General features: G+C 36.6%; 110 protein-coding genes, 21 tRNA genes, 2 rRNA genes and 1 other annotated feature (1 of these 134 running past the window's edge). Of the genes, 32 read left to right on the top strand and 101 right to left on the bottom strand.

The annotated features are described in order from the left end of the window. The 6 genes from LC095_RS12635 to LC095_RS12610 form a co-directional block, all read right to left on the bottom strand. Positions 1-2,203, bottom strand: the 5' portion of a protein-coding gene (locus LC095_RS12635) for a DNA translocase FtsK (RefSeq protein ID WP_319005795.1). The gene continues 335 nt to the left of window position 1, outside the view; the window shows 2,203 of its 2,538 coding nt (coding positions 1-2,203); it begins with the start codon at positions 2,201-2,203; the stop codon falls past the left edge of the window. A gap of 300 nt (positions 2,204-2,503) precedes the next feature. After that, entirely contained in the window at positions 2,504-3,307 is an 804-nt protein-coding gene (locus LC095_RS12630) for a DUF1444 domain-containing protein (RefSeq protein WP_226528488.1), read from the bottom strand. Positions 3,308-3,342: 35 nt separating this feature from the next. Next, positions 3,343-3,660 carry a thioredoxin family protein gene (locus LC095_RS12625; RefSeq protein ID WP_226528487.1) on the bottom strand — a complete coding sequence of 106 codons (318 nt, stop codon included), beginning with the start codon at positions 3,658-3,660 and terminating at the stop codon, positions 3,343-3,345. Positions 3,661-3,812: 152 nt separating this feature from the next. Further along, positions 3,813-4,310 carry a hypothetical protein gene (locus LC095_RS12620; protein WP_226528486.1) on the bottom strand — a complete coding sequence of 166 codons (498 nt, stop codon included), beginning with the start codon at positions 4,308-4,310 and terminating at the stop codon, positions 3,813-3,815. 194 nt (positions 4,311-4,504) lie between these two features. Next, complete coding sequence (locus tag LC095_RS12615) at positions 4,505-5,371, bottom strand: R2-like ligand-binding oxidase (protein ID WP_226528485.1); 867 nt, start codon at positions 5,369-5,371, stop codon at positions 4,505-4,507. Between the two features lie 101 nt (positions 5,372-5,472). Further along, the gene (locus LC095_RS12610) at positions 5,473-5,709 is read right to left on the bottom strand and encodes a hypothetical protein (RefSeq protein WP_226528484.1); all 237 of its coding nucleotides are present in this window, start codon (positions 5,707-5,709) and stop codon (positions 5,473-5,475) included. A gap of 231 nt (positions 5,710-5,940) precedes the next feature. On the opposite strand from LC095_RS12610, the gene LC095_RS12605 reads away from it, so the two are divergent. Further along, complete coding sequence (locus tag LC095_RS12605; protein WP_226528483.1) at positions 5,941-6,513, top strand: hypothetical protein; 573 nt, start codon at positions 5,941-5,943, stop codon at positions 6,511-6,513. 1 nt (position 6,514) lies between these two features. Further along, positions 6,515-7,573: an alpha/beta fold hydrolase gene (locus LC095_RS12600; protein WP_226528482.1), complete on the top strand. Its 1,059-nt coding sequence runs from the start codon at positions 6,515-6,517 to the stop codon at positions 7,571-7,573. Between the two features lie 51 nt (positions 7,574-7,624). Here LC095_RS12600 and LC095_RS12595 read toward each other — a convergent pair whose 3' ends face one another. Together LC095_RS12595 and LC095_RS12590 are read right to left on the bottom strand one after the other, a co-directional pair. Further along, positions 7,625-8,140 (bottom strand): DUF84 family protein, encoded by a 516-nt coding sequence (locus LC095_RS12595; protein WP_226528481.1) that lies wholly within the window; start codon positions 8,138-8,140, stop codon positions 7,625-7,627. A 21-nt stretch (positions 8,141-8,161) separates the two neighbouring features. Continuing rightward, the gene (locus tag LC095_RS12590) at positions 8,162-9,235 is read right to left on the bottom strand and encodes a M42 family metallopeptidase (protein ID WP_226528480.1); all 1,074 of its coding nucleotides are present in this window, start codon (positions 9,233-9,235) and stop codon (positions 8,162-8,164) included. A gap of 278 nt (positions 9,236-9,513) precedes the next feature. On the opposite strand from LC095_RS12590, the gene LC095_RS12585 reads away from it, so the two are divergent. After that, the gene (locus tag LC095_RS12585) at positions 9,514-9,825 is read left to right on the top strand and encodes a PepSY domain-containing protein (RefSeq protein WP_226528479.1); all 312 of its coding nucleotides are present in this window, start codon (positions 9,514-9,516) and stop codon (positions 9,823-9,825) included. Between the two features lie 37 nt (positions 9,826-9,862). Here the strand turns inward: LC095_RS12585 and LC095_RS12580 are convergent, their stop codons facing one another. The 3 genes from LC095_RS12580 to trmB all read right to left on the bottom strand — a co-directional run bounded on the left by LC095_RS12580 (position 9,863) and on the right by trmB (position 12,340). Next, positions 9,863-10,711 (bottom strand): YtnP family quorum-quenching lactonase, encoded by an 849-nt coding sequence (locus tag LC095_RS12580; RefSeq protein ID WP_226528478.1) that lies wholly within the window; start codon positions 10,709-10,711, stop codon positions 9,863-9,865. Positions 10,712-10,852: 141 nt separating this feature from the next. Further along, positions 10,853-11,473, bottom strand: coding sequence for a PRC-barrel domain-containing protein (locus LC095_RS12575; protein ID WP_226528477.1), 621 nt, complete (start codon positions 11,471-11,473; stop codon positions 10,853-10,855). Between the two features lie 210 nt (positions 11,474-11,683). Next, entirely contained in the window at positions 11,684-12,340 is a 657-nt protein-coding gene (gene trmB, locus LC095_RS12570) for a tRNA (guanosine(46)-N7)-methyltransferase TrmB (RefSeq protein WP_226528476.1), read from the bottom strand. Between the two features lie 370 nt (positions 12,341-12,710). On the opposite strand from trmB, the gene LC095_RS12565 reads away from it, so the two are divergent. After that, a complete protein-coding gene (locus LC095_RS12565; RefSeq protein WP_226528475.1) occupies positions 12,711-12,989 on the top strand; it encodes a YtzH-like family protein in 279 nt (92 codons plus the stop codon). On the opposite strand, the gene LC095_RS12560 is transcribed toward LC095_RS12565, so the two are convergent. The 7 genes from LC095_RS12560 to thpR form a co-directional block, all read right to left on the bottom strand. Then, positions 12,986-13,783, bottom strand: coding sequence for a phosphotransferase family protein (locus LC095_RS12560; protein WP_226528474.1), 798 nt, complete (start codon positions 13,781-13,783; stop codon positions 12,986-12,988). The two genes, LC095_RS12565 and LC095_RS12560, sit on opposite strands and share 4 nt — an antisense overlap. Before the next feature lie 223 nt (positions 13,784-14,006). Continuing rightward, positions 14,007-16,133, bottom strand: coding sequence for a type I pullulanase (pulA, locus tag LC095_RS12555; RefSeq protein WP_226528473.1), 2,127 nt, complete (start codon positions 16,131-16,133; stop codon positions 14,007-14,009). Positions 16,134-16,162: 29 nt separating this feature from the next. Next, the gene (locus tag LC095_RS12550) at positions 16,163-17,089 is read right to left on the bottom strand and encodes a diacylglycerol/lipid kinase family protein (RefSeq protein WP_226528472.1); all 927 of its coding nucleotides are present in this window, start codon (positions 17,087-17,089) and stop codon (positions 16,163-16,165) included. A 73-nt stretch (positions 17,090-17,162) separates the two neighbouring features. Beyond that, the gene (locus tag LC095_RS12545; protein WP_226528471.1) at positions 17,163-18,116 is read right to left on the bottom strand and encodes a nuclease-related domain-containing protein; all 954 of its coding nucleotides are present in this window, start codon (positions 18,114-18,116) and stop codon (positions 17,163-17,165) included. A 29-nt stretch (positions 18,117-18,145) separates the two neighbouring features. Then, positions 18,146-18,835, bottom strand: a complete 690-nt coding sequence (locus LC095_RS12540) for an LrgB family protein (protein ID WP_226528470.1) — start codon at positions 18,833-18,835, stop codon at positions 18,146-18,148. Continuing rightward, positions 18,832-19,221 carry a CidA/LrgA family protein gene (locus LC095_RS12535; protein WP_226528469.1) on the bottom strand — a complete coding sequence of 130 codons (390 nt, stop codon included), beginning with the start codon at positions 19,219-19,221 and terminating at the stop codon, positions 18,832-18,834. The genes LC095_RS12540 and LC095_RS12535 overlap by 4 nt, the downstream gene beginning before the upstream one ends. Before the next feature lie 39 nt (positions 19,222-19,260). Further along, positions 19,261-19,827, bottom strand: a complete 567-nt coding sequence (gene thpR, locus LC095_RS12530) for an RNA 2',3'-cyclic phosphodiesterase (RefSeq protein WP_226528468.1) — start codon at positions 19,825-19,827, stop codon at positions 19,261-19,263. Positions 19,828-20,086: 259 nt separating this feature from the next. On the opposite strand from thpR, the gene cysK reads away from it, so the two are divergent. Then, entirely contained in the window at positions 20,087-20,995 is a 909-nt protein-coding gene (gene cysK / locus LC095_RS12525) for a cysteine synthase A (RefSeq protein ID WP_226528467.1), read from the top strand. A gap of 50 nt (positions 20,996-21,045) precedes the next feature. On the opposite strand, the gene pepV is transcribed toward cysK, so the two are convergent. After that, positions 21,046-22,443, bottom strand: coding sequence for a dipeptidase PepV (gene pepV, locus LC095_RS12520; RefSeq protein WP_226528466.1), 1,398 nt, complete (start codon positions 22,441-22,443; stop codon positions 21,046-21,048). A gap of 214 nt (positions 22,444-22,657) precedes the next feature. Between pepV and LC095_RS12515 the strand changes: the two genes are divergently transcribed. Beyond that, entirely contained in the window at positions 22,658-23,962 is a 1,305-nt protein-coding gene (locus tag LC095_RS12515) for an NCS2 family permease (protein WP_226528465.1), read from the top strand. A 152-nt stretch (positions 23,963-24,114) separates the two neighbouring features. On the opposite strand, the gene map is transcribed toward LC095_RS12515, so the two are convergent. The 3 genes from map to LC095_RS12500 form a co-directional block, all read right to left on the bottom strand. After that, entirely contained in the window at positions 24,115-24,861 is a 747-nt protein-coding gene (gene map, locus LC095_RS12510; protein ID WP_226528464.1) for a type I methionyl aminopeptidase, read from the bottom strand. A gap of 132 nt (positions 24,862-24,993) precedes the next feature. Continuing rightward, positions 24,994-26,154, bottom strand: a complete 1,161-nt coding sequence (locus LC095_RS12505; RefSeq protein WP_226528463.1) for an ABC transporter permease — start codon at positions 26,152-26,154, stop codon at positions 24,994-24,996. 1 nt (position 26,155) lies between these two features. Beyond that, complete coding sequence (locus LC095_RS12500; protein ID WP_226528462.1) at positions 26,156-26,860, bottom strand: ABC transporter ATP-binding protein; 705 nt, start codon at positions 26,858-26,860, stop codon at positions 26,156-26,158. 331 nt (positions 26,861-27,191) lie between these two features. Between LC095_RS12500 and LC095_RS12495 the strand changes: the two genes are divergently transcribed. After that, complete coding sequence (locus tag LC095_RS12495) at positions 27,192-27,413, top strand: DeoR family transcriptional regulator (protein WP_046590011.1); 222 nt, start codon at positions 27,192-27,194, stop codon at positions 27,411-27,413. Positions 27,414-27,487: 74 nt separating this feature from the next. Here the strand turns inward: LC095_RS12495 and LC095_RS12490 are convergent, their stop codons facing one another. Further along, positions 27,488-28,216 (bottom strand): pseudouridine synthase, encoded by a 729-nt coding sequence (locus LC095_RS12490; RefSeq protein ID WP_226528461.1) that lies wholly within the window; start codon positions 28,214-28,216, stop codon positions 27,488-27,490. Positions 28,217-28,469: 253 nt separating this feature from the next. Continuing rightward, positions 28,470-30,101 carry a polysaccharide biosynthesis protein gene (locus LC095_RS12485; RefSeq protein WP_226528460.1) on the bottom strand — a complete coding sequence of 544 codons (1,632 nt, stop codon included), beginning with the start codon at positions 30,099-30,101 and terminating at the stop codon, positions 28,470-28,472. A 186-nt stretch (positions 30,102-30,287) separates the two neighbouring features. On the opposite strand from LC095_RS12485, the gene LC095_RS12480 reads away from it, so the two are divergent. Then, positions 30,288-31,559 (top strand): NAD(P)/FAD-dependent oxidoreductase, encoded by a 1,272-nt coding sequence (locus tag LC095_RS12480; protein ID WP_226528459.1) that lies wholly within the window; start codon positions 30,288-30,290, stop codon positions 31,557-31,559. Between the two features lie 108 nt (positions 31,560-31,667). Beyond that, complete coding sequence (locus LC095_RS12475) at positions 31,668-31,856, top strand: sporulation protein Cse60 (RefSeq protein WP_026561317.1); 189 nt, start codon at positions 31,668-31,670, stop codon at positions 31,854-31,856. Positions 31,857-31,895: 39 nt separating this feature from the next. Here LC095_RS12475 and LC095_RS12470 read toward each other — a convergent pair whose 3' ends face one another. The 9 genes from LC095_RS12470 to LC095_RS12430 all read right to left on the bottom strand — a co-directional run bounded on the left by LC095_RS12470 (position 31,896) and on the right by LC095_RS12430 (position 41,775). Next, positions 31,896-32,216: a rhodanese-like domain-containing protein gene (locus LC095_RS12470; RefSeq protein WP_226528458.1), complete on the bottom strand. Its 321-nt coding sequence runs from the start codon at positions 32,214-32,216 to the stop codon at positions 31,896-31,898. A 144-nt stretch (positions 32,217-32,360) separates the two neighbouring features. After that, positions 32,361-34,775, bottom strand: a complete 2,415-nt coding sequence (gene leuS, locus LC095_RS12465) for a leucine--tRNA ligase (RefSeq protein WP_226528457.1) — start codon at positions 34,773-34,775, stop codon at positions 32,361-32,363. A 233-nt stretch (positions 34,776-35,008) separates the two neighbouring features. Beyond that, positions 35,009-35,239: a binding site (T-box leader), on the bottom strand. A gap of 96 nt (positions 35,240-35,335) precedes the next feature. Further along, positions 35,336-36,112, bottom strand: a complete 777-nt coding sequence (locus tag LC095_RS12460) for a 3-hydroxybutyrate dehydrogenase (protein ID WP_226528456.1) — start codon at positions 36,110-36,112, stop codon at positions 35,336-35,338. 19 nt (positions 36,113-36,131) lie between these two features. Beyond that, complete coding sequence (locus LC095_RS12455) at positions 36,132-37,451, bottom strand: GntP family permease (RefSeq protein ID WP_226528455.1); 1,320 nt, start codon at positions 37,449-37,451, stop codon at positions 36,132-36,134. A 396-nt stretch (positions 37,452-37,847) separates the two neighbouring features. After that, positions 37,848-39,221 carry a sigma-54 interaction domain-containing protein gene (locus tag LC095_RS12450; protein WP_226528454.1) on the bottom strand — a complete coding sequence of 458 codons (1,374 nt, stop codon included), beginning with the start codon at positions 39,219-39,221 and terminating at the stop codon, positions 37,848-37,850. Between the two features lie 98 nt (positions 39,222-39,319). Continuing rightward, positions 39,320-40,528 (bottom strand): MDR family MFS transporter, encoded by a 1,209-nt coding sequence (locus LC095_RS12445; protein ID WP_226528453.1) that lies wholly within the window; start codon positions 40,526-40,528, stop codon positions 39,320-39,322. Positions 40,529-40,669: 141 nt separating this feature from the next. Continuing rightward, on the bottom strand, positions 40,670-41,152 hold the full coding sequence (locus LC095_RS12440) for a GNAT family N-acetyltransferase (RefSeq protein ID WP_226528452.1): 483 nt from the start codon (positions 41,150-41,152) through the stop codon (positions 40,670-40,672). Positions 41,153-41,338: 186 nt separating this feature from the next. Next, positions 41,339-41,506, bottom strand: coding sequence for a glycogen biosynthesis protein GlgD (locus tag LC095_RS12435; protein WP_226528451.1), 168 nt, complete (start codon positions 41,504-41,506; stop codon positions 41,339-41,341). Beyond that, a complete protein-coding gene (locus LC095_RS12430) occupies positions 41,503-41,775 on the bottom strand; it encodes a YtzC family protein (protein WP_026561776.1) in 273 nt (90 codons plus the stop codon). The genes LC095_RS12435 and LC095_RS12430 overlap by 4 nt, the downstream gene beginning before the upstream one ends. Positions 41,776-41,956: 181 nt before the next feature. On the opposite strand from LC095_RS12430, the gene LC095_RS12425 reads away from it, so the two are divergent. Both LC095_RS12425 and LC095_RS12420 read left to right on the top strand, forming a co-directional pair. Continuing rightward, positions 41,957-42,919 carry a TIGR01212 family radical SAM protein gene (locus LC095_RS12425; protein ID WP_226528450.1) on the top strand — a complete coding sequence of 321 codons (963 nt, stop codon included), beginning with the start codon at positions 41,957-41,959 and terminating at the stop codon, positions 42,917-42,919. Further along, a complete protein-coding gene (locus LC095_RS12420; protein ID WP_226528449.1) occupies positions 42,919-43,491 on the top strand; it encodes a class I SAM-dependent methyltransferase in 573 nt (190 codons plus the stop codon). The genes LC095_RS12425 and LC095_RS12420 overlap by 1 nt, the downstream gene beginning before the upstream one ends. A 32-nt stretch (positions 43,492-43,523) precedes the next feature. Here the strand turns inward: LC095_RS12420 and LC095_RS12415 are convergent, their stop codons facing one another. After that, positions 43,524-44,615, bottom strand: a complete 1,092-nt coding sequence (locus tag LC095_RS12415; RefSeq protein ID WP_226528448.1) for a tetraprenyl-beta-curcumene synthase family protein — start codon at positions 44,613-44,615, stop codon at positions 43,524-43,526. 77 nt (positions 44,616-44,692) lie between these two features. Next, complete coding sequence (locus LC095_RS12410) at positions 44,693-45,487, bottom strand: alpha/beta hydrolase (RefSeq protein WP_226528447.1); 795 nt, start codon at positions 45,485-45,487, stop codon at positions 44,693-44,695. 79 nt (positions 45,488-45,566) lie between these two features. Between LC095_RS12410 and LC095_RS12405 the strand changes: the two genes are divergently transcribed. The 3 genes from LC095_RS12405 to LC095_RS12395 all read left to right on the top strand — a co-directional run bounded on the left by LC095_RS12405 (position 45,567) and on the right by LC095_RS12395 (position 48,181). After that, entirely contained in the window at positions 45,567-46,079 is a 513-nt protein-coding gene (locus tag LC095_RS12405; RefSeq protein ID WP_226528556.1) for a gamma carbonic anhydrase family protein, read from the top strand. 350 nt (positions 46,080-46,429) lie between these two features. Continuing rightward, positions 46,430-46,981, top strand: coding sequence for a phosphatase PAP2 family protein (locus LC095_RS12400; RefSeq protein ID WP_226528446.1), 552 nt, complete (start codon positions 46,430-46,432; stop codon positions 46,979-46,981). A gap of 60 nt (positions 46,982-47,041) precedes the next feature. Next, positions 47,042-48,181: a glycosyltransferase family 4 protein gene (locus LC095_RS12395; RefSeq protein ID WP_226528445.1), complete on the top strand. Its 1,140-nt coding sequence runs from the start codon at positions 47,042-47,044 to the stop codon at positions 48,179-48,181. 13 nt (positions 48,182-48,194) lie between these two features. Here LC095_RS12395 and LC095_RS12390 read toward each other — a convergent pair whose 3' ends face one another. Beyond that, a complete protein-coding gene (locus LC095_RS12390) occupies positions 48,195-48,686 on the bottom strand; it encodes a FixH family protein (RefSeq protein WP_226528444.1) in 492 nt (163 codons plus the stop codon). A 195-nt stretch (positions 48,687-48,881) separates the two neighbouring features. Next, the gene (metK, locus tag LC095_RS12385; RefSeq protein ID WP_226528443.1) at positions 48,882-50,078 is read right to left on the bottom strand and encodes a methionine adenosyltransferase; all 1,197 of its coding nucleotides are present in this window, start codon (positions 50,076-50,078) and stop codon (positions 48,882-48,884) included. Positions 50,079-50,895: 817 nt separating this feature from the next. Here metK and pckA point away from each other — a divergent pair. Then, a complete protein-coding gene (gene pckA, locus LC095_RS12380; RefSeq protein ID WP_226528442.1) occupies positions 50,896-52,482 on the top strand; it encodes a phosphoenolpyruvate carboxykinase (ATP) in 1,587 nt (528 codons plus the stop codon). Between the two features lie 133 nt (positions 52,483-52,615). Then, positions 52,616-53,110, top strand: coding sequence for a CBO0543 family protein (locus tag LC095_RS12375; RefSeq protein WP_226528441.1), 495 nt, complete (start codon positions 52,616-52,618; stop codon positions 53,108-53,110). Between the two features lie 158 nt (positions 53,111-53,268). On the opposite strand, the gene LC095_RS12370 is transcribed toward LC095_RS12375, so the two are convergent. Together LC095_RS12370 and LC095_RS12365 are read right to left on the bottom strand one after the other, a co-directional pair. Beyond that, entirely contained in the window at positions 53,269-53,511 is a 243-nt protein-coding gene (locus LC095_RS12370; RefSeq protein WP_226528440.1) for a DUF2584 domain-containing protein, read from the bottom strand. A 61-nt stretch (positions 53,512-53,572) separates the two neighbouring features. Continuing rightward, positions 53,573-54,364: an alpha/beta hydrolase family protein gene (locus tag LC095_RS12365; RefSeq protein WP_226528555.1), complete on the bottom strand. Its 792-nt coding sequence runs from the start codon at positions 54,362-54,364 to the stop codon at positions 53,573-53,575. A gap of 221 nt (positions 54,365-54,585) precedes the next feature. Here LC095_RS12365 and LC095_RS12360 point away from each other — a divergent pair, with 221 nt between their 5' ends. From LC095_RS12360 to LC095_RS12350, 3 genes are read left to right on the top strand one after another with little or no spacing between them, the layout of a single operon-like run. After that, the gene (locus tag LC095_RS12360; protein WP_226528439.1) at positions 54,586-55,572 is read left to right on the top strand and encodes an ABC transporter substrate-binding protein; all 987 of its coding nucleotides are present in this window, start codon (positions 54,586-54,588) and stop codon (positions 55,570-55,572) included. 15 nt (positions 55,573-55,587) lie between these two features. After that, positions 55,588-56,358 (top strand): ABC transporter ATP-binding protein, encoded by a 771-nt coding sequence (locus LC095_RS12355; RefSeq protein ID WP_226528438.1) that lies wholly within the window; start codon positions 55,588-55,590, stop codon positions 56,356-56,358. Beyond that, positions 56,345-57,160 (top strand): ABC transporter permease, encoded by an 816-nt coding sequence (locus LC095_RS12350; RefSeq protein WP_226528437.1) that lies wholly within the window; start codon positions 56,345-56,347, stop codon positions 57,158-57,160. Before LC095_RS12355 ends, LC095_RS12350 begins: the two co-directional genes overlap by 14 nt. 27 nt (positions 57,161-57,187) lie before the next feature. Here LC095_RS12350 and ytkD read toward each other — a convergent pair whose 3' ends face one another. Continuing rightward, the gene (gene ytkD, locus LC095_RS12345) at positions 57,188-57,673 is read right to left on the bottom strand and encodes an RNA deprotection pyrophosphohydrolase (RefSeq protein ID WP_226528436.1); all 486 of its coding nucleotides are present in this window, start codon (positions 57,671-57,673) and stop codon (positions 57,188-57,190) included. Positions 57,674-57,741: 68 nt separating this feature from the next. After that, positions 57,742-58,077, bottom strand: coding sequence for a hydrolase (locus LC095_RS12340; protein WP_226528554.1), 336 nt, complete (start codon positions 58,075-58,077; stop codon positions 57,742-57,744). 142 nt (positions 58,078-58,219) lie between these two features. On the opposite strand from LC095_RS12340, the gene LC095_RS12335 reads away from it, so the two are divergent. Continuing rightward, complete coding sequence (locus LC095_RS12335) at positions 58,220-58,432, top strand: DUF6154 family protein (RefSeq protein ID WP_226528435.1); 213 nt, start codon at positions 58,220-58,222, stop codon at positions 58,430-58,432. Between the two features lie 48 nt (positions 58,433-58,480). Here LC095_RS12335 and LC095_RS12330 read toward each other — a convergent pair whose 3' ends face one another. Then, positions 58,481-58,921, bottom strand: coding sequence for a Dps family protein (locus tag LC095_RS12330; RefSeq protein WP_226528434.1), 441 nt, complete (start codon positions 58,919-58,921; stop codon positions 58,481-58,483). A gap of 231 nt (positions 58,922-59,152) precedes the next feature. Between LC095_RS12330 and ytzI the strand changes: the two genes are divergently transcribed. Next, positions 59,153-59,311, top strand: coding sequence for a YtzI protein (ytzI, locus tag LC095_RS12325; RefSeq protein ID WP_226528433.1), 159 nt, complete (start codon positions 59,153-59,155; stop codon positions 59,309-59,311). A gap of 20 nt (positions 59,312-59,331) precedes the next feature. Here the strand turns inward: ytzI and LC095_RS12320 are convergent, their stop codons facing one another. Both LC095_RS12320 and LC095_RS12315 read right to left on the bottom strand, forming a co-directional pair. Beyond that, entirely contained in the window at positions 59,332-60,303 is a 972-nt protein-coding gene (locus LC095_RS12320) for a TIGR03943 family putative permease subunit (protein ID WP_226528432.1), read from the bottom strand. A gap of 18 nt (positions 60,304-60,321) precedes the next feature. Continuing rightward, positions 60,322-61,326: a permease gene (locus LC095_RS12315; protein ID WP_226528431.1), complete on the bottom strand. Its 1,005-nt coding sequence runs from the start codon at positions 61,324-61,326 to the stop codon at positions 60,322-60,324. A 208-nt stretch (positions 61,327-61,534) separates the two neighbouring features. Here LC095_RS12315 and folE2 point away from each other — a divergent pair, with 208 nt between their 5' ends. Beyond that, the gene (gene folE2 / locus LC095_RS12310) at positions 61,535-62,443 is read left to right on the top strand and encodes a GTP cyclohydrolase FolE2 (protein ID WP_226528430.1); all 909 of its coding nucleotides are present in this window, start codon (positions 61,535-61,537) and stop codon (positions 62,441-62,443) included. A 99-nt stretch (positions 62,444-62,542) separates the two neighbouring features. Here the strand turns inward: folE2 and LC095_RS12305 are convergent, their stop codons facing one another. The 17 genes from LC095_RS12305 to LC095_RS12225 all read right to left on the bottom strand — a co-directional run bounded on the left by LC095_RS12305 (position 62,543) and on the right by LC095_RS12225 (position 81,494). After that, entirely contained in the window at positions 62,543-62,863 is a 321-nt protein-coding gene (locus LC095_RS12305) for a family 43 glycosylhydrolase (RefSeq protein WP_226528429.1), read from the bottom strand. Next, complete coding sequence (locus LC095_RS12300; protein WP_226528428.1) at positions 62,856-63,134, bottom strand: 2Fe-2S iron-sulfur cluster-binding protein; 279 nt, start codon at positions 63,132-63,134, stop codon at positions 62,856-62,858. The genes LC095_RS12305 and LC095_RS12300 overlap by 8 nt, the downstream gene beginning before the upstream one ends. Continuing rightward, positions 63,131-64,675, bottom strand: coding sequence for a sulfatase-like hydrolase/transferase (locus LC095_RS12295; protein WP_264196021.1), 1,545 nt, complete (start codon positions 64,673-64,675; stop codon positions 63,131-63,133). Before LC095_RS12295 ends, LC095_RS12300 begins: the two co-directional genes overlap by 4 nt. A gap of 354 nt (positions 64,676-65,029) precedes the next feature. Beyond that, positions 65,030-65,167, bottom strand: coding sequence for a hypothetical protein (locus tag LC095_RS12290; RefSeq protein ID WP_226528426.1), 138 nt, complete (start codon positions 65,165-65,167; stop codon positions 65,030-65,032). Next, complete coding sequence (locus LC095_RS12285; protein ID WP_226528425.1) at positions 65,164-65,934, bottom strand: sugar phosphate isomerase/epimerase family protein; 771 nt, start codon at positions 65,932-65,934, stop codon at positions 65,164-65,166. Before LC095_RS12285 ends, LC095_RS12290 begins: the two co-directional genes overlap by 4 nt. 80 nt (positions 65,935-66,014) lie before the next feature. Then, positions 66,015-67,076, bottom strand: a complete 1,062-nt coding sequence (locus tag LC095_RS12280) for a Gfo/Idh/MocA family protein (protein ID WP_226528424.1) — start codon at positions 67,074-67,076, stop codon at positions 66,015-66,017. Positions 67,077-67,093: 17 nt separating this feature from the next. Continuing rightward, positions 67,094-68,113, bottom strand: coding sequence for a Gfo/Idh/MocA family protein (locus LC095_RS12275; RefSeq protein ID WP_226528423.1), 1,020 nt, complete (start codon positions 68,111-68,113; stop codon positions 67,094-67,096). A gap of 154 nt (positions 68,114-68,267) precedes the next feature. After that, positions 68,268-69,062 carry a DeoR/GlpR family DNA-binding transcription regulator gene (locus tag LC095_RS12270; RefSeq protein WP_226528422.1) on the bottom strand — a complete coding sequence of 265 codons (795 nt, stop codon included), beginning with the start codon at positions 69,060-69,062 and terminating at the stop codon, positions 68,268-68,270. A gap of 88 nt (positions 69,063-69,150) precedes the next feature. Continuing rightward, positions 69,151-71,622: an alpha-mannosidase gene (locus tag LC095_RS12265; RefSeq protein ID WP_226528421.1), complete on the bottom strand. Its 2,472-nt coding sequence runs from the start codon at positions 71,620-71,622 to the stop codon at positions 69,151-69,153. A gap of 31 nt (positions 71,623-71,653) precedes the next feature. Continuing rightward, on the bottom strand, positions 71,654-73,462 hold the full coding sequence (locus LC095_RS12260) for an MBL fold metallo-hydrolase (RefSeq protein WP_226528420.1): 1,809 nt from the start codon (positions 73,460-73,462) through the stop codon (positions 71,654-71,656). Then, a complete protein-coding gene (locus LC095_RS12255; RefSeq protein WP_226528419.1) occupies positions 73,459-74,814 on the bottom strand; it encodes a protein O-GlcNAcase in 1,356 nt (451 codons plus the stop codon). Before LC095_RS12255 ends, LC095_RS12260 begins: the two co-directional genes overlap by 4 nt. Before the next feature lie 75 nt (positions 74,815-74,889). Next, entirely contained in the window at positions 74,890-75,810 is a 921-nt protein-coding gene (locus LC095_RS12250) for a class II fructose-bisphosphate aldolase (protein WP_226528418.1), read from the bottom strand. Between the two features lie 131 nt (positions 75,811-75,941). Then, entirely contained in the window at positions 75,942-76,814 is an 873-nt protein-coding gene (locus LC095_RS12245) for a carbohydrate ABC transporter permease (RefSeq protein ID WP_226528417.1), read from the bottom strand. Continuing rightward, entirely contained in the window at positions 76,811-77,767 is a 957-nt protein-coding gene (locus LC095_RS12240) for a sugar ABC transporter permease (protein ID WP_318841614.1), read from the bottom strand. Before LC095_RS12240 ends, LC095_RS12245 begins: the two co-directional genes overlap by 4 nt. A gap of 78 nt (positions 77,768-77,845) precedes the next feature. Beyond that, entirely contained in the window at positions 77,846-79,198 is a 1,353-nt protein-coding gene (locus LC095_RS12235) for an ABC transporter substrate-binding protein (RefSeq protein ID WP_226528416.1), read from the bottom strand. Between the two features lie 460 nt (positions 79,199-79,658). Continuing rightward, complete coding sequence (locus tag LC095_RS12230) at positions 79,659-80,636, bottom strand: Gfo/Idh/MocA family protein (RefSeq protein ID WP_226528415.1); 978 nt, start codon at positions 80,634-80,636, stop codon at positions 79,659-79,661. A gap of 39 nt (positions 80,637-80,675) precedes the next feature. Then, a complete protein-coding gene (locus tag LC095_RS12225) occupies positions 80,676-81,494 on the bottom strand; it encodes a sugar phosphate isomerase/epimerase family protein (protein ID WP_226528414.1) in 819 nt (272 codons plus the stop codon). A gap of 321 nt (positions 81,495-81,815) precedes the next feature. Between LC095_RS12225 and LC095_RS12220 the strand changes: the two genes are divergently transcribed. Together LC095_RS12220 and LC095_RS12215 are read left to right on the top strand one after the other, a co-directional pair. Beyond that, on the top strand, positions 81,816-81,962 hold the full coding sequence (locus LC095_RS12220; protein WP_226528413.1) for a hypothetical protein: 147 nt from the start codon (positions 81,816-81,818) through the stop codon (positions 81,960-81,962). A 128-nt stretch (positions 81,963-82,090) separates the two neighbouring features. Further along, a complete protein-coding gene (locus LC095_RS12215; RefSeq protein ID WP_226528412.1) occupies positions 82,091-82,273 on the top strand; it encodes a hypothetical protein in 183 nt (60 codons plus the stop codon). Between the two features lie 78 nt (positions 82,274-82,351). On the opposite strand, the gene LC095_RS12210 is transcribed toward LC095_RS12215, so the two are convergent. Beyond that, on the bottom strand, positions 82,352-82,825 hold the full coding sequence (locus tag LC095_RS12210) for an S-ribosylhomocysteine lyase (protein WP_226528411.1): 474 nt from the start codon (positions 82,823-82,825) through the stop codon (positions 82,352-82,354). A gap of 137 nt (positions 82,826-82,962) precedes the next feature. Here LC095_RS12210 and yidD point away from each other — a divergent pair, with 137 nt between their 5' ends. Beyond that, entirely contained in the window at positions 82,963-83,190 is a 228-nt protein-coding gene (yidD, locus tag LC095_RS12205; RefSeq protein WP_226528410.1) for a membrane protein insertion efficiency factor YidD, read from the top strand. Here the strand turns inward: yidD and LC095_RS12200 are convergent. Next, positions 83,187-83,750, bottom strand: a complete 564-nt coding sequence (locus LC095_RS12200; protein WP_226528409.1) for a beta-class carbonic anhydrase — start codon at positions 83,748-83,750, stop codon at positions 83,187-83,189. The two genes, yidD and LC095_RS12200, sit on opposite strands and share 4 nt — an antisense overlap. A 216-nt stretch (positions 83,751-83,966) precedes the next feature. Here LC095_RS12200 and LC095_RS12195 point away from each other — a divergent pair, with 216 nt between their 5' ends. From LC095_RS12195 to LC095_RS12180, 4 genes are all read left to right on the top strand, one after another. Next, positions 83,967-85,025 (top strand): metal ABC transporter substrate-binding protein, encoded by a 1,059-nt coding sequence (locus LC095_RS12195; protein ID WP_226528408.1) that lies wholly within the window; start codon positions 83,967-83,969, stop codon positions 85,023-85,025. A 133-nt stretch (positions 85,026-85,158) separates the two neighbouring features. Continuing rightward, entirely contained in the window at positions 85,159-86,514 is a 1,356-nt protein-coding gene (locus tag LC095_RS12190; protein WP_226528407.1) for a cytochrome ubiquinol oxidase subunit I, read from the top strand. A 20-nt stretch (positions 86,515-86,534) separates the two neighbouring features. Further along, a complete protein-coding gene (locus LC095_RS12185; protein ID WP_226528406.1) occupies positions 86,535-87,575 on the top strand; it encodes a cytochrome d ubiquinol oxidase subunit II in 1,041 nt (346 codons plus the stop codon). 69 nt (positions 87,576-87,644) lie between these two features. Continuing rightward, positions 87,645-87,830 (top strand): hypothetical protein, encoded by a 186-nt coding sequence (locus tag LC095_RS12180; RefSeq protein WP_026561804.1) that lies wholly within the window; start codon positions 87,645-87,647, stop codon positions 87,828-87,830. Positions 87,831-87,895: 65 nt separating this feature from the next. Here LC095_RS12180 and LC095_RS12175 read toward each other — a convergent pair whose 3' ends face one another. From LC095_RS12175 to LC095_RS12130, 10 genes are all read right to left on the bottom strand, one after another. Then, a complete protein-coding gene (locus LC095_RS12175; protein ID WP_226528405.1) occupies positions 87,896-88,801 on the bottom strand; it encodes a metal ABC transporter permease in 906 nt (301 codons plus the stop codon). Further along, the gene (locus tag LC095_RS12170) at positions 88,791-90,107 is read right to left on the bottom strand and encodes a metal ABC transporter permease (protein ID WP_226528404.1); all 1,317 of its coding nucleotides are present in this window, start codon (positions 90,105-90,107) and stop codon (positions 88,791-88,793) included. The genes LC095_RS12175 and LC095_RS12170 overlap by 11 nt, the downstream gene beginning before the upstream one ends. Before the next feature lie 81 nt (positions 90,108-90,188). Then, a complete protein-coding gene (locus LC095_RS12165; protein WP_226528403.1) occupies positions 90,189-90,938 on the bottom strand; it encodes a metal ABC transporter ATP-binding protein in 750 nt (249 codons plus the stop codon). A gap of 117 nt (positions 90,939-91,055) precedes the next feature. Further along, positions 91,056-92,021 carry a metal ABC transporter solute-binding protein, Zn/Mn family gene (locus LC095_RS12160; protein ID WP_226528402.1) on the bottom strand — a complete coding sequence of 322 codons (966 nt, stop codon included), beginning with the start codon at positions 92,019-92,021 and terminating at the stop codon, positions 91,056-91,058. Positions 92,022-92,501: 480 nt separating this feature from the next. Next, positions 92,502-93,611 (bottom strand): o-succinylbenzoate synthase, encoded by a 1,110-nt coding sequence (gene menC / locus LC095_RS12155; protein WP_226528401.1) that lies wholly within the window; start codon positions 93,609-93,611, stop codon positions 92,502-92,504. Beyond that, positions 93,608-95,062: an o-succinylbenzoate--CoA ligase gene (locus LC095_RS12150; RefSeq protein WP_226528400.1), complete on the bottom strand. Its 1,455-nt coding sequence runs from the start codon at positions 95,060-95,062 to the stop codon at positions 93,608-93,610. The genes menC and LC095_RS12150 overlap by 4 nt, the downstream gene beginning before the upstream one ends. Positions 95,063-95,194: 132 nt before the next feature. After that, positions 95,195-96,013 (bottom strand): 1,4-dihydroxy-2-naphthoyl-CoA synthase, encoded by an 819-nt coding sequence (menB, locus tag LC095_RS12145; RefSeq protein WP_226528399.1) that lies wholly within the window; start codon positions 96,011-96,013, stop codon positions 95,195-95,197. A 12-nt stretch (positions 96,014-96,025) separates the two neighbouring features. Then, positions 96,026-96,838, bottom strand: coding sequence for a 2-succinyl-6-hydroxy-2,4-cyclohexadiene-1-carboxylate synthase (gene menH / locus LC095_RS12140; RefSeq protein ID WP_226528398.1), 813 nt, complete (start codon positions 96,836-96,838; stop codon positions 96,026-96,028). Beyond that, positions 96,835-98,586 carry a 2-succinyl-5-enolpyruvyl-6-hydroxy-3-cyclohexene-1-carboxylic-acid synthase gene (gene menD, locus LC095_RS12135; RefSeq protein WP_226528397.1) on the bottom strand — a complete coding sequence of 584 codons (1,752 nt, stop codon included), beginning with the start codon at positions 98,584-98,586 and terminating at the stop codon, positions 96,835-96,837. The genes menH and menD overlap by 4 nt, the downstream gene beginning before the upstream one ends. Continuing rightward, on the bottom strand, positions 98,576-99,988 hold the full coding sequence (locus LC095_RS12130) for an isochorismate synthase MenF (protein ID WP_226528396.1): 1,413 nt from the start codon (positions 99,986-99,988) through the stop codon (positions 98,576-98,578). Before LC095_RS12130 ends, menD begins: the two co-directional genes overlap by 11 nt. Before the next feature lie 280 nt (positions 99,989-100,268). On the opposite strand from LC095_RS12130, the gene LC095_RS12125 reads away from it, so the two are divergent. From LC095_RS12125 to LC095_RS12115, 3 genes are all read left to right on the top strand, one after another. Continuing rightward, positions 100,269-101,024: a TraR/DksA C4-type zinc finger protein gene (locus LC095_RS12125; RefSeq protein WP_226528395.1), complete on the top strand. Its 756-nt coding sequence runs from the start codon at positions 100,269-100,271 to the stop codon at positions 101,022-101,024. A gap of 177 nt (positions 101,025-101,201) precedes the next feature. Then, entirely contained in the window at positions 101,202-102,167 is a 966-nt protein-coding gene (locus tag LC095_RS12120; protein ID WP_226528394.1) for a bile acid:sodium symporter family protein, read from the top strand. Positions 102,168-102,285: 118 nt separating this feature from the next. Further along, a complete protein-coding gene (locus LC095_RS12115) occupies positions 102,286-103,080 on the top strand; it encodes a TIGR00266 family protein (protein ID WP_226528393.1) in 795 nt (264 codons plus the stop codon). Positions 103,081-103,353: 273 nt separating this feature from the next. Here LC095_RS12115 and LC095_RS12110 read toward each other — a convergent pair whose 3' ends face one another. The 28 genes from LC095_RS12110 to LC095_RS11975 form a co-directional block, all read right to left on the bottom strand. After that, on the bottom strand, positions 103,354-105,759 hold the full coding sequence (locus LC095_RS12110) for a glycogen/starch/alpha-glucan phosphorylase (protein ID WP_226528392.1): 2,406 nt from the start codon (positions 105,757-105,759) through the stop codon (positions 103,354-103,356). Continuing rightward, positions 105,749-107,194 carry a glycogen synthase GlgA gene (glgA, locus tag LC095_RS12105; protein ID WP_226528391.1) on the bottom strand — a complete coding sequence of 482 codons (1,446 nt, stop codon included), beginning with the start codon at positions 107,192-107,194 and terminating at the stop codon, positions 105,749-105,751. The genes LC095_RS12110 and glgA overlap by 11 nt, the downstream gene beginning before the upstream one ends. Then, complete coding sequence (locus tag LC095_RS12100; protein ID WP_226528390.1) at positions 107,191-108,219, bottom strand: sugar phosphate nucleotidyltransferase; 1,029 nt, start codon at positions 108,217-108,219, stop codon at positions 107,191-107,193. Before LC095_RS12100 ends, glgA begins: the two co-directional genes overlap by 4 nt. Positions 108,220-108,346: 127 nt before the next feature. Next, a complete protein-coding gene (locus LC095_RS12095; protein ID WP_226528389.1) occupies positions 108,347-109,513 on the bottom strand; it encodes a glucose-1-phosphate adenylyltransferase in 1,167 nt (388 codons plus the stop codon). Beyond that, a complete protein-coding gene (glgB, locus tag LC095_RS12090) occupies positions 109,470-111,392 on the bottom strand; it encodes a 1,4-alpha-glucan branching enzyme (RefSeq protein WP_226528388.1) in 1,923 nt (640 codons plus the stop codon). Before glgB ends, LC095_RS12095 begins: the two co-directional genes overlap by 44 nt. A 1,035-nt stretch (positions 111,393-112,427) precedes the next feature. Continuing rightward, a tRNA-Glu gene (locus LC095_RS12085) sits at positions 112,428-112,499 on the bottom strand. A gap of 16 nt (positions 112,500-112,515) precedes the next feature. Next, a tRNA-Ser gene (locus tag LC095_RS12080) sits at positions 112,516-112,606 on the bottom strand. 5 nt (positions 112,607-112,611) lie between these two features. Next, positions 112,612-112,686 (bottom strand) — tRNA-Asn (locus tag LC095_RS12075). A gap of 10 nt (positions 112,687-112,696) precedes the next feature. Further along, positions 112,697-112,773 (bottom strand) — tRNA-Ile (locus LC095_RS12070). A gap of 8 nt (positions 112,774-112,781) precedes the next feature. Further along, positions 112,782-112,855 (bottom strand) — tRNA-Gly (locus LC095_RS12065). A 5-nt stretch (positions 112,856-112,860) separates the two neighbouring features. Then, positions 112,861-112,936, bottom strand: a tRNA-His gene (locus LC095_RS12060). Positions 112,937-112,961: 25 nt separating this feature from the next. Next, positions 112,962-113,037, bottom strand: a tRNA-Phe gene (locus LC095_RS12055). 172 nt (positions 113,038-113,209) lie between these two features. Further along, positions 113,210-113,286, bottom strand: a tRNA-Asp gene (locus LC095_RS12050). A 50-nt stretch (positions 113,287-113,336) separates the two neighbouring features. Then, positions 113,337-113,413: transfer RNA gene (locus LC095_RS12045), tRNA-Met, on the bottom strand. Positions 113,414-113,461: 48 nt separating this feature from the next. Continuing rightward, positions 113,462-113,554: transfer RNA gene (locus LC095_RS12040), tRNA-Ser, on the bottom strand. 10 nt (positions 113,555-113,564) lie between these two features. Next, a tRNA-Ile gene (locus tag LC095_RS12035) sits at positions 113,565-113,641 on the bottom strand. Positions 113,642-113,667: 26 nt separating this feature from the next. Continuing rightward, a tRNA-Met gene (locus LC095_RS12030) sits at positions 113,668-113,744 on the bottom strand. Positions 113,745-113,769: 25 nt separating this feature from the next. Beyond that, positions 113,770-113,845: transfer RNA gene (locus LC095_RS12025), tRNA-Ala, on the bottom strand. Positions 113,846-113,861: 16 nt separating this feature from the next. Then, positions 113,862-113,938, bottom strand: a tRNA-Pro gene (locus tag LC095_RS12020). 72 nt (positions 113,939-114,010) lie between these two features. Continuing rightward, positions 114,011-114,087: transfer RNA gene (locus LC095_RS12015), tRNA-Arg, on the bottom strand. Between the two features lie 9 nt (positions 114,088-114,096). Further along, positions 114,097-114,185: transfer RNA gene (locus LC095_RS12010), tRNA-Leu, on the bottom strand. Between the two features lie 6 nt (positions 114,186-114,191). Next, positions 114,192-114,266: transfer RNA gene (locus LC095_RS12005), tRNA-Gly, on the bottom strand. A gap of 10 nt (positions 114,267-114,276) precedes the next feature. Further along, a tRNA-Leu gene (locus tag LC095_RS12000) sits at positions 114,277-114,362 on the bottom strand. 12 nt (positions 114,363-114,374) lie between these two features. Then, a tRNA-Lys gene (locus LC095_RS11995) sits at positions 114,375-114,450 on the bottom strand. 164 nt (positions 114,451-114,614) lie between these two features. Next, a tRNA-Thr gene (locus tag LC095_RS11990) sits at positions 114,615-114,690 on the bottom strand. A 23-nt stretch (positions 114,691-114,713) separates the two neighbouring features. Then, positions 114,714-114,789, bottom strand: a tRNA-Val gene (locus tag LC095_RS11985). 83 nt (positions 114,790-114,872) lie between these two features. Further along, a 5S ribosomal RNA gene (rrf, locus tag LC095_RS11980) occupies positions 114,873-114,988 on the bottom strand. 127 nt (positions 114,989-115,115) lie between these two features. After that, a 23S ribosomal RNA gene (locus tag LC095_RS11975) occupies positions 115,116-115,343 on the bottom strand; the annotation flags it as partial.

Raw genomic sequence — 115,343 nt, 5'->3', positions numbered from 1 at the left:
CAAAGGTGCCTTGAAGTCTAACCGCTTTTGATGAACCATTTTCCAAAAACAGCATATCACCTTTTCCTAATAATTTCTCTGCTCCATTCACATCAATGATTGTTCTTGAATCAACCTGTGATGATACAGAAAAGGCAATTCTTGTTGGAATATTTGCTTTAATTAATCCTGTAATAACATCAACAGATGGTCTTTGAGTTGCAACGATAAGATGAATACCACATGCCCGTGCTTTTTGAGCAATCCGACAAATCGCTTCCTCAACATCATTTGGAGCAACCATCATTAAATCAGCTAACTCATCTATGATAATGACTAAATATGGTAAATGCTCACCTTGTTTGTGCTCTTTGACGAGCTGATTATATCTTGTGATTTCCCTGGTACCAGAGTGTGCAAATAATTCATAGCGTCTTTCCATTTCCTCAACAGCCCATTTTAATGCAGCTGTTGCAGCTTTTACATCTGTAATCACCGGACTTACAAGATGAGGGATTTCATTATAAGGTGCTAATTCAACCATTTTTGGATCAATTAGCATTAATTTCACTTCATGTGGTGAAGCCTTATATAACAAGCTAATAAGAATCGTATTGATACACACACTTTTCCCGGACCCTGTTGCCCCTGCTATCAAACCATGTGGCATCTTCTTTAAATCTGTAACAGCCGGTTGTCCCGCAATATCTAAACCTAATACTGCAGTCATTGGCGAAGGATTTGAACGAAACTCAGTACTTCTTAAGATTTCTCGTAAGTAAACCATCTTACTTACTTTATTAGGGACCTCAATGCCTATTGTATTTTTCCCCGGGATTGGCGCCTCAATTCTTATGTCTTTAGCAGACAAGCTTAATTTAATATCATCACTCAAATTTGTTATCTTGTTTACCTTTACTCCGGGCTCAGGATGTACTTCAAATCGTGTTACAGAAGGTCCTTGTGTAACATTTACAACACTGGCTCTCACATTAAAGTTTTTTAATGTGACATTCAAAAGATCTTTTTGAGATTCCAGCCAAGTATGATCTTCGATTACTTCTCTATCCGCTACATTTAAGTAGTTAAGTGATGGAAATTGATAGCCATGTTCCTGGCTTTTCTCTCTTAATTTCTGCTTATCTCTCCCTAACATCATCACATTAAATGGAGCTGACTTACGTCTAGGTGTGTTTTCACTATGACTATGGCTTGTATTATCTAGTTTCTCTTGTTCCATGCTTACTGTCTGCTCTTCCTCAGTGGATGGAGATTGCTCTACAATTATCGTGTTTTCAGCATGTATGTTCTCGTCATGCTGTTCACCTTCTTGTAGAGATTCTTCTAGTTCAATGATAGCTTCATTTTCTTTATATCTGTACTCAGCCTGTTCTTCATGTTTAGTTTTTTCTTTTAAATTTACTTGATCATCATGTATTTGTTTTTGATACTCCGTTTTTACAATCGTTAGAGCTTCATCTACAAGTTCTTCTTCCTCGAGTTGAATTTCAGTGTTTATTTCTTTACTATCAATCTCAAAAGTTAATGATGTATCCTCATCTTCATCAACTGCGGTAAGTTGATCATCCGGAAGATGAGCAGGCTGCTCGTCATCTTTATGTACATGTTCCACTACATGATTTGCTTCATATGATTCTTCAAGTTCTATTGAAGTGATCTTTTCTTCTACGAATTCTTTTGTTTCACCTGTAAGCTTTTGTTCTGGATTATTCCTATTGTTTTCGAGGTGAATTGGCCGATTCTTTATCCTCTCATCTCTAGGCTGAAACCCATAAACCGGTGATGGAATAGCTGTTGGATGAAACGGCCTTTTATTTGCGTATGTTGTTTCTTTCTTTTCAACTGCAGATTCCTGTGCCTGTTTGTATCGATCGAAGCTCTTATATTCTTGTGTTTTTTTCTCACGTTGCTTCCTTTGATTGTTTTCTTGATTATCTTTTCTTCTTGGGCGTTCAACTCTTTTTATATGTCTTTCATCAGGAATAATAGGAAATCGAAAATTCCCTTTTGGATATTGATAGGAAACTCTTGCCTCCGCTTTCATCTGCTGACGGTCTTCCCCATCAGTTGTTTTTGGATCTCTAAGAACATTCATTACTGCTTGATGCTCTTGTTGGGTTTTTGGCTGATGCTCGATAGTATTTGTCTCTGTTTCTTCTTCATCTCCGAACAATAGTGAAATCATTTTTTTAAACCAACTCATATTATCACTCTTTCAATATAATCAAAATATGGCTCATCTCATAATCAAGGAGCCATTTATTTTAGTTAGAACTAAAAAATATCTCTTCTATTGTATCAATAAATGTCTGAATTTGTAGATATAAGTGTAAAAGAAAATTATGTTTCTCCATTTCTGATAATAAAAAAAGAGGTACCAATGCAATTGTTTCTTATTGCTCGGCGCCTCCTTTTTCAATTATATGTACATGTTACGATTCAATTGTTTTTTTATGGGTGTCAATAAAGCCCTCTATTAATGGTTACCTTCAAACTAATTAAATCAATGCTTGGGCTTGTTTTTCCCTAAAATGAAGATTGGCTCCAACTCATTGTTTTCATATAAGAATGACAAAGCCGTAATAGGAACTCTTCCGCTTGCGAAAAAACTCATCGTTAATTGAGCTAAAATGTCATATCCTGTATCGTTTTGTATGTCAACAATAATGAGGACATCCTGGTGTGGAACAGCAACCGCCATTTTTCCAACCATTCTTTCTTTATATGAATGGAGAAGACTTTCATTTAATATACGGCTTGCATCGTAACCATCATTGGCATTAAAGAAATAAAAAACATTTCCTGCGACATGATCTTCTTTCACACTTGTCTTTAATGACCTTATATTAAATGATGCAATTTCTTTGATTTGCTCCATATTCCAATTTTCCCTTTGCATCATTTTTTCATCAATCAGCCTATACGTATTACCCAGGTCAAGAGCGTAATAGATTCGTGTCTCAGCTGTGTGGTCTGTATACACTAATGAAATGCCTTCATTGCTTTCAGTTGGGAAGGAAGTTGAGCGGATAACCGGAAAAATTGATTTTTCCTTACCTGATAGCTCCTGCTGATTTTTCATTGCATATAGAGCTTCCTCAACATAATAAACAACCTCATCGATCGCATTTTGGTTTTTTGTCTCCCATTTGGCTATAATGCCGGGCATTGACAACGTAACACCTTTTTTTGTTTCATCGTCTTCTATTCGCAGTGTGTCTTTTTCTCGATCAAAATGAAACTTCAAGCCTTGATTAGAAAGTTGGTTTTTTAGTATTTCGACTAATTTTCTTGATGTCATTTTCATCTCTGCCCCTCCTTTCTAAACACTTTCACATCTCTTTATATTGAAATACTATCAATAAACTCCTGGATTTGTTCTTTTGATTTACGTTCTTTATTAACAAAACGACCTACTTCTTTTCCTTCATGAAATGCGACAAAGCTTGGAATTCCAAAAACATTCAGATCTGCACATAAATCAATGTACTCGTCACGATCTACATAATAAAAAGTAAATTCGCTATTTTCCTGCTCTATTTCTGGCAGAATAGGTTCGATTACTCGACAGTCCGGGCACCAATCAGCAGAAAACATCAGAATAACCTTTTCTTCTTGTGTGATCTTTTTATATTCATCAATGGATTGTAACTGTTTCATTGTTATGTCCTCCTTTATTCATACAGCCTTACTTTTGTTACATATTCTAGTTTATATGATATCCTCTTTTGATTCCACTTAGCCACCTTGCAAAAATGTGTTTTTCGATCCTAACAAACAAAAACTCCCGTGGTGTCCACGGGGATTTTTTCCTATTGAACAGATTTCACAATTTCCATCATTACTTGTACATCATCGTGGAGATTATGTGCTTCCGATTCTGTCGTAAGCTTTGTTCCACCTAAACCAACTGTTACTTCATACAAGTTTTTATCAATCTTGACTACAAATATATATCCAAACTCATTATCTCTTTCAAATGTTTCAGATAGGAAAGGTTCTTTATATTGTTCCGCTAGTGTTTCATAGGAAACCTTACTGCTTTCGTCTTCATTTTGATTAACAAAGAGAATAAAGCTTTGGTTCCCCTTTTCAAGCAGAACATTAGCTTTTTTCGTTTCTTTCACTTGAAAATCTTCTGGAAGATAGAATGAAAAAAGGTCTGATGTTTCATTTGACTTTTGTTTCTTACTTGAAAAAGCTTGTTCTGCACTTTCTATCGTTTCTTTCTTTATTTCTTCACTTGATGGCATACAGCCTGTTAGAATAAATAAGACAATTCCACTTAAAAAGTAAGAAAATATCCTCATCTAAATCCTCCTCTAATGAAAAGACATCTTAATCTCCTCAGGATTTACCCTTCATCCACGATAGGGAAAAAGGACCTATCTAATTCTACCTTTATTTTTTTCTATTTGACAAGTTTTTACGGTCTATATTGTTTACTTAGTAGGAGAAATACATACAACATAAAAGACTAGGAACATCTCCTAGTCTTTCTACCTTAATACGGATATAATTCATCGATACTTTTTGTTTTAGCTCTTGATAGAATTTCAATTCGCGTCATTAATTGTTTCTTAGAGAAATTCATTAGTTCTTTTGTAGCTGTTTTTCCTTTTTCATCCTCTTCAAAGGCCATCCCTTCCTCATTTAAAGCTAGAGCCAGAGGGGCCAATTCTTCCATTTTTTTGATTACCCGATCAAAGAGCTGAGGATGCTCACTAATTAATCGTTGAAGCAAATACGTTCCATACGCTATATGTCTTGATTCGTCTTTTTTTAAATATTCAATACCTTTTACTAATCCGGGCATGATCCCCATTTTGTTTAATCCATCCGAGAAAACTTTATACCCCGTTTCCGCTAATACTCCTTCTGAAAACATATTGTATACAGTAGCTGCATCAGCAAGTGCTTCCGGAGTAGGATGATTCCACAGTTGTTCCATTGTATCAGGGAGGATTTCATAAAAAAACTTTCGATATGTTTTTGAATGCAGGTGTGTTAAATCTTCTCTTTCACCCAACTCATCTAAAACTTTTCTAAAAAGTTCTGTATGCTTTGCTTCATCATAGAGAAATGTTGTTAGAAACAATTCCTCCTCGATTCTCCCTTCAATAGAAGCAATTTTAAGAAGTGGTAGTAAATCGTGTGTTACGGCCTCTTCTCCGCCTTGAAACTGAGCAAGTAGTTTTATAATCCAATCGCGATGCCTCGTAGAAAGGTTTTTCCAATCCTCTTTGTCTTGCGTAAAATCTATGTCTTGAGGATTCCATGCTCCGAATTTTTTTGCTTTTTGATATAACTGATACGGGAAGGCCTTTTCCCTTATTCCTCGTGTACTCGTTGTAATGAGTTTCTTTCTCATAGATAATACCCTCCTTTTACACTATGGTATGAGGGATATACAATTGTGTATAGACAACCGCTCTTGTTTTAAAAGAAACATGTTAAGAATTAATAAGTTGGTTAATAGATAATAGGAAATTTATCTTTTTCATAGACTGCTTCAAATATTTTGTACAAACCCATAAACTCTTCAAAGGTCATATCCTCACTTAATTCAAAATGCGATAAAAACGCATCAACTAGTTCTACATCCATAGACCTCAATACCTGTGAAGACATCAATTTTTCATAATATGGTTGTATGTTTCGATGAGCATCATGATCGTCTAGCAAATCCAGAAATTGTTGTTCAGTCATAACTTTATCCCTCCTCTGCATATTTAAGTAAACGAGATAGTTTATTCGCAACTCTACTTTCAGGTTACGGTTACAAAACTATTTTTCATTAAATTAGTTATTTATTTTTAAATCAGGCTAAGGCAAACTCATTATTTTATGCACCTTTTATATCATTACTATCTAAAATAGAGTATAAAAGTTTTTATAAAACGAATACGGAGAACGTTAGATTGGAGGATTAAACAGGATATGTCAAACAGTGAAAAACCAGAATTGTTTTCACTCTTAAAAAAGCTGGGTTTCCAACTAGAGGGAAAAGTGAATAAATATATTCAAGATCAATTGAATAAAGAAGAAGTAGCTCTTACTGCCAATACAGCTGGTCATGTACTTGCACACTTAATTGAAGCCATACATGACTATGTTGAGCAACTGTCTTCACAATTAAATTTCCCTACCAAAAGGGATGTAGGACGGTTAGGAAAATTAATTGTTCAATCCGAAGATAAGCTGGATAACGTTGAGGAGGAGCTACATGAGGTTTTGAGTTTAGTAAAAGAACTTAAAATGATGATCTTAAAGGATGTTAAAGACATCCCTACTCCACTAGAAGGGTTAGAAACGACCATTAAAAATAGAGTGATAACTTATAAGGAAAGATTAGCATCAAACAAACAAGGAGCTTTATCAAATACGAATACACTAAAAGAGGAATTACAAAGAGAACTAATGAAGCCGCCTGGTCAAGTGGATTTAAAGGAAATAAACAAAAAGCTATTGAATCGACTTCAAGAAAAACAGGCTAATAAATGGGGGAATTAATATGAATAAACAGCATAATTCCGACCCAAAGTATGACCTTGAAACAGAATTAAAAAGATGGAAGGGTTTTTTAAACGCTTGGAACCGCCCAACGCCAAAGATTGGTGCTACTCCCAAGGAAGCGATTTGGAAAAAAAACAAAGCTACTTTATGGTATTACGCTCCTGGAGAAAAAAAATATAATGTTCCTCTTTTTCTCGTATACTCTCTTGTTAATCAGCCGTTTATTTTAGATATGGCACCTGGAAATAGTGTCATCGAAAATTTCACACGAAATGGATTTGAAGTCTATTTAATGGACTTTGGGATTCCCGGATATGAAGACAAAGATATATCTGCAAGTGACTATGTTGTAGATTACATCCAAAAAGGAGTAAAAAGAGCACTTCGACATTCTAAAGCAGATGAATTAACCATTATAGGATATTGTCTTGGCGGTACATTAGCTACAATGTATGCAACGATTGCTGAGGAGCCCATCCGAAACCTCATTTTAAATGTTTCTCCGATCGACTTTGAGGTCGTTCCTTTTTTTGATAAACTAGCTCAGGCAAGTAAAGAGGATAAACTAAATATTAATAGACTTTTAGATGCTGTTGGTTTAATTTCCGGTGATTCCATGAAAGCTGGAATGAGAATGGTGACAAATCCGATATATTTTAGCCCATATCTTTCGTTATTAAATAAAGCTTATGATGAGAACTATGTTGAAAAATGGAAAAGATTAAAAACATGGACAGATGGGCATATTCCTTTTTCAGGTGCAGCTATGAAAGAGTTAATGAATGAATTAGGGAAGAAAAACAAATTAATTGATGGCGGGTTAATCATTCATGGAAAAAAAGCAGAATTGAAAAATATTCATGCAAATCTATTGGTCATCTCCACTGAACATGATCGTCTTGTCTTAAAGGAACAAAATATGCGTGTTATTGATTTTGTTTCAAGTAAGGATAAGACATTTTTATTGGAAGATGGTGGACATACAACAAGAGCAAATGATAGAGATCTGCCTTCCTATTTGGCTAATTGGTTGCCTCAACGCTCTGAACCAATATAAGCAAAATCCCCTCAGTTGATCATACAACTGAAGGGATTTTTTTAGTTTTCGTTACACATTTTGTTTATATAAATACTGACCAATCAAAAGATTGGAAAGCTCTTTAAACATTGTGGTACGATCCACAATTCCATTTGTAAAAATGCCAATAGCTCCTTCGTTGTGACGAACATTCTTTCTCTTTGCATATATATCCATCACATCACCTAATTCTCGACCTGTGAAAACAAGCTCTCCTATTTCATCAGGTACTACTATCCTTGCTCCACCTGCAATAATAGGCTGTTGATCTTTTACATAAATGGCTCCCCAATTACATAAGAAATAGCCAAAATCAGTTTTTATGAGCCCGCCTTCTAAACCAACTCCAAGATCGGCTCTTTCAGCTTCCAACGCATTCTTTGCCCGATTGATTGCACCTGTTAATGTTTCCAAATCTGTAAGCGGCTGTGCCGAAACATTGGAGGGTACACTTGTTGAGATAAATTCAGCTTCAATGAATGAAGCAAATGCATCATTCACCGCTTTAACTTTGGTAGGGTTTTTTGTTCCTATTGCAATTTTCACTGTTGCATCTCCCTTATGAAATTACGAATTCCGTTTTATCGATTGAACTGTAGTTGTATCACATGATTTAACAAGCTTTATAAGAAGTTCTTTTGCCGCCGCATAATCATCTACATGTAAAATTGACCCTGAAGTATGAATATACCGTGAGCTTACTCCAATTACTGTTGATGGCACTCCACTGTTTGAAACATGGACCCGACCAGCATCTGTTCCGCCTTGAGACACAAAGTATTGATATGGAATGTTATGTGTTTCTGCCATATCAAGTACAAATTCTCTCATTCCACGATGAGTGACCATTGAGCGATCAAGAATGCGGAGAACAGCACCTTTTCCGAGCTGACCGAATTCCTTTTTATCTCCACTCATATCATTAGCCGGCCCTGCATCAAGTGCAAAAAACAAGTCAGGATTAATCATCGTTGCAGCTGTTTGTGCTCCTCGCAGGCCAACTTCTTCCTGTACAGTGGCTCCTGAATATAACGTGTGAGGAAGATCCTCATCTTTTAATTCTTTAAGAAGCTCTATCGCTAAACCGCATCCATAACGGTTATCCCATGCTTTTGCCAGGATTTTCTTAGGATTTGCCATAGGAGTGAACGGACAAATAGGTACAATTTGCTGCCCCGGCTTAATTCCGATTTTTTTCGCATCTTCGCGGTCATCAGCACCAATATCGATCAACATATTTTTTATGTCCATCGGCTTATTTCGTTGGCCTTCACTTAGAAGATGAGGAGGAATCGAACCAACAACTCCGATGATTGGACCGTTGTCGGTGATAATTTGTACTCTTTGAGCTAAAAGAACTTGACTCCACCAACCTCCAAGTGGTTGAAATCGTAGCATACCATTGTCTGTTATTGCCGTAACCATAAAGCCTACTTCATCCATATGGCCGGCCACCATGATCGTAGGTTCGTTTTCTTTTCCACGTCTGACACCAAAAATACTGCCTAATTTGTCTTGAACAATTTCATCTGATATTGGTTCAAGTTGCGTTCTCATAAATGATCTTACTTGGTGCTCGTTTCCAGGTGCTCCGGGCAATTCTGTTAATGTTTTAAATAATTCTAATGTTTCTTGGTTCATACAATCCCTCTTTTCAGCCAAATAGCCTTTTTTATATTAATATGTCTACTTTTACAAACTTTGTTGCTTTTTAAAAAGTGTTGTGTTGGTTAATTGAAAGAACTAAAAAAAGCAAAAAGTAGTTATGTATATAAAAATCCCAACAATTATTATAATAGTTTATCTTCTTTTATTCTTCCTTAACATGCACCTAAGGTTTTTGTATACTAGTAGAAGAAGGAATATGAATACCCGTTGTACTAGTGATGTATACATAAAACTAAAGGGGTGTTGAAAATATGAAGACAAGGTACTTTTTATTGGGATTAGGTATAGGTATTGTTGGAACCTATTTTATGAAAGATCAAATAATGCCTCACAATATATCTTCTGATAAAGCTCTTGAAATTGTAAAAAAGGCTTTTAAAGAAAAAGGGCCTATCGATGGATCATGGATATATACAGTTCCTGAAACTTTTTCTAATGAACATCTTTCCTATGATGTTTACAAAGCCGGTATTTCAAGGTCAGTAGATCATCATCTCGAGCAATATGAAGCTTTCGTTGATACAAAAACAGGAACAATCGTGCATGTTGATCGGATTCATTAATAAGAATACTGGGGCATTTAATCGATTTATGCCCCTATCATTTATTCTTTATTCGATCAAGCTTATCGACAATCTCACCTTTCCCATCCCATTTTATGCCCCGATAAACAGCATCATGATAGAATGTAAACCACGCTTGGCGTTGTTTTCCAAAATCAATCCACTTCTGCTTATTTTCGATGGACGTCATAGGATAATCATCGTAGGCAAGTACCCATAATGGATTCTCATGGGCATGTGTCGGCATTAAATCAGCCATGTGGATAAGTATTTCTCCTCCATCCTGTAGAATGACGATGCTATGTCCATCGCTATGTCCACCAGTATGATGCATTTCCAAACCGTCCAGTATTGAAATCGATGAATCAAATGTTGTTACTTGATCTTTAACAGCTTCCCAATTTTGTTTCCAATATGTATTTGCAGATCTTATATTCGGATGTTGCATCTCTTCCCACTCAATAGATGACGTCATAATTTTCGCTTTTGGAAAAACAGATGTTAAACTGCCATTTTCCCACTTCGTTAATCCGCAGGCATGATCAAAATGCATGTGAGTCATTAATACATAATGAATGTCCTCAGTTGTTAATCCTAATTTTTTTAAGGACTCTTCAACAGACGATTCTTCTTCTACCCCATAGTTTCTCATTTGCTTTTCCGTCAGTTTACCGGACCCTATTCCTGTTTCCAGTAATATATTCAGACCGTTTTTTTGGATAAGCAATGGATCTGTTCGGAGTTCGATTTGGTTTTTTTCATTTACAGCATATTTTTTCGACCATAATGGTTTTGGAACTACCCCGAACATTGCTCCTCCATCCATATGGGTTACTCCGCCATTTAGCCATGTAATGATTGTCTTCCCTATTTGAAGTGTTTCCATTTCAAATCCCTCCCTATATAATTTTACCATATGAACAGTTTTTAAAGAAAACTTGACATACTCGATACAATATCTCCCAAAACAATAAAAGACCAAAGTCGCTGATGACCTGGTCACATGGTTAAGTAAAAAAACGTTTCTTTACTCTTCCTCCGTTTTTTGAGGGTTATTGATTTCTTTGGAAAGGTCTTTTTTCATTAATTCGCTTAACATGACCTTTAGAGCCTCTTTCTTAATATTCTGTTGTCCTTCCCGTCTTTGTAAAGCAGCTCCCTGCTGTTCATTGCCTTCCATTCTTGGAATCATTTCCGATAATGATCCATTAACCATTATAAACTCTCTACCAAGGGAAATTACGTTTTCGATTGGGAAAAACAATTCTTGGTTAGATGAATTTATGAGTAAGCTCTCTAATTGACCATTTTCTTCATTGAAGTAATAATCTACGATCCTTCCTGCAAAGTCTCCTCCTGTTGTCACAACTTGAGCTCCATTTAAGTTACCTTTTTTATATAATAAAGGTATATCTCTTAAGTCCAATAAAGGTTGATCACCTTCAACAATGACAGCAAACTCTCCGACACCAATGACATTCTCATACCGAAGAGCATTCACACCCACTTGCCAATCCCCCTGGCCAACAATAAAAAATTCTACAGACAATTCATTTGGATCAATAACCAGATCTTTAACAAAGCCTACCTGACTTCCTCCCGTACTATTGATAATAGGAAGATTTAATAATTCTTTCGCTTTTTTCATTTTTCAAGCACCCCTGTAGATCACAATTTAGTAAGGAAAATCTCCTTGGGCAAACATAGATAGTTCTAAATAGTAAGAACCTTATATAGGCAATTAACTCAGCAATTCATTTATTTATATGTAGGACCGAGGGTATTTGTGAAGCTGCATTGCTTGTTTGAAGAAATAAAAAAATACCACAATTATTCGTGGTATTTTCATCATCTTATTTTAATTTTGAATAGCTTCGTTCATATATCTTGCTTCAACACGGTAAATTCTCTGACCTTTTTCTGAAAATTTCTCTTCATACTCCGTCATGACATTACCCTCATATTCGCTATTATGGAGATCTAAACTAACAAACTTTAATTGTAATCCATATTCAGAAAAACTTATTAAAGAATATTCAAATAAACCTTGATTATCTGTTTTAAAATGAATTTCTCCGCCTTTTACAAGAATCTCTTCATACAATGCCAAAAAACTTTTATATGTTAGCCTTCTTTTAGCATGACGTGATTTTGGCCAAGGATCTGAAAAATTCAAATAAACTCGATCAATTTCGCCAGGTGCAAAATACTCTGCTAAATCTTTAGCATTAACATTAAGAAATTTTAAGTTACTGCTCTGTAAATCCACAGCTTTTTGAATAGCTGCCACAATGACACTATCGAATAATTCAATACCTATATAATTAATATCAGAATTCTGTTGGGACATTCCTGCTAAAAATTGCCCTTTACCTGTTCCGACTTCTATATGAATTGGATTATCATTTCCAAAGACCTCATGCCATTTTCCTCTATATTGTTCAGGGTTTGAAATAGCATACTCTGAGTGCTCGGCAATAAAATCACCGGCCCAAGGTTTGTGACGTAAACGCATGTAGACACCTCTATCGATTTAATATCGTTCTAAAAGATACCATGAATAAAACCTGGTCCGCAAGGATTATTTCGTTCTTACCAATATTTAAGACATCTTTTAGAAACTAATTAAGAAAAGCGCAAGCGCCTTGAACAGCCTTACCTTATTAGAAAAACTTGGCTTGTCACCAAGTCCAAAGGTAGAAAGCCTAAGTTTTTCTTATACTAACATCCATAAATTTATATACTTTCTGTAGTACAAAGAAAAAGAATGATTTGAATTAAGGGTGTTTCCCTTATTCTCTCATCCTTACTTGGTCAATTCTTGAATATTTTTGTTCTAAAGTCACACATTATATGTATATGGCCAATGAAAAGGAGTGTTTATTTTGCCAATCCAATACCATGACCAAGTGAATTTATTAAAAGATATTTTATCAGATCATCAAAGTGAATGCTGTGGAACAGTTGCAGAATGTGAACAACTTGAACGAGTCATTAAATCGTTGATGGTTAACGGAAATACAAACCAACAAGCGAAATCCTTACTGGAAGATATTTATTCTTACAGTCAAGCTGGTAAAAATTCAACAGCTCTGGATCAGCATATTGAATCACATCAACAACAATTGTCTCAGTGGATTCAAGATATTGACACCTATTCCTAACATGTCATGATCTTTCTCATTATGATGTGAATATGCTCAATCCAATTCTGTTTTTCTTTTTCATTATTTTTCGCAAAGTACCATAAAAATGAAGTAAGTGCTTGTAATAGCACATACCAGTAAATTCTTGTTTTTAAATGTTCATCCAATATAAGTCCATACGATAAAAGCCACTCTCTCCAATCAGCTTCATCAATATACCAATATAACAATATGCCGACATCAATAGCCGGATCGGCAATCATTGCACCATCCCAGTCAATTAAATATAGTTGGTTTTCTTCAGACAAAAGCCAATTATTATGATTGACATCGCAATGACAAACAACTTGTTCATCACATTGTACATTTGGCAGCTGTTTGGTTAATAATTCAAGTGCTTCATTTATGATTGAAAGGTTTATCCCTTCAAAAGCAACTGCTTCCTTTATATCTTCCACAATGGAATTAGGAGTGAGCGGTTGCTTTCCTAAGCGTTTGAGCATATCAAGAAGTTCTTTAGAACGATGAATTTTTCTTAATAGCTCAGCAACATTTTGACCATTCATATCTTTCGGTTTAAGCTCACGGCCAATTCGGTGTTGTGCTGTAATAACATCACCATTTTCCATACGCTTTGTCCATATTAGCTTTGGAACGATGCCTTCAGCAGAAAGAACAGCTAAAAACGGAGAACTGTTTCGCTTTAAGAAAAGCTCCTGCTCGTCATTTGTTGCAAAGTATGCATCTCCTGTTGCTCCTCCAGCAGGTGTAATCTTCCACTCACTACCTAATACTTGTTCCAACCAGTTCACCTTCAATTTCAACCCAACATTTCGTAATATAATTTATCATTTAAGATTAGCATGTTTTTAACGTTTTCCTTTTCAGGTATAAATACAGTCAATACTATGCTCTATTTAATGTTTATTCACATAAAAAGGATAGCTATTAGTAATTATAGAAAAATATTGCACTATAGCCATCCTATTAAATTTTATCCCCTTATGATAAGACTAGTCAAGCAAAACTAAAATCCTAGTTTTTACAAAAAACATACGTTCCTATTTTATCCACCTTGATTTCATTTTTTACTGCAGTTGGTGAATCCAAAAAGATATGTGTTGGACATACAATTTGCATCCATTCCCCACTGCCCGGAAGTATTAAATCATGGGAATAATTTAGTTGAACATGATGTACAACATATATTTCCTCCCAAGGACCAAATTCTCCAATATCTCTCAGGTGATAAGAAAGTAGTTGTTGATTAGTACTAAAGGATAAATGCTTCTCAATATGTTTTTTTGTTGTGAGACGAAAACCACCATGCTGTTTTCTTAGTTTTATTAATCCTTTGATATACTCAATATTATCTTTATAACTTGAGCGGTCGCTCCAGTTAAGACAATTGATATGATCAGGGGAATTATAACTATTCTCCACACCTTTTTTCGTCCGGAAAAACTCCTGACCGGCATGTAGAAAAGGGACTCCCTGTGATAATAAGACAATTCCTGTTGCCAACCTGTGCCTTGCTTGCTTTATCTCCTTTTTCTCTGTTTCAGAAAATAAGAAGAATCGATCCCACATTGTATGATTGTCATGTGATTCAACATAGTTAATGGATTGTTCTGGATTAGCAAATAGTGATGGTGACCCACTAATCAGCAGCTTTGTTTGATCAAATTTATCCATATTTTCGTACACAAACCCAGTGTCATTCAGACTGAATGTGCTTCCTTTAATCACATCACGAAACTGATCATTAAAAAAACTGATAGTGGGAACTTTATGTGCATTTTTAATGATTGTTTTTTGTTCCAATGGTAGAGGAGTATTTAAATCCCAACCTTCTCCAAGCAGAAATGCATCCTGCTTTAATGTTAGAACAGCTGCTTCAACTTGATTCATTGTTTCTATATCATGAATTCCCATTAAGTCAAACCGAAAACCGTCAATATCAAACTCTTTCATCCAATATGTGACACAATCAAGAATAAATTTTCTTACCATATAGCGTTCGGAAGCAAGATCATTTCCCACGCCTGTTCCATTTGAAGGCATTCCATTTTCATCATATCTGAAATAATAACCAGGTAATAATTTTTCAAATGATGAATTTTCTTTTGAATAAACATGATTAAATACAACATCAAGAATGACTCTCAAGCCTTGCTTATGAAGAGATTGTACGACTGATTTTAGTTCAATAATTCTCTTATACGGATCCTCCGGATGTTTTGAATAACTACCTTCGGGAGCAAAAAAATGAAGTGGATTATAGCCCCAATTATAGGAATCTTGCGGTTTTTTTTCATCCACCTCTTCAAAATCATTTACCGGCAAGAGTTCGATATGCGTGACCCCTAATTCCTTCAAATAACTTATTCCTGTAGGATCACCTTGACTGTTATTTGTTTGAGTTTCAAGCCAAGCTTCATATTTTCCCTTATGGACAAGACCGCTATTTTCATGGATAGAGAAATCACGGATATGAGCTTCGTATATAATGGCATCTGTTTTGCTTTTTAAAAGAGGAAGATTATTTTTTTGTACATTTGTTTTTTGTGGATCAATAATTACTCCATATTTTCCATTAATAGAAACTGCCTTAGTATAAGGATCTACTGCTTCATTCCACAATAAATTTATACAGGCAAGATAGGTGTAATAATATCCATCATAATCTCCCTCTAAGGAAATAGACCATGTTCCTTTTTCTTCTCTGGTCATTTGATAGGTTTCAAATACTTGTTCATTTTGAAGATAAAGACGTAGTTTCATATGTGTAGCTGTTGGTGCCCATACTTTCCATTCTGTACGTTCTTTTGAATAATTTGCTCCTAAATCTGATGCAGGATAAGCAAATTTATGATCAAACTCAACGGTTCGTATAACAGAACCTATTTGCAGATCTGTTTCTGTCCCTTGCTCATCGGTAATCATATATGTTTTCCCAAACTGAAACTCAAAAGGAAGTTTACAAATATATTTACTATGTGTTCCAATATCCATTCGATCTATAATGAAAAGGGGTTCAGTCCCTTTGTTTAACCTAAGTGAGAAATTCTTCTTTTCTCCATCCCGATCCTTCGGAATAAGAATTGTCACTTCATCTATTTTATCTAAGAAAGCTTCAAATGGCCTATTAATATTAAGCAAGATGAGCACCCCCAAATGAGAGTTTAAATTTATATGACTAATTCACTATGAGACTTTTTTACAACGACTGTTACCGGGCTTTCACCAATTAGCTCACCGTCGGCCTCAATAGTTTGAACAGCATTCGTAGAAATCGTTATTTTCTCACAAGTGAATTCAGAGAAAGCATTCTGTTTTACACGATGACTCATTTGTTTAAATACAAGAAAGACAACCAGCTGAAAAAGAGAGATATTTTTAATCATTGTTATTGTTAACATTCCATCATTTTCTTTGGCTTTTGGAGCGATTTTAATTCCTGCCCATTGATATGGTTGGTTTGATACAGATAGTAACCAAACATTATCATGCTGTACCATTTCTTGTTTATCAGTCTTCATCATAATAGAAATTGGCTGATAATCCCATAATACCTTTATAAAGCCTGTCATAAACCTGATGCGCCCTAAAATGGGCTTTATTAATTTTTTTTTCAGCAAGTCTTCTTGTTCAATCACCTTTGTTGTGAGACCCATTCCAAGCTTGTTAAAATACTTTCTGTTTACACCTTTTCCTTCAAGTTGGTATTCAACAAGATCTACCTTTTTGACAGGTCTGCTCAACATCTTAAGGATATCATTTATAGCTTTTGATGGGTTAGTGGATAATCTGGAATGAGATCGTTGTGTTGTTCTTCCTGTATAGAGAAAAGCTATTTTTACTTTGGTAAAACCACTTAAACCGTTTACAATTTCATTCATTGTGCCGTTTCCGCCAACACCAATAATTGTTTTTAAATGATAGTCTTGAATGGTGGCAATTTGTCTGGCAAGTACTTCAGCATGTCCATGATAGTCTGTATAAAAAGAACGGAACGATATTTTTTTCTTTTCAAGTTCTTTTTTTACTTTTTTCCACGCCCTTTCACCCCTGCCAAACCCTGAATGTTGATTAATAATAAAGAATAATCCTTTCATCCTTATAACTCCATCTTAATCATAGTTTATGTACTCATTTATGTATGTGTTCATGTCTTATATCCAACGACATCTAAGGAGTGTCATTCCACTCCTTGCGGTAAAAGGAGTTTGTTACGCAGTGTGAAAGAAGTACTTGGGCTCCTTTTAACTGTGTATGTTTTAATGGAGCAGAAGTTTGTCTCAGCCGCTGGAACCACTCATTATATGATCGTTTATCTAAGATTGAAATATCATATGGAACAAAGGGATAGTCGATATATCCATTTCGACTGATTACTATTTTTTTGACAGATAGATCAATGTTGTTTGACGTAATCAGCTTTTGAACAATCGTACCTGTCCGATTTAAGCTATGCAGCGGATTAAGGATTTTTTTTTGATCCTCACCTTTACGAGCAAGCCAAAAATTTCCTTTTGAGCCTATAAAAACTGTATCGTTTTGTTGTTCAACAATCGTGATACAGTATATCTCTGTTGTACCAATTAAAATGATGTCTAATTCTACCGGTGCATTTTTCAATTTAAAAACCGGTCGATAAAGGAGCAAATAATGATCCGGGAGTCGTTTAGCAAAATATTGTAATAATTGATCTCGATATATTGCTAAATCTACAGACGATTTCTCGCGTATTGTTGAACTTGCCCAACGAACTTGAAATCGAAAAATATAATCTAAAAATAAGTGTTTTAAATCTTCCTCTGTCCTAGGAACGGTTGTAAATGCAAATTGTAATTCATCATCATCCAAAACAGCATCCCTAATTAATGGCTTAGCTTCCTTTGGTGGCTCTTCATGCTTCGACAATCGATTTTTAATTTTTTTAATGAATCTTCCCTTCGGTTCTTCCACAGTATTATTTGGTTGTTCACTTACCTTCATGACAGTGTGAAACATGTTATGTTCCCATGCATTTGAAACCTTGTTCCATTGTTGACGTTTTAACCGAATAAACTGACTAGGATACCGATAAGCATCTATTTCATAGCGTGAAATATAGTCATAAAGTTTAATAATTTGCGCCAAATGCTTTCCAACTCCTCTTAAGACATGACCTAAAAAATAATAGAAATAATGATCGGACAAAAGATGCTGGTCATGATCGCACTTAATGTCATAGATATTGAGCTAATTGCTCCTTCCAAACTACCTATTTCTAAAGCTTTTGCTGTACCGATCCCATGTGATGCGGTCCCAAATCCAATTCCTTTTGCTATTGGGTGTTTCACTTTAAAGAGGTTCATGCCAAAATGTCCAAACATTGCACCAGAAATCCCCGCTATCATCACATACACTGCGGTCAGTGTTGGCGTTCCGCCACTAAGCTCACTAATATCCATTGCTATTGGTGTGGTAACTGATTTTGGTGCTATCGAAAGGAGCAGATTCTGATCTAATTGAAAAATAACCCCTAATGCCAGTCCACTGGAAATGCCGATAATAGCCCCGATACAAACACTGAAAACGATAGTAAAAAAATATTTTTTTAACATCTCACGGTGATCAAATAATGGAATGGCTAATGCCACTACAGCAGGTCCTAAAAGCTTTGCAATCCATTCTCCTCCGCTCATATATGTTTGATAAGAAATATTAAAAAGCAATAAAAAGCAAACAATGAGCAGACTGGTTGTAAATATCGGAACTAAAACAGGATATGAAAAACGTTGGTAAAATTTTTTCATTAAGAAAAAAACGAGAACTGTTAGAAAAATAAATCCGACAGCATTAATGATCAAACTCATAAATGTAACTCCTTATTGTTTAAGAGCCTCTTCTCATTATTCAACAACTTTTCACTTATGATTGATGAAGCAATGAAAACAACCATTGTACTGACAAAAGAGATGAGCAAGCTGAGGAATCCATAGCCACTAAATAATTCAAGATAATCAATGATCCCTACGGTAGCAGGAACAAAGAGAAGTGGAAGATTGTTTAAAAGAAATTTACTTCCCAAAGAAATCCATTCCCGTCTAATAACCTTAAAGATTAGCGCTAAAAACAATATGATCATTCCAATAATACTTCCTGGTATTGGCATGTGGGTAATCAGTTGAATCCATTCACCTATAAAAAAGATTAAATATAAAAGTGCCATTTGTAGAATAAAATAAACATATTTCAACATCTACCTCTCTCCCCCAAAAAAAGCAGTTTAAAGGATAACTTATTTCCGTTCTAAAGGAAAGATATTAATTGCTTCATATTTAGGAATTTGATCAAGGTTTGTTTGATATAAATAAATCGACGATACAACGCTTGGGGATGGTTGATCATTAAACACTTGGTCCAACCTTGCAAATTTTATAAAGGGATGGACAGAATTCCATTTTCTAGCCAGTGTGATATGAGGACGAAATGGTTTACGGTCAAGTTGAAACCCTGTTTCTTCACATGCTTTTACTATAACTGTTTGCAAATGATTTAGTGATTCAGAATGCTCTACACTTGCCCAAAGGATTCTTGGTGATTCTGCTTTACCAAAAACATCAATCCCCTTTAGCGAAATCTCAAACTGAAAATCATTTTTCAATGTTTCATTGACACTTTTTGTTAACTCGATTAATTTGCTATGTTGTTGAATATCTCCTAAAAAAGCAAGGGTAATATGATAATCTTCAGGATGAACCCATGACTTGAAAGGTAGAGATGATTTATGATTTTGTATCCAGTTTAGAAGAATCATTCTTTGCTTTTCTTCAATAGGTACCGCGAGAAAATAATGTTTCTTCATTGTAGCCCTCCAAGAAGATTCGTTATGCACGAAAGGTTGTGATTTCATATTTGCCACCGATTCAGATTGAGTTTATTTCTTTATTCTATCCCACAATGTCTCCTATTAAAAGGATATAGTTTAATCATTTCATATAAGCTATTGTGACATTTTTTTAAGTTACGTTATAATTTTATCAATCCTCTTTACCATTAAATCACAAACACATAACTTAGATACGACCGAAAGGAAAGTGATTGACGTGAAAGTTGTTCAAAATATGTCTGAGCTTATAGGGAATACCCCATTAGTAAAATTAAATAAAGTGAATCCAAAGGGAGGGGCATCCATTTATTTAAAGTTGGAGTTTTTCAATCCAAGTGGAAGTGTAAAGGATCGGGCTGCTTTCAATATGATTGTAGAGGCTGAACGTAAAGGGTTATTAAAACCTAACTCAACCATTATTGAACCAACCAGTGGCAATACAGGAATTGGAATTGCTATGAACGCAGCAGCACGTGGATATAAAGCTATACTTGTCATGCCAGATACAATGACTAAGGAGAGAATTAATTTATTAAAAGCTTATGGAGCAGAGGTTGTCTTAACACCCGGCGCCGAAAGAATGCCCGGTTCAATTAAAAAAGCGGAACAATTAGCAAAGGAAATACCAAATTCTTTTATACCGATGCAATTCGATAACCCTGCTAACCCAGATGCACATAGATATACAACAGCAAGAGAAATTATAGAAGCAATGGACGAGATTGGAAAGCCGCTTTCAGCATTTGTTGCAACAGCAGGAACCGGCGGAACGATTACAGGCACAGGTGAAGCACTAAAGGAACATTATAAAAATTTAACGGTTCATGTAGTTGAACCAGCAGGATCCCCGGTCCTTTCTGGAGGAAAACCCGGAAATCATAAATTAGTTGGGACAAGCCCCGGTTTTATCCCGCCTATTTTAAATCAACAGGTTTATGATGAAATATTTAAAATTGAAGATACACAAGCATACGATATCACTAGAAGACTGGCAAGTGAGGAAGGTTTATTAGTCGGTCCATCATCAGGTGCAGCTTGCTTTGCAGCGATTGAGGTTGCCAAGCGCTTAACTCCTGAGGATGTTGTCGTTTGTATTACATGTGATACAGGCGAACGTTATTTATCCAGTGATGTGTTTGTTTAATTAAATTTCCAAGAAAAAAGATGATCGTAAAATCATCTTTTTTCTTTCTGTTATTTTGCTAATTCATAAATAGCTTGAGCATAAATCGCTGTTGCTTTTAAAAGATCTTCAATTTCAATGTATTCATCCTTTTGATGGGCGACATCCGGTCGTCCCGGGAATAACGGTCCAAAAGCAACTCCTGCCTCTAATGACCTTGCATATGTTCCTCCGCCTATTGCAATTAATTCAGCGTGATCACCTGTTTGCTCTTCATATACTTTTTGGAGAGATTGGATGAGTGGATGATTTTTTTCAACATGATGAGGCTTAGAATCATCAAATGACTGCAGCTCAAAACCATTTATCTGTGACATTTTTACTTTTATTTGTTCAGAATTACCTGTTACCGGATAACGAATATTAATTCCGATTTGTCCAAGTCTTTCTTCCTGATAAGAGATGATTCCAACATTTAACGTTAGCTCTCCACTAATCTCATCTTTAAACGCTATGTTTAGTTTGTTTCCTCGAGTGTCACCTTCAAATTTATCCATAATCGTGTTCACAAAATGATGTGCATTTTGATTAAGTTCTAACTTATGTAAAAATGCTGCTAATATAATTCCTGCGTTTTTCCCATTATTCGGTTCCATTGCATGAGCAGAAACACCTTCAACTGAAAGTTTCAATGAGTCAACTTCAAGATGATGTTGCCCTTTCACTTCATTGTCTCTTAGAAATTCGGCAAATAACGTTTCAACCTTCGCCAAATTCTCTTTCCCTTTTAATACTGCTTCCGCATAATCAGGAACCATATTATATCTTCTTCCGGACTGAAAAGATCCCAGAGTTAATTCAGTTCGCTGTTCTGTTTCAACTTGTTGTTGTTTTATTGTTAAATCAATAATACCCTTTTCAGCGTGGATTATAGGGAAGTCTGCATCAGGGGCAAATCCAAGCTCAGGCATTTTTTCATGTTTAAAATAATGATCAACACAACGCCATTCACTTTCTTCATCTGTTCCAATAATCATACGGACATTCTTCGTTAATGGTAAGTTAAGTTCCTTCACTATTTTCATTGCATAGAAGGCTGCTATTGTCGGTCCTTTATCATCCATTGCTCCTCTTGCAAAAATTTTACCGTCACGGATTTCTGCCTGATATGGATCACTTGTCCATCCATCTCCTTCAGGTACTACATCTACATGACATAATATCCCGACAATTTCTTCTGAAGTACCTGATAATTCAATATGCCCAGCATATCCATCCACATTCTTCACTGTGAATCCTGATGCTTCACCAAGTTCGAGCAAATGCAAGAAAGCTTCGTTAATTCCATCACCAAATGGAGCTTCTGCTGATTTTGTTTCTTCTTCAAGTACGCTTTTTATTCTCAGAAATGCTTGTGTATCTTTTATGAGATCATCTTTTCGTTTTTCTACTTCTTTCTTCCAATCCATTTGTAAACCTCCTGCAAATTATATAAATGTTCTACTAACATACTAACATGTGTGTACACTCCTAGGTGAATAAAACCATCTCATCAGTAGTTTCTATCTATTTTCACTTAAATATCATAGAAATGCAAAAAGAAGAGAAAACTATTGCAATATAGACAAAAAACGAATAATATATAAGATGTTTTGAAAAATGTTCGTAAACCCGGAGGTACATATGTTTAAGTTATCAGAAAACAAAACGAACGCACGAACTGAGATTATTGCAGGAATTACTACTTTTTTAACAATGGTTTATATTGTTGTTGTCAACCCGATTGTATTGGCAGATGCCGGAGTTCCTTTTGACCAAGTCTTTACAGCAACAATTATTGCAACGATTGTCGGAACTTTATGGATGGCCTTATCTGCAAATTACCCAATCGCTATTGCTCCCGGAATGGGATTAAATGCATACTTTGCTTATTCTGTCGTAGGTGCTAATGAAAACATTACATACACGACTGCATTTTCAGCTGTTTTTGTGGCAGGTATTATCTTTGTCATCTTGTCTTTAACACCATTTCGCAAAAAACTGATTGAAGCAATCCCTAGTAATTTAAAACACGGAATTACAGCTGGTATCGGTCTTTTTATTGCCTTTATCGGACTGCGTTTAACTGGTATTGTTACGTCAGATCCTAACAATTTAGTTGCATTAGGAGACCTACACTCACCGCCTGTTGTTTTAGCTTTAATCGGACTTGCTGTTACATTAGTCTTGATGAGTTTAAATGTTCATGGAGCATTGTTTATTGGTATGGTCATCACAGCAGTCATTGCTTTCTTTACCGGCCAGCTTTCCTTTGAACAAGGCTTTGTCTCATTCCCTAGCTTACCGGAAGGACTTATTGTCACAAATCCTTTTACAGCTTTAACAGATGTGATCTCACATGGTTTATATGCTGTTGTTTTTTCTTTCTTACTCGTAACAATATTTGATACGACAGGGACAATGATTGGGGTGGCCCAACAAGCCGGTTTAATGAAGGGGAATGAGCTTCCTCGTGCAAGAACCGCTCTTTTAGCTGATTCAGCTGCCACTACAGTTGGAGCTATGTTCGGAACAAGCCCTACTAGCGCGTATATTGAATCATCTTCAGGAGTTGCAGCAGGAGGTCGTACTGGTTTAACAACCTTAACAGTATCCATCTTGTTTGGACTTACCCTTTTCTTTAGCCCTTTAATTGGAGCTGTGTCTAATCTCTCGGCTATTACAGCCCCTGCTTTAATCATTGTTGGGAGCTTAATGATGGGAGCAATCTCAGAAATCAATTGGAAAGAGCTTGATGAAGCATTTCCTGCATTCCTGGTCGTATTAAGCATGCCGCTGACTTCCAGTATTGCAACAGGTATTGCCCTTGGATTCATTTCATATCCTTTAATGAAAATAGCTAAAGGAAAATGGAAAGAAGTTCATATATTTGTCTATATCTTTGCGGTTTTATTTTTTATCCAACTCGCTTTTATTGGGGGACATTAAGAAGTTAGAAAAACACGACTTTCCACCAAGAGTGGCGGAAGTCGATGTCTTTTCTTAGACTTTAATCCCTCTAATACAGGTAAACTTTCTTAAAGTATAAAATTAGGGCCAGATCGTATTATCCGATCTGGCCCTTTCCTTTTTAGAAAAAATTACTGTTTTGTTAAAATAAATGGTCCTTCTTTCGTAATCGCAATTGTATGCTCATATTGTGCAGAGAGTTTTCCATCTATTGTTCTCGCAGTCCAGCCGTTACTGTCCATCTTGGATTTCCATGCTCCGATGTTTACCATTGGTTCTATTGTTATGACCATACCTTCTTTAAGCCTTTGCCCTTTATTAGCGTCTCCATAGTGGAGGATTGTTGGCGGTTCGTGAATAGTTCTTCCAATTCCATGACCGGTAAAGTCTCTTACAACCGAAAAACCTTCTGCTTCAACGAACGATTGAATCGCATATCCAATATCACCCAGGCGATTTCCTATAACGGATTGTTCGATCCCTTTACTTAAAGCTTCTTCTGTTACTAGCAGTAGCCTCTTTGCTTCAGGCGATATGTCGCCAACTGCATATGACCATGCAGAGTCTGCCAGTGCACCGTTAAGATTAACAACCATATCAATGGTCACAATATCTCCGCTCTTTAAAGGAGTTTTTCTCGGAAAGCCATGACATATTTCATCGTTTATGGATGCACATGTTGCATATTCATAACCTTTGTACCCTTTTTGCTCTGGAGTGGCTCCATGCTTGTTTAAGTAGTTTTCAACAAAAACATCGATTTCCAACGTTGTTATACCCGGCTTTATCAACTTCGCAATTTCTTTGTGACAATCTGCTAATAGCTGACCAGCTTTATGCATTAGTTCAATTTCACGTTTACTCTTTAAAATAATCAATACATATTCCCTCCGATAGTTCCATTCCTTACATTGTATACAAATATATACTATTTAGTATGTAAACAAATAAACTTTTTGTCTATAGAATTATAGCCTAGCACACCTTGATGACAATTACGAAGAAAGAGACTAGAAAAACATAATGGAAATGGTGGTAGATAAGCATGTTACAAGAAACACAACAACCAAAGCGGGATAGACGAATCGATTTTCACATTTTTTCTTAGCTTTAAACATATAATCTGCTTTGCCATAATCAATTGACAGGTATGGATTTTGTTTTACTAATTCTTGAAATAACATCCCAATCCACATACTAAAGAAAAAGAAAAATGCGATAAATACCAGCCATTTAAACCAAATTGGTACAGAAAAAATAATTACTGTTGTAACAGAGAGAAATTGCAGATAACTAAATATATTCGATTTATCACGTAGGAAAGCTTTTATAAAAAGCTCAGTAACGCCATTTTCCGGTGAACGCTCCTGAAGTATTCTAGCAGAATTTCTCCATAATACCCAAGAACGTTTCTTCTGTTTCTTTATTTTTGGCATATAAACTTCAGGGTTAATAGCAAAAAATAAGGAGATATATTTAACCTTAATTCGCTGTTCTTTCTCAACATCAGCATAGAAAGTTCCTAGTTGAGATTGATAGGTTTTCACTTGCCATATGGCATATATAATAAAAATAAATGAAATAATGGTGATTGACCAGTTTAATGGGTTGTATATAGTGAAATAGACCAATACAGAAATCAAGCTAAAAACGATGCAATGGATAAGAATTCTTTTCAAAAATCCATAACGATGAATGATTTGTTTATATGTTGTAAGAAGTACGTTTAAACATAAAAAGAATATCACGTATAAATAAAAATGAACTGCATCTAACTCCGGGAAATGATTAAGTAAAGGATATAACCATAAAGAGATCATTATCCATTTTCCTATAAGCAAGCCCCACGAATAAATTACACCTATATATCTTATTGTATAAATGATTTTAGGAAACTGAAGGAGAGCAAGTTGATCTGCCTCTTCCATAAACGTTCGAATTCCCCCTTGCCAGCTAAAGAGAAAACAAATCAGAAAAAATAGCTCGTATGGAAAAGGAGAAAGCCAACTCGGCATGGAAACCCACCAGGATTTATAGGCAATTCCAGCTAGTATTAACGCCGGAATGAATAGATATACAATGACGGTCCAGTCGAAAACAGACCTTAAAATATTTAATTGATAAAGCCCATCTCGCTTGGCACGTAACCACCATAACTTGACACCGCTCATCTTAAAGACCTTCTTCGATTTGATAAAAGCAATCTAATAATGATCCATTCTCTAAACCTGTCTTTTCTCTTATATCTTCAACAGTCCCTCTAGCAACAATTTTCCCTTCTGATACAAGCAAAAAACGATCACAAATTTTTTCAGCCGTATCAAGAACATGTGTACACATTAATACACCTGCACCTCGTTTTCTTTCTTCTTCTATAATCATTAAAAACTTCTTAATCGCACTTGGATCAAGGCCGATAAAAGGTTCATCTACAATATAAAAATCAGGCCTTAGAATCAATGCTTGGATGATCATTACTTTCTGCTGCATCCCTTTAGAAAAAGTAGCAGGCATCTCATGTTTTACCTTTTCCATTTTAAATGTTTTCAAATATGTATGAGCACGTTCATTTAATACATCATCATCTATCTTATTGATAGAAGCGATTAAATCAAGATGTTCCCATAATGTCAAATGATCATAAAAAATCGGTTTTTCCGGTATATAAGCATATACGCTTTGCTCTTGCTTTGTTACTGTCCCTTTTACATATTCCATAACACCTAGTAATGTCTTAATGGTTGTACTCTTTCCAGCACCATTTGGTCCGATTAGTCCAATCATTTCACCATTGTTAAGGATAAATTCAATATCTTTAATCACCGGTGCCTTTTCGTCATAACCAGCTTCTTCAATCTTCACAGTCAAGATACTCATCTGCTTTTCCTCCTTAATTTATATACGAAAATGACATAAAAAGGATTCAAAAAACTTGAAGTTTTTTCATTTTATTGTCATACTATTCAGAACAATAATCATATAGATTTAGTGTGTTAAGTACGCGCGTGCAAGCTTTTCAACATACTAATATGTAAATATTGTGTAAATTGAATCTTTTCTATGGATTATTTCTGTCGAAATCGTGTAAAATATTGTTGTAACGTTTAACCGCAAAAACTAAATATGTATGAAGTGACATCTGAAGTTGCAGTCATCGAAAGGTTGTAGTAGGCATAGCCAGTGCGATCAAACGATAAGGAGTGGTTTTTTGAAACCTTCAACAAACCGTATGCTAACCAGAATTAAATCAGTCTACATGTTTATAAATGAGCGGGGAACTGTGACGACACAGCAACTCGTTGATGAATTTGGAATTACACCCAGAACAATACAGCGGGACTTAAATGTGTTAGCATATAACGATTTGGTTCACAGCCCAACAAGAGGTAAATGGGCCACTACAAAGAAAAAGGTTAAGATGTCTTCTTAAATTTTAGTGTGAAAATTAGATCCCTATACATATAAAGGAACCTTTCTGTTAAAAGGTTCCTCTTTTTTTGCTAACTATAGTTCTACAGGTTTAGCCTCTCTTAGTATCTGAACCTCTTCCTCAGTTAGATCTCTATATTCACCTGTTTTTAATTCTTCTTCATCCAGAACAATTGGCCCCATCGAAATTCTTTTAAGATACGTAACTTTTTTCCCTACTGATTCAAACATTCTTTTTACTTGATGGAATTTCCCTTCTGTGATTGTCACATGGATGGTCGATTGATTTCCAGACGATATAATCTCAAGGTTAGCTGGCTTCGTTACATACCCGTCATCTAATTCTACACCCCTTTTAAATGCAGCGATATCATCATTTGTTACTTCACCAAGAATTACAGCGTAATAGGTTTTCGGAACATGTTTTTTCGGTGAAAGAAGTTGATGAGAGAGTTGTCCATCATTCGTTAATAAGAGTAATCCTTCTGTATCTTTATCAAGTCGGCCGACTGGAAATGGTTGAAGGGCAGCATCCTCCATTTCTAGTAGGTCAATGACTGTTTCTTGGTATTCATCTTCTGTTGCTGATAAATAGCCTGCAGGTTTATTCATGAGTAAATAAACAAACTCTTTGTACTCAACAACCTCTTCATTTACCATAACCTCTTGTTTGTCAGGGTCAACATGTGTTTTTGGGTCTTTTACAGGCTGTCCATCTATTTTTACGATTCCTTTTTTGAGTAATTGCTTTACTTCTTTTCGACTCCCAAAGCCTATGTTAGATAACAGTTTGTCAATTCTCATGTTTTAAACTCCTTTTTGATTTAGACTGTGTTTACTAAAACTATGTCGTTTCTAGACAGTTAAACAAAGTACATACGTCCATTAAGCTATCTGTTTAAAAATAGTTTTCAAAGTACTTTTTCACAAATATATCCTTATTTAAAAAGACTCGGTTATACCGAGTCTTTTCCCCATACCTTGTTGATTCTAATTGAATGTCCATTAATAATCTAGGTTTATTTCCTTTACAGGTACTCGCTTTCTATGGAGTTATCTATTCAACAGATCTCCTTTTCGGTAAGAAACGATTAAGTCGGTTGCCCATTATTTTTTCCAGGAGGTGTGAACGGTATGCTAAGTATATATAAATTGCTCCTCCAATTGCTACTGAAACACACGTGACAATTACCGCATTCGTTCTTCCATCAGCATAGTTGATAAAAATGCCTAATAAGGATTGCATAACCGAAACAGCTAACCCCATAAACATACATAACATAGAGATCAGAACGGTTCTTTTTACTAACAGCCTAAATGAATATCCAGAATGGCGTTTAATCATCGCAAACCCGTAAATCAATGAAACTAGATATCCTGCAGCTGTTGCCAGGATGGATCCTACTCCTTCGTATAGCTCGATTAATGTTGTATTTAAAGCTAACTTCACAATAATTCCAATAACTAAACTAATGACAGCAAGTTTTTGTTTATTTAATCCTTGCAGAATCGCAGCATTAACTGTAAAAAGTGAAAACAGCAAGGCTACTGGTGCGTACCACAATAAGATCTGCTTCCCAATTTCTTCTGAAGTACCTGCATAAAACACATTGTAAGCGGGTCCTGCTAAGATAGAAAGGCCTACAACCGCAGGTAAAACAAGCAGCATAATTAATTGCAAAGTTTGATCAATTTGCTTATGTAGAAGTGCACGGTTATTATTCGTAAAAGACTCTGTAATCGTTGGAATTAACGTTAATCCAAAAGCGGTAGCCAATGAAACAGGTATCATGACAAGTTTTGGTACATACAAAAGCAGGACAGAATACATATCCATTGTATATGATTGGTCATTTCCGACATGTAGCATTGCCCTGTTAAACGTAACAGTATCAATATAATTATAAATCGGAATAGCCAGGCCTACAAAAACAAACGGACCTGCATATCTAAATACCTCTTTAAACATTTTCCCTAAAGGCATAGATACGGTCTCCACCACATTTTCTTTCATGGCTAAAAGTGTATGTTTCCGACGAATCCAGTAAATAAACAGAACGATTAATCCACCAATTGCGCCAACAAAAGCTGCAAAAGTCGCATAGCCAACCGCTAAAACAAGTCCGCCTTTTAGCACATTTATTATTAAGTATGTTGAAGCTAAAAGAAACACGATCCTAACTAATTGTTCCACAACCTGTGATACAGCTGTTGGCCCCATTGACTGATGTCCTTGAAAGAATCCTCTAATTAAACTCATTAAAGGAACAACAATAAGAGCGATACTTACCATCCGAATCACAAGTGTTGCATCCTCAACTGTGATTCCGTTAAGCTCGTTTTCAGCAAGAGACATGATCGCAAATTGAGGTGCAAGCATATACAAAATGGCAAAAGCAATAAACCCTGTTGCAAGCATGACGAAAATACCTGCTTTGAACATTCTCCTGCTTGTTTCATAGTCACCAACTGCATTATATTTCGATACAAATTTGGAAACAGCCGCTGGAAATCCGGCTGTCGCTATACTAAGGAAAATTGTGTACTGGGCATACCCAGTTTGAAATAATCCCCCACCATTTGTTCCGACCATCGCCGCAAATGGAATTAAATAAATCATTCCCAATATTCTTGATATATAGGTTCCTAATGTTAAGACAAAGGTACCTCTTAATAATTTATTTGACATATTTTCTTATTCACCATTCTTCTCTATGAAGATTCAACTTTTCTATTTTACCATAAACCTTCTTGTATACCATATCATTGTATGGTTTCATAACTTCTCTACAAAAAGTAACGTATCTTGTTTTTACTTTCTAGAGCTTTAGCTATAATATTAAAGCAGACGAAGAAATAAAGGTGTGAAAAATTAATGACATATGATGTAGTCGTAATTGGCGGAGGTCCTTCAGGTTTGATGGCTGCAATTGCAGCCGGTGAGAAAAAGGCAAAGGTTCTCCTCATAGATAAAGGAAACAAATTAGGTAGAAAATTAGCAATCTCGGGAGGTGGCCGTTGTAATGTGACAAACCGGCTGCCTATTGATGAAATTATCAAGCACATACCAGGTAATGGACGCTTCCTCTATAGTGCATTCTCAGAATTTAGTAATGAGGACATTATTTTATTCTTTGAAAATTTAGGTATTCAATTAAAAGAAGAAGATCACGGTCGTATGTTTCCTGTCACAGACAAGGCCCAATCAGTCGTTGATGCCTTAATTAGTGAATTAAAACGATTAAATGTCGAAGTGAGAACAAATGAACCTGTAAGAGATGTTCATTATCATGAAAATCAAGTACAAAGTGTTGAATTAATCAGCGGTGAAACCATTTTAACTAAATCTATTGTGCTTGCTGTTGGCGGCAAGAGTGTGCCACACACAGGAAGCACAGGCGACGGCTACGCTTGGGCGGAAAAAGCAGGACATACGATTACGGAGCTGTTTCCAACAGAGGTTCCTATTACTTCAAATGAACCATTTATCCAAGAGAAAATACTTCAAGGACTTTCTCTCCGTGATGTTGCATTAAGCGTACTAAATCCGAAGGGAAAAGCGATCATCACTCATAAAATGGATATGATTTTTACCCATTTCGGTATATCAGGTCCTGCTGTCCTTAGATGTAGTCAATATGTTGTGAAGGCAATGAAAAAATACAAAACAAATGCAATTACCGTTAGCATTGATGCTTTATCTGACACAAATGAAGAACAGCTGTTCCAATCAATTGTAAAAGATTTAAAATCGGATGCTAAAAAAGCAATCAAAAATGTTCTTAAAGGATTGTTACCTGAGCGTTATTTATTATTTTTATTAGAAAAAAATGAGATAGATCCACTTATTACTTATGATAATCTTTCAAATGAAAAGCTTCGCTTATTTGTGAAAGATTGCAAACAATTTCAGTTTCAAGTTCATGGAACATTATCAATTGAAAAAGCGTTTGTAACCGGAGGCGGTGTATCTGTTAAGGAAATCCATCCGAAAGAAATGGCCTCAAAATTAAAAGACGGCTTATATTTTTGCGGGGAAATTCTGGATATACATGGATATACAGGGGGTTATAATATTACATCTGCTCTTGTAACAGGTCGTCTGGCCGGAACAAATGCAGCTTTACACGCTAATTCCGTCAGATAATAATGATTTGATTGTCTTTGACTTTTCTTTTTCCAAAACTAGGTATACACAAGGATGAAGCCTAATATAGTGTAGGAAACTAGTATTTTCAAAAGGATGTGACAACATATGTTAAAGGTTGCATTATTTGATGAAGAACATGAAAAAGACTTAGAAGAAGAAATCAATGAATTTTTAGAGGAGCTTGAAGAAAATCAAATAAGAGATATTAAATACAATGTTGCTTTCTCAACTGATGAGGACGGCGAGCAAATTTATTGTTACTCAGCCCTCATTATTTATCATGAAAAAAGATAAACGTGCTCGTCTTTTGGACAAGCACGTTTATTTTTGAACTTAAAGTTCACTCTTTGGCTTTGTTTTACCTTTATAATCAAGCATTCCGCCTACCATGTTCACAACATCATAACCTTTATCCTGTAAATAAGCACATACATTTGCACTACGGCCACCAGAACGGCAAATGAAAATCGTTTCTTTGTCCTTATCAAGTGCATCCAGCTGCTCAGGAATATCATTCATACGAATATGGCGTGCTTGAGGAATCATTCCAGCTTCTACTTCATCATCTTCACGAACATCAATTAATTCAATGTTCTCACCATTTTCTATCTTGCGTTGCACTTCTTCAGCTGTTATTTCTTTCATTTCGTACATCTTGTACACCCTTTCAGATTTAATAGTTGCATTATATCAAAGTGAGGGGTGATGGTGCTAGTTTTGGGAAGTGAGTGACAATAATAAGGCTCATTATTATAAAAGCCGACTCTTTTCCAAGAGTCGGCTTTTACCTACCTATGATTAATTTGCAACAATATTTACCAGCTTGCCTGGTACTGCAATGACTTTACGAATTGTTTTTCCTTCAATTTGATCTTTCACACGATCATCGTCAAGAGCAATTTGCTCTAACTGATCTTTTGTTACATCTTTTGCAACTAAAAGTTTTGCACGAACTTTTCCGTTTACTTGTACGACGATTTCCACTTCATTTTCTACTAGTTTTGCTTCGTCAAATGCTGGCCACGCTTCGTAAGAAATGGTTGTGTCATGACCTAGCTTACTCCATAGCTCTTCCGATAAGTGCGGAGCAATTGGAGAAAGTAATTTCACAAAACCTTCTACATATTCTTTTGGTAGAACAGTTGCTTTGTATGCTTCATTAATGAACACCATCAACTGAGAAATAGCTGTGTTAAATCGTAAGCCTTCTAGATCTTCGGTTACTTTTTTAACCGTTTGGTGATAAACACGTTCAAGTGCTTCACTTGATTCACTCACAACCTTTGGACTTACTTCACCATTGTCTTCGATAATCAAGCGCCACACACGATCTAAGAAACGTCTTGCTCCATCAAGGCCTGTTGTTGACCAAGCAATAGAAGCTTCCAATGGTCCCATGAACATTTCGTATAAGCGAAGTGTATCAGCACCATGTGATCCGACGATTTCATCCGGATTTACAACATTCCCTTTTGATTTACTCATTTTTTCATTGTTCTCACCAAGAATCATTCCTTGGTTAAATAGCTTCTGGAATGGTTCTTTTGTTGGAACAACACCAATATCATATAAGAATTTATGCCAGAAACGAGCATATAGTAAATGAAGAACAGCATGCTCAGCTCCACCGATATAAATATCTACAGGCAGCCACTGCTTCAACTTTGCATCATCAGCTAATGCTTCACTGTTTTTCGGATCGATGTAACGCAGGTAATACCAGCAGCTTCCTGCCCATTGCGGCATTGTATTTGTTTCACGACGCCCTTTTTTACCTGTTTCAGGATCAACAACATTGACAAAATCCTCAATGATGGCAAGAGGAGATTCACCTGTGCCAGATGGTCTGATCTCTGTAGTCTTTGGTAAAACAAGTGGAAGCTCTTCTTCAGGAACTGCTGACATTGTGCCATCTTCCCAATGGATAATTGGAATCGGCTCACCCCAATAACGCTGACGGCTGAATAGCCAATCACGAAGTCGGTATGTTACTTTCTTCTCACCTTTATTGTTTTCTTCAAGCCAAGCAATTGCTTTTTCGATCGCTTCTTGCTTTCCTAATCCGTTTAAGAAATCAGAGTTTACATGTTCACCGTCACCAGTATACGCTTCTTTTGTGACATCTCCACCGCTAACAACTTCTTTAATCGGAAGATCAAACTTTACAGCAAATTCATAGTCACGCTCATCATGAGCAGGTACCGCCATGATTGCACCTGTTCCATACGTAACAAGAACATAATCAGCTATCCAGATTGGCATTTTCTCACCGTTAACAGGATTAATCGCATATGCACCAGTGAATACACCTGTTTTTTCTTTTGAAAGCTCTGTACGTTCTAAATCGCTTTTATGTTTTACTTGATCAATATAAGCTTCAACTGCGCCTTTTTGATCGGGTGTTGTAATTTTTTCAATATAGCTGTGCTCAGGAGCTAATACGGCATACGTAGCACCAAATAATGTATCAGGACGAGTTGTGAAAACAGTGAATGTTTCATCATGACCGTCAATTTCAAACGTAACATGTGCACCTTCTGAACGGCCAATCCAGTTACGTTGCATATCCTTAATGCTCTCTGGCCAATCAACTTCTTCTAAATCTTCTAACAGACGATCCGCATAGGCTGTAATTTTTAACATCCATTGCTTCATTGGACGACGTTCAACTGGGTGTCCTCCACGCTCACTTTTTCCATCAATTACCTCTTCATTCGCTAAAACGGTTCCTAAAGCAGGACACCAGTTTACTGGCACTTCATCAACATAAGCCAGACCTTTTTTAAAAAGTTGCAGAAAGATCCACTGTGTCCATTTATAGTAATCAGGATCTGTTGTATTTACTTCTCGATCCCAATCATAAGAAAAACCAAGTGCTTGGATTTGTCTTCTGAAGTTATCAATATTTTGTTTAGTGAATTCTGCCGGATCATTACCTGTATCAAGTGCATATTGCTCAGCTGGCAACCCGAATGCATCCCATCCCATAGGGTGAAGAACATTGTAGCCCTGCATGCGTTTCATACGGGATAAAATATCAGTAGCTGTATATCCTTCTGGGTGACCTACATGAAGGCCTGCACCGGATGGATATGGAAACATGTCAAGCGCGTAAAACTTCGGCTTGTCTGTATCCTCTGTTGTTTTAAATGTTTTGTTATGTAGCCAATGATCTTGCCATTTTTTTTCAATCTCTTGATGATTGAAGCTCATCTGTATTTTCCTCCTTAAATCTCATTCTTTCATTATATATATTAAACCGGTTGAACGGGTCAAAGCCTAATTAAAGGTGGAGGCTCTTTGGCCAACCTAGGGCAATAAGACGCTACTGAATAGAAGGTTTTTTCACCTTCCATTCAGTAGTGGCTTATAACCTCTGAAAGGCTGACCTCAGATCCCTCAGATTCAACTACCAATTCAAAAAATCAAAAAAACCCCACATCCCAAATAGGGACGAGAGGTTTAATTCCCGTGGTACCACCCAACTTTGGCATAGTGTTATTATGCCCACTTTGACATCCGTAACGTGGATCGACGACAAATATTACTTTACCTTTAGCGGTGTTCACATTTGTAACTCAAAGGTGAGTTCATTAGCAAAAATTGATTGACTCACACCACCCGTCAACTCTCTGAACACATTTTTACTAACTACTATTCCTTTTCACCGTTCATTTCCTATACATATTAAGCTTATTTTATATAAATTTGTCTGGATATGCAAGTAGCGGGTAATATGTCAGCTTTAGAATAAAAACTTTTTTTCTTATATATTACTGGACTGTATATCCTCCATCTAAAACAACTGCCTGCCCTGTAACTCCTTTTGCCCTTTCACTGGCTAAAAATATAGCGTAATCTGCCACTTCCTTAGGATCAAGCAATCGTTTCTGAGGAATGAGAGGGTATAATACATCCTCTATAACATTCTCTAATGGTACTTTTCTTGTATTTGCCAAATCTTGAAGCTGGTTTCTAACAAGAGGTGTGTCGACATATCCCGGACACAAGGCATTCACGGTAATACCATAAGGAGCCCCTTCTAATGCTGCGACTTTTGTTAAACCTATGACGCCGTGCTTTGCACTATTATAAGCTGCTTTGCCTGCAAAGCCAATTAAACCATTAATAGAGGCGATGTTTAGAACTCTCCCAAACTGTTGATTTTTCATGAATGGAAAAACATGCTTTGTTAAAACAAAAGGTGCAACTAACATAACACCAACGAGTTGTTCAAATTTTTCAGTTGGGAAATCTTCGATATGTGCAACATGCTGAAGCCCTGCATTATTTATAAGTGTATCAATTCTTCCATATCTTGAGGCTGTTTCTTTTACAACATCCATTATATTTTGTTCGTTTGTGACATCACAAGGTAAACCACTGACATCCAATCCTTCTTCTTGCAGTCCCTTTGTACTCGCACGTACCTGCTCTTCATGTAAGTCTGTTAAAACAACTTTTGCGCCTTCTTTAGCAAAGGCTTTTGCCAGTTCAAAGCCTATCCCGCGGGCTGCTCCTGTTAATAACACAACTTGATCCTGAACCATTAAAAACGAACCTCCGTTCCTATATTCCTAGCCCGAATGAAAATAAAATAATTGCTAAAATGACGCCTAAAAGTGGAACAATGACGGTTAGTGCCCCAACCGGATTATAAGCATCTTTATGTGATTCTCCACAAATTCCCCGAATGGTTGTAACAACATAGCCATTATGCGGAAGTGAATCAAGCGCCCCGGATGAGATTGAAACTACCCGGTGTAATGCTTCAGGATTTACTCCCATATCCATGTAATGTGGTGAAATTAATGGTAAAGCAATTGCCTGCCCTCCAGATGCTGACCCTGTCATACCTGCTATCACACTTACAGCGATCGCACCTCCAATAAGAGGACTTCCCGGTATATTTGTCATAGCATCAACAGCAACCTCAAAAGCCGGTACTGCTTTTGCTACTCCACCAAATCCAACAACAGCTGCCGTATTCCCGAGAGCAATTAAAGCTCCTAATGTCCCTTCTGAAACAGCACTCCAAAAAGATTTGAAATAGGTACGATTTAATAAATACGTAGCAATAACTCCACCTAATAATGCAATAATAAGGGCAGATTGTTGTAAAGAGTCATGGAAAGCAAAAGAAATAATCAACACAACAACCAATGGGATAATACCGAATAACGGATTTGGCAAAACTTTATCTTCATTAACTGGATCATTTTCTCTTGCCACAAATGTTTCACCATTTGCAACTGCTTTTGTAATCATTCGACGTAACCACCAATACCCGAAAATGATCATAAATACAGCTACAATTAAACTAACTTCCCAGCCTGCGTACGGTGATGTACCAAGGTATTCAATTGGAATCCAGTTTTGAATTTCCGGTGAACCGGCAGACGTCATCGTAAATGTAACAGACCCAAAAGCAAGAGCTGCAGGGATAAAACGACGAGGTAAGTTAGCTTCTCTAAATAAACTAACAGCCATAGGATAAACGGAGAAGGCAACAACGAATAAGCTGACACCACCGTATGTTAAAACAGCACAAGCAATGACAATTGCCATAACAGCTCTTTTCATCCCAATCTTACTAACAATCCATTTTGAAACACTATCTGCCGCACCACTATCCTCCATAACCTTTCCAAAAATCGCTCCTAATAAAAACATGAGGTACCATGATGATATAAAACCTGAAAATCCTGTCATATAATTACCTACGAAGTTAGCTTCCCCTTCACCAACTAATTGAGGAAATAAAGGTAGCCCACTACAAATAGCTACAAATAAAGCACATAACGGACCTGCAACTAACAAGTTCATCCCCTTCATAGTCAAATAAATTAAGAGTGCTAAACCACCGACTAGCCCAATCATACTTAACATTTCGTTTCCCCCTTTGTTTGAGGCTTTCGTTTGTATTTTCCTGTTTTTAAACTAGTAATCTAGCTATGACTTTTAGGTAATCGCTTTCATTTTTCCGCTTTTACGTCCGGATTTTTTCTACCTACCTTTGATCATGAAATGGCCACTCCCTCCTTTCATATATATAACAGCAAGAATTGTGCCAATACCTCTATTTCTAAAACAAATATGATTAAACCAAGATCCCTATACATGCACTTATGATTAAACTTGTAAATTTGTTCACATTTCAAGAGAATCATTCCACATTTTCGGACACTCAATCTTAATACGAGACTTGTCCATCTACTATACGTATTTATATGACACGAAAAAAATAACAGTCCATAATTCCGGACTGTTTTCCGTTTTTTCGGACTATAAAGTTAAGCCATATTTTTGAATTTTTTCATACATACTTGACTTACTAATTTTCAATTCTATTGCTGCCATTTTTTTATCACCAGCGTGCTTTTGTATTGTCCGAATAAGAATGTTCTTTTCTGCTTGAGCTAACATTTCCTTTAATGAGTTGACTTTCATATCAGAATGATAAATTGGCCGATTTTTAATATATTCAGGAATTGCCTCCAGTGTGATGACATCTGACTTGGCTAAATGAATGGCTGCTTCAATAATATTTTCCAGTTCACGAATATTCCCTTGCCAATGATATTGATGAAATGTCTTCATCACGTCTTCATGAATCATAGAAATTCTTTTACCTGTTCTTAAAGAAACTTTTTTAATAAAATAACGAACGAGTGTTTCTAAATCTGCCATTCGATCCCTTAAAGGCGGTATAAACAGCGGAATAACGCTGATTCGATAATAAAGGTCACTTCTAAAATCATTTGTTTTCATGAGTTCCTCTAACGGTCTGTTCGTAGCTGTTATAACTCTAACATCCAATGGTATCGTTCTATTGCCTCCAATCGGTTCTACTTCTTTTTCTTGGAGAACACGCAATAACTTAACTTGCATATGAAGACTCATATCACCGATTTCATCCAAAAAAATTGTACCACCATTTGCTTGCTGAAACTTTCCCTTTTTTCCACCTTTTTTAGCTCCAGTAAACGCACCATCTTCATACCCAAATAATTCGGACTCAAGCAACTGCTCAGGTATGGCTCCACAGTTCACCTTAACAAACGGCCCTTCACTTCGATGACTTAACAAATGAATGCTATGTGCAAACAATTCCTTTCCTGTCCCACTTTCCCCGCGGATTAAAACTGAGCTATCTGTAGCAGCAATCGCTTTGACCTTCTCTTTTAATTCCGACATAGTAGCAGAATTTGAATGAATATCATTTAATGTATATTTCGCTCCAGTAACTTCCTGTTGTTCAATAAAAGACTGAATGGATGAAAGGTGATGCCGAACATGGGAGTTCATCTCACTCCATTCCTTTGTATCACGAAACATAACCGTTCCAAATGCACCAACTATTTTGCCATCTGCGAAGATTGGAATTCGATTGGCTATCATGTAATTACCGCGGATATACTGAAGATCAGCTATTTCTTCATCTCCGGTTTTAACCACAATGTGCATTCGTGTGTTTTCAATGACTTCTGTTACATGCTTTCCAACGACTTTCTCTTTTGTTACTTCACAAAATCGACAGTAGTTTTCATTCATATAAATAATCTTTCCGTCAGCATCAACAATCACAATCCAAACGTAAGCGTTTTCTATTACTGTCTCAATTATTTCTTTCGCATATGGAAAACGATGATCTAACATAGTATCTTCCCCTAGCTAATATTTTCTTTTATCGTATCACACCCCAATTATTTTTAGAGTTATAATTTATCTTTAAAATGCAAGAACTAAAAAAGGTCTTAGACCCCGACAGCGTCGGAGGCCTGAGACCCTTTTCCTTCCAGCTTTGCATTCAATTTTTTATCATAGATCAGAGTAGTAAAGATCCCTACTATTAACAAGCTCATGATGATCATAAATAATAAGCTCATATTGTAGTAATCCACAACCATTCCTCCAAGGAGAGGACCAATCATTTTCCCTCCCGTTGCAGTACTGTTAACAAAGCCTTGATAAAAGCCTTGTCTGCCACTAGGAGCTAAATCATTTGCAATCGTTGGCACAGCAGGCCACACTAACATTTCTCCGATCGTTAATATCACCATCGCCACAAGAAATGCTGTAAATTGCTCTGCATATGATGCAACAGCAAATGAAACGATAAACACGATAAAGCCCAGAACCATTTGTTTTTTTAATGTTTTGGCAAAATGCTTTACAAACAGAGAAATAAGCGGTTGACCAAGTACAATCAACACACCATTTATTGTCCAAAGTAAACTATATTGACTTAATGAAATATTCAAGGTTTGGGTATAGGAAGAGATCGTTGAAGGCCACTGAACATAACCTACCCAGCAGAGTAAATATCCAATACATAAAACGACCAAAGCCCCAAACTTTTCTCGATTTTTTATGGTCGGATTTTGATCCAATATCGATACTTGCTTTACTGATGAATCACCAGCGATATTTCGGAAACCGAAGAATGCAAGCAAGAAAAAAACAGCATAAAGTGCTGCGTTAGCAACAAATATATAATGAAATGAGATAGAAGCAACAAATCCACCTAGGGAAGCTCCTGCTGCTACACCTGCATTTTGTGCAACATAAATAGCATTAAATGCTTTTCTGCCACCCTCCGGCCATACTGTACCGGCTAATGCATATGTAGCGGGGAAAACAATTCCAGAACCCAATCCAATAAAGATTAATAAATACATATATACAGGCCAAGAATGGTTAAACATAAGGGCAACGACAGAAATCAATGTAATCACAATACCTATCAGGATGGATTTATAACCACCGATCTTATCAAATAATACCCCACCAAGAAGATTTCCAACAACACTTGCTGCAGCGTTTAACATGAGAACAATTCCCGCAACCGTCAAAGACTTACCAAGATGATCATGAATATATATCGTATTTAACGGCCATAGAAATGAAGAACCTGTCACATTAATCATCATTCCAATTACAAGCAACCAAAGAGAACGTGGCATAAATCCTCCTCCTTTAATATGATTTTCACGAATTCAAACGTGAATATTCCTCAGAGAATTTTAGCCCCTTTTTCCTTGTTTTGCAATGAAGAAATGCCCCATTTCATAATGTTGTAATAATGCGAAAATATAGATTTTTTACTACTCTAAAAGTTTGTACATCAATAGATCATTTACATACTTTCCATCAATAAAAAACTCGGTGATCAGTTTACCTTGCTCACGGAAACCACATTTTTGATAAAAATGGATCGCTCCACTATTTGTTTCTAATACACGGAGCGAGAGTTTTTTAATGCCTTTTTCTTTAAAGATATTTTCCGCATTTAAAAGCAAACTCCTTCCTACTCCACTACCTTGAAAATGCATGTCTACTGCAATATCTATTTCCAATACATGTTGATTTGTATTCAAAGGTGTCGGTGAATGAAACCCAAGATAACCGGCTACTTGTCCGTTCACCAATGCAACAAGCTGACTTTTCTCCGGATTTCTCTGCTTATATTCACTTACTGACTTCCATTTAATGATTGCAGGTGTCGTAGTTGAATTCCAAATTCGGTTATCGATTTCGAGTAATTGCTCAAAATCACTTTCTTTTGATAATCTTACGTCAATTGACATCTCATTCCTCCTATCTATTTTGTCTATATCACACTTTCACCTCATGATTCAACCGATTTTTCTTCGATCACTTCACAATGTGATTACGCTATCATTTTACTTTTTTCACCAACTCTATACTCCAGCTACCTAATTCAACCGCTTTCCCATTACACAAACAAAAAGGGCCAATTCGGCCCTTTCCTTCTATTCGTTCTCTACTCTTTGTTTGGATTTAATCGGTTGCCCTTTTTTGGCATTTTTTGCTTTTGTTTGAATAACCGGATCAAAATCCTTACCAAGTTCTAAATCATTGTTATTCACACCATTTTTGGTTTTTTGCTCAGGGTTGTTTTGTTTTGAACGCTTTTTCATCGTTCTGCATCTCCTTTTAATATCATTTCATTTTGTACTTGCTGAAGCTGCAGTCTCATACGATAAAGCTGGTCTTGTTGTTGATCATTCGCACTAAGTGACAAATGATTAATATCATTTACTGCATTTTCTAATCCTTGCAGTGCTTTTGTATATTCAGATGCATTATAGTGTTCTTGTTGTGAGCCGATTTTATATTGCTCACGAGCATACTCGATTGCGTCCGTACAGCGTTGAAGATATTCGTTAACGGATTGTCTTGTTGCCATATGTCTCTCCTCCAAACGATATGAAGTCAATAATGCTTCATCAATACTATTGTTCGCAAAACAGTAAAAAAAATTGTGCTTAAATAATTGGTAAGTATTGAGCCATTCTGTTTTTCTTTATGCTGACATGGTAAAATGTTTAAATGTAAAATTAGGAATGACTTATAAGGAGGTATCTTACTTGAACCAATCCTCTGTATTCGAATACGCGTCAGATAATAAGCGATATCATACATGGAATTATCATTTACGAAACCATTTTGGACATAAAGTATTTAAGATTGCTTTAGATGGAGGCTTTGATTGCCCAAATCGTGATGGCACGGTTGCTCATGGTGGGTGTACATTTTGCAGTGCTGCAGGCTCCGGTGATTTTGCCGGGAATCGTGCTGATGATCTTGTTACTCAATTTCATACAATTAAACAAAAAATGCACAAAAAATGGAAAGACGGAAAATATATGGCTTACTTTCAAGCCTATACAAACACTCATGCACCCCTACATGTGTTAAAAGAAAAGTTTGAATCTGTCTTAAATCAAGAAGATGTTGTCGGTCTTTCAATTGCTACCCGGCCAGACTGTTTACCCGATGATGTTGTTGAATACCTGGCAGAATTAAATGAACGAACATATTTATGGGTAGAGCTTGGTTTACAAACAATACATGAACGGACAGCTCTTCTTATTAATCGGGCACATGACTTCCAATGCTATGTAGATGGAGTCGAAAAATTACGTAAACATGGCATTCGTATTTGCTCCCATATCATAAATGGATTGCCCCTTGAAAATGAAGAAATGATGATGGAAACAGCTAGAACTGTTGCCAAACTAGATGTACAAGGGATAAAAATACACCTTTTACACTTGCTAAAAGGGACGCCAATGGTAAAACAATATGAAAAAGGAAAGCTTGAATTTCTTACACAAGAGGAATATGTCAAATTGGTATGTGATCAGTTAGAAATCATCCCTCCTGAAATGATCGTTCATCGAATAACTGGTGACGGTCCTATCGATTTAATGATTGGACCGATGTGGAGTGTGAACAAATGGGATGTTTTAAATTCAATCGATGCAGAATTAAAACGTCGTAATAGCTATCAAGGGAAGTTTTATCAAAAAGCTGAGGTACATCTATAATGAAGCTTCAACGAATTTTACCATTTGCAAAACACCTATTAGAAAAAGCTGTCTCTAAAGGAGATATCGTAGTAGATGCAACAATCGGAAATGGCCATGACACGGTATTCTTAGCTAAGCTTGTTGGAGAATCAGGCAAAGTGTATGGCTTTGACATTCAAGAGCAAGCAATAATAAACACCCGTGAACGATTAATGACCGAGAACCTCATGGAGCAAGTTACACTCGTTCAGCAAGGTCATCAGCATATTAACTCTGTCATATCAGACGAACATAAAGGAACCATTTCAGCTGCAATGTTTAACCTTGGATATTTACCAGGAGGGGACCAAACCATTGTAACGGTTCCTGACACAACTATTTCTGCGGTACAACAATTACTAAGCCTGTTGCAACCTGAAGGAATCATTGTCATTGTTATTTACCACGGGCATGAGGAAGGACAAATTGAACGAGATGCTTTAATGACATTCATCAAGACAATTGATCCCCGTGACGCCCATGTCCTACAATATCAATTTATTAACAAGAATAATCATCCACCGTATATCGTTGCCATTGAGAAATGTTAAAAAGGCGCTTTTCCAAAAGAGCGCCTTTTACATTATATTGCTTTTTGTGAATGCTTTTTCCAAGAAAATTTTTGAATTGTACGATAAGCTCTTCCGTTAAAATAAAAGAAGAAACTTGTCATGCCTCCAACTTTTATTAACCTTTTTGCCAACTTATTAAGCTCTTTGTGAGTTGCCACTTTATCGTCTGATAAATAAACACCTAATAAACCCCGATTAATTAATTTATGAAAATTTTCATGAGGAATACCGCTTAACTGATAATCTGCTTGTTCTACAAAATACTCTAACCTTTCCATCATGGTGGCTTCTGAATCATAGTAACTGCAAAAATTCAAATCACCGCCCAGCTCATCTTCCTCTTGATCAATTAAGTAATCGAGTAAAATATGAAGACCTTGAATATATGGAAAATAACTATCTCTTATTTGTTGTGCTTGTTTTTCCTCAAAATTTTCTTGGAAAGCATACGCAACTAAGCAAAAGATGCCAAGTGTTGACCCGGTACATGCTGAAAACTCATACCATTCCATCTCGGGAAGACTGTTTTTATGATTCTCAAACCAATTTTCAAGTCTTGGAACACGCTCATCTTTTTTCACATGCTTATGTACCTGAAGATCGCAATAATAGCGTGAAAGCTCCAGTAAATATTTTGATATCATCGGATAGTGCTCTAACTTAGAAAGAACGTTTTGACATGTTTGAACTAAACTGTTCAAATAACCACCATCATCTTGATCTTCTCTATATTTGTAGTACTCCTTGCAAGGTTCACCACATGTTAGTGCATCAAGCATAGATTGGTGTAACATACGAAAATCAACTGGGTCTAACGATGTACTTCGATCACATAAATTATCTAAATAATCGCTTATTGTTTGATATGCTACAATAAACTCGATACATTGTTGTTTATGTGGACCTGATATCATGGCTAAAATCCCACCACCTTCACAGTGAAATTCTTTGTCCTGAATACTGTTTAAAGCTTGAATTCTCAATTCCTGATTTGGTATTTTTTCTGCCTGTACTCTCCATTGTCCAATATAAAAGTGAACAATCGGAAAGATCTCTCTATATACTTTGGTCATTAATTTTATCGGATGCTGTGGTATAGTCAAAGGGAGTGTCACCTCTTGTTTCTTTTTTTATCAATTAGCTCACTTGTCATATGAAGTCGACAAAGTAAGTTTACACACTAAGTCACGGACTCAGAATAGTTATCAAAAAAACGTTTAGCTGTTTCAAATACCTGATCTCTTTCAGGCTCACTAAAGATTTCATGATAGAGCCCTTTCCATTCCTTATAACTTTTCTCCAGTAGATCCACTTTGTTAAACCACTTCTTCACTAGTGATTTATCAACAATTTTGTCTTCTCCGCCTTGCATAAGCAGCAGGGGAACTTGTTGAAATTTGCCAACCTGATTTTGAGCTTCTTCCATAGCTTTTATCAACTCACGATACCACCTTACTGAAACCTTTGTCACATATAAAGAGTCGTTTTCATCTAGCTCCTGTACTGATTTATTACGTGTGGCAATCTCTACGCTTAATTTAGAATCGACTTTAAACGAAGGTGCGATCAAATTTAATCCTTTCGAAGCCAGTTCTATAGCTTTATTTGGTTTAAACAAAATTCCTAGACAGGGAGAAGATAAAATAACTGCTTTTATTTCATGATGCTTTTCTTGTAGAGCCCTGATCACTACCAGCCCACCCATGCTATGTCCTAATAAAAATAAAGGTACCCCGAACTTTTTCGCTTCAGTTAGCCAAATATTCACTTCTTTTATATATTCATCAAAAGATTTGATATGTCCTCTTCTTCTTGTTGAAGTTCCTTGCCCAGGTAAATCTCCCATGACCACATGGTAACCTGACAAACGCCACATTTCTACCAACCATTTATAGCGACCGTGATGTTCTGCTGCTCCATGAATAATCACGATAACTCCTTTTACAGGTTCAATCTCAGCTTTCCATTTCCACAATTCCACTACCTTCTTTCACTTTCTTCTTTGTCTATTGATATAATAAATAAAGAATTCCCAACTGAAAGGAATGAAAAACATGATCTATCCTTATAAAGAAAAAAGTCCAAAGATCTCTGAATCAGCTTTTATTGCTGACTACGTTACAATTACAGGCGATGTTGAGATTGGAGATGATTCCAGCATTTGGTTTCAAACAGTTATTCGTGGTGATGTTTCCCCTACTGTTATAGGAAAACGTGTGAATGTTCAAGATTTGTGCTGTCTTCATCAAAGCCCAAACAAACCTCTTATCCTTGAAGATGATGTTACCGTTGGACATAGTGTTATCCTACATAGTTCAATTATTCGCCGAAAAGCATTAATTGGTATGGGATCCATCATTTTGGATGGTGCAGAAGTTGGTGAAGGAGCCTTTATTGGAGCAGGCAGCCTTGTCCCTCCCGGAAAAAAAATCCCTCCTAACACACTTGCTCTAGGTCGACCTGCGAAGGTTGTAAGAACATTAACATCAGAAGATCTGTTAGACATGGAAAGAATTCGTCGTGAATATGTTGAAAAAGGTCAATATTACAAAGCAATTCAATCTTAGAAAAACACGATTTACCGCCAAGAATGGCGGAAGTCGATGTCTTTTCTTATACTTTAAACCTTTATAGTTAAACTTTCTTAAAGTATAAAAAATAAAAAACTCTTCTGAGTAAGGAATATGTATTTATTCTTCAATTCCTTACTCTGTTAGCATTATTAATGATCCCCATTTATTTAATACCACTCTTCCACCTTACAAACTAAGTATATTTCATTTAAATATTTTCACTTTTCATCAACAAACATTAATTTTGTGAATATTATGTGAAGGAATTTTTTACATTTTCTTATTATTAACTAAATAATTCTCTACTAAAATAATAGAAAAGGGGTAAATAAAGGAGCGTCCAAATGAAAACAAAGCTGATGACCAACATGTACAATTTCGAATGCAGGCTGTTTCGAAGTGTTAATCGTCATTTCGATCAAAAAATGCTGAACTTTTATTTTCGAAACATTACACACCTAGGTGGTGCTATTTCAACCATTGCAGTTTGTTTATTTCTCGTTTTTTTCACAAAGGACCTTTTACAAATCATCGGTATAACATGTGCAATCTCTCTTCTATTCAGCCATTTACCGGTTGCACTGGTAAAAAAGTTATATCCAAGAAAACGGCCCTATCTAGCTTTGCTTGAGACTAAGGTACCTGCAAATCCTTTAGAAGATCATTCCTTTCCATCCGGACATACAACAGCCATTTTTTCTGTAATTATTCCATTTATTTTATTTATGCCTCAGCTAACAATCATTCTTTTACCAATAGCCATCAGTGTGGGCCTTTCTAGAATGTATCTGGGGTTGCACTATCCTTCTGACGTATTAGTGGGCTGCTTATTTGGAAGTTCTGTTGGATTTCTATGCTACACGATCATAACCAGGTTCTTTATATTGCCTTTGTAATGTGTAAAAAATAGTGCCTCATATTAGGTACCTTTCATTTATGTAATTGGAGGGATTGCATTGAGAATAGCTATTTTCACAGATACTTTTTCACCTGATGTTAACGGGGTTGCAAGAACCTTAAAGCGTTTTACAGATTATCTTGAAGAGAATGGCTATGAATACAGAGTTTTTGCACCTGTTAGTACAAAGGAAAGCATGTTTTCAAGCCATATCCATCGTTTCACAAGTTTACCATTCTTCCTTTATCCTGAATGCAGATTAGCACTGCCAAACATGCTGCATGTTAAAGCTGAGCTACAGCGTTTCAAGCCGGATTTAATTCATGTAGCCACTCCATTTAACATTGGTATTTGCGGATTGCATTATGCCAAAAAGCTCGGTATTCCTATTGTAGGATCTTATCATACCGATTTTGACCAATATTTAGAGTATTATGATTTTCAGTTTTTATCGAAAGTGTTATGGAAATACATGCATTGGTTCCATAAACCTCTCCGAAAGATATTTGTACCTTCAAAGGAAACACTGGAACAATTAAAACGAAAGGGCTTTTCAAATCTTCGAATTTGGGGAAGAGGTGTTGATTGCAATCTATTTCATCCAAACTATCAAATCGAAGAAATTCGTAGGAAATATCAAATCAAAGAAAAATATATCCTCTCTTATGTAGGCAGATTAGCTCCGGAAAAAGATATTAAGACATTAATGGATATCACAAAAAAACTTCCTAAGCATTTTCAAGAAAATGTTCACTGGTTAATTGTTGGTGACGGACCAGCAAAAGAAGAGATGCAGAAAAATGCTCAACATAATCTGACATTTGTGGGATATGTAAATGGTGTAGAACTCGCTCAAATCTATTCATGTTCTGATGTGTTTGTGTTTCCATCCCCGACTGAAACATTTGGGAATGTTGTTTTAGAAGCATTGGCTTCCGGAACACCCGTTATTGGGGCAAACTCAGGTGGAGTAAAAAACATTATTAAACCGTTGGAAACTGGATTTTTATGTGAACCTAAAAATACAGAGCAATTTATAGAAGCAATTATTCATTTATTAGAAGATTATTCATTTCGTAACAAAATGGGAGAAGCTGCCCGTGAGTATGCCTTAACTCAAACTTGGGATCATATATTTAACGGTTTATTGAAGGAATATGAAGATGCATTAGAAGAAAAACATATACGTTATGCCTAAACAAAGAGGAGCATTATTGCTCCTCTTCATGATCATGATGATGTTCGGATGTTTCACTTTTCTCATCCTGTTTTGTTGAAGAATCAGTATCAGTATCACTATTACCTACTTGAATGTTCATCGAAGGCATAATATGATACCCTTCTGCATTTGTATGGGCAATAATTTCATATTGCCCATCAGACTTGTACGTATAATCGATCGTATATTTTCCTTTATCTTTTGAATTAGCTGTTATTTTTTCGGATTCTTCCTCACGTTTGATTTCAAACTCAACATCTGCATCATCCACAAATTCCTCACCAACAGTAACTACTGCAGTAATCGTTTCTTTCTTTCCTTTTTCTACTTGTTCATTAGCTATAATTTGAACTTGCGGAGCCAAAACTTCATTTGTCGTATTCATGCTTTCCTGATCAGATTCATTTGCTTGAAACTGACTTTGACAGCCACTACTTATAAATATTACTATACCTAATGATATCCCGATAAGAAACGCCTTCATTTATATCCTCCTGTATTTTTCTATATTAACTATATCATTGACTTGACCAATAATTTCAACAAAAGAATTGCGATTTTTTGAACAATACGGACCCTTTCAATAATACACTATTAAAGGCATGTTTCCAAATATTAGTAAAAAAATCTTGGCATAAAAAAAGAATGACCCTATACAGGCCATTCTTTTCATCAATTATTACTTATGCGCAGCATTACTAAGTGCTTCCGCTTTATCTGTTCTTTCCCATGGAAGATCTAAGTCATTTCGACCAAAATGTCCATAAGCAGCCGTTTGCTTGTAGATAGGACGTCTCAAATCAAGCATTTTAATGATTCCCGCAGGACGTAGATCAAAGTTGCTGCGAACAACTTCCACTAATACTTCTTCCGAAACTTTTCCTGTTCCAAATGTATCAATAGATATAGATACAGGTTGTGCTACACCAATTGCATACGCTAATTGAACTTCACACTTTTCAGCTAATCCTGCAGCAACAATATTCTTTGCAACATAGCGAGCAGCATATGCAGCAGAACGGTCAACTTTTGTTGCATCCTTACCTGAGAATGCTCCACCACCATGACGAGCATATCCGCCATAAGTATCAACAATGATTTTACGACCAGTTAAACCTGCATCACCTTGTGGTCCACCAATTACGAAACGACCAGTAGGATTAATAAAGTATTTAGTATTTTCATCAATTAATTCTTTAGGAACAACTGGATTGATAACATATTCTTTAAGATTGCGTTGAATTTGTTCCAATGTAACTTCCGGGTGATGTTGAGTAGAAATAACAATTGTATCAATACGAACCGGTTTGTTATTTTCATCATATTCAACCGTTACTTGTGTTTTACCATCCGGACGAAGATATGGAAGAATCTCTTCTTTACGTACCTCTGTTAAACGGCGGGATAATTTATGAGCTAAAGAAATTGGCAGTGGCATTAATTCCTTCGTTTCGTTACAAGCAAATCCAAACATTAATCCTTGGTCACCTGCACCGATTGCTTCAATTTCTTCATCAGACATTTGTCCTTCACGAGCTTCAAGTGCTTGGTCAACACCCATTGCAATATCTGCTGATTGTTCGTCAATAGATGTTAAAACAGCACATGTTTCTGCATCAAAGCCATACTTTGCACGAGTATATCCGATATCTTTAATTGTTTCACGAACAATTTTAGGAATATCAACATACGTACTTGTTGTAATTTCTCCAGCAACCAGTACTAAACCTGTTGTAACAGAAGTTTCGCACGCTACACGTGCGTTAGGATCCTTTGAGATAATTGCATCAAGAATTGAATCTGAAATTTGGTCACAAATCTTATCTGGATGGCCTTCTGTTACAGACTCAGAAGTAAATAGACGTTTTTTAGACATAGTTAAAAGCTTCCTCCTCATATTTGTTCATTCAGTTGATCCGGAACTCTTCCCAAAGTTTGACCTTTAGAAAATCACGTTGGCATATTTGTGAACAGAAGTATTATGTACCTTTACCACAATGCTTGTCCTGGTAAAACTCTAATGAAGAAAATACTTATTTCTGTTATCAAAAAAACCTTTCCCCTATGAGGAAAGGTTTGTTATCGTTCATCGCCTTTCGCTCTTATCGATCAAGGGCTTTCGCCTTGCTTCAGGTTAGCACCTTTGCGTCGGAAAATTCGCCGGGAGTGCGCCTTTTAAACATAGTTCCACAGATTGGGACTTTTTTGCCTACGCAAGCTTACGCTTGTGTAGAATGATGCATAGCATCATTCTTGACCTAACAAAAACACAACATGAAACAAAACGAGTTTTGTTCATAACGTCTTTTATTAGGTCAGGCAAAAAACTGCTAATACTAGTAACTATATAATTAGTGCGCATTCGCCGCTTTCCTTTGATAGCAGGTTGCTGGGTTTCATAGGGCCTGTCCCTCCACCAGCTCGGGATAAGAGAATCCGTTCAAGGTCATATCATAGCGCACTAAGTTAATGGTGTCAACAGAAATCGACAGTTATTCCATATGAATTTTATTAAGCTTTAAGTAAATCTTAAGAATAGTATTCCCTTCATATAATGAAATATGAAATTAGTTTCAAAATATAGGATGTACAATTTTTTCAAAAAGCTCTCACAATTAGTATGTTCTAATAATATAAATGTGTTATACTATTAAATAACAAGAAATCACTTTTTCAGAAAGAAGGGTATGGGGATGAATGTAACTGATTTAACAAATGGGCTTATTCAGCTTGTTAATGGGGAAAATGCGAAGCATAATTTATCTGTGTCACAGCTTGTTGAAAAAGTACTCGAAAAAAAAGAAGGCGTTCTTACTTCTACAGGGGCAATAAGAGCGACGACTGGAGCATATACCGGAAGATCTCCTCAGGACAAATTTATAGTAGAAGAAGCTACTACTAAAAACATCATTAATTGGGGTACAGTGAACCAAGCAATTTCTTCGGAAGTATTTGATCGGCTTTATAGCAAAATGATTTCATACTTAAAAGAACGGGATGAAATATTTATTTTCGATGGTTTTGCCGGAGCTGATATTCGATATCAACTTCCATTAAAAGTCATAAATGAATTTGCATGGCATAATCTTTTTGCCAGTCAGCTCTTCATTCCTAATAATGGCGAAGAAACGATCACAAATGAACAACCTTTTACCATTTTGTCAGCTCCTCATTTTAAAGCAGACCCAGAAGTAGATGGTACAAAATCCGAAACCTTTATTATTATCTCTTTTGAGAAGAGAACAATTTTAATTGGTGGCACAGAATACGCAGGAGAGATGAAAAAATCTGTGTTTTCTGTGATGAACCTTTTATTACCTGAAAACAACATTCTTCCTATGCATTGTTCGGCAAACGTTGGATTTGAAGGGGATGTTGCTTTATTTTTTGGTTTGTCCGGAACAGGAAAAACCACACTATCAGCTGACCCTAACCGACGGCTCATAGGTGATGATGAACATGGATGGTCAACGTCAGGAGTGTTTAACATTGAAGGCGGTTGCTACGCAAAATGCATTAACTTAACAAAAGAAAAGGAACCTCAAATATATAATGCTATTCGATATGGATCTGTACTTGAAAATGTTGTTATTGATGAGTTCACCAGAGAAGCAGATTATAGTAATCCTTTCTACACAGAAAATACGCGTGCAGCTTATTCACTTTCAGCTATTGACAAAACTATAGTTCCTAGCATCGCAGGTCATCCACAAACAATTGTCTTTTTAACTGCTGATGCATTTGGAGTTCTTCCTCCCATTAGTAAATTATCGAGAGAACAAGCAATGTTTCATTTCTTAAGTGGATATACAAGTAAATTAGCTGGTACAGAACGAGGTGTAACAGCACCGGAAGCTACATTTTCAACTTGTTTCGGCTCACCATTTCTTCCGCTTGAAGCAACGCGGTATGCGAATATGTTAGGCCAAAAAATTGATGAACATAATGTTCAAGTGTTTCTTGTTAATACAGGATGGACAGTTGGAGCTTATGGTGAAGGAAAGCGAATGAAACTGCATTACACTCGATCAATGGTTCAAGCAGCTGTTGAGGGAGATCTTGACCATATTGAAACCGTGAAGGATGAAGTATTCGGACTAAATATTCCGATTCATGTCCCAGGTGTTCCAGATGATGTCCTTCAACCTCATAAAACATGGAATTCGCAAGAAGAATATTTCCTAAAAGCCAATGAGTTAGCTACAAAGTTTAAAGACAACTTCAAAAAATTCAAACATCTATCAACACATATTGAAAAACTAGGTGGACCAATTGTTTAAGTGAATATGGTTAAACGCAAAAGGGGCTTCTCATTTAGAGAGGTCCTTTTTATTGAACCTCTATCGTGTTGACCCTTATATCAATATTTTCAAGATTTATGGACAAACTTTAACTTGTAGGAGTGATCCCATTGTGAGGAAAAAAAATATTGAACATAACTTTCTAAAAATACTATTTCTATTTGGAGTCATTTCTTTGTTTAAAATTGTAAGAAAGCCGCCAATGAAAGACTGGTTAATTATCTTTTTATTTAAAGGTTATATTTCATCTATCTTGGATCACCTTCTAACGAAACGTGGATATATCGAATATCCTACTAAGCTATTTGAATCATTTGATGTAAGCTTTATTTATGATTATTTGTTATTCCCAATCACCTGTGTTTTCTATAATCAGGTAACTAAAACGTCAAAGAAACCAATGATTTTTATCAACGTTTTATTATTCAGTATACCAATGACGATTGTAGAACATTTGCTTGAGAAGAACACGACTCTAGTGACCTTTAGACGCGGCTGGAATAGCTTTCACAGTTTTCTCTCAGTCACTAGTACGTTTCTAATTGTTAGGGGTTTTATTGCAATGGTGAGGAAAGCTGACAATACACCTGTCGCAGCAAATGAATAGAAGATGTTCTTTGTCTTCTATTCATTTGTGGCTTATGACCTCAAGGGGCTAGGCGCTGGAGCTGGATGTCGCGCACTTATCCACAGTTCAAGAATTTTATCATTTCCTAGACGAGAAGAAAAAGGGGGATCCTTTGTAAATCCCCTTTATAAGAAACGTTAATTTGTTGAATTCAAGTTAATTAAACGATATGTTAAAATCGTATTCGTATTCGATAATTCTAGTTTTTGGACAATAGCTTGTCCTGTCATTTCTCCGCTTTTTGTTTTTCTTACTTCTACCGGAATATCGATTGGATAAATACGGTACCCTTCTTTTAATAGTTCAAATGTGTTTTCATCTATTCGGGTTTCTCTACCTTTTGTAACAATCATTGTATTAAATTCAACTGGCATTCCCAATATGAATTCCTCCTCTTCTTACTGATTGGACACTTCCATCATACCATCATTGCTTCTATCATTAAACGTGAATGTGCTGTTTTTTCATCCATAAACAAAGCTTTTGGAGTGTTTCTCGATTAGTACTTGGCGGAAAATAGTGTGTATACTCTTCAAAATACCAGCTCTCTACCTGTTTTCCTAACTCATTTAGACGTTTCTCAAGTCTGTAAGCATGCTCAACAGACACATTTTTATCTTGTACTCCATGTATAATTAAGACCGGTGCATGCAACCTTTCCAACTCATATAAAGGTGTTCTCCATTTATACCTTTTAGGATACTTTGAAGGTGTACCACCAATGACTCTCTTCATCATTCTACGTAAATCTTCTCTTTCTACATAGGTTAAGCTCATATCAGATACTCCTCCCCATGTAACAATTGAACATATATTTTCCACAACGATTCCGGCTAATAAAGCCATAACGCCTCCTCTTGAAAAGCCGAATGCATGAATACGTTCTTTATTTACTTTGGAATGACTTTTCAAAACTTCGATGGCTGAAATCGCATCATAACGATCTTCCCCGGCAAAATCTTCATTTCCTTCTCCACCTTGGTTCCCCCTGTAAAACGGTGCCATAACGACAAATCCCTCTGAGGCAAATTGAACAATTCTCCCAACTCTTACCATTCCTACATTTTTTATCCCACCACGTAGGTATAGCAGCCCATCATATGTACCCTCAAGCTTTGGCTCTGCAAGCAGCCCTTTAATCTTTAACCCCTTCGACAGGTATGTCACAATCCATATATTTATTTGTGGACTAGGGGATGGAAATTTGACTTTACTTATCACTTTACCATTCATTTTTTTCACTCTTTCTTTCTTCTCTCATTGACTTTGTAAACCTTGTACTTTATTACTTTACCCAATTTAACGTGAATCATTTTTTCTAGGCATTCACACATTTTTAAGAATAATCATAAATTATCCTATATCCGCTAGTATTTAATCTTCATATTGTAACGAAGATTATCTTTTATTGTACAAAAATCAGTGATGCTGTGCATCAAGGAGGTTAAAGTATCATGAAAAGACGATTAGCTTGGGTTTGTATTGCATTCCTTCTTCTATTTACAATTACTGCCTGCAGCCAAAACAAAACCGAAACCATTCGACTAGCTGAAGTCACTCATTCTATTTTCTATGCACCCTTATATGTCGCAATGGCAGAAGGTTTTTTTGAAGAAGAGGGTCTTAATGTGGAATTAACAACTACGTGGGGTGGAGACAAGACAATGACAGCCCTCTTGTCTGACGGAGCGGATATTGCATTGGTTGGATCTGAAACTTCTATCTATGTTCATGCCCAAGGCTCAAATGATCCAATTATCAATTTTGCCCAACTTACCCAAACTGATGGGACATTTCTCGTAAGCCGGGAAAAGATCGACTCATTTGATTGGGAGCAGTTAAAAGGAAGTACCTTTTTAGGTCAAAGAAAAGGTGGAATGCCTCAGATGGTCGGGGAATTTGTATTAAAACAACATGGAATTGATCCTCGTTCAGACCTGGAGTTAATTCAAAATGTTGATTTTGCTAATATCCCTAGTGCCTTTGCATCAGGAACAGGTGATTATGTTCAACTATTTGAACCAACAGCAAGTATCTTTGAAAAAGAAGGTACAGGTCATATCGTTGCTTCCTTTGGAGCAGAATCGGGCAGTGTTCCTTATACAACTTTTATGAGCAAACAAAGCTTCTTAGATGATAACGCAGAAACTGCTAAAAAATTCACAGCTGCCATATATAAAGCACAGCAATGGGTAGATAAAAAAAGCGTTGAAGAAATTGCCGCATCCATTGCCTCTCAATTTGAAGATACAGAGCTTGAAATTATCGAAACTGTTGTTGAAAGATACAAGGAACAAGGATCTTTCTCATCAGACCCTATTTTAGAAGAAGATGAATGGAATAACTTACAAGACATTATGGACGAAGCAGGAGAACTTCCAGGGCGTGTTGATTATGAAACACTTGTCAACACATCTTATGCAGAAGAAGTTACTAATTAGGAAGGAGAAACCTTTATGTCATTTTTACTTGTCGAAGATGTTCGTCATATATATTTAACAAAGGACAGTGCAACTGTAGCGCTTGAAGGTATTCAACTGGCTGTGGAGGAAGGGGAGTTTATCTCCTTCCTTGGACCAAGTGGGTGTGGAAAAACAACATTGCTTTCTATTATCGCTGGCCTTATTAAACCTGTCCAGGGTAGAGTGAAAATTGCAAATTCACTTATCACAAAGCCGGATTCTGCTATCGGTTACATGCTTCAGCAGGATTATTTATTTCCGTGGAAAACAATTGAAGAAAATGTAACGTTAGGTCTAAAAATTACAGGGAGAAAAACATTTGAATCAACAAAATCAACCTTAGAAATGCTAAAAGATATGGGACTTGATCAAGTAGAAAAGCAGTTTCCCCATCAATTATCCGGAGGTATGAGACAACGTGCTGCTTTAGTTCGAACGTTAGCAACTGATCCTAAAATTTTTCTGCTTGATGAGCCCTTTTCTGCACTTGATTATCAAACAAAATTAAAACTTGAAGACTTAGTTGTCAAAACATTAAAGGATTTTAATAAAACAGCCCTTCTCGTAACACATGATATTGGAGAAGCTATTGCAATGAGCGATCGAATTTTTGTTTTTTCTGCAAGACCCGGAAGAATAAGAAAAACATATGTAGTACCTAAAGAATTAAGAGATCTTACACCATTTCATGCAAGACAGCATCCTTCGTTTTCTACATTATTCCAACAAATATGGAAGGAGTTAGATCAGTATGAAACAGAATGAAAGCATTGAACTCCTTCATCGAAATTATAAGCGTAATGTAGCACGGGAAAAGATGTGGGTAAAGTTTTATCAACTTCTGATTTTCATCAGTTTTTTCAGTCTTTGGGAGCTTGCAAGTCGAAGAGATTGGATTGATCCCCTTCTATTTAGCTCTCCTTCTAAGGTCTGGAATTTGTTTATTACGAAAATTACGGATGGAACACTTCTTCCACATATCGGAGTTACGTTATTCGAGACGGTCTTAGGATTTATCTTAGGAACTTTGCTTGGCGCAATGCTTGCAGCATTGCTATGGTGGTCTGCCAGATTATCAAAAATTCTTGATCCTTATCTTGTTATCTTAAATGCCATGCCTAAAGTAGCTTTAGGACCAATACTAATTGTCGGTCTAGGGCCGGGCTTTGTATCCATTATCGCAATGGGAACGATTATATCAGTTATTATTACAACAATTGTTGTGTACACCTCTTTTAAAGAAGTGGACACCAACTATATCAAGGTTCTCCAGACATTTGGTGCTAAAAAAATTCAGATTTTTAGGGATGCTATCCTGCCTGCCTCTTTTCCAACGATTGTGTCTACTTTAAAAGTAAATGTTGGTTTATCATGGGTAGGGGTCATCGTTGGAGAGTTTCTCGTCTCCGCAAAAGGGCTGGGATATATGATTATATATGGTTTCCAAGTATTTAACTTTACGCTTGTTCTATTGAGCCTATTGATTATTGCTGTCTTTGCGACAATTATGTATCAAGGTGTGGAACTAGTAGAAAAAAAGCTTGTAAAATCAGAAAAAAGAGGCTGAATGAGACGATCCCATTAAAGGGATTTGTCACATGTCGCCTCTTATTTTTATTCTTTTTTCCACTTCTTGTAAACTTTTTTGTAAAACATCGTCTTTCATAATAAAGCTATATTGCTTGTTTGTTTGGATATTTTCCGGAAGTTTATCTAATAAAACAGGCCCATATGTTTCAAAATATCCTTCTTGTTTTTCAAGTCTATCGATTCTAGCAAAATAAATATTTTTCACAATGACTTTTTCTTTCCCTCTTACTTTATATTGTCCAATGTATTCAATGTTGTGTACAATTCCACCAGTTTCCTCTTTTACCTCTCTAATCGCAGCTTCCAGCGCAGTTTCATTTGCTTCCACCTTACCACCCGGAAACTCAATCCCGCGATCAGAATGCTTTGTTAATAGCCATTTCTGCTTGTGCCTACAAACAACCCAAACATGCTTAGGTTCTTTTGAAAACGGATGATCGTCAAATGACAATAAAACCTCATTGTGATAATAATCAATAAATCGGTACATAGTTGATCCCTCAATTTTTTCCTTATCTATTCAAATCTTATCACAATGTCAAATCTATGTGTAAGAGTTTATTCTTGTTCATCAATTTTTGACATAAGCTGTTGGGAACGGATATGCTCCCTTGCTTCTTCATCACCTAGCTCATATATCATTCGATAGATTTTTTGATGCGTATCATCAATCGCATCATTTTCTCGATCATAATGATATTGTACATACGGTGTATGAGAGCGAAGAAATCCTTGAAAATCCGCAGAATAGACTTGGTCAAAATACTCACGCAGTTGAACAATTTCTTCGTCTGTTGCTTCAATTTTGAAATCCCATGCAGAAACAGTGCTTAATTGAGAGATTTGCCCACTTCCAACCGTAATATAATATGTCTTCTTTGTTTGATCCATGATGCCCACTCCTTCTTTTTATTCATTCCATTATCTTTTGCCCTTATGTATTGCATTATTCTCTATGTCGATAAGATAGAATAGAACTTTCATTAAAAGTTAAGGATAAATTAAATACCGGTAAACTATGAATGGAGGATAAAAAGTGGATCATCAAATCTTTTTTAATTCTGATCACAGTCAGTTTCGAGCTGACGAAGAAGATGTTTTGGCATACGTTCAATCCATTATTAGCCATACAAATAAACAGGAAATTCTCAATTGGGTAAAAGAACTGCCTGAACAGGAAATTCAGTCAATGATCATCCCTTTTATGACAGAAAAGATGTCAAAAGAGATAGCTGAAAAAGAGTATTAATAAAGAAGGGACTGTTCCATTTATCATCATGGGACAGTCCCTTCTTACTTACTTACCTAAGAATGACTTTAACATCCAATTATGCTTTTCCAACCCTTGGTGAATGGCAAGAAGCATATCGCCTGTCGTTTCATCTCCAACCTCTGCAGCTAAATCCATACCTTCTTTTAATTCCTCTGCAAGTTTACTAAAATCTTCATAAATGCTTTGAACCATTTGTTGTGCTGATTCGTTTCCTTCAGCTTCATTCACAGAAGAGATCTCTAAGGATTCTTTCATCGTTGCTACAGGTTCACCATCAAGTGCTAATAATCGTTCAGCTAACTCATCAATATGAACAGCTGCTTCATTGTAGAATTCTTCAAATTTTTCATGTAAGGTAAAGAAGTTTTCTCCTTTTACAAACCAATGATAATTATGTAATTTCACATACAACACTGTCCAATTGGCTATTTGTTTGTTTACTGTTGCGATTAATTTGTCTGACATTATTTATTCCTCCTTTTGCATCTACTATATATTTACCCCAAATAGTTTGCTCTAAAACCTTGTGGTTAAACATTAATTGCCTCATAGGTAATTTTTCATGATAATATTAGAAAAACAAGACTTACAGCCGAAGGTGGAAATCAATGTCTTTTCTTTTATTTTAATCCTTTAATTAAGTTAAACATTTCTAAAGGATTAAAGAAATAGTGCTTGGAAACAGGAGGAAATACAGTGAAAGTTGTTTTTATTATTTGTATTATTATTGTTATCGTTGTCCTTTTATTAAGTGTTTTAACCACAAGTAAAGCTTACCAATACAAACATACAATTGATCCTATTAAAAAATCTGATGATGATGAAAATAAAAAGCAAAGTAACGAGAAAAATTAAAAACACGCATTTGCGTGTTTTTAATATTTTTCGTATACATATGGTGTTTCCGGTTGTTCGATAACTTCAATACTAGATACATCAATGGAAGGCAATGTCCAATCTTGATAGTTTGTCGTTGTTAGTGTCCCCTTTAGTTTCACCCACTTATCATCGCCATATTGACCCGCTTCAGGGAATGATGCTAGTGTTCCAAAAACAGAAGCATCGGCCACACAGCAGGATAAACCAAACCTTGCGATAACAAATTGATTTTCATTAAAGTCGTGCTCACGAAAGACAAACCCTATTATCTCCACCTTTTTCCCAACAAATTTTTCAGGACTCTGGTCAATAATGGTTGTCATAGCAATATAGTTCTCATCAGTAAATTGAATAGTTTCCATTTCCAGCATCTCTTTTTCTAACTGAGCATAAATATCCACAGGACGCTCTTGAACTTCAAACCCCTCAGGATGCTCTAGAGGTACTTCAGGTATATTACTGGAAGACTCTAAAACCTTATCACCTATCCTCTCATCTAGCTCCTCCATATAAGCCTCGGGATCATTTAGATATGCTTCAGCTTTTTCTGTTCCAGTGCCGCCTTCCTTCACAGGCTGTGGATCTGCCGTTGCAAAGGATTTAAAACCTCGTTTAGCAGCAACTGAACTATCTAATATAACCTCTGGAAAAAGAAAGCCAGTTACGATCGGAATGATAAACAATAGATAAACAAAAATTGAACGAACTGGAGTAGATGGGGCCGTATGATCTATTCCACAATCACAATAAAGCTCTGCTTGCTTCTTTGACCCGCTTCTCCATATTTGAATAACTCCTAAAATTAAAAAGACGATAATCGCAAAATACATAAAAGGCATCATTTTAGGTGCGATAAAATTGACCATGTTTCCTGTAATGAGCAATTTTATCATTAATAATGTAAAACCAATTAAGATGATGCCGCGAATATATACTTGAAAACGGTATTGACTTTGTTGATTATCCACCTTGGGCTGCCTCCCTTCTTATAGAAAAATTGTTTGATAAATGATGATCGAGACATAAACAACGACTGTAACAACAGCGATGAATGCCGCGACAAACTTTGCTTTAAAAAAGGCAAAGAGCATAATTGTATTTTTCAGATCAATCATTGGTCCGTAAACTAAAAAGGCAAGCAACGAACCAGTTGTAAAGGTTCCTCCGAAAGTTGCTGCTACAAATGCATCTGCCTCAGAACATAATGATAAAATATATCCGAATCCCATCATGATAGCAGGAGAAAGAAATTCGCTGCTGCCAAGTTCTGTTAATAATGTACGATCAAGAAATGTTTGGAAAAGACTAGCAATAAAAGCCCCAATAATTAAAAATTTACCCATTTCAAAAAATTCATCACTGGCATGAAACAAAGTGGATTTTAACTTCCCTACCTTCTCCTCGCCTTTTAACTGAACAGTGGTCGTTAATTCTTCCTTTGTCCATTTTAGCTGATTTCGATTCTTAAAAATGAGGTACATGATAAACCCAATGATTATGGATAACACAAATGCCAGTCCCATTCTTGCATAGGCAATATGCAGCTGTGAAGAAAAAGCATAGTAAGTTGATGCAAACACCACTGGATTTAAAATTGGAGCACCTACTAAAAAGACTACTCCTACATGCAAAGGCATACCCTTTTTCATTAATCTTCTTACAATAGGAACAATCGCACATTCACAAATAGGAAAGATTGCTCCAAGTAAGGCGGCTGGTAATAAAGCTAGAACTGCATTTTTAGGCAATACCCGTTTAATAAAATCTTCTGACACAAATGTTTGAATAAGTGCCGAAACAAAAACTCCTAATAGAATAAATGGTATGGCTTCTAGTAAAATACTTAAAAACATTGTATTAACAGTCAAAAGTTGAGAGGGAATATTCCACTCAATCTCATGAAAATCAATGAATAAAAACAAGTAAAAAAACAAGCCTATTAAAGCTAGTGCAAGAGACTCTCTCAAAAATGGCAATACAGTTCGATTCATATTTAAACTCCTAACCTATTATTCTTTGTACTATATCATACTAGTTTCCAAAAAGGATTATGACCGATAATTTGAAATCCTTTGGTCCTTTTCTTACAATTTTTGATTACTTACGACACCTTAAGACAAATTGGTGAGATTTAATCGTTGATGTTTTCTATCGACATACAGTATACTCTCAATATCGAGTAAGTGAGAGGGGATCAAGATGACAAGAAAGATTAACTTACCACCCAAAAAAGAACGTCATAAACTTTTTGGCTCCGTCGAACCAGGAGTAAAGCTGAAGCCAACTGAAAAAGACAAAATGCCTGATCTACAAAATACGAAAAAAGATTTTCTTTTTACTATAGATGCAGTTGGAATTAGTAATGTAAAGCACCCTATTATCATACATTCTAGTTTACTTCCAAAACAACAAACAACGATTGCAAATTTTAAAATGACAAGTAAAATTTCTCATGATTCAAAAGGAACGAATATGAGTCGTTTTACCGAACAGTTAGAACAGTATCGCCAAAATGGAGGTTTTCAACTTACTTTAACAAATCTCTATGACTTTACAAAAGAGCTTGCGGAACGCCTTAAACAACAAGATGCTAGTATTGAAGTATCTTTCCCATGGTTTTATGAAAGAAAAGGCCCTAGTTCAGAGTTGGTAGGACTCAATCATGCTGAGGCTACAATTTCTGTTTCGTATGAGCAAGGTATTGGGTTTACGAGCACTGCCTCATTAAAATGTGCTGTTACCACTCTCTGCCCTTGTTCTAAGGAAATTAGTGAATATTCTGCTCATAATCAACGCGGATTTGTCACAATGAATATTGAGTTTACGAATGACTACCATGAGGAAATTGACTGGAAGGCGGCATTATTAGAAGCTGCTGAAACGAATGCCAGCGCCATGATTCATCCTGTATTAAAACGTACAGATGAAAAAGTTGTAACAGAAACAGCGTATGAGAACCCTCGATTTGTGGAGGATATGGTTAGACTAGTAGCTGCTGACTTATATGAAATGGATTTTGTTCAAGCTTTTTCAGTTGAATGTCGGAATGAAGAATCCATTCACTTGCATGACGCCATTGCAAATTTAAGTTATAGAAAAGAAGTCTGATTTTATTTTCTAGCATTGAATATATGATTTAGATAAGAAATAGGATTATATGACAACGGTTTGTCATATAATCCTATTTTTTTACAAGCTGTTAACCTCCTAATTTTTAAAAGAAGGATCAGCTTTATCATCGGCATGATAAACAATCCAATCAGTACCGTTATCATCGGTTATTACTGCATTGTGACCTGGACCAGCAAATAACTTCTCCCCTATATCATCAGGAAAATGTCCAATTAAAAATAACGTACCTCCGCCTAATTGTAGATCTTTTCCATCTTTATCAACATAGGGCCCCTTAATGTTCTTAGACCGACCAACAGCCACATTATCACCACTATTTTCTCCTTCACAGTAAGTACCTCTTGAGCCAAAGAAATAATAATAACGATCTCGTTTCATTATATATTTTTCAGTCATTTTTTAATGGGGCAAGAGATAGGGTTTCACTGCAAGGCTTTGCTGAACAAAGTAAAATAAATCCTTGTTTCTTTTCTTCTTCCGTTATACCTTGTGAGTCTTCATGTCTGACAAAACCTTCTTTTAGGTGAACGATACACTTCCGACAATGACCAAATTGACATTCAAATTCAACAGGAGCTCCTTTTTGTAATAGACTTTGTAATAGAACTCTATCTCGTTCTACTGGATATGTTTTTTTAGTGGGCTCCCAACATACTACAGGGATCATCTTAATACCCCATAACGCTTTTTCATTTCATTCGGTGCGTCTATTTCATCAAGCCACTGTATGAATAATTGTTCCAACCTTTCAATTTCTGCATGATGATGATCTAACAGATTATTTCCTTCATTAGGATCTAGCTCCACATGGTAAAGCTCCTTTTTATAAGAAGGAATGCGATATTCCATTGTATAACGCTGATTTTCCTGTTCAAACTGACCACGCCGGCCAATAAATGTTCGACCAGGTTCACGAACGCCATACCAATAAAGTTTATTGTCCTCTATTGGTGGTAAATATAATGACCATTTTCCGTCAGACACTCTGATTATATCACCGAACTTTCCAGAAAAGACCGCTTGTCTTGTTGATATGCTTTTACCTTTTAGGATCGGCAATAAGCTTTTTCCATGTAACTGTAATGAACGTTCTGATATTCCTTCCCAAGCCTTTTTATGTCCTGAACCAGCAATTGGTTTATGAACGTTAACATTTCGCGGGAGGTCAATGTTTAATGAGTCGATGATCGTTGGAAAAATATCGATTAACTGTACTAGTTGGGATGATCTTGAATTGGGTTTTCCCTCTGGATGATAAATCATGAGTGGAATATGGCTCATTTCTGAATAAAGTGGAACTAAATCAGGTTTCCCAACAAGCCCATGTTCCCCCAGGAAAAAGCCATGATCTGTTGTAACAACAATGACAGTATCATCCCATAGGTTTAATTGTGAAACCTTATCCATAAAATAGCCAAACCAATGGTCAACTAATGTTAATTCTGCTGTATATAACGTTCTCATTTGCAAGAGCTCTTCTTCATTAAAATAATTAGCCGAACCGTATACCGGGCTATGAGGCAGATTTTCCTTCAAGCCATTTGGATATAACGCTTCAACTCGGTGTAATGGGGGGTCCCAAGGCTCATGTGGATCAAAGCATTCAACCATTAAGCAAAAGGGACGATCTCTTCTAAGCTTTTCTGTTGCATTTGTTTCTAACCATGATGCTGCTCGTCGAAATACTTGTGGTGCATATAGCTCTTCTTCATACCTTTGGTTGCCACGAAGATTTTTTTGATGTAAATACCATGCTCCACTTCTAGTATGATCTAGTGATTCTTTTATGCCATTATTTAAAGGTTCAGTTAAATAGGGATCATGCTCTTGTCCTCTGATCATATCCCATCCATTAAAGCCGAAATGATAGTTACCTGCATCGCGTTCCAATATATGATAATGATCACTAATAAGCATATTAATGTAATGATGTGAACGGAGAAGGTTGAACATATCAAGATCATCATCCTCCAAAGGTCCCCAGCCTCGCCATGGGAATTCATAACGTCCAGTCCAAAAATCCCTCCTAACAGGCATACAGGGAAAACTCCCCAGGTATGCTTGTTCAAAAATCGTTCCTCGACTTGCAAATTGATCAAAATTTGGTGTTTTTATTTGCTTTTTAAAATATTGGGATGCTTTTTCGGTTCCATAACAGCTTAAATGATCTCTCCGAAGAGTATCGATCATTATAAAAATAACATTCATTTTTCTCACCCTTAAGTCGTATTAATCTATTTAGGTTCAAAAGTTTAAGATAGAAATTCATATATATTTCTAGGTAAATAATGTTGGTTGCTTATAATTGACCATTAATTGTGAAGAGCCCCCATCTGGGGATCCAATGGGTCAAAGCAAGTGTTCGGACATGTTAATACGCCTTAGGATTTACGAAGACTTAAAAGGACCTGAACACGGGTCCTTTTAAGTCTTCTTCTATTTTTTAGCTTTACTTTGAAAATGTTATTTTCTTTCCTTCATTAATTTCGCGAATCAAAATAAGATCTACTTTTGGAATCTGATTATAGGTCAAGAGACCGTTGATTTCCTGCTCGACGTCAGTTAGTTGGGTATAGCAAAAGCCTTCCTTAAAACCTTTATTTCATCGTCAAAGGCAAAATCCCATTGACCGTTTAGATTGAGCCATTCCTTTCGAATGAAATCTGGTCTTGAATATTCTTGTCTTGGAATGAACGTCAATTTACTCCCACCTTATTCATCAATCTTTTTAGATTGTTTGCGTTTAGTGAAAGGCTTTCATATGGATTACGTTCAAATTCTTCCTGTTCAACGGTAAACCACTCGATATTAAAGCTATTCCCAGTTTTAATAAGTGATTCAAAATCTAATTGACCATTGCCAATTTCTGTTCCTTTTTTATGCCCATCAACAATCTTTAAATCTTTTAAATGTAAGGAAATAATTCGATCTTTATATTTGTTGATGATTTGTAATGGATCTTGATTAGCGAAGGTTGCCCAATAACAATCAAGTTCAATCTTTACGAGGTCTGGATTCGTGTTATCAAAAAGATAATCAAACCCTGTTTGATCTCCAACACTCTCAAATTCAAAATCATGGTTATGATAGCCAAAAATAAAGCCAGCATTTTTACACCTAAGCCCAATTTCATTTAAGGTTTCTGCTGACTTTTTATACTCTTCCTCTGACAGCCTCATTTCCTTTGGAAGAGCCGGGCAGATTAGTAAATTGTTTTCAAGCATATGATGATCTTCAAATGTTTTAGATAATTCCTCACCTAAAAGCTGATTGATCCCAACGTGAGCTCCAGCTGTTTTTAATCCATTTGCATCCATTACCTTCTTTATTTCTATAACAGGAGTATCATAAAAACCAGCAAATTGGATTGAATCATATCCAAGACTAGCAACCTTTTGGACTGTTCCTAAAAAATCTTTTTCAGCATCTTTCCATAACGAAAATAATTGTAAGCCGATTTGACTCATCATAAAACCTCCCTATTCTATTTAAAATCAGAGCGGCCATGGTTAAAAATGACCGCTCTAGGTGAATCAGTAATGTGTCATTAGGCCTTAACTGTTTCAGTTAGTTTTATAGCTTCACCTTTTTCAGCTGACTCATATAAGCCGTTTATAATTCGCTGTAAATACACTCCTTGTAACCCAGTGCTTAAAGGAGTTCTTTCTTCTAAACATGCATCTACAAATCTTTCAACTTCTAATTCATGATATCCCTTCTTAGGTAAGTGTGAAGGTGTTATATCAATTAATGTTTCATGCTTTTCCTGATAGATTTTAAGAGGGAATACATCAGCTCCACCTTGCTCTCCCATTAATGTAACATTCATCTCATCATGTTTTTCAACATTTGCTGCAAAAGCTGTTTCAAGAAGAATGGAAGCTCCATTTTTAAATGTAATCATTCCGCGAGCCATATCTTCAATGGAGAAGTTTTCAGAATCCCATGAACCCATTAATCCTACACCTTTGCGATTTCCTAATTTTTGATAGGTTACGCCAAATACAGTATCTGGTTCTGGATACCCCATTAAATATAAAGCCGTATCTAACATATGCACCCCAATATCAATTAAAGGTCCTCCACCCTGAAGTTCTTTATTCGTAAAGACTCCCCATCCTGGAATTCCACGACGACGCATTGCCGTCACACGTGCAGCATAAATATTTCCTAGTTCTCCACCATCTACAAATCGTTTTAAAGCTTCAACTTCTGGTGCATGACGATAATGGAAACCATATGTTAATATTTTCCCTGCCTTTTTAGCAGTATCAGCCATTTCCTCTGCTTCTTGAGGAGTCATTGCTGGTGGCTTTTCACATAGTACGTGACAACCAGCCTTTAAAGCGGCCATTGTTGCTGGGTAATGAAATTTATTAGGAGTACAAACACTAATTGCATCGATTTGTACACTTTCAAGCATTTCCTCATAGCTAGTAAATACATGTGGAATACTAAACTCTTTCGCTAATTCCTCAGCCTTTTCCTTAACAACATCACTAACAGCAACGAATTCGACTTTATCTTTGCATTTTAAATAGTTTGGAATATGCGCTCCTTTTGCTATACCACCTGCACCAATAATTCCAACTCTTAACGTTTTACTCATCTTTGCTCCTCCTTTTATTACACGTTTGATTTTGAAGAAATTAGTTTAGCTATTTCAACTCTATTGCCCTGTTCATTTGAGAGTTTTGCTGCTTGATTTATAACAGTTAAATTCACAAAATCACTTTCCATAATAGTCGGTTGACGATCATTTATAATCTCATAGACCCATTGATCAAGCGGCATAAGAAGTGCCTCTGGTAATTGCTCAGGAACGTTCCATCCATCACCAAGTTTTTTGCTCTTCAAGCGAATACTTTGATCTTCTATTAATAAGGCTCCCTCTGTTCCGTATAATTCCAGTTGAAATGGTGAACCACTTGATAGAAAACCAGTTTCAAGAGTTCCTAGAACACCTGATTCATATTCAACAAGAACAACAGCATTATCATCTACTTCATGTCCTAATGTTCTTTGTAGTTTTGCTGTTACTGCTTTTGCTGGTCCTGCTAGACGATTTGATAAATAAATGGGGTGTGCACCAAGATCAATTAACGCACCACCGCCACACTCCTCTTTGTTAAAGAAGTGCTTTGGTAACCATCCATTTGGATGACCCTCATACGGGACAGCCCCATTATGAGCTAATCTGCAACGAATTGAAGTAAGTTGCCCGAGCAATCCTTTATCCAGCACTTCTTGAGCATATAAATAATAATTTTCCGTTAATCGTGGCAAAGAGACCATTAACTTTACATTATTTTCTTTTACAGCAGAAATGATTTCTTCACAGTCATCGATCGTAAACGCTAACACTTTTTCTGTGAAAATATGCTTGTTATATTTAGCAGCTAGTGTAATAACTTCTTTATGTAGATTAGTAGGTGTATCAATTATTACGGCATCAATTTCTGGATCTTTTAAGACATTAAGTAATTCACTTTCAAAGGGAACTCCCAATTTTTCAGCCCATTTTTGACCCCTTTCAATCATTTCATCCCAAACCACTTTAATGACTACATGTTCATTGTTATTTGCTTGACGTGCATAATCATCCGCATGGACATGCCATTTACTTAATAAGGCAACGTTGATCATTGATTAACCTCCTCCTAAATCAATTAATATTTTTTAAACATGCTGTAATGTCTTAGAAGTCAGGGAAAAAAGCAAAGGTGACGAATTAGCTTTCTTCCCTCACTTCCTTTCTTAAATGAAAGTGAGAAAATGAAGAGGATCCTTGCCTACACATCTATGCTTTCAATTGATCCATTGGTACGACAATCACTCGGATGCCCTTTTTTTCAATCTCATTCAAAATGTTTTTATCGGCCAGATCACTTGTAATAAAAATATCTGTTTCATCAAAATGACAAAATGAAGTCAGTCCAGCTTTTTCAAGCTTACTGTGATCGGCAACAACAACGATCTTTTCCCCTGCTGATACCATCGCACGTTTCATTTCTGCTTCATATAGGTCAAAGCTAGTAAACCCCTGTCTTATCGAGATTCCAGATGTACCAAGAAACACAAAATCTGCACGATATTTTTGCAATTCATTTTCAGCTTGCGGTCCAACAAGACTCATCGTATTTCTTCGTAATTTTCCGCCTAATAAGTAAATCGAGGCTGTCTCATCTTTACTGCATTCTTCTACTACATTCATTCCATTAGAAATTACCGTAAGCCTGTTGTTTTCAGGTAAGTTTTTGGCAATATACCATGTTGTAGATCCTGCATCTAAAATAATAATTTGTCCTTCTTTTACTAATTTCGCTGCCGCGTAACCTATTAAATCCTTTTCACGTGAATATTGAAGCTTTCTTTCACCAACAGGGAGAATAACATGTTTACTGTCTGGCTCTTCTTCAATTAAAATAGCTCCGCCATAGTTTTTTTCTACAATCCCTTCCTTTTCTAGATGCAATAAGTCACGCCGTATTGTTTCTTCAGATACGTGGAGTAATTGTACCAATCCAGACACTTTTACACTCTTATTCTTTTTTAATAATTCCTTTATGATCTTGCGACGTTCAGCCACAAACATGTTAAACTCCTCCTGGACAATCCTTATAAATAGATAATCGTAAAGAAAGGGTTGAGGATAGGGGTTTCTCTCAACCCTATTTTATAATTCACTCTTCCCATTCAAGTAAATTGGTTGTGACAATCGGCAAAGCATCATCGGCTGGAATTCTGAATGTTTTAATTTCAGAAGGCTTAAATTCTGCATGAATGACTCTATTCCATTTAGGCAGTTCAATGACTGCTTTTGTAGCGTCATTTGAAGTTTCATAGGCTCGAATAATGAGATCATCATTATCCTCTGCTTTTTTCATAACACTTACAATGACATTGTCTACATCAACAGTTAAGAAAGAGTCTTTTTGAGGTAGTGCCCCTTTATGATAAGTTTCAATAATATTAATTGGTTTTTGATTTAATTCCGCTGCTCGCTTTACCGTTCCAGCTGTTTCCCAATTGCCTTTATGAGGAAGCATTGTGTATGTGAATTTTTGGATTCCCTGATCAATAAATGTATAATGTCCTTCATCCGCCGGTATTAGAGGATCGTGGTGAGCATAGATTGGACTTCTGAGTACAGTTATGCTCATTTCTTTGTTATGAATATCAAAGCTATATTTTCCATCATTTAATAAGCTCAACCCATACATTTCCCCTGTTTGAGGATTTGTTCCAGACATATCAATCCAGTTTTGGCCAGGTTCTTCCTCACCATTATTTTCTCTTACAATGTGTCCGTAAGGAATTTCATAGGTTGCTTTTCTAAATATAAGGTTTACTGGGAATTTAAGCTTTAATGCTTTAAATTGCTCCTGCCAATTTAAGGTACAATGTACATCAATTTGATCCAATTCCTTATACATCGTAAAGTCTTGGACAAAGGTAGATTTTCCATATTCACTTGTGACACGAATGACAGACTTAACAGGTCCATGCTCTACACGTTTCACACTTTTTGCCTTAAATGAACCAACTTCATGATTGAAATGGAGCACATTATGTGACCATGTATCACTTTTATCATCAATGACAACAGGTCTTGCCGCAGGACCATCAAGCAGCTCGAGGTTTTTCTCTTTATCAAATAAGCTTTTTACAAATCCGGTTACTGGATCAATTTCAACACGGAATGTATGATTCTCAAGGGTTGTATCATTTGCATGAATCGGTGTATATTCCTCAGAAAGCTCACGACGGACAATTTTATAGACGCGATACCCCATTGAAGGTAGGTCGGCAATGAAGCTTACACGGTAACGTCCACCTGATGTAGCATGTGATTGTACGGTTTGCATTGGTACTTGCTTTCCTTCTTCATCTATCATAATATCCCCATCCTTTAGTCCACCAACTTCAAGTTCTACGTTTACTCTGCTGTTCCAAGAGTGTGGATTAAAGACAACAACTGGTTTCATCCCTACTTCTTCTTCGATATCAATTCTCCATGATAATGATTGGATTGCATAGTTCAGACCTCTATTTGCAATGGACATTGCTTCCCCATGCATTTCTCTTGCATCATCATACGCTTCTTCTAGGCTTGTGCCTGCTAAGATATCATGGAACTGATTAAATAAGACATTTTTCCAGCCGCGATCATATTCCCTTATTGGATATTTTTGTCCTGTAGTCCAGTTCGCTAAAGCAGAGAATTTTTCAGCCTTTATTAACATATTTTCTGCTTCACGGTTCCATTTTTTAATCCCAGAGTGAACTGCATAGCATCCGCTAGCATGATGTTGGAGGTCATCATGGACAACCGGGAAAGGAAGATTCTTTTTCATCATTTCTTCAAAAAATTTATTTGGTGTACTAAAAACTAATCTAGGAAATGCTGGATCTTCATTTAATCGCTTAATGCTTTCAATATTTTCCTTTGTGGGACCACCACCATGATTGCCAACCCCATAAAAACACATTAAATCATTAAAAGGTGCTTTTAACTCCCCGGCATTTCTACGGACATGTTTTTCAACATCTTTCCCCCAGGTACAATATTCATATGGGATCCGATAAGCTAATACACGTGATGCATCATCAGATTCCCACCAGAAAAGTCTTGCTGGAAGTCCTTTTTCTTGAGGACTAGGACGCATGAAAATATAATAGTCCATCCCACTCTTTTTCAGAATTTGTGGTAGCATTCCATGGTGGCCAAAACTATCAACATTGTAGCCAACCTTTGCTGTTACCCCAAACTTTTCTTGAAAATAACGTTGACCATATAGTCCTTGGCGAACAAATGATTCACCACTAGGAATATTACAATCTGGCTGAATCCACCAGCCCCCTACAATTTCCCAACGACCTTCTTTAATCCGTTGTTTGATTTCTTCAAACATTTCCGGTTCATTGTTTTCCATCCATTCATAGTTTGCAGCTGAACTGTTTGTAAAGATAAATTCTGGATATTCCTTCAATCTATCAAGAGCTGAACGAAATGTTGCTTTTGTTTCTTGGAATCCTTCCTGCCATTGCCATAACCAGACGGGATCAAGATGAGCATTTCCGATCATATGTAATGTTTTTTCCTTTGTTTTTGGTCGTTGCTTTTCTTTTACTACAGTTGTTTTTTCTGCCATCACTTTCACTCCTAGCCCTTTATATTCATATTTAGCTTTCATGCAATTTATTTATAATGGAAACAAGTGCTTCAGCGTGTTGGCCGAAATGATACTCATCAATCTTTAAATCCACAGCCATTAGGAGCTTGTTTCCTGCTATCCCTTTTGGAACTGTAATGCCCGTTGAGTACTGATAGGACGTATTTCCAGGTAAACTCTTACATACCTCACTATTTTCAACGATCCATCCGTCTGGTGTAATGAGTTTGGCAACGACTGTTTTTTCATCATAGAAAGGATTTTTAACCTCAATGGTTATGGAAAAAGTTTCTCCTGCTTCGATATGTGTTTGGTATGGATAAATAGCTGCTCCAAAACCTTCTTCTCCAAGATCCAATTCCTCTAAAGGTAACAGTTCCTCGTGATATTGCTTTAATAATTCACCTTGATTATATATGTGATCTAAAAACTCTTCATCGACATATACCGGATCCCAGTGACCTGAAATTAAAATATCTGGATGAATGGTCCGATACAGATTAGCACTGTCACAGTAGTCCCAAATTCGGAATTTATTATGGTAAACATAATTTACATTCTCATCTTGATATTGGTCTCCTATGGCCAACACTCGCTTACCATCAACCATAAAATCAATGACTACCGAATATAAGGTATGACCTGATTGCTCATGTAAGGTAAATTCATATTCTTCCCACTTAATTGCTTTTTGCAGTGGCAGTGTTCGATCTACTTTTATGTGATCATACCAGAGACATGGGAGATTATATTTTTTTGGCTGTTCTAAAATGGAAGAGAAATTTTCAGGACACCACACCTCCGTCCCTTCTACATCCCTTAAAACATTTAGTCCCGCCACATGATCGTCATGGAAATGGGTTGGAATCACCACATCAATCTTTTTAATTCCAAACTGTTCCTTTAGCCTAGAAATCGTATAAAGCCATGGTCTTCTTGAGGCCCTATCAGCACCTGCTGCAATCCCTCCCATAAAATCGTAGCCAAAGTCTATGAATAAAGCTTTACCGCTTTTCGATAAAACGACATATGAGTTCGACATACTCGTGCGATTTTTTAATAAATGTGGAGTAATGGCTTCATATGGGTTTTCTCTTAATTGAAATAACCTTGGATTCTGCTTTCGAAGTTTCATCAGCTTTGAAAAACGGTTTACTAATTGATTAATCGCTTCAAAAGGTGCATCCATCATAAATCCGTGTGATGGCAGCAACAGATCAGGTTTTCGATCCTGAATATCTAGTAAGGAGAGGACACTATATGCAATTCCTTCTCCCCCGTTATATGACCATTGTGTTGCAGACATTGACCATACCTTTCCAGGGGCGTAGATTAAGTCACCAGTAAAAGCTAGTTTTTTTCCATCCAGCTTTGTTATGAATGAAATGGAACCTGTTGTGTGTCCAGGTGAAGGTACCACCGTCAGCTCGATCCCATTTAAGGTGTACATGGCGTAGTCTCTTAATGCTTGATATATAGGTATTGAATGAAGGATTGAGAATCGATCTTGCCTCATATTATAATTGTTATCAATTTCTCTAGCCTTCCAATGTTCATCTACCTTTTCAAATAAATCCTTCTCTACATATGGAACCCAAATTCGGATTTCCTTCCTTACAGCCCTTTCTAGTCCTTGTGCTTGGTCACGATGATGGTGGGTCATAAGGATATCCGTTATTTCTGTAACTCCAATTGAATGAAGCTCATCCAATACATCCCCGTTTCCAAAATCTATTAAAATTGCTTTCTCATTTGTTTTAAGGATATAGACATTACACGTATCTTTATAAACATATAGATTAGTCCAGATTTGCTTCATTTGTTTAGTTCAACCCTCGCCAATGCAAATTCAATTAACGGATGTAGAATCCTTCCTGCATATCGTTTTGGATGTTTTTCTACTTCTAAAGTAGATTCCTTCAGCAAGTTAACAAGTAAATCAACCTCTTCATTTTTTTCCAGGGCTCTTAAAACAGCAATTGCTCTCCTACCTGCCCATGCCCAGCTTTCCATAAGCTCAATCCATGGTGCAAGATTATTTCTTAAGTGATAATTTGTCATTCTAAACTTTAACGTATAACCAGCTTCATCTAATGAATCTAAGTACTCATAAAGCTTTTGTACATATATACTGTTAGTTGCTAGCTCTCCTGATTGAAGAGCAGATAAAGCATTTGCAGTTAGCAGCTTCAATTGCTCGGCATCTTGGTAACCTAAGCAGGAAAATAATGAATTCTCCGCAAAGCGTCTTAATGCATGATAGTGTTCTTCACCACCAATAACTTTTAGCGCTTTTTCCCATGAGTTCCAAGGGTTATAGCTTTCAGGTTTCTCAAAATAGTCTGCAAATGTGAGTAATGCAATTTTGGAGGCTTCAGCCTGTGGCATTGTATTCACAATAAAGCCCTTACACACTTTTGGTAGTGTAGATGCTCTGCCGCTAATTGGCCCAATGTGCATTTCAGATGACATCGCCAAATCATTTACAGGGTAGTTATCCCAGATAACTGGCTTTCTCTTTACCGCCTTTGCAAAATCAGTAGCATCTTGTTCTGTAATGGTTTCAGAGCAAATGTCCGGACCCGTGTAATAAATATTGATTTCAGGATCTAACCCTCTTCCAAGCTCATGAATATAATCACTAAATGGTGCAAGACCGTGATAATCTGTTGGACAAATAGCCAATTGACATGTTGAATCAAGGGATTTTAACCAATGAAACAATTTATTTGTTAAGGAAACATGTGCTTCACCATAACTAGCAAACATCATCTGTTCTTCTTTATGGCGGAATTCAGCGGAAATATCATCAAGCATAATCATGAATGTCCGAACACCTATATCATAAAATGCTTGAAATTTCGTTGTTATATGATGAAAATCCTCTTCAGCTGCATAGTTTATGGACACACCAGAACCAATTGAATAGCAAAAGTCAATCCCGAGTTCTTCCGAGAGTTTTACTGTTTCAGCAAACTGTTTCATGATGAAATCAGGGTATGGTTCTCTCCAGCGTGCACGGTGCTGGCGGTCGTTTTTGGGGCCATAAATATATTGGTTATACCCATGAGCTGCAATAAAAGAAATTAAATCTTCTCGTTCTGGTGCTGTGTAAAATAAGCCGTAGAATCCTTCTATAACCCCTCTTATAGGGAAAGGGGGATTGGACATTACGTAACATCTCCTTTTTTAAAGATCATTAATTTTCGTTAGCGTTACTATGCTAGCAGCTATGCTAAAAGATCCTTAAAGATCAAATACACCGGTTTTATTAGCACTACCTAGGAAATTTTCTATTTTATCCATCACTGTTTTTTCTACTGCAACTCTTCCAACCTCTAATTGTTCTAACGGCAGTGCTTTACATTCCTCGTTTGTCATTCTTTCTTCTCGACCAAGTGATTTTAAGAAAGAAAGCTCTAAATCAGTTGCTATGTTTACTTTACTGATACCTCCATTTGAAAGATTTGTCGCTTCTTTAATCATGTATGAAGGAACTCCTGATCCACCATGAAGAACTAAGTGAACAGGTGTAAGATCACGAATGGCGATTAGTCTCTCTAAGTCTACCTTTGGTTGTCTTACGTTATAAACACCATGTGCAGTGCCAACTGAAACGGCAAGAGCATCACAATTAGTTGCCATTACAAATTTCAAAGCTTCTTGTGGGTCCGTATATAGCTCTTCATCCTTATCTGTCTCAACAAAGTCAGTGGTGCCAATCTTACCTAACTCCGCTTCAACTGAAACACCTTTTGTGTGAGCAAATTCAACAGCTTCTTTACTTATTTTAATATTTTCCTCTAGCTCTTTTTCAGATGCGTCAATCATTACAGAGGTAAAGCCTGCTTCAATTGCTTCTTCTATGACAGACATTTGTTTTGTGTGATCAAGGTGAAGGACTACAGGAACAGTTATATTTTCTTCAATTAGTGCTGTATAAAACTCCTCTGCAATTTCTTTAGGAGTAACATCATAGCGAACTAATTCTTTTTCAGAAATTTGTATAATAACTGGTGATTGTGTTTTTTCTCCTGCACGTAAAATTGGACGAATCATTGGGCTATATCTTGGTGAAAAAGAACCAATGGCAAAATGGTTTTCTTCCGCTTTTACCAATGCTTCTTTCAAAGTTAAAACATTTTTAAGCTTTGTTTTTTTGGTCATAATATGAAATCTCCTTTGACAATCTAGATATCCTTTACAACAGATTTTTTAAAACTGATCTCTCCTACTGTTTTTATCTTTAACATGTAAGAGATAACTACCATATTTACATTCTTACTCAAATAACTTCTTTAACCTTTAGAACCAGCTGTTAAATTCATCCCTTCAATAAAATACCTTTGGAAGATAAAAAATAAAACAATAACTGGGAGTAGAACCAATAGAGATCCGGCCATTAAATAATTCCATTGTGTAGCAAGCTGGCCTTTAAACACTTGAAGTCCAATTTGTAATGTGTAAAGTGATTCATCATTTACATAAAGTAATGGTCCTAGAAAGTCATTCCAAGCACCGTTAAAGGAGAAAATGGCAACCATTGCAATGGCGGGTTTTGCAAGCGGAAGCATAATCGTATACCAAATTCTAAAATGACTAGCACCATCAATTTTCGCTGCTTCAATAAGCTCATTCGGGATTGTTAGGAAAAACTGTCGAATAAGGAAGATATTAAACGCACTTCCAAAGAAAGCAGGGACGATTAATGGAAGGTATGTGTTTAACCATCCTAACTTAGAGAATATGACATAATGGGGGATCATCGTAACGAATCCGGGAATCATCATTGTCGCTAAAACAACAGCAAATAAAAAATTACGTCCTTTAAAGCGAATTTTTGCAAAGCCATACGCAATAAAAGAGTTTGATAATACATTTCCTAGTACCACGAAAATCGTTATTAAAAATGTATTAAATAAGTATCTAGTAAAAGGAGCGGCTTTCCATGTTTCTATATAGTTACTCCAGTTCCATTCATTTGGGATAAATGTAGGAGGATATTGCATGATTTCTCCCATGTCTTTAACAGATGTAGCGAACATCCACCATACTGGTGAAAGAATCAATACACTTCCTAGCAAGAGGATAATCGTGACGATGGTTTGGTTTATTTTTTTCTTTACTTTTACACTTTGGAAATGTGAAGTTTTCTGAGCTGAGACACTCATTTTCGATCCTCTCCTTCATAGTGCACCCATCGCGGAGCTAGTTTTAAATTAATAACTGTAATGACTAGAATAACGATAAATAGGATCCAAGACATGGCCATTGCATATCCCATATCAAAGACTTCAAATGCTTTATTCCACATATGTAGGTTATAAAAAACGAGTGAGTTTGCAGGACCACCGTCACCACTTTCACTCATTACATATGCTTCTTGGAAAATTTGAAATCCTCCAATTAAACTTGTCACTAAGTCAAAGAAAATAACAGGAGTGATCATAGGCAGTGTGATATGTCTAAAACGTTTATATGCATTAGCGCCATCTATTTCTGCAGCTTCATACAGTGATTTAGAAACCCCTTGTAAACTAGCAAGATATAATAGCATTCCACCACCGAGGCTCCAAAGTTTCATAAAGATTAATGCCGGCTTTGTCCATGCTGGATCAAACAACCATGCCGGACCTGTTATCCCCACCCAAGAAAGAACGGTATTTACTAGACCAGAGCTTGGGCTTAATAGTTGCATCCATAACAAGTAGACCCCGACACCAGATAAGACAGCTGGAAGATAGAAGATCGTTCGATACATCCTCATTCCAGGTACACCCTGATTTAATAAAACAGCTAATAGCACAGCACCAGCAGTTGTTAGTGGTACTGAGATCGCAACATAGTAAAGCGTATTACCCAGGGCCGTCCAAAACAAATCATCATTCGTAAACATTCGTATATAGTTTTTCAGTCCAACAAAATCCATTCTTGATGTAATATCGTAGTTCGTAAAACTAGCATATAACGAGAACAACATCGGACCTGCAATTAAGGTAAGGAAACCAAATATCCATGGTGCTATGAAAAGATATCCTTGTAACCCTTCCTTTTTATCTAGACTCATGACTTTGTTTGATTTTTTTATTTCCGTCTTTTTATTTGTTGTAACCTGGGTCTGCATATTTTCCATCCTCCTAATCCCAAGTTTAATTAATCAGGGAGCGAAAAATGCGTTTCACTCCCTGTTATCTTCTTTGAATTATTTTGAACTTTCTGCTAACTTCTCCACAGCTTTTTGAGCTGCCTCTAATGCTTCTTTAGGCGTTTGCTCACCTAACAACGCTTTTTCAAACTCAGGATTAACTAAGTTATTTAGATCAGGCGCCTCCAATGGAAACGGAGTTAAGATTGTATGCTCCATATTCGTAATGGCTGCATCAAAAACCCTCTTGCTATCTTCATCAAATTCAGAACTATTTGCAGCATTTTCTGAACCTTCAATATTGGCCACATTATCAAAGTTTTGAACTGCCCAATATTCTTGTGCTTCAGGACCTGTTAAATATTTAATAAATTCCCATGATGCTTCGGGATTCTTTGCACCGAATGGTACTTCTGCTACAAATCCTTCACCCCATACAGTATGGCCATTACCTGGCTCCATCTCTGGCATTGGAGCAACACCAAAATCCATTCCATTTCCAAAGTCACGAATTTTTGTAAACGCATCAGTTGGAGTTGTCACAACCATTCCTAATTTTCCAGATATGAATGGATCTGCTTGATCTTGACCAAATTCAGCTTTAAATGCATTAATCACATCGTCTCCATACTGTTGTTCATAATCATATACCCATTGGAGCGCTTCTTCTGCTTTAGGCTCATTAATGATTGGTTTAGCATTTTCGTAGTCCCAGTTACCGTGACCTGTTGCATTTAGAGTCCAGATATCCGGTCCAATTTTATGTCTTGGTAAGAAGCCGATCCTTGTATAACGCTTCCCTGCTTTTTGATCAATCTTCTTGGCAAATTCTTGTAATTCATCCCAAGTTTTTGGAGGTTGATCTGGGTCTAAGCCAACTTCTTTAAAAATATCTTTGTTCCAGAAAAGTAAACGAGTGTCTGTATTAAAAGGTACCGCATATGGCTCACCATCATGAACAACTGCATTCCATAATTCTGGATAATACTGATCTTTTATACTTGTATCTTGTTCAAAGAATTTTCCTAAACTTTCGTTTTGCTTCTTATCAGCACGCTGTCTTACTGTATTTATGTCATTGATGATCACATCTGGGGGATTACCAGCAGCTACTGCAGCTAGCTCTTTTGTCCAAATATCTCCCCATGGAAGATATGTATGTTTAACATGGATTTTATCTTGGGAGTTGTTAAAGTCTTCAATAATTTTTTCGATAATTGGTCTCCGTGTTTCTGAACCCCAGAATGTCCAAAAATCAAGCTCTACGACTTCTTCGGATCCCCCATCTTTCGATTTGTTTGATTCTTCATTTGTTGTGGCTTCTTCATTTCCCGAACACCCTACTAGGAACGTTCCCAAGCTCATTACTAAAACCAATAGCAAAGATAAAGATTTTTTGATACTGCTCATACTTTTTCCCCCTTTGTTATAAAACTTTCTTCACCTAGAAACTCACAGAAAAAACTAGATTACTAGTAAATTATGGTGAAAAATCATGCTGCCCGAGGAGTTAGATCGAATATACTCATTCTTCTTGTTGTTTGTTTGTGGTTTATTAACTGTTTTTGTGAGTTTTTGTTGGCTTGTTCTTATTATCTATGTATACGCTTTCAATGTCAACAATATTTTGATAACTTTACAATGTATTTTCAGATAAAAAATCGATGAATAACTACAAAATCCATCAAAATCTTATGCTTCAACTTAATTTTAACCGAGAAATTGCTAAATCTTATCATAAAAAGAACACAAAATCCTCCCAACAACAACAGGGATAAACACACTTTCCAACATAACTCCACTAAAAACCAATAAAATTGAAAATATAAAAAAATGAACCCTTAAAAAGAGTTCATCTTACAGTAGGACGCTAAATATCTACTTTTACACTAGGGTCAAGTGCTTCCATTGCTTTTAGAGCAACAGCTAGAGAATTCACACTATCTTTATATGTTGATCGTATATGGTCAGGGTTGTTTTCAGCTACCGCGTTTGCGAACGCTTCCAATTCTAGGTGATATAAAGAATGTTCATTTGATTCAAAGCAAACTGTCTCATCGTCTATTTTTCCACTAACTCTCCCTTTAACAAGATCAAGAGTTATGTGTAGCTCATGTGATATCAACTCAATTTGTGTAAATACATCAGGGTATGACCAAGTATGAGTATGATTTTGCAAGGTTCCATTTTTATATCTCATCGTAAGGCTAAAACTATCTTCTACGGTAAAGTCATTTGCTTTAGGGACAACAAGATTATCTTGATAACCTGTTAATTGATCTACTTCCCCTAATAGATAACGAGATAAATCAAAGATATGGATGGCTTGATCAAAGGCAGGACCACCAGAGCGTTCCCTATCAAAAAACCAACGAGGCCAATTCGGACGAAGAGCAAGTCCATCAAGCATAGCACTTCGAACTAACGTTATTCTTCTATCAGAAATTAGTTTCTTTGTGAATTTTACAGCAGGACTATATCGATACATAAAGCCAACACTGTTCATAACACCTGTTTTTTCTAAAATCTCTTGTACTTTATTTGCCGTTCCTAGATCTTTCGCTGGCGGTTTTTCTATAAAACAATGAATTCCTCTTTCAGCAGCTTCTCTGACAAGAAACTCTCTTATTTCAGGTGGTGTACAGATAATAACCCCATCAGGCTTTGTTTCTTCTAGCATCTCAACATAGCTAGTAAAACCCTGAATGGAGAATTTTGTTGAAGCTTTTTTTAACATGTCCTCGTTTACATCGCAAACACCTACTACTTGTATGTTCTTCATATTTTGCATCGTATTCAAATGACCTTGTCCCTGCCATCCTGTTCCAACCAGAGCAATACGTATCATATGTTTCATCACTCCTCTTTTTGGCCTTGGTATTTGATCTTACAGTTCAACCGAATTTGTTTCAATGACCTTTTTATCTAGCGATTCTCGTACCCATTTAAGGGCAACAGCACAATCCTTAGTAGGGTCGTAACTCCCTGATTCTTGTTCAATTGAAAGTGTTTGATCATATTTAATTTCTTTTAAGGCATCTATACAGGCCTCAATGTTTGCAATACCAGAACCTAAAGCTACCGGATTATGTTTTCCAACTTCATTTACATCCTTTAAATGGACATGGATTAGTGAGTCTTTCAATAGACGAAGTGCCTCAGGTGCAGAAAAACCCTGTGTTGCATACCAACCTGTATCAACTGCAGTTCCAAGTAAATCACTATAATCTCCTATAATGGCCTTAATCTCATCTGGATGTTTTTCTGGGTGATTTTCAACAGCTACTCTCATTTCATATTCTTTACACAACCCGTAAATAACTGGAGCGGCTTCTTTGGATATACCACTAGTAATTAAGCTTATTCCTAGCATTCTAGCTGTTTCAAAACAAAGTTTTGTCCATCTAGGGTGTCTTACTGGATCACCTAGAGAACAAGAGTATGAGTACACACTTAATCCGTGTTGTTCCCAAATAGCTTTTAACTCACCAGCTAAATCAGGGGTCATAAATTTTGGAAAGGCATGACCCATCCATAGCTCCATATGATCAAAACCAGCTTCATGAATATCACGACATATACGATCAAATTCGGCTAAGCTAAAGTTCTCAATTACTTTTCGTTCTGCATCTCCCCATAAATCCATACTTGTTTGGTAATTTGTTGCTCGTGCAAAATAATTTGCTGATTGAAAACCAATGATCAAATATTATTCACCTCTTTTAACATATTGGGACCCTTCTAAACACTGATTGATGAATACCCTTACATTTTTCGTGAATGCAAACTATTACTCTCATAATTTGGAGAGGTCCTTGATTGATTACAATATTCTAATGAATTTAAGCTGTCAAGGTTATTGTTATTCAAAAAACGCTAATCATATTTCTTTTTATCTCCACTTTTTAGTAAGAAAGTAGCTTTTTTACATGTCCATTCATCCCTTTAGGATCAATGCAAAATGAAAAATAGTTAAGACACCCTGACATACTAGAAATAGATATGATACTGGAGCAGTTAGCAAACCTTGTCAAAATGGCGACAATTGCTCCAGAGCTTCGAGGAGGACTGGGCTCGTTTAAAAATAGTAATAGAAGGTATAGTTGTTGCTATTGATCATTCTGATGCTACATATGAAGAAACAGAAGGAGCGTTTAAGTCCTACAAGCAATGAGTTTAGGAGACGGGACCTTTATTTGGTGGATACCACGTATCTGTAAAGGATGGAGTAGCAAGGTTAAAGGATGGAACACTAGCTTCTAGTAAAGTTAAAATGAATGAGGCATTGAAAAAAACAGGTGAATGCGGCATACCGCTGTGGGATGCGGACATGATAAAGGGAGGATTTCAAAAGAGGCGGATGCAGACCTAGTGCTGCTTAAAGAATATTATAACGTTACCTGGACAATGATTGGTGGAATGGTCTATAGTCCGACTAAAACACATACTTTATATAATCCTTACACTTGTATCATGACGAAATAAGCAGACCCATTGACTGGTCTGCTTATTATATCTTTTGTACTTTATACTCGAATATGCCCATCCTTGGGACACCTTTACTTATCCAAATACTTTCGCTAGTTCTTCTTTATCTTGCTCAAGCCAAAAACGCATTAGACGTTTTGCTCCTTCTAAATCATGAAGCTTTGCTTGGCCACACTGTTTTTCGTTTGCAGCTGGAATTTCTGTAATTTCAACTGCTGTTTTCATTGTATCTTCAAGAAGATCAATAATTTCATTTACCTCAGGCTTACCACTTACAACTAAATAGTATCCGGTTTGACATCCCATTGGTGATATATCAATAATATCGAAGTGATCATATTTCTCAGCATGTTCACGAATATTGAATGCCAATAAATGTTCCAATGTATGAATTATATCAGGTTTCATCGCTTGTTTATTTGGCTGACAAAAACGAATATCAAATTTATTTACTTCACCATCACTGCCCACTTTATGAACACCACAGTGGCGAACATACGGAGCCTTTACGGCGTTATGATCTAATTCAAAGCTTTCAACGGAAGGCATACTCTTTCACTCCTATAAAAAAATAAGTCCTAATTCATTGTATCATAGGTAAAGTTAATAGCGTATGATAACCTCTTTTAGTATAGTAAATAGTAACAAAAGCGATTAGACAATTTTATTGGAAAAGAAGGTCAATTATGAAAAACATATTTATCCTTACCATTCGGTTCTACCAAAAATTCATTTCACCAATTAAACCTCCAACTTGTCGCTTCTACCCTACATGCTCACACTACGGTATAGAGGCTATTCAACGCTTTGGAATCCTAAAAGGAGGATATTTGACGATTAAACGGATTTTGAAATGCCATCCTTTTCACCCGGGCGGCATAGATCTTGTACCTGAAAAGAAAAAAGAGAATTAATCTTCATATCCATTCACAACAACATCTAATTTTCCTGTTGAAGGATCAATAACAAGTCCATGTACTGGAATACCGCTAGCAAGGAATGGATGGTTTTTAATAGTTTCTACACTATCACGCACACTGTCTTCAACGTTATTGAATCCTTTTAACCATTGATCTAAATCGACCCCGGCATACTTAACTGTGTCGATTTTCTCTTTATCCACACCTTTTTCGATAGCTTTAGAAAGAAATGATTCTGGACTGAGTTTACTCATCCCGCAATCATGGTGACCAATGACACAAATTTCATCTGCCTTTAATTCATATACAGCAACCAATATACTTCTCATAATACTTCCAAATGGATGTGCTACAATTGCACCTGCACTTTTAACAATTTTCACATCACCATTTCGCACATTCATTGCTTGAGGAAGCAGCTCAACTAATCTAGTATCCATGCAAGAAAGAACAACAAGCTTTTTCTCTGGAAATTTCGTTGTCTCAAACTTTTCGAATTCTTTATTTGCTACAAACTTTTCATTATGTGCTAAAATTTCATCTACGATTCTCATGTTCTATCTCCTCCATAAAAAATAACTTTTAAATAAATATACCATATCTCTTGAGTTATCACTAATTTTAGATTACTATATTACTTGTTCAAATCGAAACAGTTACTATTTATCTTCTAAAAAATAAAAAATTAGTTCTCAATTCGGAATGATTAAGATATAATAATGAAGGCTTAATCGTAATCATACTGATTTATTGAAAGGAGATCACGAAAAGTGAAAAAATATTTACTATCATTAAGCACCATGCTCTTTATATCTAGTATACTAGTTGGTTGCAACAGTAATGGAGATACATCCTCCTCACAATCCTCCGAACCTGCAACTGATTCGGATACACTTAAAATTTACACAACACTGTACCCACTGGAAGATTTCACAAAAAAAATTGGTGGAGATTTAGTAGAAGTTGAAAACGTCATTCCTCCAGGTGCCGATGCACATACATTTGAACCATCTACAAAAGATATGGTAAACATTGCTGAAGCAGATGGTTTTATCTATTCAGGTGTAGGATTTGAATCCTTTGCTGAAAAAGCACAAGAATCACTTAAAGATGAAGATGTCACATTCATAAATGCAGGCGAAGATATCGAACTATTAGATCAAACAGAACACTCCCATGAGGAAGTTGCTACTGAGGAAGAACATTCCCATGAGGAAGCAGAGCATTCTCACGATGAAGCAGCTCATGAGGATGAACATACTCATGAGGAAGCTGCAACAGAAGAAGAACATGTGCACGATCATGGGGATACAGATCCACATGTATGGATGGACCCAATTCTTTCTATTCAATTAGCAGAAAACATTAAAAACGCATTGACTGAATTACATCCTGATGGAAAAGAAACATTTGAAAATAACTTTGAGGCTTTGAAAACACAATTAAATGAATTAGATCAATCTTTCTCAGACGTTATCAATAAAGCAAGCAAAAGGGAAATTTTAGTTTCACATGCTGCATATGGGTATTGGGAAAGCCGTTATGGCATTGAACAAATTAGTGTTTTAGGTTTGTCTCCAACCCAGGAACCTTCACAAAAGGAATTACAAACAATCATTGAAACGGCTAAAGAACATGATATTAAATATATTATTTTTGAAACGAATGTAAGTAGTAATGTAACTGATATCGTACAGTCAGAAATTGGTGCAGAAGCATTAACTTTAAACAATTTAGAAACACTTACCGATGAAGATATTACTAATAAAGAAGATTACTTTAGCATTATGAAGAAAAACATTGAAACATTAGAAAAGGCACTGAACTGAGGAATGAAGTGAGCGTGATAAACGCTCACTTTTTTTTATGTTTATAATTAGCAAAACTAGAAGAATATTCTTTAGAAAATAGTGGACACTATGGTTGATTACGACAAGAGTGGAAAGAGAAAGGCGGATCATGATGGATGATTTAGTTTTAGCACGTTCACTGTTCGGAACAACCATGGGTTTCCATATTATTTTTGCAACACTGGGGGTTGGGCTTCCCTTAATGATATTATGTGCGGAGCTGCTTTTCCAGAAAACAAAAGACCAGGATTATGCCGTCATGGCTAAACGGTGGACAAAAGGTCAAGCTGTTCTATTAGGCGTTGCTATACCTACTGGAACAATTGCTGGTGTTCAACTTGCATTATTGTGGCCGGGTTTTATGGAGGTTATTGGTAGAGTTATGTCCTTACCATTTCAAATTGAAATATATGCCTTTTTTATAGAAGCCTTATTTATGTCTATTTATGTGTATGCCGCTGATCGTATTTCACCTAAAATGCGAATTCTTAGTGTCACACTTGTCCTTATTGGAGCTAGTGCCTCAGCTGTCTTAATTACAAATGTACATGCCTTTGAGGGAACTCCTGCCGGGTTTCAAATTGAAAATGGAGAAATTGTTGATGTCGATCCATGGGCGGCTTTTTTTAATCCCAGCTTCTTTATTTCAGCTGCACATGTTGCAGTTTCGGCCTACATGACCGGTGCATTTATGATTAGTACGATTGCAGCTTTTAAAATGTTAAAAAACAAGCGTAACGAACGAGTCTATCTATTTCATCGGAAGGCTCTCATACTTAGCTTGATTGTTGGTGGGATTTTCTCTCTTTTAACTGCTCTTAATGGTCACGAATCCGCACAAATGCTCCATGAATATCAGCCGGAAAAACTCGCTGCAGCAGAGGGACTTTTTGAAACACAAGATTATGCCCCTTTAGCAATCGGAGGATTTACAGATCGTGAGACACAGGAAATAAAATTCGCAATTGAAATACCTTGGGCGCTAAGTTTTCTTGCAGGCAATAGCTTTGAAACAGTCGTAATTGGATTAAATGACTTTCCAGAGGAATATTGGCCACCTTTATTTGTTCATACATTATTCAATGGTATGGTTCTTATCGGCAGCTTTCTCATATTTTTATCGATCGCCGGATTTATTTGGCATAAATTTTTAAAGAAAAAGCATTTTCCAAAACTATTTATGTATGCATTCGTTATTGCAGGTCCTCTCTCTCTCCTTTCCATTGAGTTCGGTTGGATATTTGCTTGTACAGGGAGGCAACCATGGGTTATCTACCGAATCTTAGCGACTGAAGATGTCGTTACAGGCTCAACCCAAATCGGAATTTTATTTTTACTCTTTTCGCTTATCTATGTTATTTTAGCAATCGCTGTTTTGGCTGTTCTAAAATATTATTTCAAACGTCATCCTGTTGAGCACGAGCTTGACGGTGGAAGCCTACAGCAAAATGATGTAAGTATTACCTAATCTAAAAGAGGTGAAACAATATGACCGCAGATTCGTTACTCGCAATCACTGTACTCTGGGGATTCGTTTTTATCTATGCTGTAATGGCAACGATGGATTTTGGAGCAGGCTTTTGGTCGATGATTTATTTTAATAAAGAAAAAACAAATGCAACGAATATCGCAAACCGTTATTTATCACCTACCTGGGAAGTAACGAATGTTTTTATTGTGGCGATCGTCATTGCCCTTGTGAGCTTTTTTCCTGGTGCCACCTTTATTCTCGGAACAGTATTATTGATTCCAGGAAGTTTCATCTTAATTTTACTGGCACTGCGCAGTGGATTTTTAGTATTTTCTCATGTAGCAAAAGATTATGAAAAAGGGCTAACTTACGTTTCAGGAATATCCGGATTTATAATACCTGCCCTTCTTATGCTTGTTTTACCTATTACTCATGGTGGTTATATAGAGCAAATTAATGAAGTTCATCAACTTAACTTTGCTGCCTTGTTTACTAGCCCGAATATATATGCCTTTATGGGCTTTGCCATAAGTAGCACACTTTTTTTATCATCATTACTATTAGCTGATTACTCGAATGTTGCAGATGAACTGGAAGCATATCGGGTTTACCGAAGAGATGCTCTGATCCTAGGTCCCATCTCATTATTAATGGCCTTTTTGATCATGATTACTCTAAGGATTGAAGCTAATTGGTTATATACAAACATGCTTGACTATTTGCCATTTTTAATCGGGTCTGTTCTTCTTTTTATCCTTGCAGGTGCTGCACTATTCATTCCATCAGGGAGACATAAGGGACGAATTGGACGCCCCAGACTTGCAGTTATCGCAGTAACTATACAATATCTCCTAGCGAGTTATGCATACGGAAGGGCCCATTTACCATATATGATTTATCCTGATGTAACTATTGAATCCGGCTTTACACACCCAAATACATTTAGAGCTCTATTTGTAACATATATTGTAGGTTTCCTTATTTTATTTCCAGGATTTGTTTACTTTTGGAAGTTGTTTATGAAGGATAAGCGCTATTTAAAGCAAAATGAATCCTAGATCTATGAATAAGAATGCCATTTTGGTAAAAAATAAAAACGATATCATTGCGTTGGGGGGAAATGAATAATGAAGGAAAGCCTTATTGAATCATTTCGTCATGAAGTTAAACATTCTAATGCAGATTCTTTTCCTATGTTTGTCGATTCTTTTACAAATTTATGGGATTATGAATTCGGTTCATTAGATGATCTTCCACAGGATGTGGATGAGTTAGTAGCTGATCGCGCAATTGAATATGGGTTGATGGAATAAAACATAATAGATTTGGTTGAATACTTAATAATCCCGGTACAATACGACCGGGATTTTCCTTTAAATTAATTTCCAACAGTTGCTGTTTTTGATGTTGCTTTTGATAGCTTTTTCTGAGCACGTTTTTTTGCAATCAGTCCATGCTTTGGCGAGAAGAGGAACGCTAAGGCAAAAAGAATTCCTGTAGAAGTGGCCATAGCTCCAGCTATTGACACATTAAGAAAAGAAGCCATGTAATATCCACTTATCGCTGAAATAACACCGATACCAGCACTAATAAATAACATTCTCAGCAATTTATCTGTTAATAAATAGGCTGTAGAGGCTGGAACAATAAGCATAGCCACAACTAATATAGCCCCCACACTATCAAAGGATGCAACAGTTGTAATCGAAAGCATCCCCATTTGTAAATAATGAATAAATAACACTGGGATACCAATTGCTACAGCCATTTCTGGATCAAACGAACTAATCTTAAATTCTTTATAAAAAAAGATAATGATCAGTAAATTAACGATGAACACAAAGGATAAGAGCCAGACTGCTTTAGGTCCTAATTCCATCCCATTCCATTGCACTGTATCCCAGGGAATAAATGTGATCTCACCCATCAGTGCATGGTCAACATCCAAATGGATATCCCCTGCAAACACCGACAAGAGAATAACCCCGACTGCAAAAAGAGATGTAAAGACAATTCCTATTGCCGCATCTCCTTGAACACCTTTTCCACTTAACACCTGAACAAGCAATGCAGTTAATAGTCCCACTACTACTGCACCAATTAATAAAGAAGGTCCATCTAAGCTGCGGCTAACTAAATACCCACCGACAATACCCAATAAAACTGTATGTGAGATAGCATCGGCCAGCATCGCCATTTTTCTTACAACAAGAAAACATCCAATCATCGCACATGTAATACCTACTAATGAACCAGTGATGATAATCCATGCATCATAAGTCATTAATCATCATCCTCCGATCGCCAATATTTACTGACTTTGGCATTAATAATGGTGCACGGTTATGAATGCGTAACAGTTTTAAAAGCTGGTCCTTTGTTTCATTCGAAATAGTAGTTAAATTAAGGTCATCTCGCGTTTTTAGCTTCAGATGAGCAAACTCCATTTCATGCATTAAATACATTTCATACAAACGCTGTTGCAATACAAGATCATAGCCTGCTTCAATTCCCTTATCTGTTAACATCCAACTACCAGACATCGTTCTACTAATGAATTCTTTCTTTTCCAATACATTTATCGCATATTGGAAAAGGCTTGATGAAACCTTACGCTTTATAAGAACATCAGCCTCTGTAATGTCACGAAGATTTCCTCCTTCTGCAACATCATAAAAGCTTAGGAAAATTTGTTCTGCTGCTGTTCGTTTTCTAAGCGACAATTGCTTTAGAGCCTTGGCAAGTAACCCTCGTTTTGGCGCAAACACTAATGAAATGATAAACATGATCGTAGCTGCCACAATAATAAGTGGACCTGTTGCCATACCTTCCATTATCGTACTCAATAATGTCCCAATTACTCCTGACACTCCACCAATAAATCCTGAAATAATAATCATGGAACTTAATCTCTCGGTCCAATACCTTGCACTAATCGCTGGAGTAATAAGCATGGCTGCCATTAATACAACTCCGACAGTCTGTAATCCAATAACCACTGAACATACAATTAATAAAAGTAATAGTCCATTAAAAAATTTAGCCGGTATTCCAATTCCCCTTGCGAATTGTGGATCGAATGTTAGTAATTTAAATTCTTTATAAAAGATAGCCGTTATCGCCAGCAAAATTAAGGCAATAATCGTAATTAATTGAACATCAGCCCCAACCATGGAAGCAGCCTGCCCAAATATAAAGTCATCCAGCCCACTTTGATTACCAGCTCCATTATGCTGAATATAGGTTAGAAGAACAATACCAAATCCAAAAAATACTGAGATTATAATTCCCAGTGCAGAATCTTCCTTTATCTTAGAATGATTGATAATCACTTGGATGATAAAAGACGAAATTAACCCTGCAATCACTGCACCGACCAAAAACCAAATCAGCGATTTTGAACCATATAATAAATAGGCGATACAGACTCCTGGAAGGGCAGCATGTGCCATGGCATCCCCAATTAAACTTTGCTTTCTTAATAAGGTAAAGCTCCCAACAACCCCACTGGCAATACCAAGGAGCATTGTGCCAAGTAACACCCATTGGGTATTCGGATTTTGAAGTTGTAACATGAGTTCTTCAAACATTTCCTTCACTCCTATTTTTCTCTAAAGGGACATTTCCTGCAATTGGTTTTCCCTAAAATTTCACTTTTTTGTTTTGGTTACTCATTTCCCTTCAACAACAACAGATTGGTCTTGTAAAAATGTGAGTTTTCCACCGTACGTTTTTTGAAGATTATCGATCGTGAAGGTTTCTTTTGTTGGACCAAAAGCAACCTTTCTCATATTTAATAGGAGAACCCAATCAAAATACTCCTCTACTGTTTGTAAATCATGATGAACGACAAGAACTGTCTTACCCTTGGCTTTTAATTCGTTTAATAAAGCAATAATCGCTTTTTCAGTTGCTGCATCAACTCCCACAAACGGTTCATCCATAAAATATACATCGGCATCCTGAGCTAGAGCTCTTGCTAAAAATACCCTTTGTTGTTGACCACCAGATAGCTGGCTTATTTGGCGATTTTCAAATTCAAGCATTCCTACTTTTTTCAGACACTCTCTTGCAAATTCTACGTCTTTTTTACCTGGACGTTTAAACCAACCAACATGCCCATATCTACCCATTAGAACAACATCTAAGGCATTAGTTGGAAAATCCCAATCAACAGAGCCGCGCTGTGGAACATATCCAACACGTTTGCGTTGCTTTTTATATTGCTCTCCAAAAATATTCACTTCACCAGAAGCAATAGGGATTAACCCTAAGACCCCTTTAATTAAAGTCGATTTTCCTGCTCCATTCGGTCCAATTATTCCTATTAATTTTCCTTCGGGTACATCAAAACTTACCTCCTGTAAAACAGGTTTCTGATGGTAAGCAACTGTTAAATTTTCAACTGTAACAGGATTCATCTATCACACCAACCTTACTTCATAATCATAGAATGATTGTTCGAAAATATTAATCTACTAAAAATACACCGATAGCTAAGAAAAGACCGAGTTCTCTTCTTAGCTATCGATTCTTTCTTATTTTAAAGAAGATACAATCGTATCAACATTATGTTTAAACATCCCAATATATGTTCCCTCTTCTGTTCCTTCCTCACCCATTGCATCAGAGAAAAGTTCACCACCAATGACAACTTCGTGACCTTGTTTTTTTGCACCTTCGACTACTGCGCTAATTGACTTTTCCGAGATACTACTTTCAATAAAGACTGCTTTGATGTTTGAATCTACTAAAGTATCAACAAGACTTTGAACATCTTTTAATCCATATTCTGCATCAGTACTTAGTCCTTGTAACCCCATAACTTCTAAACCATATGCGTGGCCGAAATAGGCAAATGCATCATGAGCTGTTACAAGCACACGGCTTTCTTCAGGAATTGATTGGATTTGATCTTTTGCATATTGATCCATTTCTTCTAATTCTTGTTTGTAATTTGCAGCATTCTCTTTGAATAGTTCCGCATTTTCCGGAGATTGTTTTGTTAATTCTTCTTCAACAGCATCAACAGCATGTGTCCAAGCTTGGATATTAAACCAAACGTGTGGGTCATGAGCGTTTGAATCATCATCTGCTGTTAGAAGCATATCCTCTGGGACCGATTCCCCCACAGCTACTATCGTTTTTTCCTCTGACATTTTTTCAAAAATCTCACCCATCTTACCTTCTAGATGAAGTCCATTATAAAAGATCATGTCAGCATCATTTAGTTTTTTAATATCACCTTGAGAAGCTTGGTAGAGGTGTGGATCAACTCCTGGCCCCATTAATGAAGTCACTTCTACTTGATCTCCACCTACATTTTTGACTACGTCTGCAACTTGACCTGTAGTAGTTGTCACTTGAATTGTTTCACTAGAACTCTCATTTCCATTGTTTGAATCTCCACTTGTTTGACCACTGCCACATGCCGTTAATAGAAATACTGTTAAAATACTGATTCCTACACCTGCCAACCATTTTTTCACCTTTTTCTCCTCCATTCACATTTTTTAGATGAAACGTTAGAACTTCTCCTAGGTCAAAAGTAGTCTATGTTGTTTTTTTAGGATGCGTGCTATTTTTTTTACTTTTCTCACCTTTTATTGTCCCAACTAAAAAAGTTTCCTTAATGCAACAATAAAACATTATAAAATTTATGTCAACTATGTTTTCTCAATTCAAAAAACACGATTTACCATCCAGAATGGTGGAAGTCGATGATTTTCCTTATGCTTTCATCCTTTAATGTTGTTAATTTTTTTAATTACAAAAAAAAGGATAACTCCCTATATGATGATAGGCTAGTTATCCTAAATGAGCAGAAAGAGAAACTTCACATATATAATTTGTTTTTCTTTCAGTGTAAAGTATACGGTTTTAAAGGAATTTTTAAAAATCGTTATTTTCCATTTATATAGTCAATTTATAAATAAAAATCAGTTTTTCGCTTAAATAAAATTCAATTTTAGAAATTCAAAAGACTATTTTGTTAGTGTAGTGATCGAAGAGGTGTATTCCTTTAAAACTTCTCTGTTAATGTCATAGCCTATTCCCGGTCCTGCAGGAACAGGGATTTTGCCTTTTACTGTTTTTATTTCCGGGAAAACGATATCTTGTTCCCAATATCTAGAGAATGAAGAAATGTCACCTGGAATTGTAAAGTTTGGTAATGATGCCAACGCAATATTGTGTGCACGGGATATACTTGTTTCCAACATTCCGCCACACCACACAGGAATTCCATTTTTCTGGCATAAATCATGAATTTTCTTTGATTCTGTTAGCCCACCGACACGACCGGGTTTTATGTTCATTATTTTACAGCTGCCAAGTTCAATTGCTTTTCTCGCATCTTCACTTGTTACTATGCTTTCATCTAAACAAATTGGAGTCGTTATTTTCTCTTGGAGCTTTGCATGATCAATAATATCATCTGCTGCCAACGGTTGTTCAATCATCATTAAGTTAAATTGATCAAGCTCTTTTAATTGTTCAATATCATCTAATGTATAAGATGAATTGGCATCAGCCATTAATGGAAGATCTGGAAACGTCTTTCGGATCTCTTGCAGTAGTTGCATGTCCTGTGCAGGTGAAATCTTTATTTTAAATCGTTTGTATCCCTCTTCATAGTAGCGGGAAATTTGGTCAATCATACTTGAAATTGAAGTAATACCAACGACAACACCACATTCTATCTCGTTTCTTGTCCCTCCTAAAGCGGATGATAAAGAGATGTTTTTCTTTTTAGCATAAATATCCCATATGGCTCCTTCGAGAGATGCTTTGGCCATTTGATTTCGTTTCACTTTATGAAAAATGAACTGAAGTTCCTCCGGATGTTCAATTGTTTGAGAAATTGTTAATGGAACCAAAATATCTTTTAACAGATGAAAACATGTTGAAGTCGTTTCCTCTGTGTACCAGGGAGTTGAAAATGCTACTATTTCCCCCCATCCGCTTATTCCTTCAGAATCCATAACCTCTACTAATATACTGTCACGGTCTGTTACATGGCCTATGCTTGATGTAAATGGAGTTTTTAACGTTTGCGAAATATGGTGTAATGTTACTTTTTCTATTTTAATCATTTCAAAAATCCTTTTAATTTTCTTCTCAATAGTTTATTTGAAGCATTTCTTGGCAGTTCATCCAAAAATGTAATCCCCTTAGGTACTTTATAGCGGGCAAGATGATTTTGACAGTACATTAAAAGTTGATCATCACTAATCGTCCTATTTGAAACAATAAAAGCATATGGAACTTGTCCCCATTTCTCATCATCAATTCCGATAACTCCGGCATCAGTAACTGCTTGATGTGATAATAAAACATTTTCGATTTCTGCAGGATAAACATTTTCGCCACCTGATATGATTAAATCTGATCGTCTGTCCAGTACAAATAAAAACCCGTCTTCATCAATGTAACCTTGGTCACCAGTATGAAACCACCCTTCTGTAAATGCCTTTTGGGTGGCTTCTTCACGCTTCCAATAACCTTTTGTGATATTTGGACCCTTTACAAGGATTTCTCCTTCTTCATATGCGGAACAGTCTTCCCCATCTTTCATTATTTTCATTTGACAGGAAAACAATGGTTTACCAGCTGAGCCTAGCTTTTTAATACTATATTCAGGTGAAAGTGTAACAATTTGTGATGCTGTCTCTGTCATCCCATATGTTTGAAATACTGGAATTTTCCTTTCAATGGCTTTTTCAAGCACACCTCTTGGAACTGGTCCTCCCCCTGCTAACATACAGCGAAAAGTTTCTGGATATTTCTCATTACCTAACTTATCCAGCATTTGGTTAAGCATTGTGGTAACGACAGATACAATTGTTACTCCTTCTTCCATAATTGCTCGATTCATTTTTTCCGCATTGAATCGTTCGAACAATACAATTCCAATACCATAAATCACACTTCGAAACAAAATAGATAACCCGCTAATATGAAACAAAGGCACAGCCAATAACCAACGGTCATCCGAATTAATGCCAAGGTTGAGGGCAGAGCCAATTGAACTTGACCAATGATTCCCAAAAGTCTGCATAACACCTTTTGGATGACCTGTTGTTCCCGAGGTATACATAATCGTTGCGACTTGATCAGTTGTATACCCTTCCGTTAAATAATCAATACCCAGGCTACTTTTTTCATGTAATTTCTCAACGATGATTACATTTATCTCTTCATCAACTTGAAATAAAAATTCTTCATGACAAATTAAATGCTTTGCCTGAACATCTGACAGTTGCCAAGCAATTTCTTTCCTAGTTAGCCGGTTATTTAATAAAACAGCTACAGCACCTATAGAGAAAATAGCATGAATGATCTCAATCATCTCTACACTGTTTTTCATTAATACTCCAACATGCTCACCTTTTTTCACATTTAGAGCTACTAATTGATTTATTTGTAGTTGAACACGTTGATATAGCTCACAAAAAGTCAAATCACCTTCATCTGTTTTGATAGCTAAACGATCAGGGGTAAGTTCAGCCCGCTGCTTTAACCAATTAGGATATGATTGGTTCATAAGATCACCTCCAATAAATAGAAAAACTTAGTTTTTGCTTATACTATTATCCACAAACTATTTATACTTTCTGATCGTATAAAAAAAGCTTGATGAGATAAAAATCATCAAGCTGTTTCAGTAGAATATTGCTTAAGGAAAACGCGGGAATTGCTTAAAGTCTGGAGAACGCTTTTCTTTAAATGCGTCACGACCTTCTTTTGCTTCATCAGTCGTATAATAAAGTAACGTTGCATCCCCTGCAAATTGTTGAATACCAGCCAGTCCATCTGTATCAGCATTAAAGGCTGCTTTTAAGAAACGAATAGCTGTTGGGCTTTTTTCTAATATTTCCTCACACCATTTTACTGTTTCTTCTTCTAATTGCTCTAGAGGAACGACTGTATTAACTAGTCCCATATCCATTGCTTCTTGTGCATTGTATTGTCTGCATAGGTACCAAATTTCACGAGCCTTTTTATGTCCTACAATTCGTGCAAGATATCCTGAACCATATCCAGCATCAAAGCTTCCCACTTTAGGGCCTGTTTGTCCGAACACAGCATTGTCAGCTGCAATTGTTAAGTCACAGACAATATGGAGTACATGTCCGCCACCGATTGCATAACCTGCTACCATCGCAATAACCGGTTTTGGAATCACACGGATTAAACGTTGTAAATCAAGAACATTTAAGCGTGGAATTTGGTCATCACCAACATAACCGCCATGTCCGCGGACTTTCTGATCTCCACCAGAACAGAACGCTTTTCCACCTTCACCTGTTAAAATAATAACCCCTACATTTTCGTCATCACGTGCATATGCAAACGCATCAATTAATTCCATAACTGTTTTTGGAGTAAATGCATTATGTACATGTGGACGATTAATTGAGATTTTTGCAATTCCATTATATGTTTGATAGATAATTTCTTCATACTTACGTTCTGTCACCCATTCAATTGCCATGTTTATAGCCTCCTAGTTTAAAGATTTGTCCTCATTTAAGAACTCAATTACTATTTTACCAAAAATTCGCGGTTGTTCTACATGAATTGCATGTCCCGCTTGATTAATTTCCTTTAAAACGGAAAATGGAAATCTTTCATGCATTCTTTTAGCTATCTCACAAAACTTTTGATCCAATTCACCACAGAGAAGTAATACTGATATATGGAGATTTGGCAATTCATCCCACCATGATGGTTGAGAGCCTGTCCCCATGCCAAGAAGACTATTGGATAAGCCTATCTCAGTATTTAATAAACGCTGTTCTCTTAACTTGTTTTTTTGCGAATCTGACATCATCATTTGCGAGGAAAAAAGGGGGATTTTCTCCCACTTATCAACAAAGCGGGAAATTCCTCCTCTTACTATTTCTTCTGCAAGAGCTTGATCAGATTTGATACGGTGATTTCTTTCTTCACAAGTGTACAATCCCGGTGAACTGCTTTCTAATACAAGTTTTTTGACACGATGAGGGTATAATGCAGCAAGAGACAAAGCTAATCTTCCTCCCATAGAATACCCCACAATATGTGCTTTATCGATAGTCAAACGATTAAAAATCTCTATGATATCCTCAACTACTTCTTCCATTTTATATCTTGACGGATCGGATGGATGATCTGTTTTTCCATGTCCCAGGATATCAATAAAGATTAATTGATAATTACGAAAGTCATTTATGAGGTGTCGCCAGCTCAAAGAAGAACCTGTAAAGCCATGTAAAAAAACTAGCGGCTCTCCCTTCCCCTCAATTTCAACATGATAAGAAACATCTCTTATTTTCATTGTTTCAACACTTTTCTTATTTCCTGGGAAACATGATCTAACAATTCCCGATGAATATTGACACGTGTAGTGCGATTTGTCTCGATTTCAATCACCTTCAGGCCTTTATTTAACCATTTATCTTGAAAATAAGTATGTAGTTCATCCCAGCTATTAATTTTTTCATGCTCCCCTTGATACATTTCAACTACTTTAGAAAAATCGATGCCAATGGGTGTTCCATATAATGTTTCAAAATGCTTTTCTTCTTTTGATTGAGGAAGAAAAGAGAAAATTCCTCCACCATCATTGTTTACCAATATAATCGTTAAATCAAGATTGTTCATCTTGGCGGCCAGTAAACCATTGAAATCATGAAAGAATGATAAATCTCCTATTAAAAGAAAAGCAGGTTCTGTTGAATCAGCACTAATACCTAAGGCTGTAGATACAACACCATCAATTCCATTTGCTCCCCTGTTTGCGAAAATGCTTATTTCTTTATCCGTATTCCTAAAAAATGTATCAACATCCCGAATTGGCATACTACTCCCAACAACTAAACGACTACCATCAGGAAGAATATGCTGAAGCTCCCTTACAATCTTTCCTTCAAATAGGTCATTGATATGCCCAAGCTCATGCTCAATCATATCTTGAAAAATAGTATTGGAAAGAATCCAGTCATCATAGAATTGATTTGAAACACATTCTTCTAAGGTCTCAGATAAATCCTGACAGAATTTAGTATGATTGCAAACAATCATATGGGCTGCATTTAATGTAGGATCACGATATTCCTCACTTGGATCAACAATAATCTGTGTGATATCTGGATAATTTTTCAGCATTAGCATCAATGGCTTGGAAACAGGCATAGGACCAAAACGAATAATAAGATCAGGCTTAAGAATATTGATCATTTCCGGATCTTTCAAAATAGAATCATATCCCTCAATTATTCCCTGTTTATCACTTTTTCCAGATCGTAATTGAGAGAGAGGATCCGCCAAGATAGGGTATTTCAACTTACCGGACAATTCCATAACAGCTGTAATGAATTCAGGATCATTTTGTTCTCCACAAATGATAAGTCCCTTTGCTATACCCTTCATGATATCTGCAATAACCTTTATTTGATCTTTTGCTAGTTGTGGTAAACCTTGTATTGTATGTAAATAACTTGGTCTGTCATCTTCTGCTTCCCACAGATTTGCCAGACTTAAATTCGGAATTAACGGTTCTCTAAATGGAAAATTGAGATGCACAACACCTGCAGGATGTGATGCGGAAATAGCAAATGCTCTTCCAGCTATCGTTCTGACATATCGATACATCCCAACTTCTTCTTCAGGCAATGCGACATCAACAAACCATTTTGGGTAATTACCGTACATTTGAACCTGATCAATCGCTTGAGGAGCCCCTACGTCGCGTAATTCATGCGGTCTATCAGCTGTTAAAACAATTAAGGGAACTCTTGCGTAACGGGCTTCAACAATAGCCGGATAGTAGTTAGCCGCTGCCGTTCCAGATGTGCAAACAAGCACAACAGGCTTTTTCTTTTCCTTAGCTAGACCAAGAGCAAAAAAACCTGCTGATCTTTCATCGATATTCATGTAACAAGAAAGTTTAGGATGCTCTGCCATTAACATGGCTAATGGAGTAGAGCGAGAACCAGGGCTAATCACTGCCTTATTAACTCCTAAGCGTGTTAATTCATCAACAAAACTAGCGACAAATCTTGTTAGGGAATCACTAGTCTTCATTCACAACTCCTCCTAGTGCAGACATCATAGGTTTTAGTTTTATTTTTGTCTCAAGATACTCCGATTTGGGATCCGACTCTTCAACAATCCCACATCCGGCAAAAAGGGCTGCATTTTGTCCCTCCAACAATCCAGATCTAAGAGCAACAACAAATTCACCATTGTCTTCATGATCAATCCAACCTAATGGACCGGCATACCAGCCACGATGCATCGGCTCTAATTCCCTAATCTTTTCAATAGCCTTCCATTTTGGGAACCCTCCTAATGCCGGAGTTGGATGAAGTTTCTCTACCATAGATAGGAAAGAGAAACCTTCTCTTGCATAGCCCTTAACAGGAGTAAAAAGATGCTGGATATTTTTCGATTTAAATAAAGCAGGTGACTTTGGCGTGATAACGTCAAAGCAGCAACTTTCTATAGCTGATTTTATCATTTTTACAACGATCGCATGCTCCAGTAAGTTTTTATCATCATGTATTAATTGCTGTCCTAAATCATGATCCTCTTGTTCTGTTTTTCCTCTTTTGATTGATCCTGCCAGACAAGTCGAGAGAACTTCATTGTCTTTCTTTTTAATTAATCTTTCAGGTGTTGCTCCGACAAAATGTTGAGGTCCGTTTTCAAACTCAAAAATATAACTGGTTGGCTGTTCTTGTTGTAAGTTGTAGATAACTTGATACGGGTTAATTTTGTCTGAAAACTTGAGGTGAACCTCGCGTGCGAGCACAACTTTATCCATTTCTTTTGACTTTATATGGTTTGTTGCCTTTTGAACGGCTTTTAGCCACTCCGATGTTTTATATTCAATAGTTGAGAATTCGTTACCTTTTTCACAATCTAATTGATAAGGAAGAGCCGAACCAAATTCAAATGAACGTTCAAAATGTTTAAGACACATCGTTAGTTCATCATGAGGTGTGACTAGTTTATTTATCGTTATATAGCTTTTCTGATCAATGACAGAAAGCATATGTTTAGGTAACACAAACTTTGATTCTGAGAAATGATTCCATAGTAGACTTTTTTCTTTAAGTGGATCAAATGAAAAACCGCCAAATAAGATAGGTCCTATACCTACTTGATTTGATTCATTCGATATAACGACTTTTTTAAAGCGCTTCCATTCATTTTCTATATCCTGAAAACGTTCTTTATTTGTCAGATTATTTTCAATAATCAATTCATTCCCTAATCCTACCATTGTAAAATCACGATTAGGCGTTGACCAAAAATATCGCTCTCCAAGGAAAAGATCTTCACCGGAAGCAAAGAAATGAAGGGGGTCCATTGCGTCCACTTCTTTAATGCAGCTAACGATTACTGATTGTTTCGTTCGCTTTGCATCTTCCAATGCCTGTTGAATGAATTCTTTTAATGTATGGTCCAAAGTAGTTATCAATCTTATCCCCCCGACACCAAAAATTGCTTATATTAAGATACACCTAGCTAGAAGGTGTGTCAATAGGTTAAACTTGTCCTAACCTTATTATATATCTTGATGTACAAGATTAAAATGAAAACGTCTTAGATAAGCATTCATTTTATAGGTACAACTGGTAAAATAAGGATCCTTGTTATTTTTTGAGGATTTCTTGATGAAATTTTTTACAATCATGTTTTTCTTCTTACTGTTCATAATAGGTATAGAACTATTTCATCAAGGAAGGAGCGTGGATGGTATGCTAAGTTCACAACAAGTAGAAACCTTCCGTTCACAGCTTACGCAAATGAAAAAGGAAATTGACGAGCGTTTTGAAATGAATGGACATTTTGGGTTAGAAGAAGGTCATTTTCATGAATCCGTTGGTGAACTATCCAGTTATGATAATCATCCAGGTGATGAGGGAACAGAACTATATGAGCGAGAAAAAGATATCGCATTAAATGAACATACGGAAGAAGAAAAATTAGACATTGAACGAGCGTTACAGAAGATTGAAGATGGAACATATGGAAAATGTGAAGTATGTGGAAATGAGATACCTCTGGAACGCCTTGATGCCATACCAACAGCCACTACTTGTAAAGAGCATGCACCTGAACAAATTGTTTCTCATAACCGTCCAATTGAGGAAGGAGTTTTAATGCCTCCCTTTGGAAAATTTGATTATGATGATCAAGATGAAAATGTGGCATTTGATGCAGAAGACGCCTATCAAATTGTAAACAGCTATGGCTCTTCGGAAACACCATCAGATTTTAATGATCCACAAGATCATTATAATGATGTCTACATGGAATCAAATGATCCTGATGGATATGTTGAGGATTACGAAAACTTTATTGGAACTGATATTGAAGGAAAAGAAATTACGATCTATCCATCCAATCAACATCAGCAATATGAAGATATGTTAGATGAAGAAGGTCTAATGACCAGTTTTGGAGATCTTCCTCCTTATGAGAAGGACCCATATACTGAAGAAGAGATATAGACAATAATACCAGTAAATCAAGAGAACAGAAATTGTTCTCTTTTTTGTATTCCAAACCATTTCAATATTCATGTAACATTTCCTTCCCGATCACTTGCATTTTTTTCTATTCTTTTATCTTAAATATTGAAATTTCAGAATAAATAGATATATAATGCCTTAAGGAGGATTGATCATATGCATCTATTAGAAAAAATCAGTAAAACAGCAGGAAATACATTCGCCATTTGGGTCATTCTTTTCGCTGTGTTGGCCTTTTTTATTCCAGGAGGATTTACATGGATCGCTCCACACATATCTTTACTACTCGGAATTATCATGTTTGGAATGGGCCTGACATTATCATTAAATGATTTCAAAGCCGTTTTTCAAGCACCTAAAAGCGTAATAATTGGAGTGTTAGCTCAGTTCACTATCATGCCTTTATTAGCATTTTTATTAGCAACAATTTTCCAGTTACCACCTGAAGTGGCTGTTGGGGTAATATTAGTAGGATGTTGTCCTGGTGGAACTGCTTCAAATGTTATGACATTTTTAGCAAAAGGAAATACAGCATTGTCAGTTGCTGTTACATCTATTTCAACCTTACTTGCTCCTATTTTAACACCTGCTCTAACTTTATTATTTGCAAGTAAGTGGCTACCTGTATCAGCTGGCTCGCTATTTTTATCTATTGTTCAAATTGTACTTGTTCCAATCATTTTAGGAATTATCGTTAATTTATTATTTAAAAAGCAAGTTGAAAAAAGTATTTCAGTTTTACCACTTATCTCCGTTATTGGGATTGTTGCAGTTGCCTCAGCAGTTGTAGCAGTGAATTCAGCCAAGATTGCTGAAACAGGTTTATTAATCTTCTCCATCGTTGTATTACACAATGGATTGGGTTTACTAATAGGTTTCCTATTAGCAAAAGTATTAAAATTAAATTTGGCTGATCAAAAAGCTATCTCAATTGAAGTAGGAATGCAAAACTCAGGTCTTGGTGCAGCTTTAGCAGTTGCTCATTTCTCACCTCTTTCGGCAGTTCCTAGCGCCATCTTCAGTGTGTGGCATAATATTTCAGGACCACTCCTCGCTACATGGTGGGGAAAAAGAACCACTAAAGGCAATTCGGAAAATAAAGACTCTTCGTTTAAAGCATAGTATTGAAAGGGGCATTCTTGCTCCTTTTTATTTTTGTATCTTCCAATATTTTCTTAACCTAGTAAAATAGAAGATGAATCAAAAAATATACTGTTCTTTACATATGGAGGGAATTCTAGTGAACGCTCATGAAATTGATTATGTATTGCATGGCGATGATATGCAGTGTGTTGAAATCGAATTAGATCCAAACGAAAGTGTTGTTGCTGAAGCCGGCGGAATGATGATGATGGAAAATGGCATTGACATGGAAACCATTTTTGGAGATGGAGATAATGGCCAAAAAGGCTTTTTAGGTAAGCTGGTTGGTGCCGGTAAACGAGTTCTTACAGGTGAGAGTCTGTTTATGACTGTGTTCACAAACAAAGGAGTGGGCAAAAAAAGAGTTTCGTTTGCAGCACCATACCCAGGAAAAATTATTCCTGTTGATTTAAGTGAAATGGGTGGAAAAGTCATTTGTCAAAAAGACTCCTTCCTATGTGCAGCAAAAGGTGTTTCTATTGGAATAGACTTCCAAAAAAAGCTGGGTACGGGGTTCTTTGGTGGAGAAGGCTTCATCATGCAAAAACTTGAGGGTGATGGCTTAGCATTTTTGCATGCAGGTGGTACAATTATACGCCGTGACCTGCAACCTGGTGAAAAATTACGAATTGATACAGGTTGTTTAGTAGCGCTCACAAAGGAAATTGACTATAATATCGAATTTGTAGGAAAAGTAAAGACTGCCTTTTTTGGTGGAGAAGGGTTGTTTTTTGCAACTGTTCAAGGTCCTGGGACTGTTTGGATTCAAACGCTACCATTCAGTCGACTTGCTGATCGTGTTATCGCAAGTGCACCTTCTGCTGGTGGCGGAGATTCACGTGGTGAAGGCAGCATTCTTGGAGGATTAGGCCGCTTATTAGATGGGGATTGATCGGAAAAGCGTTGGAGCTGGACACCAACACTAAGTACAGGATTTATACTTACTTACCTGATAATAACATGCAAAAAGGTGCTGACCAGCAGCACCTTTTTTTCGTTTAGAAACCATAAAATTCTTTGAACTGTGGATAAGCGCGCGACATCCAGCTCCAGCACCTAGCCCCTCGAGGTCATAAGACGCAAATGAATTGAAGACAAAGAACGTCTTCTATTCATTTGCGTCTTATGCTTGTCGGGCCTGATCAAGGCGCTTGCGCTTTTGTTCTTACATTTTTACTCCGATAGACTCGATGTTCCAAATACCGTCAGCATAATTTTGAATTGTCCGGTCACTCGAGAAAAAGCCTGAGTGCGCTACATTAATAAGTGCCTGTTCAAGCCATTTTCCTCTATCTTGATAGGCCATACCAACCTTTTCCTGAATATCTATATATGAAGCAAAATCACGTAATACAAAGTATTGATCATTTTGCACAAGTAAGGAATCTGCGATTGCTTCAAATTCTCCTTCATCCTCAGAAAAGAAACCATTCGTTAATTGATCAATTACCTGCCTAATTCGTAAATCATGATGGTAATATTCCATTGAACGATATCGCCCATTTTCTTCATATTTGAGTACTTCAGGGGCTGTTAATCCAAATGTAAAGATATTACCTTCCCCGATTTCCTCCATGATTTCAATATTTGCACCATCCAATGTTCCGACAGTTAAAGCCCCGTTCATCATGAACTTCATATTTCCTGTTCCTGAAGCTTCCTTACTAGCAGTTGATATTTGCTCACTCACATCTGCCGCCGGAAAAATATCTTCAGCAAGAGAAACACGATAATTCTCCATAAACACTACTTTAATAGTCTGCGAGACTCTCGGATCATTATTCACTTTTTCTGCCAGTGAGTGAATAAGCTTAATAATTTTCTTTGCATAATAGTACGTAGGTGAAGCCTTGGCTCCAAAAATAAACGTGCGAGGTTGAATTGAATAATTTGCATCCTCTTTTAGGCGGTTATATAAATACATAATATGCAAAACATTTAGGAGCTGCCTTTTATAAGCATGAAGCCTCTTAACCTGAACATCAAAAATAGAATCAATATCAACTTGAATTCCGTTTTTATCAGCTATTTTTTTCGCAAGGATTTCTTTGCGCTTTCTTTTCACCTGTGCAAATCGTTCCTTTAGTTCAGGATGATAGACATGTCTTTTTAAATCTATTAATTTCTCAGGTTGTTTTATCCAATCCTCACCAATTGTATCGTTTATTAATGATGTTAGCTCAGGGTTTGCCTTTAGCAGCCATCTACGGTGAGTAATTCCATTCGTTTTATTGTTAAACTTTGTGGGATATACCTCATAAAATGATTTCATTTCTCTGTTTTTCAGAATGTCAGAATGGATTTTTGCTACACCATTGATACTGTTACTTCCAACTATAGCAAGATGTGCCATCTTCACTAATCCATGTGCAATGATGGCCATATGTTCAATCCGCTCCCACTCTCCTGGATAGCGATCCCAGAGCTCAGCACAAAATCTTTCATTTATTTCTTCAATGATCATATAAATTCTCGGCAGCAATGGTTTAAATAAATAAATGGGCCATTTTTCTAATGCTTCTGCCAAAATTGTATGATTAGTATATGATACTGTGTTAGTAGTGATATGCCAGGCATCTTCCCATGTTAAACCTTCTTGGTCCATAAGAATTCTCATTAACTCAGGGACCGCCATAGCCGGATGAGTATCATTAATATGAATGGCTACATAATGATGAAGGTCTCGAATATTTGAGTTTTCTTTTTTATAAGACTTAATGATACTTTGAAGACTTGAAGAAACAAGAAAATACTGTTGTTTTAAACGAAGTATCTTTCCTTCATCATGAGTATCATCCGGATATAAAAAGTCGGTAATCGCCTCTGTTTCACGCTTGTATGATAAGACATCCTGATTTGGTCCGAAAGAAGCCGGTTCAGCATTCCAAAGTCTTAATGTATTCACTGTGTCGACTCTATACCCTACAACAGGCATATCATACGGAACTGCTAAAACTTTTTGATCTGCAACATGCCTAAAGGAAAGTGTCCCATCATCAACAACAGTCTCAATACTTCCCCAGAAGGATATTTCAACTGCCTCATCAGGTTTTCTCACTTCCCATACATTCCCATGTCTTAACCATTGTTCTGGCAGCTCAACCTGATAACCATCAACAATTTTTTGATCGAATAGACCATGCTTATAACGGATTCCATATCCATGACCAGGAAGATTTAATGTTGCGAGAGAATCCAGGAAACATGCTGCAAGCCTTCCCAAGCCACCATTTCCAAGTGCTGGATCTGATTCACATTCTTCAATTTCCTTTAAGCTAATGTTTAGCTCATTTAATCCTTCTTCTACTATTTCTTTTATTCCTAGATTTAAAAGATTTTGACCTAATAAACGTCCTAATAAAAATTCAATTGATAAGTAATACACTTGTTTTTTGTTTTCTGATCGATACAATTCATTTGTTTCAATCCATTTTGAACTAATGTATTCTCTTACCATATTTCCTAATGTATGGTATTGATCACGCTTTGTTGCTTCTTCAAAACCTTTGCCGCACATGCTTTCAAGCCTTTTTAGAAAATTGTCTTTAAAGCTGTCTTTACTAGAGAACATGACTTTCACTCCTAGTCATTAAACCAGCATAAAGCTGGTCATACTTTAATGCAGATTTTCCCCAACTATAATCCTGTGTCATGGCTGTCTTGACAATACTTTTCCATACTTCCTCTTGTTGGTAGAATTCAATAGCTCTATTAATGGTGAAGAGCATATCATGTGCATTAAAATTCCTAAATGTAAACCCATTTCCTTCTCCACTATCTTCCCTATATGAGGCCACAGTATCATTTAAGCCACCAGTTTCTCTAACGATTGGAATTGTTCCGTACCTTAAGGCAATTAATTGCCCTAACCCACATGGCTCAAATTTTGACGGCATGAGAAAAAGGTCAGAGCCTGCATATATTTGGTGTGCAAGCACTTCATCAAAACCTATGTATGCCTTAAACTTAGATGGGTATACCCATTCCATATGTCTGAAATAATCCTCAAAAGCCTTTTCACCGGTTCCAAGAACGATAACTTGAACATCCTGACTTAGCACTTCGTCAAGTACACGCTTGACTAAATCAAGGCCCTTTTGCTTCGTTAATCTTGTCACCATTGAAATAATTGGTGTTGATTCATTTTCTGGTAACCCCAATCTTTCTTGAAGTGCTAATTTATTTTTCATTTTTTCACTTAAAGTGTCTACACTATAACGCACTGTAATATTTTGATCAGTCTCAGGGTTGTATAATATATCATCTATTCCATTTACAATTCCCAATAATTTCTCATGATGAGATCGCAATAGTCCATCCAAATTTTCTCCGTAATAAGCCGTTTGTATTTCATCTTTATATGTTGGACTAACAGTCGTAATGAAGTCTGCTGAATGAATGGCACCTTTCATAAAACTAATATTTCCATGAAACTCTAAATCATAAAAATGCTCATCTCCCAAGTTCAAGAGTTCACCAAGTACACTATACGGAAATACACCTTGAAATTGAAGATTATGGATCGTAAATATGGTTTTAATATCTCTATACAATTCTTGCTCAAGATAATCTACTTTTAACAGATAACTAATCATGCCCGTGTGCCAGTCGTGTGAATGGATGATATCCGGCTTGAAATCAATCACCTTCAAAGCTTCTAAGACACCACGACAAAAAAATGAAAAACGTTCAGCATCATCATAGTGGCCATATAATGAATCACGATAAAAATAATATTCATGATCTAAAAAATAATACGTAATTCCTTCATATTCCAAGGTTTCAATTCCACAATATTGCTGTCTCCAACCAACTGGAACCTCTAATTCCTCTACTTTTGTCATGGCATCTCTATATGTTTCTGATATTAAACTATATTTAGGTAAAATAACTCTTACATCATTGCCTAGCTTTACTAATTCCTTTGGCAATGCACCTGCAACATCAGCTAATCCTCCTGATTTTACAAACGGTACACATTCTGATACAGCAAATAATACGTTCACGAGTTCATCATCGCTCCTTGAGTGGTTCTTTTTCTTAAAATTGTCGGGGCATTAGTCGTACCTGTTATATTTGAATAATCCAGAATCTTTACGTCTTTATCTGTAATGATATTTTCTAAGAAACAATCATTCCCAATCTGTGTCTTCTGCATAATCACACTATTCTTAACAACTGTATCTTTTCCAATATGGACACCTCTAAAAATAATACTGTTTTCGACATGTCCTTCTATTCTGCAACCATTGGCAATCAATGAATTTTTAACCATGGCATCTTTACCATATTTAGTTGGTGGCTCATCTTTTGCTTTCGTTAAAATCGGACGGTTCTTCGTAAAAATTTCATTCCAAATTGTTGGGTTTAGCATATCCATACTATGTTTATAGTAATTTTCCATTGAGTCAATAACCGCTGCATATCCCTGGAATTCATAATCACAAATTGTCCAATGATGATGATTTTCTTCTATTACTTCAGCTAGTGTTTTACACCCTGTTTTTTCTTTATCATGAATAAGATCAATAAGAAGTCTTGTTGACATAATATACATTTGCAAGGGCTTACCATCTTTACGTACCTCAGTAATGTCACATCCGTTATTGAGATGTCGCTTTAATACATTTTGGAAGTCAATGTTACAAACCGTATAGCTGTTTGTTATGACCGCATATTCCTGTGTGCTTCTTAAAAAGAAATCAATATGATCTGAGAATTGTCGAAATGATCCGAATTCATCATACTCGTTGTGGAGATGTGGTGATGGGAAGAAAAATAATCCATCTTTCTTTCGATTAAGATCCCACTGTTTACCAGACCCTAGATGATCCATCAATGAACGGTAAGAATATTTCGGAAAGATTGCAACACTCTCAATCTCAGAATTCACCATATTTGAGAGGACAAAATCAATTAGCCTATATCTGCTTGCAAAAGGTACTGCTGCTAATGAACGATGGTTGGTTAAATCTTCAATTTCCGGTTTATGTGCTGTAGCATCAATAATTCCCAATAATCTGTTACTCATATCAAAAACTCCCCTTTGTAGAAATAGGTTTGCTTATCCTTCATGCTAGGTATTAATAATATAGATAAAGACAAGATACGATAATAATTAAAAAGCTCCCTATTCCAAACTATTTTGTCATAATCTCTTAGTTTACTTTGTCCTCTACCATCGCTTTGATTTCTTCTATAATATCTTCTGTTACTAATAGAATTTCATCTGAGTTCGTATCAGGGCAAATAACCGTTCCATTTGGTATTTCAATGCCGCTAGGTACAATTGCGTTTTCAATAAAGACATTTTCACCGATTACACAATCCGGCATGAGTACAGAATTCTTTACTACTGTATTTTTACCAACAGTAACACCTTGGAATAAGACAGAATGATTAACATTTCCCATAATGACACAACCATCGTTTACAAACGAATCTGTTACTACTGCATCTTCTGCGATAAACTGTGGTGGATGGTTTGAATTAACTGTGTATATCTTCCAATCGCGGTCAAATATATTTAACTCTGAATCATCATTTAGCAAATCCATATTAGCTTCCCATAAGCTTTTAACAGTGCCTACATCCTTCCAATACCCTTTAAAAGGATAGGCAATGACATTGCGCTTTTCATCTAGCAACAGCGGAATAATATCTTTTCCAAAATCATGACTTGAATATTGATTTCGTTCGTCCATCTCTAAGTATTCTTTTAAAATAGACCATTTAAAAATATAGATACCCATAGACGCTAAATTACTTTTTGGGTTAGCTGGCTTTTCATCAAATTCAACTACTTGCATTTTTTCATTTGTATTCATAATGCCAAAACGACTCGCCTCTTCCCATGGAACCTCTATTACGGAAATTGACGCATCCGCATTTTTTTCAATATGATAGTCCAGCATTTTTGAATAATCCATTTTATAAATGTGATCCCCTGACAAGATTAATACATATTCAGGATCATATTGTTTGATATAGTTTATATTTTGATAGATTGCACTGGCAGTACCTTTATACCATTTCATTTCTGAGGATTCAGAATAAGGAGGCAGAACTGTTACTCCACCATTCTTTCTGTCTAAGTCCCATACACTGCCAATCCCTATATATGAATTCAAAACCAGCGGTTGATACTGTGTTAAGACACCAACAGTATCAATGCTAGAATTTGTACAATTACTTAAGGTAAAATCGATAATTCTATATTTTCCTCCGAATGGAACAGCAGGCTTTGCTAGATTTTTTGTTAATGAGCTTAATCGGCTCCCCTTACCCCCTGCTAGTAACATTGCGACGCACTGTTTTTTTCCCATGTTTATTCTCCCCTCTTTTTTTGACTGCACGTAGAATGACTGCTCCATATGGTGGAATTGTCATGGAAATATGATAAGGTCTTCCATGAAACTCTCCTTCTACTGCTTTTATATTTTTTGGATTCGTTTGGCCAGAGCCTCCAAACTGCATTTCATCACTATTCATGATCTCTACATACTCTGTATCTACTGGGACTCCAACTTTGTAATCATGATAAACAACCGGCTTAAAATTCAATACCACGACAAGTAATTCATTTTCTTTGCTACTTTTCCGAACAAAAGAAAAAATACTTTGTTCCCGGTTATTTACATCAATCCACTCGAATCCTTCATCTGAATGATCTAATTCAAAGAGCGGCTTTTGTTTTGAATAGATAGAAAGAAGTTGCTTAAAATAGACTCTCATTTTATTGTGCATTTCATAATCTTCCAACACCCAATCTAGTTGCTCTAAGTCTTTCCACTCATCATACTGACCAAACTCACCTCCCATAAATAATAGTTTTTTACCTGGATGTGTAAACATAAATCCATATAGGAGCCTCAATTGGGCAAACTTCTGCCAATAATCACCCGGCATTTTATTCAATAAAGATTTTTTTCCATGGACAACTTCGTCATGGGAAAAAGGTAAAATGAAGTTTTCAGAAAAAGCATAAATAAGGGAGAATGTTACTTTATGGTGGAGTTCATTTCTACTCTCTGGAGAGGCCTCCATATAAGATAAAATGTCATTCATCCAACCCATATTCCATTTGTAGTTAAAGCCAAGACCACCAGACGAGGTAGGAGCGGTAACCATTGGCCAATCAGTTGAATCCTCAGCAATCATTAAAATATCCGGATCTTTAATAAATACTGCTTCATTTAATTTCTTTAAAAAAGAAATGGCATAAGGATTTTCCACTAATTCATTAGAATTTGGCCAATACAACATATTTGCAACAGCATCAACTCTAAAACCGTCAACATGGAAGTACTCAATCCAAAACAACGCATTTGAGATTAGGAAGCTTTGCACCTCAGTTTTTCCCAGATCAAAATTTGCAGTACCCCATATGTAATTTTCACGATCATGTTCATTTGCATATTCATATGTTGGTTGCCCATCAAACATATAAAGTCCATGAGCATCTTTACAAAAATGTCCTGGAACCCAATCAATAATGACACCTATATTTTCTTCATGACAGGCATTAATAAAATGCATAAGATCCTTTGGTTTTCCAAAACGACTTGTTGCTGAAAAATAACCTGTACCCTGATAACCCCAAGAGCGATCATATGGATGCTCAATGATTGGAAGAAGTTCAATGTGTGTAAAACCATGTTCCAATACGTATGGTATAAGCATTTCAGATAATTCCTGATAACTGTATAACTCTTTCTCATCGTTTAACTTCCAAGAACCTAAATGAACTTCGTATATGGCTAAAGGCCGATCATACGGTTGCCTTTGCCGTTTCCTTCTCTTCCATTTTTGATCTGTCCAATTAAATCCTGTTAAATCAGCTACAACTGAGGCTGTGTTCGGTCTTACTTCAGATTGAAAGGCATATGGATCAGCCTTTAATAAAGTTTCGTCACTAGAAGTAATAATTTCATATTTATAAATCTCGCCTTCTTCTATTCCTTCAATAAATAAGTTCCAAATTCCCTCCTCACTCATCTTTTTCATTTGATGATTGTTCCTATCCCAGTTGTTAAAATTGCCTACTACACTAACTTGTTTTGCATGTGGAGCCCAAACACAAAAGGAAGTACCTTTCTTACCATTTTGCTCTGTAAGATGTGCTCCAAATACTCGAAAACTTTCAAAAAACTGTCCCTCATGAAATAAATGAATATCGTAGTCTGTTAGAGACGTGACGGTCACTGAAGTCACCCTTTCACTTATTATTATCTATGCTAAAGATTCAATACTTACAAATGAATCCCTTTATTGAAAACGTTCTTTTTTCCGACATAAACCAACACGAACTCATGATAAAATTTTTTTTATTATTCTTTTAAAATTTAAGAGAAATTTTATAGGTTAACATGATTCATGAGGAAAATAGCTGGTATCCCTGTGATAGGAAAAAATTTAATCATTAGATATAATATCCAAATTCCTTACGAAACCGCTTTAATTAAGAAAAACCACCTAAACACATATAGCATATTATTATATAAATAAAATAGTTTTTTCGACTTTTTGTTGGAATTTGTTGAATTTTATTCAGCTGAAATAATGGTGTTTTTCTTAATTTATGAAGGATTTTCCGTGGAGGTAAAGAATAATTCAATTAAAAGTAAAATATTTTAGTAAAGCAATATTAGAGGTTTTACCTATAGTTTTTCTATGAAAGATTATAAATGAAATTTATAGAATAGTAAGTTAAAAGGATAAGTTATACATAGCATGGATGTAGATATAGCGGTGTGTGTTTATAAAGGGATTTACCTTTCTTAGGTGCTGTGGGAATTCGATGGTGATATAAGTTAGGGCATTTGTCTTTTTTAGCAGCAATGAAGGACATTGCGGGTTTATTTAAGATTTGTCTTGCCTTAGGGCCTATTAAGGACATACGAAGGTGTGATTTAAGAGAAATGTCTTTCATATTGGCTATGAAGGACATTTCGGAGGGGAATTCAAGAGAATTTGTCTTTCATAACGCCTATGAAGGACATTTCGGAGGGGAATTCGAGAGAATCTGTCTTTCATAACGCCTATGAAGGACATTCATGTCATTTCCTCAAGAAGATTTGTCTTTCATAAGACATATACATAAAGACCATTACTCACCAATCCCCAAGGTCTGTCTTTCAATTTGTTGTTACCACAAGGGGTACATATAAAACTAAAAACTTCATATTTAGACTTTACATCAAAACAAAAAAACACTGTTTATTAACAGTGTTTTTGAAATGACCCGTACGGGATTCGAACCCGTGTTACCGCCGTGAAAGGGCGGTGTCTTAACCGCTTGACCAACGGGCCTAAGATTTGATTAATCTGGCGGAGAAGGAGGGATTTGAACCCTCGCGCCGCTTACACGACCTACACCCTTAGCAGGGGCGCCTCTTCAGCCACTTGAGTACTTCCCCATATATGGCTCCGCAGGCAGGACTCGAACCTGCGACCGATCGGTTAACAGCCGATAGCTCTACCACTGAGCTACTGCGGAATAGTATAAATGGTGGGCCTAAATGGACTCGAACCATCGACCTCACGCTTATCAGGCGTGCGCTCTAACCAGCTGAGCTATAGGCCCATTTATATTGGAGCGGGTGAAGGGAATCGAACCCTCATCATCAGCTTGGAAGGCTGAGGTTTTACCACTAAACTACACCCGCATATATGGGGCGGCTGATGGGAATCGAACCCACGAATGTCGGAACCACAATCCGATGCGTTAACCACTTCGCCACAACCGCCACTATTTTATTATCATTTATTAAGTGGTGGCTCGGGACGGAATCGAACCGCCGACACATGGATTTTCAGTCCATTGCTCTACCAACTGAGCTACCGAGCCAATATGGTTTACGGCTTCCACTAAGCTTCGAATCTCTTCATCAGCTCCATCACTCACATCCACACGTATGGTCATACGCTGCGGTGCTCGTTTAGTCGCTTCTTCGACCTTCTCACTTATTGAAACCCTCTTACACTAAACTAAGTTAATCCTCAAAAATATTGAAGAAAAATGGCGGTCCGGACGGGACTCGAACCCGCGACCTCCTGCGTGACAGGCAGGCATTCTAACCAACTGAACTACCGGACCAATATTTAAACTTAAAAATATTAATTGACGTTTATTTCTTTCAATTAAATTGGTTGCGGGGACAGGATTTGAACCTGCGACCTTCGGGTTATGAGCCCGACGAGCTACCAGACTGCTCCACCCCGCGATAATATGGAAGTGTAAAATTCACCATTGCTTTTATTTAAAAGCAAAATGGAGGAGGAAAGGGGATTCGAACCCCTGCGGGCTTTGATACCCCTGTCGGTTTTCAAGACCGATCCCTTCAGCCGGACTTGGGTATTCCTCCGTATAAAAAATGGTGGACCTTGTAGGACTCGAACCTACGACCGGACGGTTATGAGCCGTCTGCTCTAACCAGCTGAGCTAAAGGTCCATCTGGTTTATCAAGAATTTTAAAAATGGTAGCGGCGGAGGGAATCGAACCCACGACCTCACGGGTATGAACCGTACGCTCTAGCCAGCTGAGCTACACCGCCATAGTTAATAGTCATAGTTTTTAATTGGTGGAGCCTAGCGGGATCGAACCGCTGACCTCCTGCGTGCAAAGCAGGCGCTCTCCCAGCTGAGCTAAGGCCCCATATTTAATATCTAAATGGTCGGGAAGACAGGATTCGAACCTGCGACCCCTTGGTCCCAAACCAAGTGCTCTACCAAGCTGAGCTACTTCCCGTTTTATTGGATAAGGGATATGTGAGCTCAATATTTCAATCTCACGTCTGACTTCCTGCTAGATAAATTTCAATGGCGCGCCCGAGAGGAGTCGAACCCCTAACCTTTTGATCCGTAGTCAAACGCTCTATCCAATTGAGCTACGGGCGCTAAAGTTCATGGTGCCGAGGACCGGAATCGAACCGGTACGGTAGTCACCTACCGCAGGATTTTAAGTCCTGTGCGTCTGCCAGTTCCGCCACCCCGGCACTTACTGGAGCGGAAGACGGGATTCGAACCCGCGACCCCCACCTTGGCAAGGTGGTGTTCTACCACTGAACTACTTCCGCTTGATATTAATGGTGCGGGTGAAGGGACTTGAACCCCCACGTCACAAGGACACTAGATCCTAAGTCTAGCGCGTCTGCCAATTCCGCCACACCCGCATGGTGTGATAATGGTGAGCCATGAAGGACTCGAACCTTCGACCCTCTGATTAAAAGTCAGATGCTCTACCAACTGAGCTAATGGCTCATTTTATAATGAGATGTGAAAATTTGTTTCTTCTTGTTTTTGACACCCAAATCTCAGGGAGTTTATTCAAGAAGCAGCTCGATTTGTGTGCTGATGTAATGCTACGAAGCTTACTCGATCGTGCTACCAACTGAGCTAATGGCTCATTAATAAATAATAATGAGTGGTGCCGGCGAGAGGACTTGAACCCCCAACCTACTGATTACAAGTCAGTTGCTCTACCAGTTGAGCTACACCGGCTTAGTATTATATTTAAAATATTATGGTGGAGGATGACGGGATCGAACCGCCGACCCCCTGCTTGTAAGGCAGGTGCTCTCCCAGCTGAGCTAATCCTCCAATGTACTTGATTTGCAAGTCCATGTATCGCGACAGATAGTCACGATATTAGCATTACTTCATTAATATAATGTTTTGTAGCAACCTGGCAACGTCCTACTCTCACAGGAGGAAACCTCCAACTACCATCGGCGCTGAAGAGCTTAACTTCCGTGTTCGGCATGGGAACGGGTGTGACCTCTTCGCCATCATCACCAGATAACTGCGACAAGAATGATTATACTATTTTGAAAGAATATTTCAAGTCTTTTTTTAAAAAAACTTTAAATATTCCTTCAAAACTAGATAACGATACACAATTCACTTCACTAAGCTTACGCTTTTATTAGGTTAAGTCCTCGATCGATTAGTATCAGTCAGCTCCACACGTCACCGCGCTTCCACCTCTGACCTATCAACCTGATCATCTTTCAGGGATCTTACTCACTAATGTGATGGGAAATCTCATCTTGAGGGGGGCTTCATGCTTAGATGCTTTCAGCACTTATCCCTTCCGCACATAGCTACCCAGCTATGCCTTTGGCAAGACAACTGGTACACCAGCGGTGCGTCCA

It is taken from the genome of Metabacillus niabensis (assembly GCF_020524345.1).
Classification (GTDB): Bacteria; Bacillota; Bacilli; order Bacillales; family Bacillaceae; genus Metabacillus; species Metabacillus niabensis_B.
This window is presented reverse-complemented; position numbering and strand designations above follow the sequence as displayed.

Excerpts from the sequence above, each read along its gene's own strand:
- LC095_RS12630 (WP_226528488.1), bottom strand. The coding sequence starts at position 3,307 with ATGAAAATGACATCAAGAAAATTAGTCGAAATACTAAAAAACCAACTT.
- LC095_RS12625 (WP_226528487.1), bottom strand. The coding sequence starts at position 3,660 with ATGAAACAGTTACAATCCATTGATGAATATAAAAAGATCACACAAGAA.
- LC095_RS12620 (WP_226528486.1), bottom strand. The coding sequence starts at position 4,310 with ATGAGGATATTTTCTTACTTTTTAAGTGGAATTGTCTTATTTATTCTA.
- LC095_RS12615 (WP_226528485.1), bottom strand. The coding sequence starts at position 5,371 with ATGAGAAAGAAACTCATTACAACGAGTACACGAGGAATAAGGGAAAAG.
- LC095_RS12610 (WP_226528484.1), bottom strand. The coding sequence starts at position 5,709 with ATGACTGAACAACAATTTCTGGATTTGCTAGACGATCATGATGCTCAT.
- LC095_RS12605 (WP_226528483.1), top strand. The coding sequence starts at position 5,941 with ATGTCAAACAGTGAAAAACCAGAATTGTTTTCACTCTTAAAAAAGCTG.
- LC095_RS12600 (WP_226528482.1), top strand. The coding sequence starts at position 6,515 with ATGAATAAACAGCATAATTCCGACCCAAAGTATGACCTTGAAACAGAA.
- LC095_RS12590 (WP_226528480.1), bottom strand. The coding sequence starts at position 9,235 with ATGAACCAAGAAACATTAGAATTATTTAAAACATTAACAGAATTGCCC.
- LC095_RS12585 (WP_226528479.1), top strand. The coding sequence starts at position 9,514 with ATGAAGACAAGGTACTTTTTATTGGGATTAGGTATAGGTATTGTTGGA.
- LC095_RS12580 (WP_226528478.1), bottom strand. The coding sequence starts at position 10,711 with ATGGAAACACTTCAAATAGGGAAGACAATCATTACATGGCTAAATGGC.
- LC095_RS12575 (WP_226528477.1), bottom strand. The coding sequence starts at position 11,473 with ATGAAAAAAGCGAAAGAATTATTAAATCTTCCTATTATCAATAGTACG.
- trmB (WP_226528476.1), bottom strand. The coding sequence starts at position 12,340 with ATGCGTTTACGTCACAAACCTTGGGCCGGTGATTTTATTGCCGAGCAC.
- LC095_RS12550 (WP_226528472.1), bottom strand. The coding sequence starts at position 17,089 with ATGAAAGGATTATTCTTTATTATTAATCAACATTCAGGGTTTGGCAGG.
- LC095_RS12540 (WP_226528470.1), bottom strand. The coding sequence starts at position 18,835 with ATGAGTTTGATCATTAATGCTGTCGGATTTATTTTTCTAACAGTTCTC.
- LC095_RS12535 (WP_226528469.1), bottom strand. The coding sequence starts at position 19,221 with ATGTTGAAATATGTTTATTTTATTCTACAAATGGCACTTTTATATTTA.
- thpR (WP_226528468.1), bottom strand. The coding sequence starts at position 19,827 with ATGAAGAAACATTATTTTCTCGCGGTACCTATTGAAGAAAAGCAAAGA.
- cysK (WP_226528467.1), top strand. The coding sequence starts at position 20,087 with ATGTCTGAGCTTATAGGGAATACCCCATTAGTAAAATTAAATAAAGTG.
- pepV (WP_226528466.1), bottom strand. The coding sequence starts at position 22,443 with ATGGATTGGAAGAAAGAAGTAGAAAAACGAAAAGATGATCTCATAAAA.
- LC095_RS12515 (WP_226528465.1), top strand. The coding sequence starts at position 22,658 with ATGTTTAAGTTATCAGAAAACAAAACGAACGCACGAACTGAGATTATT.
- LC095_RS12505 (WP_226528463.1), bottom strand. The coding sequence starts at position 26,154 with ATGAGCGGTGTCAAGTTATGGTGGTTACGTGCCAAGCGAGATGGGCTT.
- LC095_RS12500 (WP_226528462.1), bottom strand. The coding sequence starts at position 26,860 with ATGAGTATCTTGACTGTGAAGATTGAAGAAGCTGGTTATGACGAAAAG.
- LC095_RS12490 (WP_226528461.1), bottom strand. The coding sequence starts at position 28,216 with ATGAGAATTGACAAACTGTTATCTAACATAGGCTTTGGGAGTCGAAAA.
- LC095_RS12485 (WP_226528460.1), bottom strand. The coding sequence starts at position 30,101 with ATGTCAAATAAATTATTAAGAGGTACCTTTGTCTTAACATTAGGAACC.
- LC095_RS12480 (WP_226528459.1), top strand. The coding sequence starts at position 30,288 with ATGACATATGATGTAGTCGTAATTGGCGGAGGTCCTTCAGGTTTGATG.
- LC095_RS12475 (WP_026561317.1), top strand. The coding sequence starts at position 31,668 with ATGTTAAAGGTTGCATTATTTGATGAAGAACATGAAAAAGACTTAGAA.
- LC095_RS12470 (WP_226528458.1), bottom strand. The coding sequence starts at position 32,216 with ATGTACGAAATGAAAGAAATAACAGCTGAAGAAGTGCAACGCAAGATA.
- leuS (WP_226528457.1), bottom strand. The coding sequence starts at position 34,775 with ATGAGCTTCAATCATCAAGAGATTGAAAAAAAATGGCAAGATCATTGG.
- LC095_RS12460 (WP_226528456.1), bottom strand. The coding sequence starts at position 36,112 with ATGGTTCAGGATCAAGTTGTGTTATTAACAGGAGCAGCCCGCGGGATA.
- LC095_RS12455 (WP_226528455.1), bottom strand. The coding sequence starts at position 37,451 with ATGTTAAGTATGATTGGGCTAGTCGGTGGTTTAGCACTCTTAATTTAT.
- LC095_RS12450 (WP_226528454.1), bottom strand. The coding sequence starts at position 39,221 with ATGTTAGATCATCGTTTTCCATATGCGAAAGAAATAATTGAGACAGTA.
- LC095_RS12445 (WP_226528453.1), bottom strand. The coding sequence starts at position 40,528 with ATGCCACGTTCTCTTTGGTTGCTTGTAATTGGAATGATGATTAATGTG.
- LC095_RS12440 (WP_226528452.1), bottom strand. The coding sequence starts at position 41,152 with ATGTCAATTGACGTAAGATTATCAAAAGAAAGTGATTTTGAGCAATTA.
- LC095_RS12435 (WP_226528451.1), bottom strand. The coding sequence starts at position 41,506 with ATGAAAAAGCGTTCAAAACAAAACAACCCTGAGCAAAAAACCAAAAAT.
- LC095_RS12430 (WP_026561776.1), bottom strand. The coding sequence starts at position 41,775 with ATGGCAACAAGACAATCCGTTAACGAATATCTTCAACGCTGTACGGAC.
- LC095_RS12420 (WP_226528449.1), top strand. The coding sequence starts at position 42,919 with ATGAAGCTTCAACGAATTTTACCATTTGCAAAACACCTATTAGAAAAA.
- LC095_RS12405 (WP_226528556.1), top strand. The coding sequence starts at position 45,567 with ATGATCTATCCTTATAAAGAAAAAAGTCCAAAGATCTCTGAATCAGCT.
- LC095_RS12400 (WP_226528446.1), top strand. The coding sequence starts at position 46,430 with ATGAAAACAAAGCTGATGACCAACATGTACAATTTCGAATGCAGGCTG.
- LC095_RS12390 (WP_226528444.1), bottom strand. The coding sequence starts at position 48,686 with ATGAAGGCGTTTCTTATCGGGATATCATTAGGTATAGTAATATTTATA.
- metK (WP_226528443.1), bottom strand. The coding sequence starts at position 50,078 with ATGTCTAAAAAACGTCTATTTACTTCTGAGTCTGTAACAGAAGGCCAT.
- pckA (WP_226528442.1), top strand. The coding sequence starts at position 50,896 with ATGAATGTAACTGATTTAACAAATGGGCTTATTCAGCTTGTTAATGGG.
- LC095_RS12365 (WP_226528555.1), bottom strand. The coding sequence starts at position 54,364 with ATGAATGGTAAAGTGATAAGTAAAGTCAAATTTCCATCCCCTAGTCCA.
- LC095_RS12360 (WP_226528439.1), top strand. The coding sequence starts at position 54,586 with ATGAAAAGACGATTAGCTTGGGTTTGTATTGCATTCCTTCTTCTATTT.
- LC095_RS12355 (WP_226528438.1), top strand. The coding sequence starts at position 55,588 with ATGTCATTTTTACTTGTCGAAGATGTTCGTCATATATATTTAACAAAG.
- LC095_RS12350 (WP_226528437.1), top strand. The coding sequence starts at position 56,345 with ATGAAACAGAATGAAAGCATTGAACTCCTTCATCGAAATTATAAGCGT.
- ytkD (WP_226528436.1), bottom strand. The coding sequence starts at position 57,673 with ATGTACCGATTTATTGATTATTATCACAATGAGGTTTTATTGTCATTT.
- LC095_RS12330 (WP_226528434.1), bottom strand. The coding sequence starts at position 58,921 with ATGTCAGACAAATTAATCGCAACAGTAAACAAACAAATAGCCAATTGG.
- LC095_RS12315 (WP_226528431.1), bottom strand. The coding sequence starts at position 61,326 with ATGAATCGAACTGTATTGCCATTTTTGAGAGAGTCTCTTGCACTAGCT.
- folE2 (WP_226528430.1), top strand. The coding sequence starts at position 61,535 with ATGACAAGAAAGATTAACTTACCACCCAAAAAAGAACGTCATAAACTT.
- LC095_RS12305 (WP_226528429.1), bottom strand. The coding sequence starts at position 62,863 with ATGACTGAAAAATATATAATGAAACGAGATCGTTATTATTATTTCTTT.
- LC095_RS12300 (WP_226528428.1), bottom strand. The coding sequence starts at position 63,134 with ATGATCCCTGTAGTATGTTGGGAGCCCACTAAAAAAACATATCCAGTA.
- LC095_RS12295 (WP_264196021.1), bottom strand. The coding sequence starts at position 64,675 with ATGAATGTTATTTTTATAATGATCGATACTCTTCGGAGAGATCATTTA.
- LC095_RS12285 (WP_226528425.1), bottom strand. The coding sequence starts at position 65,934 with ATGAGTCAAATCGGCTTACAATTATTTTCGTTATGGAAAGATGCTGAA.
- LC095_RS12280 (WP_226528424.1), bottom strand. The coding sequence starts at position 67,076 with ATGAGTAAAACGTTAAGAGTTGGAATTATTGGTGCAGGTGGTATAGCA.
- LC095_RS12275 (WP_226528423.1), bottom strand. The coding sequence starts at position 68,113 with ATGATCAACGTTGCCTTATTAAGTAAATGGCATGTCCATGCGGATGAT.
- LC095_RS12270 (WP_226528422.1), bottom strand. The coding sequence starts at position 69,062 with ATGTTTGTGGCTGAACGTCGCAAGATCATAAAGGAATTATTAAAAAAG.
- LC095_RS12265 (WP_226528421.1), bottom strand. The coding sequence starts at position 71,622 with ATGGCAGAAAAAACAACTGTAGTAAAAGAAAAGCAACGACCAAAAACA.
- LC095_RS12260 (WP_226528420.1), bottom strand. The coding sequence starts at position 73,462 with ATGAAGCAAATCTGGACTAATCTATATGTTTATAAAGATACGTGTAAT.
- LC095_RS12255 (WP_226528419.1), bottom strand. The coding sequence starts at position 74,814 with ATGTCCAATCCCCCTTTCCCTATAAGAGGGGTTATAGAAGGATTCTAC.
- LC095_RS12250 (WP_226528418.1), bottom strand. The coding sequence starts at position 75,810 with ATGACCAAAAAAACAAAGCTTAAAAATGTTTTAACTTTGAAAGAAGCA.
- LC095_RS12245 (WP_226528417.1), bottom strand. The coding sequence starts at position 76,814 with ATGAGTGTCTCAGCTCAGAAAACTTCACATTTCCAAAGTGTAAAAGTA.
- LC095_RS12240 (WP_318841614.1), bottom strand. The coding sequence starts at position 77,767 with ATGCAGACCCAGGTTACAACAAATAAAAAGACGGAAATAAAAAAATCA.
- LC095_RS12235 (WP_226528416.1), bottom strand. The coding sequence starts at position 79,198 with ATGAGCAGTATCAAAAAATCTTTATCTTTGCTATTGGTTTTAGTAATG.
- LC095_RS12230 (WP_226528415.1), bottom strand. The coding sequence starts at position 80,636 with ATGATACGTATTGCTCTGGTTGGAACAGGATGGCAGGGACAAGGTCAT.
- LC095_RS12215 (WP_226528412.1), top strand. The coding sequence starts at position 82,091 with ATGCGGCATACCGCTGTGGGATGCGGACATGATAAAGGGAGGATTTCA.
- LC095_RS12210 (WP_226528411.1), bottom strand. The coding sequence starts at position 82,825 with ATGCCTTCCGTTGAAAGCTTTGAATTAGATCATAACGCCGTAAAGGCT.
- yidD (WP_226528410.1), top strand. The coding sequence starts at position 82,963 with ATGAAAAACATATTTATCCTTACCATTCGGTTCTACCAAAAATTCATT.
- LC095_RS12200 (WP_226528409.1), bottom strand. The coding sequence starts at position 83,750 with ATGAGAATCGTAGATGAAATTTTAGCACATAATGAAAAGTTTGTAGCA.
- LC095_RS12190 (WP_226528407.1), top strand. The coding sequence starts at position 85,159 with ATGGATGATTTAGTTTTAGCACGTTCACTGTTCGGAACAACCATGGGT.
- LC095_RS12185 (WP_226528406.1), top strand. The coding sequence starts at position 86,535 with ATGACCGCAGATTCGTTACTCGCAATCACTGTACTCTGGGGATTCGTT.
- LC095_RS12180 (WP_026561804.1), top strand. The coding sequence starts at position 87,645 with ATGAAGGAAAGCCTTATTGAATCATTTCGTCATGAAGTTAAACATTCT.
- LC095_RS12175 (WP_226528405.1), bottom strand. The coding sequence starts at position 88,801 with ATGACTTATGATGCATGGATTATCATCACTGGTTCATTAGTAGGTATT.
- LC095_RS12170 (WP_226528404.1), bottom strand. The coding sequence starts at position 90,107 with ATGTTTGAAGAACTCATGTTACAACTTCAAAATCCGAATACCCAATGG.
- LC095_RS12165 (WP_226528403.1), bottom strand. The coding sequence starts at position 90,938 with ATGAATCCTGTTACAGTTGAAAATTTAACAGTTGCTTACCATCAGAAA.
- LC095_RS12160 (WP_226528402.1), bottom strand. The coding sequence starts at position 92,021 with ATGGAGGAGAAAAAGGTGAAAAAATGGTTGGCAGGTGTAGGAATCAGT.
- menC (WP_226528401.1), bottom strand. The coding sequence starts at position 93,611 with ATGATTAAAATAGAAAAAGTAACATTACACCATATTTCGCAAACGTTA.
- LC095_RS12150 (WP_226528400.1), bottom strand. The coding sequence starts at position 95,062 with ATGAACCAATCATATCCTAATTGGTTAAAGCAGCGGGCTGAACTTACC.
- menB (WP_226528399.1), bottom strand. The coding sequence starts at position 96,013 with ATGGCAATTGAATGGGTGACAGAACGTAAGTATGAAGAAATTATCTAT.
- menH (WP_226528398.1), bottom strand. The coding sequence starts at position 96,838 with ATGAAAATAAGAGATGTTTCTTATCATGTTGAAATTGAGGGGAAGGGA.
- menD (WP_226528397.1), bottom strand. The coding sequence starts at position 98,586 with ATGAAGACTAGTGATTCCCTAACAAGATTTGTCGCTAGTTTTGTTGAT.
- LC095_RS12125 (WP_226528395.1), top strand. The coding sequence starts at position 100,269 with ATGCTAAGTTCACAACAAGTAGAAACCTTCCGTTCACAGCTTACGCAA.
- LC095_RS12120 (WP_226528394.1), top strand. The coding sequence starts at position 101,202 with ATGCATCTATTAGAAAAAATCAGTAAAACAGCAGGAAATACATTCGCC.
- LC095_RS12110 (WP_226528392.1), bottom strand. The coding sequence starts at position 105,759 with ATGTTCTCTAGTAAAGACAGCTTTAAAGACAATTTTCTAAAAAGGCTT.
- LC095_RS12100 (WP_226528390.1), bottom strand. The coding sequence starts at position 108,219 with ATGAGTAACAGATTATTGGGAATTATTGATGCTACAGCACATAAACCG.
- LC095_RS12095 (WP_226528389.1), bottom strand. The coding sequence starts at position 109,513 with ATGGGAAAAAAACAGTGCGTCGCAATGTTACTAGCAGGGGGTAAGGGG.